This window comes from Rummeliibacillus sp. BSL5 (assembly GCF_052928305.1).
This window is the reverse complement of the sequence record NZ_JAVGCV010000001.1, coordinates 460,865-573,879: the sequence shown is the minus strand read 5'-3', so window position 1 is coordinate 573,879 and position 113,015 is coordinate 460,865. Positions and strand designations below refer to the sequence as shown.

General features: G+C 35.0%; 131 protein-coding genes, 1 tRNA gene, 2 pseudogenes and 2 riboswitches (2 of these 136 running past the window's edge). Of the genes and pseudogenes, 48 read left to right on the top strand and 86 right to left on the bottom strand.

All coding sequences use genetic code 11. From position 1 onward, the window contains the following. The 3 genes from RCJ93_RS03070 to RCJ93_RS03060 form a co-directional block, all read right to left on the bottom strand. On the bottom strand, positions 1-1,504 hold the 5' portion of the coding sequence (locus tag RCJ93_RS03070) for a vWA domain-containing protein (RefSeq protein ID WP_446738361.1). It extends 398 nt beyond the left edge of the window; only the first 1,504 of its 1,902 coding nucleotides appear in the window; it begins with the start codon at positions 1,502-1,504; its stop codon lies beyond the left edge, outside the window. A gap of 10 nt (positions 1,505-1,514) precedes the next feature. Beyond that, positions 1,515-2,378 (bottom strand): AAA family ATPase, encoded by an 864-nt coding sequence (locus RCJ93_RS03065; RefSeq protein ID WP_150284491.1) that lies wholly within the window; start codon positions 2,376-2,378, stop codon positions 1,515-1,517. Between the two features lie 185 nt (positions 2,379-2,563). After that, the gene (locus tag RCJ93_RS03060; RefSeq protein ID WP_066787407.1) at positions 2,564-2,761 is read right to left on the bottom strand and encodes a DUF6501 family protein; all 198 of its coding nucleotides are present in this window, start codon (positions 2,759-2,761) and stop codon (positions 2,564-2,566) included. Between the two features lie 385 nt (positions 2,762-3,146). Here RCJ93_RS03060 and RCJ93_RS03055 point away from each other — a divergent pair, with 385 nt between their 5' ends. Next, entirely contained in the window at positions 3,147-3,437 is a 291-nt protein-coding gene (locus RCJ93_RS03055) for a hypothetical protein (protein WP_446738360.1), read from the top strand. A 120-nt stretch (positions 3,438-3,557) separates the two neighbouring features. Here the strand turns inward: RCJ93_RS03055 and recQ are convergent, their stop codons facing one another. After that, a complete protein-coding gene (recQ, locus tag RCJ93_RS03050) occupies positions 3,558-5,327 on the bottom strand; it encodes a DNA helicase RecQ (RefSeq protein WP_446738359.1) in 1,770 nt (589 codons plus the stop codon). Between the two features lie 185 nt (positions 5,328-5,512). Here recQ and RCJ93_RS03045 point away from each other — a divergent pair, with 185 nt between their 5' ends. Then, positions 5,513-6,427 carry a DMT family transporter gene (locus tag RCJ93_RS03045; RefSeq protein WP_150284493.1) on the top strand — a complete coding sequence of 305 codons (915 nt, stop codon included), beginning with the start codon at positions 5,513-5,515 and terminating at the stop codon, positions 6,425-6,427. A 127-nt stretch (positions 6,428-6,554) separates the two neighbouring features. On the opposite strand, the gene RCJ93_RS03040 is transcribed toward RCJ93_RS03045, so the two are convergent. Further along, on the bottom strand, positions 6,555-7,193 hold the full coding sequence (locus RCJ93_RS03040) for an NAD(P)-dependent oxidoreductase (protein ID WP_446738358.1): 639 nt from the start codon (positions 7,191-7,193) through the stop codon (positions 6,555-6,557). Positions 7,194-7,376: 183 nt separating this feature from the next. Between RCJ93_RS03040 and RCJ93_RS03035 the strand changes: the two genes are divergently transcribed. Beyond that, a complete protein-coding gene (locus RCJ93_RS03035) occupies positions 7,377-7,811 on the top strand; it encodes an Rrf2 family transcriptional regulator (protein ID WP_249774324.1) in 435 nt (144 codons plus the stop codon). Positions 7,812-7,920: 109 nt separating this feature from the next. On the opposite strand, the gene RCJ93_RS03030 is transcribed toward RCJ93_RS03035, so the two are convergent. The 4 genes from RCJ93_RS03030 to RCJ93_RS03015 all read right to left on the bottom strand — a co-directional run bounded on the left by RCJ93_RS03030 (position 7,921) and on the right by RCJ93_RS03015 (position 10,420). Next, the gene (locus RCJ93_RS03030) at positions 7,921-8,442 is read right to left on the bottom strand and encodes an AAA family ATPase (RefSeq protein ID WP_251647320.1); all 522 of its coding nucleotides are present in this window, start codon (positions 8,440-8,442) and stop codon (positions 7,921-7,923) included. Positions 8,443-8,520: 78 nt separating this feature from the next. Next, the gene (locus tag RCJ93_RS03025) at positions 8,521-9,165 is read right to left on the bottom strand and encodes a hypothetical protein (protein WP_446738357.1); all 645 of its coding nucleotides are present in this window, start codon (positions 9,163-9,165) and stop codon (positions 8,521-8,523) included. A 152-nt stretch (positions 9,166-9,317) separates the two neighbouring features. After that, a complete protein-coding gene (locus RCJ93_RS03020) occupies positions 9,318-9,656 on the bottom strand; it encodes a hypothetical protein (protein ID WP_150284497.1) in 339 nt (112 codons plus the stop codon). A gap of 356 nt (positions 9,657-10,012) precedes the next feature. After that, positions 10,013-10,420, bottom strand: coding sequence for a hypothetical protein (locus RCJ93_RS03015; RefSeq protein ID WP_446738356.1), 408 nt, complete (start codon positions 10,418-10,420; stop codon positions 10,013-10,015). A 153-nt stretch (positions 10,421-10,573) separates the two neighbouring features. On the opposite strand from RCJ93_RS03015, the gene RCJ93_RS03010 reads away from it, so the two are divergent. The 4 genes from RCJ93_RS03010 (at position 10,574) to RCJ93_RS02995 (ending at position 12,561) form a co-directional block, all read left to right on the top strand. Further along, positions 10,574-11,089, top strand: a complete 516-nt coding sequence (locus RCJ93_RS03010; protein WP_446738355.1) for a hypothetical protein — start codon at positions 10,574-10,576, stop codon at positions 11,087-11,089. A 91-nt stretch (positions 11,090-11,180) separates the two neighbouring features. After that, entirely contained in the window at positions 11,181-11,378 is a 198-nt protein-coding gene (gene tatA / locus RCJ93_RS03005) for a twin-arginine translocase TatA/TatE family subunit (protein ID WP_066787432.1), read from the top strand. A 76-nt stretch (positions 11,379-11,454) separates the two neighbouring features. Further along, positions 11,455-12,345: a ComEC/Rec2 family competence protein gene (locus tag RCJ93_RS03000; protein WP_446738354.1), complete on the top strand. Its 891-nt coding sequence runs from the start codon at positions 11,455-11,457 to the stop codon at positions 12,343-12,345. Beyond that, positions 12,346-12,561, top strand: a complete 216-nt coding sequence (locus RCJ93_RS02995; RefSeq protein ID WP_251646493.1) for a DUF3006 domain-containing protein — start codon at positions 12,346-12,348, stop codon at positions 12,559-12,561. Positions 12,562-12,845: 284 nt separating this feature from the next. On the opposite strand, the gene RCJ93_RS02990 is transcribed toward RCJ93_RS02995, so the two are convergent. From RCJ93_RS02990 to RCJ93_RS02960, 7 genes are all read right to left on the bottom strand, one after another. Continuing rightward, on the bottom strand, positions 12,846-13,445 hold the full coding sequence (locus RCJ93_RS02990; protein WP_190323417.1) for a YdhK family protein: 600 nt from the start codon (positions 13,443-13,445) through the stop codon (positions 12,846-12,848). A 177-nt stretch (positions 13,446-13,622) separates the two neighbouring features. Continuing rightward, a complete protein-coding gene (locus RCJ93_RS02985) occupies positions 13,623-13,943 on the bottom strand; it encodes a four-helix bundle copper-binding protein (RefSeq protein WP_066787444.1) in 321 nt (106 codons plus the stop codon). A 113-nt stretch (positions 13,944-14,056) separates the two neighbouring features. Further along, positions 14,057-14,635 (bottom strand): YdhK family protein, encoded by a 579-nt coding sequence (locus tag RCJ93_RS02980; protein ID WP_418066807.1) that lies wholly within the window; start codon positions 14,633-14,635, stop codon positions 14,057-14,059. Positions 14,636-14,698: 63 nt separating this feature from the next. Further along, positions 14,699-15,745 carry a sensor histidine kinase gene (locus RCJ93_RS02975; RefSeq protein ID WP_446738353.1) on the bottom strand — a complete coding sequence of 349 codons (1,047 nt, stop codon included), beginning with the start codon at positions 15,743-15,745 and terminating at the stop codon, positions 14,699-14,701. Further along, entirely contained in the window at positions 15,735-16,403 is a 669-nt protein-coding gene (locus RCJ93_RS02970; protein ID WP_446738352.1) for a response regulator transcription factor, read from the bottom strand. The genes RCJ93_RS02975 and RCJ93_RS02970 overlap by 11 nt, the downstream gene beginning before the upstream one ends. 36 nt (positions 16,404-16,439) lie before the next feature. Then, a complete protein-coding gene (locus RCJ93_RS02965; protein WP_150284505.1) occupies positions 16,440-17,111 on the bottom strand; it encodes a reverse transcriptase-like protein in 672 nt (223 codons plus the stop codon). A 112-nt stretch (positions 17,112-17,223) separates the two neighbouring features. After that, entirely contained in the window at positions 17,224-18,189 is a 966-nt protein-coding gene (locus RCJ93_RS02960) for an NAD(P)H-dependent flavin oxidoreductase (RefSeq protein WP_446738351.1), read from the bottom strand. Between the two features lie 181 nt (positions 18,190-18,370). Here RCJ93_RS02960 and RCJ93_RS02955 point away from each other — a divergent pair, with 181 nt between their 5' ends. Then, a complete protein-coding gene (locus RCJ93_RS02955; RefSeq protein ID WP_066787457.1) occupies positions 18,371-18,784 on the top strand; it encodes a PH domain-containing protein in 414 nt (137 codons plus the stop codon). A 52-nt stretch (positions 18,785-18,836) separates the two neighbouring features. Here the strand turns inward: RCJ93_RS02955 and RCJ93_RS02950 are convergent, their stop codons facing one another. Together RCJ93_RS02950 and RCJ93_RS02945 are read right to left on the bottom strand one after the other, a co-directional pair. Beyond that, positions 18,837-19,940, bottom strand: coding sequence for a 5-methyltetrahydropteroyltriglutamate--homocysteine S-methyltransferase (locus tag RCJ93_RS02950; RefSeq protein ID WP_150284507.1), 1,104 nt, complete (start codon positions 19,938-19,940; stop codon positions 18,837-18,839). 129 nt (positions 19,941-20,069) lie between these two features. Further along, positions 20,070-20,170, bottom strand: a riboswitch (SAM riboswitch). Between the two features lie 103 nt (positions 20,171-20,273). Then, complete coding sequence (locus tag RCJ93_RS02945) at positions 20,274-20,600, bottom strand: nucleoside triphosphate pyrophosphohydrolase (protein ID WP_150284508.1); 327 nt, start codon at positions 20,598-20,600, stop codon at positions 20,274-20,276. A 247-nt stretch (positions 20,601-20,847) separates the two neighbouring features. On the opposite strand from RCJ93_RS02945, the gene RCJ93_RS02940 reads away from it, so the two are divergent. Next, positions 20,848-21,063 carry a hypothetical protein gene (locus RCJ93_RS02940; protein ID WP_150284509.1) on the top strand — a complete coding sequence of 72 codons (216 nt, stop codon included), beginning with the start codon at positions 20,848-20,850 and terminating at the stop codon, positions 21,061-21,063. A 292-nt stretch (positions 21,064-21,355) separates the two neighbouring features. Then, positions 21,356-22,405, top strand: a complete 1,050-nt coding sequence (locus tag RCJ93_RS02935) for a DUF4352 domain-containing protein (protein WP_446738350.1) — start codon at positions 21,356-21,358, stop codon at positions 22,403-22,405. Between the two features lie 342 nt (positions 22,406-22,747). On the opposite strand, the gene RCJ93_RS02930 is transcribed toward RCJ93_RS02935, so the two are convergent. Continuing rightward, positions 22,748-23,323, bottom strand: coding sequence for a superoxide dismutase family protein (locus tag RCJ93_RS02930; protein ID WP_066787473.1), 576 nt, complete (start codon positions 23,321-23,323; stop codon positions 22,748-22,750). A 151-nt stretch (positions 23,324-23,474) separates the two neighbouring features. Between RCJ93_RS02930 and RCJ93_RS02925 the strand changes: the two genes are divergently transcribed. Beyond that, positions 23,475-24,038, top strand: a complete 564-nt coding sequence (locus RCJ93_RS02925) for a flavodoxin family protein (RefSeq protein WP_150284511.1) — start codon at positions 23,475-23,477, stop codon at positions 24,036-24,038. Positions 24,039-24,086: 48 nt separating this feature from the next. Here RCJ93_RS02925 and RCJ93_RS02920 read toward each other — a convergent pair whose 3' ends face one another. The 6 genes from RCJ93_RS02920 to RCJ93_RS02895 form a co-directional block, all read right to left on the bottom strand. Beyond that, positions 24,087-24,788 carry an ABC transporter permease gene (locus tag RCJ93_RS02920; RefSeq protein ID WP_066787477.1) on the bottom strand — a complete coding sequence of 234 codons (702 nt, stop codon included), beginning with the start codon at positions 24,786-24,788 and terminating at the stop codon, positions 24,087-24,089. Further along, positions 24,785-25,705, bottom strand: a complete 921-nt coding sequence (locus RCJ93_RS02915; protein WP_446738349.1) for an osmoprotectant ABC transporter substrate-binding protein — start codon at positions 25,703-25,705, stop codon at positions 24,785-24,787. Before RCJ93_RS02915 ends, RCJ93_RS02920 begins: the two co-directional genes overlap by 4 nt. A gap of 12 nt (positions 25,706-25,717) precedes the next feature. Then, positions 25,718-26,353, bottom strand: a complete 636-nt coding sequence (locus RCJ93_RS02910; protein ID WP_446738348.1) for an ABC transporter permease — start codon at positions 26,351-26,353, stop codon at positions 25,718-25,720. Positions 26,354-26,378: 25 nt separating this feature from the next. Further along, entirely contained in the window at positions 26,379-27,509 is a 1,131-nt protein-coding gene (locus RCJ93_RS02905) for a betaine/proline/choline family ABC transporter ATP-binding protein (RefSeq protein ID WP_446738347.1), read from the bottom strand. A 356-nt stretch (positions 27,510-27,865) separates the two neighbouring features. Further along, entirely contained in the window at positions 27,866-28,168 is a 303-nt protein-coding gene (locus tag RCJ93_RS02900; protein ID WP_066787487.1) for a YunC family protein, read from the bottom strand. A 103-nt stretch (positions 28,169-28,271) separates the two neighbouring features. Further along, positions 28,272-28,472 carry a cold-shock protein gene (locus RCJ93_RS02895; RefSeq protein WP_066787490.1) on the bottom strand — a complete coding sequence of 67 codons (201 nt, stop codon included), beginning with the start codon at positions 28,470-28,472 and terminating at the stop codon, positions 28,272-28,274. 255 nt (positions 28,473-28,727) lie between these two features. Here RCJ93_RS02895 and RCJ93_RS02890 point away from each other — a divergent pair, with 255 nt between their 5' ends. Together RCJ93_RS02890 and RCJ93_RS02885 are read left to right on the top strand one after the other, a co-directional pair. Next, complete coding sequence (locus RCJ93_RS02890; RefSeq protein WP_446738346.1) at positions 28,728-30,671, top strand: catalase; 1,944 nt, start codon at positions 28,728-28,730, stop codon at positions 30,669-30,671. A 152-nt stretch (positions 30,672-30,823) separates the two neighbouring features. Then, positions 30,824-31,354 carry a ribonuclease H-like YkuK family protein gene (locus tag RCJ93_RS02885; RefSeq protein WP_066787496.1) on the top strand — a complete coding sequence of 177 codons (531 nt, stop codon included), beginning with the start codon at positions 30,824-30,826 and terminating at the stop codon, positions 31,352-31,354. 91 nt (positions 31,355-31,445) lie between these two features. Here RCJ93_RS02885 and RCJ93_RS02880 read toward each other — a convergent pair whose 3' ends face one another. From RCJ93_RS02880 to RCJ93_RS02865, 4 genes are all read right to left on the bottom strand, one after another. After that, positions 31,446-32,336 carry a 3-hydroxyacyl-CoA dehydrogenase gene (locus RCJ93_RS02880; protein WP_446738345.1) on the bottom strand — a complete coding sequence of 297 codons (891 nt, stop codon included), beginning with the start codon at positions 32,334-32,336 and terminating at the stop codon, positions 31,446-31,448. A gap of 189 nt (positions 32,337-32,525) precedes the next feature. Next, positions 32,526-33,002, bottom strand: coding sequence for a metal-dependent hydrolase (locus RCJ93_RS02875; RefSeq protein ID WP_066787502.1), 477 nt, complete (start codon positions 33,000-33,002; stop codon positions 32,526-32,528). A gap of 23 nt (positions 33,003-33,025) precedes the next feature. Next, complete coding sequence (locus tag RCJ93_RS02870) at positions 33,026-33,613, bottom strand: Maf family protein (RefSeq protein WP_150284516.1); 588 nt, start codon at positions 33,611-33,613, stop codon at positions 33,026-33,028. A 153-nt stretch (positions 33,614-33,766) separates the two neighbouring features. Further along, complete coding sequence (locus RCJ93_RS02865; protein ID WP_150284517.1) at positions 33,767-34,384, bottom strand: nitroreductase family protein; 618 nt, start codon at positions 34,382-34,384, stop codon at positions 33,767-33,769. A 125-nt stretch (positions 34,385-34,509) separates the two neighbouring features. Between RCJ93_RS02865 and RCJ93_RS02860 the strand changes: the two genes are divergently transcribed. Further along, a complete protein-coding gene (locus RCJ93_RS02860) occupies positions 34,510-34,794 on the top strand; it encodes a winged helix-turn-helix transcriptional regulator (RefSeq protein ID WP_066787509.1) in 285 nt (94 codons plus the stop codon). Positions 34,795-34,862: 68 nt separating this feature from the next. Here the strand turns inward: RCJ93_RS02860 and RCJ93_RS02855 are convergent, their stop codons facing one another. Beyond that, positions 34,863-35,426 carry an NUDIX hydrolase gene (locus RCJ93_RS02855; RefSeq protein ID WP_446738344.1) on the bottom strand — a complete coding sequence of 188 codons (564 nt, stop codon included), beginning with the start codon at positions 35,424-35,426 and terminating at the stop codon, positions 34,863-34,865. A gap of 172 nt (positions 35,427-35,598) precedes the next feature. On the opposite strand from RCJ93_RS02855, the gene RCJ93_RS02850 reads away from it, so the two are divergent. From RCJ93_RS02850 to RCJ93_RS02830, 5 genes are all read left to right on the top strand, one after another. Then, on the top strand, positions 35,599-35,943 hold the full coding sequence (locus RCJ93_RS02850) for a lmo0954 family membrane protein (protein WP_147193347.1): 345 nt from the start codon (positions 35,599-35,601) through the stop codon (positions 35,941-35,943). Positions 35,944-35,957: 14 nt separating this feature from the next. After that, positions 35,958-36,611 (top strand): PspA/IM30 family protein, encoded by a 654-nt coding sequence (locus RCJ93_RS02845; protein ID WP_251646530.1) that lies wholly within the window; start codon positions 35,958-35,960, stop codon positions 36,609-36,611. A 93-nt stretch (positions 36,612-36,704) separates the two neighbouring features. Continuing rightward, positions 36,705-37,397: a cell wall-active antibiotics response protein LiaF gene (liaF, locus tag RCJ93_RS02840; RefSeq protein ID WP_446738343.1), complete on the top strand. Its 693-nt coding sequence runs from the start codon at positions 36,705-36,707 to the stop codon at positions 37,395-37,397. Further along, positions 37,394-38,440, top strand: a complete 1,047-nt coding sequence (locus RCJ93_RS02835) for a sensor histidine kinase (RefSeq protein WP_251646534.1) — start codon at positions 37,394-37,396, stop codon at positions 38,438-38,440. The genes liaF and RCJ93_RS02835 overlap by 4 nt, the downstream gene beginning before the upstream one ends. Further along, a complete protein-coding gene (locus RCJ93_RS02830) occupies positions 38,415-39,050 on the top strand; it encodes a response regulator transcription factor (RefSeq protein ID WP_446738342.1) in 636 nt (211 codons plus the stop codon). The genes RCJ93_RS02835 and RCJ93_RS02830 overlap by 26 nt, the downstream gene beginning before the upstream one ends. A gap of 102 nt (positions 39,051-39,152) precedes the next feature. Here RCJ93_RS02830 and RCJ93_RS02825 read toward each other — a convergent pair whose 3' ends face one another. The 10 genes from RCJ93_RS02825 to RCJ93_RS02780 all read right to left on the bottom strand — a co-directional run bounded on the left by RCJ93_RS02825 (position 39,153) and on the right by RCJ93_RS02780 (position 45,290). Further along, positions 39,153-39,527, bottom strand: coding sequence for a DUF3997 domain-containing protein (locus RCJ93_RS02825; protein ID WP_392993551.1), 375 nt, complete (start codon positions 39,525-39,527; stop codon positions 39,153-39,155). A gap of 72 nt (positions 39,528-39,599) precedes the next feature. Further along, the gene (locus RCJ93_RS02820; protein WP_392993548.1) at positions 39,600-39,815 is read right to left on the bottom strand and encodes a helix-turn-helix domain-containing protein; all 216 of its coding nucleotides are present in this window, start codon (positions 39,813-39,815) and stop codon (positions 39,600-39,602) included. 10 nt (positions 39,816-39,825) lie between these two features. Next, entirely contained in the window at positions 39,826-40,302 is a 477-nt protein-coding gene (locus RCJ93_RS02815) for a DUF2975 domain-containing protein (protein ID WP_392993546.1), read from the bottom strand. Between the two features lie 160 nt (positions 40,303-40,462). Beyond that, positions 40,463-40,813, bottom strand: coding sequence for a DUF2200 domain-containing protein (locus tag RCJ93_RS02810; protein WP_446738341.1), 351 nt, complete (start codon positions 40,811-40,813; stop codon positions 40,463-40,465). Between the two features lie 132 nt (positions 40,814-40,945). Then, positions 40,946-41,083 (bottom strand): hypothetical protein, encoded by a 138-nt coding sequence (locus RCJ93_RS02805; RefSeq protein ID WP_158512573.1) that lies wholly within the window; start codon positions 41,081-41,083, stop codon positions 40,946-40,948. A gap of 29 nt (positions 41,084-41,112) precedes the next feature. Further along, positions 41,113-41,883 carry a GNAT family N-acetyltransferase gene (locus tag RCJ93_RS02800; RefSeq protein ID WP_446738340.1) on the bottom strand — a complete coding sequence of 257 codons (771 nt, stop codon included), beginning with the start codon at positions 41,881-41,883 and terminating at the stop codon, positions 41,113-41,115. A 446-nt stretch (positions 41,884-42,329) separates the two neighbouring features. Beyond that, positions 42,330-42,860 carry a GNAT family N-acetyltransferase gene (locus RCJ93_RS02795; RefSeq protein WP_446738339.1) on the bottom strand — a complete coding sequence of 177 codons (531 nt, stop codon included), beginning with the start codon at positions 42,858-42,860 and terminating at the stop codon, positions 42,330-42,332. A 15-nt stretch (positions 42,861-42,875) separates the two neighbouring features. Then, positions 42,876-43,304 (bottom strand): GNAT family N-acetyltransferase, encoded by a 429-nt coding sequence (locus RCJ93_RS02790; RefSeq protein WP_446738338.1) that lies wholly within the window; start codon positions 43,302-43,304, stop codon positions 42,876-42,878. A 165-nt stretch (positions 43,305-43,469) separates the two neighbouring features. Continuing rightward, complete coding sequence (locus RCJ93_RS02785; RefSeq protein WP_446738337.1) at positions 43,470-44,480, bottom strand: nucleoside-diphosphate kinase; 1,011 nt, start codon at positions 44,478-44,480, stop codon at positions 43,470-43,472. A 27-nt stretch (positions 44,481-44,507) separates the two neighbouring features. Beyond that, positions 44,508-45,290 (bottom strand): MBL fold metallo-hydrolase, encoded by a 783-nt coding sequence (locus RCJ93_RS02780; RefSeq protein WP_446738336.1) that lies wholly within the window; start codon positions 45,288-45,290, stop codon positions 44,508-44,510. Positions 45,291-45,490: 200 nt separating this feature from the next. Between RCJ93_RS02780 and RCJ93_RS02775 the strand changes: the two genes are divergently transcribed. Together RCJ93_RS02775 and RCJ93_RS02770 are read left to right on the top strand one after the other, a co-directional pair. Continuing rightward, on the top strand, positions 45,491-46,864 hold the full coding sequence (locus RCJ93_RS02775; RefSeq protein WP_446738335.1) for a hypothetical protein: 1,374 nt from the start codon (positions 45,491-45,493) through the stop codon (positions 46,862-46,864). Between the two features lie 236 nt (positions 46,865-47,100). Beyond that, positions 47,101-47,697, top strand: a complete 597-nt coding sequence (locus RCJ93_RS02770) for a GNAT family N-acetyltransferase (protein WP_150284532.1) — start codon at positions 47,101-47,103, stop codon at positions 47,695-47,697. A 52-nt stretch (positions 47,698-47,749) separates the two neighbouring features. Here the strand turns inward: RCJ93_RS02770 and RCJ93_RS02765 are convergent, their stop codons facing one another. Next, complete coding sequence (locus tag RCJ93_RS02765) at positions 47,750-49,390, bottom strand: catalase (protein WP_446738334.1); 1,641 nt, start codon at positions 49,388-49,390, stop codon at positions 47,750-47,752. Positions 49,391-49,772: 382 nt separating this feature from the next. Between RCJ93_RS02765 and RCJ93_RS02760 the strand changes: the two genes are divergently transcribed. After that, complete coding sequence (locus RCJ93_RS02760) at positions 49,773-50,312, top strand: ECF transporter S component (RefSeq protein ID WP_066787556.1); 540 nt, start codon at positions 49,773-49,775, stop codon at positions 50,310-50,312. 24 nt (positions 50,313-50,336) lie between these two features. On the opposite strand, the gene RCJ93_RS02755 is transcribed toward RCJ93_RS02760, so the two are convergent. The 5 genes from RCJ93_RS02755 to RCJ93_RS02735 form a co-directional block, all read right to left on the bottom strand. Then, positions 50,337-51,200, bottom strand: a complete 864-nt coding sequence (locus RCJ93_RS02755) for a pyridoxamine kinase (protein ID WP_066787559.1) — start codon at positions 51,198-51,200, stop codon at positions 50,337-50,339. A 151-nt stretch (positions 51,201-51,351) separates the two neighbouring features. After that, positions 51,352-52,476, bottom strand: a complete 1,125-nt coding sequence (locus RCJ93_RS02750; protein ID WP_446738945.1) for a DUF4145 domain-containing protein — start codon at positions 52,474-52,476, stop codon at positions 51,352-51,354. Positions 52,477-52,799: 323 nt separating this feature from the next. Beyond that, positions 52,800-52,883 (bottom strand): putative holin-like toxin, encoded by an 84-nt coding sequence (locus tag RCJ93_RS02745; protein WP_223823582.1) that lies wholly within the window; start codon positions 52,881-52,883, stop codon positions 52,800-52,802. Positions 52,884-53,142: 259 nt separating this feature from the next. Next, positions 53,143-53,361 carry a hypothetical protein gene (locus RCJ93_RS02740; RefSeq protein ID WP_446738333.1) on the bottom strand — a complete coding sequence of 73 codons (219 nt, stop codon included), beginning with the start codon at positions 53,359-53,361 and terminating at the stop codon, positions 53,143-53,145. A gap of 344 nt (positions 53,362-53,705) precedes the next feature. Further along, a complete protein-coding gene (locus tag RCJ93_RS02735; protein WP_066787564.1) occupies positions 53,706-53,909 on the bottom strand; it encodes a hypothetical protein in 204 nt (67 codons plus the stop codon). A 134-nt stretch (positions 53,910-54,043) separates the two neighbouring features. On the opposite strand from RCJ93_RS02735, the gene RCJ93_RS02730 reads away from it, so the two are divergent. Then, positions 54,044-54,235, top strand: a complete 192-nt coding sequence (locus RCJ93_RS02730) for a hypothetical protein (protein WP_066787572.1) — start codon at positions 54,044-54,046, stop codon at positions 54,233-54,235. Positions 54,236-54,275: 40 nt separating this feature from the next. Here RCJ93_RS02730 and RCJ93_RS02725 read toward each other — a convergent pair whose 3' ends face one another. After that, the gene (locus RCJ93_RS02725; protein WP_158512574.1) at positions 54,276-54,425 is read right to left on the bottom strand and encodes a hypothetical protein; all 150 of its coding nucleotides are present in this window, start codon (positions 54,423-54,425) and stop codon (positions 54,276-54,278) included. Positions 54,426-54,558: 133 nt separating this feature from the next. Beyond that, positions 54,559-54,659, top strand: a riboswitch (purine riboswitch). Between the two features lie 86 nt (positions 54,660-54,745). Here RCJ93_RS02725 and RCJ93_RS02720 point away from each other — a divergent pair. Further along, positions 54,746-56,044, top strand: a complete 1,299-nt coding sequence (locus tag RCJ93_RS02720; RefSeq protein ID WP_446738332.1) for an NCS2 family permease — start codon at positions 54,746-54,748, stop codon at positions 56,042-56,044. Between the two features lie 110 nt (positions 56,045-56,154). Here the strand turns inward: RCJ93_RS02720 and RCJ93_RS02715 are convergent, their stop codons facing one another. The 3 genes from RCJ93_RS02715 to RCJ93_RS02705 form a co-directional block, all read right to left on the bottom strand. Next, positions 56,155-56,934, bottom strand: a complete 780-nt coding sequence (locus tag RCJ93_RS02715; protein WP_446738331.1) for a GNAT family N-acetyltransferase — start codon at positions 56,932-56,934, stop codon at positions 56,155-56,157. 602 nt (positions 56,935-57,536) lie between these two features. Then, the gene (locus RCJ93_RS02710) at positions 57,537-57,920 is read right to left on the bottom strand and encodes a RidA family protein (protein ID WP_066787578.1); all 384 of its coding nucleotides are present in this window, start codon (positions 57,918-57,920) and stop codon (positions 57,537-57,539) included. A gap of 154 nt (positions 57,921-58,074) precedes the next feature. Continuing rightward, positions 58,075-60,681, bottom strand: a complete 2,607-nt coding sequence (locus RCJ93_RS02705; RefSeq protein ID WP_446738330.1) for a cation-translocating P-type ATPase — start codon at positions 60,679-60,681, stop codon at positions 58,075-58,077. 382 nt (positions 60,682-61,063) lie between these two features. Between RCJ93_RS02705 and RCJ93_RS02700 the strand changes: the two genes are divergently transcribed. Together RCJ93_RS02700 and RCJ93_RS02695 are read left to right on the top strand one after the other, a co-directional pair. Continuing rightward, a complete protein-coding gene (locus tag RCJ93_RS02700) occupies positions 61,064-61,690 on the top strand; it encodes a TetR/AcrR family transcriptional regulator (protein ID WP_251646577.1) in 627 nt (208 codons plus the stop codon). Between the two features lie 158 nt (positions 61,691-61,848). Further along, on the top strand, positions 61,849-64,065 hold the full coding sequence (locus RCJ93_RS02695) for an MMPL family transporter (RefSeq protein ID WP_446738329.1): 2,217 nt from the start codon (positions 61,849-61,851) through the stop codon (positions 64,063-64,065). A gap of 86 nt (positions 64,066-64,151) precedes the next feature. Here RCJ93_RS02695 and RCJ93_RS02690 read toward each other — a convergent pair whose 3' ends face one another. The 6 genes from RCJ93_RS02690 to RCJ93_RS02665 form a co-directional block, all read right to left on the bottom strand. Continuing rightward, positions 64,152-64,661, bottom strand: a complete 510-nt coding sequence (locus tag RCJ93_RS02690) for a QueT transporter family protein (RefSeq protein ID WP_446738328.1) — start codon at positions 64,659-64,661, stop codon at positions 64,152-64,154. Between the two features lie 147 nt (positions 64,662-64,808). Next, positions 64,809-65,561 carry a 3-oxoacyl-ACP reductase gene (locus tag RCJ93_RS02685; protein ID WP_446738327.1) on the bottom strand — a complete coding sequence of 251 codons (753 nt, stop codon included), beginning with the start codon at positions 65,559-65,561 and terminating at the stop codon, positions 64,809-64,811. A 93-nt stretch (positions 65,562-65,654) separates the two neighbouring features. Continuing rightward, on the bottom strand, positions 65,655-65,876 hold the full coding sequence (locus RCJ93_RS02680; protein WP_147198130.1) for a DUF2829 domain-containing protein: 222 nt from the start codon (positions 65,874-65,876) through the stop codon (positions 65,655-65,657). Between the two features lie 148 nt (positions 65,877-66,024). After that, the gene (locus RCJ93_RS02675) at positions 66,025-66,240 is read right to left on the bottom strand and encodes a DUF1540 domain-containing protein (protein ID WP_150284543.1); all 216 of its coding nucleotides are present in this window, start codon (positions 66,238-66,240) and stop codon (positions 66,025-66,027) included. An 82-nt stretch (positions 66,241-66,322) separates the two neighbouring features. Beyond that, the gene (locus RCJ93_RS02670; RefSeq protein WP_147198126.1) at positions 66,323-66,925 is read right to left on the bottom strand and encodes a hypothetical protein; all 603 of its coding nucleotides are present in this window, start codon (positions 66,923-66,925) and stop codon (positions 66,323-66,325) included. A 194-nt stretch (positions 66,926-67,119) separates the two neighbouring features. Then, on the bottom strand, positions 67,120-69,228 hold the full coding sequence (locus RCJ93_RS02665; RefSeq protein WP_446738326.1) for a bifunctional diguanylate cyclase/phosphodiesterase: 2,109 nt from the start codon (positions 69,226-69,228) through the stop codon (positions 67,120-67,122). Positions 69,229-69,721: 493 nt separating this feature from the next. On the opposite strand from RCJ93_RS02665, the gene RCJ93_RS02660 reads away from it, so the two are divergent. The 3 genes from RCJ93_RS02660 (at position 69,722) to RCJ93_RS02650 (ending at position 72,245) form a co-directional block, all read left to right on the top strand. Then, the gene (locus RCJ93_RS02660) at positions 69,722-71,746 is read left to right on the top strand and encodes a bifunctional 2',3'-cyclic-nucleotide 2'-phosphodiesterase/3'-nucleotidase (RefSeq protein ID WP_446738325.1); all 2,025 of its coding nucleotides are present in this window, start codon (positions 69,722-69,724) and stop codon (positions 71,744-71,746) included. Positions 71,747-71,865: 119 nt separating this feature from the next. Beyond that, complete coding sequence (locus tag RCJ93_RS02655; protein WP_190323423.1) at positions 71,866-72,039, top strand: hypothetical protein; 174 nt, start codon at positions 71,866-71,868, stop codon at positions 72,037-72,039. Between the two features lie 17 nt (positions 72,040-72,056). Continuing rightward, entirely contained in the window at positions 72,057-72,245 is a 189-nt protein-coding gene (locus RCJ93_RS02650) for a small, acid-soluble spore protein, H family (protein WP_446738324.1), read from the top strand. Positions 72,246-72,338: 93 nt separating this feature from the next. Here RCJ93_RS02650 and RCJ93_RS02645 read toward each other — a convergent pair whose 3' ends face one another. The 4 genes from RCJ93_RS02645 to RCJ93_RS02630 form a co-directional block, all read right to left on the bottom strand. Further along, positions 72,339-73,283 carry an aminoimidazole riboside kinase gene (locus RCJ93_RS02645; RefSeq protein ID WP_446738323.1) on the bottom strand — a complete coding sequence of 315 codons (945 nt, stop codon included), beginning with the start codon at positions 73,281-73,283 and terminating at the stop codon, positions 72,339-72,341. Continuing rightward, on the bottom strand, positions 73,280-74,767 hold the full coding sequence (locus RCJ93_RS02640) for a glycoside hydrolase family 32 protein (RefSeq protein WP_150284548.1): 1,488 nt from the start codon (positions 74,765-74,767) through the stop codon (positions 73,280-73,282). Before RCJ93_RS02640 ends, RCJ93_RS02645 begins: the two co-directional genes overlap by 4 nt. A gap of 71 nt (positions 74,768-74,838) precedes the next feature. Next, positions 74,839-76,242: a sucrose-specific PTS transporter subunit IIBC gene (locus RCJ93_RS02635; RefSeq protein ID WP_150284549.1), complete on the bottom strand. Its 1,404-nt coding sequence runs from the start codon at positions 76,240-76,242 to the stop codon at positions 74,839-74,841. Between the two features lie 173 nt (positions 76,243-76,415). Further along, complete coding sequence (locus tag RCJ93_RS02630; protein ID WP_150284550.1) at positions 76,416-77,399, bottom strand: LacI family DNA-binding transcriptional regulator; 984 nt, start codon at positions 77,397-77,399, stop codon at positions 76,416-76,418. 83 nt (positions 77,400-77,482) lie between these two features. Between RCJ93_RS02630 and RCJ93_RS02625 the strand changes: the two genes are divergently transcribed. Continuing rightward, positions 77,483-77,950, top strand: a complete 468-nt coding sequence (locus RCJ93_RS02625) for a PTS sugar transporter subunit IIA (RefSeq protein WP_150284551.1) — start codon at positions 77,483-77,485, stop codon at positions 77,948-77,950. Positions 77,951-78,061: 111 nt separating this feature from the next. Further along, positions 78,062-78,135 (top strand) — tRNA-Arg (locus RCJ93_RS02620). Positions 78,136-78,268: 133 nt separating this feature from the next. On the opposite strand, the gene RCJ93_RS02615 is transcribed toward RCJ93_RS02620, so the two are convergent. Then, complete coding sequence (locus tag RCJ93_RS02615; protein ID WP_446738322.1) at positions 78,269-78,697, bottom strand: ester cyclase; 429 nt, start codon at positions 78,695-78,697, stop codon at positions 78,269-78,271. A gap of 750 nt (positions 78,698-79,447) precedes the next feature. Here RCJ93_RS02615 and RCJ93_RS02610 point away from each other — a divergent pair. Further along, positions 79,448-79,966, top strand: a pseudogene (locus tag RCJ93_RS02610) (DinB family protein). A 78-nt stretch (positions 79,967-80,044) separates the two neighbouring features. Continuing rightward, on the top strand, positions 80,045-80,536 hold the full coding sequence (locus RCJ93_RS02605; RefSeq protein ID WP_446738321.1) for an N-acetyltransferase family protein: 492 nt from the start codon (positions 80,045-80,047) through the stop codon (positions 80,534-80,536). A 758-nt stretch (positions 80,537-81,294) separates the two neighbouring features. Here the strand turns inward: RCJ93_RS02605 and RCJ93_RS02600 are convergent. From RCJ93_RS02600 to RCJ93_RS02585, 4 genes are all read right to left on the bottom strand, one after another. After that, positions 81,295-81,819 (bottom strand): hypothetical protein, encoded by a 525-nt coding sequence (locus RCJ93_RS02600; RefSeq protein ID WP_446738320.1) that lies wholly within the window; start codon positions 81,817-81,819, stop codon positions 81,295-81,297. Between the two features lie 111 nt (positions 81,820-81,930). Continuing rightward, complete coding sequence (locus RCJ93_RS02595; protein ID WP_446738319.1) at positions 81,931-82,485, bottom strand: short-chain dehydrogenase; 555 nt, start codon at positions 82,483-82,485, stop codon at positions 81,931-81,933. 293 nt (positions 82,486-82,778) lie between these two features. Continuing rightward, positions 82,779-86,498, bottom strand: a complete 3,720-nt coding sequence (locus RCJ93_RS02590; protein ID WP_446738318.1) for a hypothetical protein — start codon at positions 86,496-86,498, stop codon at positions 82,779-82,781. A 188-nt stretch (positions 86,499-86,686) separates the two neighbouring features. Beyond that, positions 86,687-86,857, bottom strand: a complete 171-nt coding sequence (locus tag RCJ93_RS02585) for a hypothetical protein (protein WP_190323424.1) — start codon at positions 86,855-86,857, stop codon at positions 86,687-86,689. Between the two features lie 114 nt (positions 86,858-86,971). Between RCJ93_RS02585 and RCJ93_RS02580 the strand changes: the two genes are divergently transcribed. Further along, positions 86,972-87,136, top strand: coding sequence for a hypothetical protein (locus RCJ93_RS02580; protein WP_158512583.1), 165 nt, complete (start codon positions 86,972-86,974; stop codon positions 87,134-87,136). Positions 87,137-87,211: 75 nt separating this feature from the next. On the opposite strand, the gene RCJ93_RS02575 is transcribed toward RCJ93_RS02580, so the two are convergent. Both RCJ93_RS02575 and RCJ93_RS02570 read right to left on the bottom strand, forming a co-directional pair. Next, positions 87,212-88,405: a NupC/NupG family nucleoside CNT transporter gene (locus tag RCJ93_RS02575; RefSeq protein WP_066787810.1), complete on the bottom strand. Its 1,194-nt coding sequence runs from the start codon at positions 88,403-88,405 to the stop codon at positions 87,212-87,214. A 319-nt stretch (positions 88,406-88,724) separates the two neighbouring features. Next, positions 88,725-89,963, bottom strand: coding sequence for a D-serine ammonia-lyase (locus RCJ93_RS02570; protein WP_446738317.1), 1,239 nt, complete (start codon positions 89,961-89,963; stop codon positions 88,725-88,727). 303 nt (positions 89,964-90,266) lie between these two features. Between RCJ93_RS02570 and RCJ93_RS02565 the strand changes: the two genes are divergently transcribed. Beyond that, positions 90,267-90,662, top strand: coding sequence for a hypothetical protein (locus RCJ93_RS02565; RefSeq protein WP_446738316.1), 396 nt, complete (start codon positions 90,267-90,269; stop codon positions 90,660-90,662). A 114-nt stretch (positions 90,663-90,776) separates the two neighbouring features. On the opposite strand, the gene RCJ93_RS02560 is transcribed toward RCJ93_RS02565, so the two are convergent. Then, positions 90,777-90,944, bottom strand: coding sequence for a hypothetical protein (locus RCJ93_RS02560; RefSeq protein WP_173668475.1), 168 nt, complete (start codon positions 90,942-90,944; stop codon positions 90,777-90,779). Between the two features lie 185 nt (positions 90,945-91,129). Between RCJ93_RS02560 and RCJ93_RS02555 the strand changes: the two genes are divergently transcribed. Beyond that, entirely contained in the window at positions 91,130-92,011 is an 882-nt protein-coding gene (locus RCJ93_RS02555) for an SDR family oxidoreductase (RefSeq protein ID WP_446738944.1), read from the top strand. 125 nt (positions 92,012-92,136) lie between these two features. Here the strand turns inward: RCJ93_RS02555 and RCJ93_RS02550 are convergent, their stop codons facing one another. The 5 genes from RCJ93_RS02550 to hutG all read right to left on the bottom strand — a co-directional run bounded on the left by RCJ93_RS02550 (position 92,137) and on the right by hutG (position 95,340). Beyond that, positions 92,137-92,757, bottom strand: coding sequence for an NUDIX hydrolase (locus RCJ93_RS02550; RefSeq protein ID WP_446738315.1), 621 nt, complete (start codon positions 92,755-92,757; stop codon positions 92,137-92,139). Between the two features lie 70 nt (positions 92,758-92,827). Beyond that, complete coding sequence (locus tag RCJ93_RS02545; protein WP_446738314.1) at positions 92,828-93,160, bottom strand: hypothetical protein; 333 nt, start codon at positions 93,158-93,160, stop codon at positions 92,828-92,830. A gap of 199 nt (positions 93,161-93,359) precedes the next feature. Next, positions 93,360-94,052 carry an NAD-dependent epimerase/dehydratase family protein gene (locus RCJ93_RS02540; protein ID WP_446738313.1) on the bottom strand — a complete coding sequence of 231 codons (693 nt, stop codon included), beginning with the start codon at positions 94,050-94,052 and terminating at the stop codon, positions 93,360-93,362. Next, the gene (locus RCJ93_RS02535) at positions 94,039-94,329 is read right to left on the bottom strand and encodes an NAD-dependent epimerase/dehydratase family protein (protein WP_446738312.1); all 291 of its coding nucleotides are present in this window, start codon (positions 94,327-94,329) and stop codon (positions 94,039-94,041) included. The genes RCJ93_RS02540 and RCJ93_RS02535 overlap by 14 nt, the downstream gene beginning before the upstream one ends. Positions 94,330-94,392: 63 nt before the next feature. Further along, complete coding sequence (gene hutG, locus RCJ93_RS02530; protein ID WP_446738311.1) at positions 94,393-95,340, bottom strand: formimidoylglutamase; 948 nt, start codon at positions 95,338-95,340, stop codon at positions 94,393-94,395. Between the two features lie 181 nt (positions 95,341-95,521). Between hutG and RCJ93_RS02525 the strand changes: the two genes are divergently transcribed. After that, positions 95,522-96,268, top strand: coding sequence for a glucosaminidase domain-containing protein (locus RCJ93_RS02525; RefSeq protein WP_066787829.1), 747 nt, complete (start codon positions 95,522-95,524; stop codon positions 96,266-96,268). Between the two features lie 53 nt (positions 96,269-96,321). On the opposite strand, the gene RCJ93_RS02520 is transcribed toward RCJ93_RS02525, so the two are convergent. The 4 genes from RCJ93_RS02520 to RCJ93_RS02505 all read right to left on the bottom strand — a co-directional run bounded on the left by RCJ93_RS02520 (position 96,322) and on the right by RCJ93_RS02505 (position 98,876). Next, the gene (locus tag RCJ93_RS02520) at positions 96,322-97,023 is read right to left on the bottom strand and encodes an LrgB family protein (protein WP_150284564.1); all 702 of its coding nucleotides are present in this window, start codon (positions 97,021-97,023) and stop codon (positions 96,322-96,324) included. Further along, positions 97,023-97,388: a CidA/LrgA family protein gene (locus RCJ93_RS02515; RefSeq protein WP_223823546.1), complete on the bottom strand. Its 366-nt coding sequence runs from the start codon at positions 97,386-97,388 to the stop codon at positions 97,023-97,025. The genes RCJ93_RS02520 and RCJ93_RS02515 overlap by 1 nt, the downstream gene beginning before the upstream one ends. A gap of 84 nt (positions 97,389-97,472) precedes the next feature. Beyond that, positions 97,473-98,363 (bottom strand): LysR family transcriptional regulator, encoded by an 891-nt coding sequence (locus RCJ93_RS02510; RefSeq protein ID WP_446738310.1) that lies wholly within the window; start codon positions 98,361-98,363, stop codon positions 97,473-97,475. A 150-nt stretch (positions 98,364-98,513) separates the two neighbouring features. Beyond that, complete coding sequence (locus RCJ93_RS02505) at positions 98,514-98,876, bottom strand: YnfA family protein (protein WP_446738309.1); 363 nt, start codon at positions 98,874-98,876, stop codon at positions 98,514-98,516. Positions 98,877-99,046: 170 nt separating this feature from the next. Between RCJ93_RS02505 and RCJ93_RS02500 the strand changes: the two genes are divergently transcribed. Next, the gene (locus tag RCJ93_RS02500; RefSeq protein WP_446738308.1) at positions 99,047-99,991 is read left to right on the top strand and encodes a bile acid:sodium symporter family protein; all 945 of its coding nucleotides are present in this window, start codon (positions 99,047-99,049) and stop codon (positions 99,989-99,991) included. A 377-nt stretch (positions 99,992-100,368) separates the two neighbouring features. Here RCJ93_RS02500 and RCJ93_RS02495 read toward each other — a convergent pair whose 3' ends face one another. The 4 genes from RCJ93_RS02495 to RCJ93_RS02480 are packed head-to-tail and all read right to left on the bottom strand — an operon-like array spanning position 100,369 to position 102,711. After that, positions 100,369-100,992: a kinase gene (locus RCJ93_RS02495; protein ID WP_251646631.1), complete on the bottom strand. Its 624-nt coding sequence runs from the start codon at positions 100,990-100,992 to the stop codon at positions 100,369-100,371. 55 nt (positions 100,993-101,047) lie between these two features. Further along, the gene (locus RCJ93_RS02490) at positions 101,048-101,395 is read right to left on the bottom strand and encodes a DUF6176 family protein (protein WP_446738307.1); all 348 of its coding nucleotides are present in this window, start codon (positions 101,393-101,395) and stop codon (positions 101,048-101,050) included. A gap of 30 nt (positions 101,396-101,425) precedes the next feature. Beyond that, positions 101,426-102,043: an NUDIX hydrolase gene (locus RCJ93_RS02485; protein ID WP_446738306.1), complete on the bottom strand. Its 618-nt coding sequence runs from the start codon at positions 102,041-102,043 to the stop codon at positions 101,426-101,428. A gap of 56 nt (positions 102,044-102,099) precedes the next feature. Next, positions 102,100-102,711, bottom strand: coding sequence for a histidine phosphatase family protein (locus RCJ93_RS02480; RefSeq protein WP_446738305.1), 612 nt, complete (start codon positions 102,709-102,711; stop codon positions 102,100-102,102). Positions 102,712-102,882: 171 nt separating this feature from the next. Here RCJ93_RS02480 and RCJ93_RS02475 point away from each other — a divergent pair, with 171 nt between their 5' ends. Next, complete coding sequence (locus RCJ93_RS02475; protein WP_446738304.1) at positions 102,883-103,275, top strand: DUF1259 domain-containing protein; 393 nt, start codon at positions 102,883-102,885, stop codon at positions 103,273-103,275. A 404-nt stretch (positions 103,276-103,679) separates the two neighbouring features. Continuing rightward, complete coding sequence (locus tag RCJ93_RS02470) at positions 103,680-104,087, top strand: YkvA family protein (RefSeq protein WP_446738303.1); 408 nt, start codon at positions 103,680-103,682, stop codon at positions 104,085-104,087. Between the two features lie 206 nt (positions 104,088-104,293). Here RCJ93_RS02470 and RCJ93_RS02465 read toward each other — a convergent pair whose 3' ends face one another. Then, positions 104,294-104,494 (bottom strand): cold-shock protein, encoded by a 201-nt coding sequence (locus RCJ93_RS02465; RefSeq protein ID WP_147198058.1) that lies wholly within the window; start codon positions 104,492-104,494, stop codon positions 104,294-104,296. A gap of 223 nt (positions 104,495-104,717) precedes the next feature. After that, on the bottom strand, positions 104,718-104,996 hold the full coding sequence (locus RCJ93_RS02460) for a hypothetical protein (protein ID WP_066787858.1): 279 nt from the start codon (positions 104,994-104,996) through the stop codon (positions 104,718-104,720). Between the two features lie 242 nt (positions 104,997-105,238). On the opposite strand from RCJ93_RS02460, the gene RCJ93_RS02455 reads away from it, so the two are divergent. The 4 genes from RCJ93_RS02455 to RCJ93_RS02440 all read left to right on the top strand — a co-directional run bounded on the left by RCJ93_RS02455 (position 105,239) and on the right by RCJ93_RS02440 (position 108,761). Further along, positions 105,239-105,937: a VC0807 family protein gene (locus RCJ93_RS02455; RefSeq protein ID WP_446738302.1), complete on the top strand. Its 699-nt coding sequence runs from the start codon at positions 105,239-105,241 to the stop codon at positions 105,935-105,937. Positions 105,938-106,191: 254 nt separating this feature from the next. After that, positions 106,192-107,040 (top strand): MBL fold metallo-hydrolase, encoded by an 849-nt coding sequence (locus RCJ93_RS02450; RefSeq protein ID WP_446738301.1) that lies wholly within the window; start codon positions 106,192-106,194, stop codon positions 107,038-107,040. A gap of 313 nt (positions 107,041-107,353) precedes the next feature. After that, positions 107,354-107,824: a DinB family protein gene (locus RCJ93_RS02445; RefSeq protein WP_150284577.1), complete on the top strand. Its 471-nt coding sequence runs from the start codon at positions 107,354-107,356 to the stop codon at positions 107,822-107,824. 430 nt (positions 107,825-108,254) lie between these two features. Beyond that, complete coding sequence (locus tag RCJ93_RS02440; protein ID WP_150284578.1) at positions 108,255-108,761, top strand: AAA family ATPase; 507 nt, start codon at positions 108,255-108,257, stop codon at positions 108,759-108,761. Between the two features lie 265 nt (positions 108,762-109,026). Here the strand turns inward: RCJ93_RS02440 and RCJ93_RS02435 are convergent, their stop codons facing one another. Next, a complete protein-coding gene (locus RCJ93_RS02435) occupies positions 109,027-109,227 on the bottom strand; it encodes a cold-shock protein (RefSeq protein WP_066788929.1) in 201 nt (66 codons plus the stop codon). 463 nt (positions 109,228-109,690) lie between these two features. On the opposite strand from RCJ93_RS02435, the gene RCJ93_RS02430 reads away from it, so the two are divergent. From RCJ93_RS02430 to RCJ93_RS02420, 3 genes are all read left to right on the top strand, one after another. Then, positions 109,691-110,173 (top strand): Ger(x)C family spore germination protein, encoded by a 483-nt coding sequence (locus RCJ93_RS02430; protein ID WP_446738300.1) that lies wholly within the window; start codon positions 109,691-109,693, stop codon positions 110,171-110,173. A 31-nt stretch (positions 110,174-110,204) separates the two neighbouring features. After that, the gene (locus tag RCJ93_RS02425; RefSeq protein ID WP_446738299.1) at positions 110,205-110,708 is read left to right on the top strand and encodes a Ger(x)C family spore germination C-terminal domain-containing protein; all 504 of its coding nucleotides are present in this window, start codon (positions 110,205-110,207) and stop codon (positions 110,706-110,708) included. 658 nt (positions 110,709-111,366) lie between these two features. Continuing rightward, positions 111,367-111,591, top strand: a complete 225-nt coding sequence (locus RCJ93_RS02420) for a hypothetical protein (RefSeq protein ID WP_251646646.1) — start codon at positions 111,367-111,369, stop codon at positions 111,589-111,591. Here RCJ93_RS02420 and RCJ93_RS02415 read toward each other — a convergent pair. After that, on the bottom strand, positions 111,583-112,020 hold the full coding sequence (locus RCJ93_RS02415; protein ID WP_446738298.1) for a hypothetical protein: 438 nt from the start codon (positions 112,018-112,020) through the stop codon (positions 111,583-111,585). The genes RCJ93_RS02420 and RCJ93_RS02415 overlap by 9 nt on opposite strands. A 242-nt stretch (positions 112,021-112,262) precedes the next feature. Between RCJ93_RS02415 and RCJ93_RS02410 the strand changes: the two are divergent. Further along, positions 112,263-112,505, top strand: a pseudogene (locus tag RCJ93_RS02410) (tyrosine-type recombinase/integrase); the annotation flags it as partial. Positions 112,506-112,858: 353 nt separating this feature from the next. Here RCJ93_RS02410 and RCJ93_RS02405 read toward each other — a convergent pair. After that, positions 112,859-113,015 carry the 3' portion of a hypothetical protein gene (locus RCJ93_RS02405; RefSeq protein WP_446738297.1) on the bottom strand. Its footprint extends 170 nt past the window's final position, so the window shows 157 of its 327 coding nt (coding positions 171-327); the start codon falls outside the window, past its right edge — the gene reads right to left on this strand; its stop codon occupies positions 112,859-112,861.

The window sequence follows — 113,015 nt, the reverse complement described above, 5'->3', positions numbered from 1 at the left end:
GTAGCTTATGCAACCATTCAAATGTATTTGGCTGTACCTCCGCTGTTGCTTCATACGCATCTTCATAAAATGAAACGATTTCATGCGTAATTTTCATTTGTCTTAGAACATCATGAAATAACAATACAGCTTTTTTCGTTTCATTCATTTTATCCATCATGGAAGCTGAACCATCAATTAACAATCCGAATACTGCATCGAGCTCTTTTGACTTGGCATTTTTTTGATAGAAGGGCTTTGGATGTTCATCTAATACAAGTGACATTAATTTAGAGGCATTTAGTCTTCCCTTTGTTAAGTGATCTCTCTTTGCGATTTCTTTTTGTGCCATTCTTTTGCGAAATTCCGCAGTCAGTGCTTTTACACTTGGTGATTGTTCCTTTCGCCATACACTTAACATTTCTAAACTTTGAAAGTCTTTAGCAGGCTCTATGCGTTTTTCTTCAAAAATAACATTGGCATTTTGTTCTCCGTACTCTTTCTTTGCTTGCTTTGTTGTTCGCGGAAGTTTTTTTATATCATTAGAATCGTTTTCAAATACCTTGCCCGATGAATCGGACGCACTCCCTACCCCTTCTTCAGAAATCTGATTGCCTTCTTGTCCTTCTTCAGCTTCTATACTCAATGCCTTGCCTGCATTACCGCGCTCTAATTCATATCGTAGATGTACGCCATTCTCTTCCTGTGTTTCTCTGTGCCACGTTCTAAAAAGCTGCTCAATCGTTTCCTTAGCATTGTCTTTATCACCGCATGCTTGTTCTTTCACACCTTTATGTTCATGGAACTTAGCCGCCTCAGGAATGGCATCCATTAATGCATAGTAATCCAGCACAAGGTCTCTTGCCAAATATTCTTCAATAGCAAAAACAGTTCTTACTGCTAATGCTATACTTTGTGTTGTATTTCTGACGTCATAGATTTCTTGGAATAGAATTAAAACAGGCTGAAATTGATCTGCCACTTCAGATTCAGGCAAACGGATCATACCTTCGTGCGCTGCTAAAAATAAGTAAGAAAGAAAACTATCTGCTATAAAGCCTTTCTGGCTGTTAACTTCAAAACGGTGTTTATGTGATTCAATATAAGCCTTCCGTCGAGTCTCAAAGGCTTGTTTAGTCCCCGGACGCTTCTTTTCAACCACATCCATTAATCGAAATTCTTCAATCATTAAAGCAAGTTGCTTTATTAGCTTTTTATAAGGATGATCCTTGAATTCTTCCTCCATCTCCAACCACACTCGTACATTAAACTCTCTCCAAAAACCAATCGAAAGCAAATAAATATCTGAAAGTCGGCCTAGATGTGTGATTTGCTTGCTACGATGTCGCCAAAAAACACTCATAGCAATTTGTTGCTCCTGCGGCTTTAACTCAATCAATTGACGTTCAGTTAATTGTAATGAGGGTGTATTAGATAAAGCTTTAGAGAGCTGTTCATACTGAAGCATCTGACGGGGATTGATCTGTTCGTTATTAAATTGTATAAACCGACTTAGCTCAGCCACAATTGACCCCTCACTTCATCCATGTTTTCGCTAATTCTAGCACTAATTCTTTCTCGCTTGGATCATCAAGTTTTTCAGCTATTGCGTAGCGAATAGCTCGAAGCGGATCCATATACTGTGCTAGTTCTGTTGCATCGAGCAAGCTTCTTACAGAAGCTGCTTCTTCACTCAACAATCCATTAATGACTTGTTGCTTTAAGTCTTCCGCCAATTGCAACATCAAGATACGTAGATTTTCCGATAAATCAGGAAATCTTTCTTTCCATAATTCCTCAAGCTGTTCTCCGTTTAAATAAGGAATACTAAATGATACAAATCGATTCTTCAGTGCCTCATTCATCGGTGCAGTACCAATATATCCTTCATTGATTGCTGCAATTACACTAAAGTCTGGATGTGCAACAATCACTTCACCGGTAAAAGGATTAGTCAGCATTCTCCGATAATCCAAAACACTATGCAAGATTGGAAGTGTCTCAGCTTTCGCCATATTAATTTCGTCGATATAAAGAAGATGTCCTTCCTTCATCGCTTTAATGACAGGACCTTCTATAAATTCGATAAACGTTTCACCATCTTTTTGTACTATTGTTTTAAAACCAAGCAAGCTTTCAGCATCCAAATCTACAGAACAGTTAATGCTATGCATGGGCTGATGGAAAAAATCTGAAATAGATTCGGCCATTTTAGTTTTTCCAGCACCTGCTGGACCTTTCAGCAAAACTGGCTTTTTTAACGTCACTGTAAATAACACATCAAGCCACAGATGGTCATTAGGGGAAATATATCCTCCCTCGCCAATTAAAAGTAGTTCCTCTTCATTATACTCTCTGTTTTTTCTTTTTTTTCTTTCCTTTTGTATTAATTGCTGCATATCAAAAACCCCTTTCAATATTGTCTTAATGATATAAAAAAACTTTTCGCTTCCTAGAAGGATGCGAAAAGCAGAGTCATGTAGTGATCCGCATATATGTTCTCAAAACCATTTACTCATATCTATGAATTAATGGTTTGAACTGATGCTTCACACCGTTCATTGTAAGAATGTGAAGTGTTTCATTATGCAAAGTAGTCTTTATAGTAACCGCCAACAAGACCTGTATTATCAATAATGAAGTAGAACTCTTCTGTTTCATTTTTCACTTCATACTCTTTACCCACTGTTAAAACATTTGATACTAAGTATTTTTTTGCATCCGTGTTGGTACAACGAATGGTTTTGATAGTTGGTGCATCTTTCCAATTTAAATGAATCATACTATTTATTAGCCCCTTTTAAAAATTTAAAACTTCTATATTTCATAACTGAGATTATCAGCTATACTTCTCCTCCATTTTAAACGATTTTTTACTATTTGTCTTATAAAGCTTATCGTTTATTCTGATTGATGATACAAGCCCTCTCTATATGCTACTATAAGGACAGCATATAATCGGGGGTGTAAGTCATGGTAGCTGGGTTACCTATGTGGTTCTTTGCAGGCGCATTTGCATTTTTTATTATTTTCTTTATCGTCGCCGAATGGATGACTAGAAAATAAATTTCCGTTGTTTAAATTGGATAGTGCCGTGGAATAATGGAGTCATAGAGCTCGGCATGATGCAGGAGGACTTCTGAATTTGCGAAAAGGATGATTTCACGATGAAACTAACCGTTCAAGGAAAAAAGTTCATTACAAACTTAACAAAAGACAACAAATATCATTTGCTACGTTTTTACGCAGTTGCAAACAGGGATGGGCTACAATATGCAGCGGATATTGATACGCCTATTCACACGGATATTATCATGGAGGTAGAAGGCATCCATGTAGCACTTTCCCCCAAGCTACTGCCGATACTGAAAGATAAAATTATTCATTCTGAAACGGTTAATGGTGTGACCGGTATTGTTTTATTAGATGAAGAGCATTCGCATTTGACAACGAATTAAATGTAATTAAAAAAGCCCAAAGCAAATTCTGAATTCACCAATTTGCTTTGGGCTTTTTGCATGCGTTTTTACTTCTTAAAAAAAATTTGATTCTTCAAAACCCTATAATATTTAAATTCCTCATTGGCTAACCTGGAATGCGGCGATTCTATTCAAGAACAACTCACCGTATTTCTCAAGCTTATTCTCCCCTACACCGGTTACCTCTAAAAATTCTTGCTCATTGCTAGGCATTTTCGCACACATGTCACGCAGTGTTTTATCAGAGAAAATAACAAACGGCGGCACTTGTGCTTCATCAGCCAACTGTTTCCGAAATATCCTTAAATCTTCAAATAAAGGATCATCTACTGAAATGGCCTTGGATACAATAACTGCTTTTCTTGTGACTTTACACTCTCCAAGCAATACATTTTTCCCTTTTTCTGTAACGAAAATGGTTGGCATGCTACCTTGATTTACTGCCAACAGCTCTTCTGCAATCATAAATTCAATAAAATTAGTTGCGTCTTTAATACTCATTTCACTTAACAAACCATATGTCGAGAGTTTGTCAAAGCCAAATTGCCGCATCTTCTGATTCTTCGAGCCGACTAGAACTTGAGCTACCATTGTTTTTCCGAATTTCTGTCCCATTCGGATGACACAAGACAAAATTTTTTGGCAATCCACTGTCACATCTGTTCGTTCCCTTTCGTCTGTACAGTTGCTGCACTTCCCGCAAGCTTCCGCAGAAGAATCACCGAAATAATGGACGATATAATGCTGAAGACAGCTTTCTGTATGACAATAATCTACCATGCTCTGAAGTTTCTGCAATTCACTCGCTATTCGCTCACGATCTTCACTTTGATCAATTAAAAAACGCTGGGTTTGGACATCTTGCGAAGAATATAGCAAAATACATTCACTTGGCAAACCATCCCGTCCTGCTCTTCCTGCCTCTTGGTAATAGCTTTCCATATTTTTCGGCATTTGATAGTGAATAACAAATCGGACATTCGATTTATCGATACCCATTCCGAAAGCATTTGTTGCCACCATAACAGATGCTTCTTCATGCAAGAATCGGTTTTGTTCTGTTTGCCGTAATTGTTCAGATAAACCAGCGTGGTATTTTGCAACAGGAATACCCGCTTTTTTCAGAACCTCATATAAATGATCTACTGTTTTTCGAGTAGCACCATAAATAATGCCATTTTCTGATTGATTCTTTTTCAAAAAGTCTTTAAGATAACGCTCTTTATTCTGTCCGATCATGACTGAAAAACTTAAATTGTCTCGCTCAAATCCTGTCAGTACCGTATTTTCTTTAGGTATGTCCAATTGAGCGCAAATATCTGCTCTTACTGCAGGAGTAGCAGTAGCCGTGAGCGCAGCAAGAGCCGGTTTTTCTTTAAATAAATGTATAAGTCGTCCAATTGCACGGTAGCTTGGCCGAAAATCATGTCCCCATTGTGAAATACAATGTGCTTCATCAATGGCAATAAGTGGCACTGAAAGAGAGGCAAGCAAATTTCTAAAACTCTCAGACTCTAATCGTTCTGGCGCTATGTATAGAAGCTTATATCGCCCCTCTTTAAGATTCATCATTGTTTCACTGTATTCATAATCATTTAGAGAAGAATTAATATAGGCCGCTTCAATGCCCATTTCTCTCAATGTATCCACTTGATCCTGCATTAATGAGATTAAAGGAGAGATGACAATCGTCGTTCCTTCCATTATCAGCGCTGGTATTTGGTAACAAACCGATTTCCCACCACCTGTTGGCATAACGCATAGGCATGGTTCATTTGATAAAATGGTTTCTATTACTTTTTCCTGCCCTGACCGAAATTGGTTGTAGCCGTAGTAATGTTTTAGATATTCTATTGCCTTTTCTATCATCATGTCGGCTCCTTTTTATACTTAATATTACCCCTATTGTAACATGTCTAGCGTTTAGCTTGGAGGTTTCGTAAAATGAATAATTCCAATCATTTAGCCTTACGAAACAAAAAATTCTTTTCAGATTCTATAATTCCCCGTATAATATTAAAGTTATATATAAAAAAAGAAGGAGCCAATTGTATATGTGGTTTTTATTTTCAATCTTGACTGCTCTAGCATGGGGAGGAGCAGATTTATTTTATAAAAAAGGATCCAATAGCGAAGATCGATTCAGCCATTTGAAAATTGTTGTAATGGTCGGTCTTGTTATGGGTATCCATGCAACCATCTTTTATCTTTATAAAGATATAGACTTCCACCTGTTTGATATGGTTAAATATTTGCCTGTCTCTTTCTTCTATATCGTTTCAATGACTGTTGGCTATGTAGGATTGCGTTATCTTGAACTATCGATTTCATCACCAGTTCAAAACTCCTCTGGTGCCATTACAGCTATTTTACTATTTATATTTTTCCAACAAGACATTGACTGGATTCATATTTTAGGGGTTATTGTTATTACTGTAGGTGTTATTGGAATTGCAGTTGTCGAAAAACATGAGGAAGATAAAATGATGCGCCTAAATCAAGTGAAAGTAGATAAAAAATATCAGCTTGGTTTTATGGCTGTATCATTCCCAATTATTTATGCGCTATTAGATGGGGCCGGCACATTTGCGGATGGTATTTATCTGGATGAATTAAAATTAATGTCTGAGGATACTGCATTGTTAGCATATGAATATACATTCTTTATTTGCGCTGTTTTCGTGTTTATCTATTTAAAATTATTCAAAAAAGTTTCTTTCAATGTATTTAAGGAACGAGATAAAGGATTAGCTGCCATTTTAGAAACAACCGGCCAATTCTTCTATGTCTATGCAATGGGATCATACGCAATCATCGCCGCACCTCTTATTGCTTCTTACAGTATTTTCTCTGTCATTTTGTCTCGTATCTTCTTAAAAGAGAAGTTAACACCAAAGCATTACTTTGTAATTGCTATTGTAATGATTGGTATTATTATTCTTGGCATTGCCGATGCGGATGAGGCTTAGTACAAAGAGATGCTACTGATTTTAATAATAATTTAATAGCTTTATTACATTAAAGAAGAGCATTGAAGTAAATTCAATGCTCTTTTTAATAGAAGCTAGAGGGTATAGATAAATCCATTTGTCGATATTATTCTGCTTCTCCGACAACTGTGAATCGTTCATTTACATGTTGTGGGTTTTCAATTTCATCAATTACTGCTATAGCATAGTCAGAATAGCTAATATAGCTTTCCCCTTTTGAATTAACTAAGAGATGATCCTTACCTGATTTATAGGAACCAGTTCTTTTTCCTTCCGCATCAAATGTTGCAGAAGGACTAATAAATGTCCACTTAATATTAGAAGTTTCCTTTAATTCTTGTAAATTTCGTCCTTGTCCTTTTGCAGTTGGTTTAAATATCTCTGGAAAATCAGGTGTTTCCATTACTGTAACTGTTTTGTTTTCGTCTACATAAAGACTACCAGCTCCACCTACAATTATTGCTCTTGTATCAGTGCCTTTTAGTGCCTCAATTAATGCATGTCCAGCATCCACATGTGCTTGTTCCTCTCCTAAAGCCGCACCAAATGCGTTCACAACTACTTCAAAGTTTTTCAAATCATTAGATGTAAGGTCAAATATAGTTTTCTCAAGAACCTCAATGTTCTTGTCACCAATTTTTGAAGCGTTTCTTATAATAGCAGTCACTTCATGTCCACGACTAATAGCTTCATTTAAAATAAGACTTCCAGCTTTACCATTTGCACCAATAATACCAATTTTCATTTTAAGTACCTCCATAAATGAGTTGTAACTATATCAGTTACTTGTAACCATAATAATTACATTTAAAACGTATGTCAACACTTTTATTTTCTTTTTTATCGTTCATTCATTCTTAATATACTTGTAATAAAAAGAATTACAGGTGTATTATTGTGGTACATCTATAAGTAAAGGGTGAAAATATTGTCCATTAGTAGTCGATTTTCAGTAGGCATTCATATATTAGCTCTTATTGCAATCAATAAAAATGAGAGAAGTACTTCAGAATTCTTAGCAGGTAGTGTAAATACAAATCCAGCTGTCATCAGAAAAATTATGGGCATGCTTAAAACCGCAGGGTTGGTAAATGTCCAACCTGGTATAGCAGGAGCCGAACTCGCAAAGGACCTATCTGCCATTACACTGTTTGATGTTTATAAAGCAGTGAATGTGGTTCAGGAGAAAGAGCTGTTTTCTATACATGACAATCCAAATCCCGAATGTCCAGTAGGAAAGAACATCCAAAGTACAATTGAACCTTTATTTATAACAGCCCAATCAGCAATGGAGAAGGTATTAAATAGTCTTACTTTAGAGGATGTAGTGAAGGATATCAATGATAAAGAAAATATCTGTTAAAAAAGCATTCATATGAATGCTTTTCTTTTTTCTATTTCACTTTTGTTATCATTAGATTGACAGCCAAAAAAATATCTATCACTTCTATTATACAAAGAAAGAATTTAATTCATTCGTTAATATAATTAATAACCTTATCCATATAGCTTTCTATAGTTTTGCCAGTATCTACAATCAGGTATTCATAATCAGTTGGCTTTTTGCTACTTTCTAAGGTTTTTTTAAAAGCCTCTTCAGAACGTATCCCTCTAATTTGACTTGTCATGCTTTCTCGTTTTATTAATCTATAATTAATTTCATTAAAGTTATTAAGGTAGCACTCAATGTATTTATATTTCACGCTATACTTTTTAGACAAACCTATTCCTTTATCAACTATTTCTTTATAAAGGCAGGGGCTATCAAAAATTACATTTTGGCCTTGAGATAAATGAAATTCAATTAAAGACCAATCAATATTGTATGATATCTTACCTGTTTTGACATCAACCGGAATATTCTCTATCGAATTTAATAAAGCAGATTTTACAATGTCATGGTCTATTATGACTGCACCTGTTCTCTTAGCAATTTGTCGAGATAGTGTGGACTTCCCAGAGCCAGGGAAGCCAGACATTTGAATAAAAAACATTGTTCAACACCATTTCTTATATTTTTTTATATCAATTACTCATTTGCTTAATACTTCTTAAATCCACCAAATCTTATCTTAAAAAGCATCTGCAAAAGCACCATAGGGATCTTTCAAAAAGTCTCTTTTATCATTGATTACATTATTAAAATCCATTTCCAAATAGTACATCGCCTTGCTTAGATTATCATAGAAAAATGGGACAAATTCTAAGTCTTTAAAATGGTACACTTCAATTGACTTTTCATTATTTCGATGAACTTTAAAAATACGATGATTGCCATTGATACAATGAGGCATATTCCCCGTTAAACGCTGACTTTGAAGTATCATGACAGGATTTTTATGATTCGTTTTTATGTTATTCAAGTCTTTATTTATATTCCCTTCGTCAACCGAAGCAATAATTTGAGTTGGATTAAAAATTGTTGGGTTGATACCTTCTTTTTTTATAAGCGAAGTAGCACCATCTATATCTAAGGCATATTCAAATATCCCTGTTGGAAACACTGCATACAATGAGAATGTCTCTTGTCCAAATGGATGGACTACTGGGTAAATCTCATCCTTTAGATCCTGCCCTATAATTTCATTCCACTTTGAAGCAGTTCTCACTCCATAATTCGATTTATTCTCCATTTCCTGAGTACGCATTTGAAAGTGTTTTAGTGGATTAAAACGCCTTGATGCCTTTTCATAATATTCAATTTGATTTTTAATCAAAGCTCTCTCCCCTACCTCTACAATCTGCTCAATACCATTATTGTTTTCAATACGCTATCAAACGAGCGCCGAATTTATTTTCGTATATTCGTTCTCTTTATTCACTTAAACTCTCCTTAACTATCTTTCTCTCGAAGGTTCTTCCTAGATTATTAATTACCAGCTGGAGGAATTACACCCGAAATAAGCAAAATAAATAATAGTAACCCGATCAATAAATATAAAATAGAAGCATTAAAAACTGGACCTCTTTTGAACACAAAAGGCTCACTTTTTTGAATATAGCCCGTCTCACCTCGCAATTGAGCCGAACGAATTTCAGAAGCCCTACCTCCACTGCTAGAAAAATAGTAGATGATAATAGTACAAGCCAAACCTATAAAGAACATAACTTCGATGAAACGTACAGAAAATTTATTAGCTGCAAAGAAAGTAATTGCTGCCTCAATGGCGATAGTAACAGTTATAATTAACCAATCCTTTGGTTTCACTCTTTTTCCTCCATATATTTGTAGTTAGTTATAATTTTAACAGATAATTTGATTATTTTTTCACTAATTTAAATATTTTTGATATTAGAGATCATATTGTTTATTTTATCGGTTTCTTTACACAAAAAGAGGCTCAATTTTTTATTTGAGCCTCAATAAAGGGTTTTATCTACTTTCTATTGTTAGGTTTTCTCTTGTAGTATAAGTGAACAAGAATGACAGCCAATGGGGGGAAAACAAACAATACAACATGCGTTATCTTGAAAATAATAAAAGTCACAAATAAACTGATAACTAAACTAACCACATACCAAATCCACATCTTTTTCTACACTCCACTTTTTCTTACTAGTATATCATTCCTTAGCTAGATCAGTTTTTGAGAGTAGCTTTGTAAGAAATTCTTTATCTTCATCTTCTACCTGATAATAAGAATATGGACGCTGATAGTCTGTAAAAAATACGCGGTCTTTTTTTCTATCTATCCATACGGAGTAATTACTCACTACTGAGTTTTGATTATCATCTCTAAATTGAATGTAGTATGGTTTTAAAGTTGCCAATTCCTTTTCTGACATCTTTATACTTCCCCCATTATCAAATAGTTCTTTCCCTTTTTGATATACTTCCTCATCACGTATAGATTTTACTAATTGTAATGTTCCAGTTTTGTCGACTGCGCCTGTTTGGACAGAATGATTGGGTGCCATACAACCAAAAAGCATCAAAATAAAACACATACTGCTCCATTTTAGCCACTTCACCACATCACCTTCTTCTTAGCTTTTTATCAGCTATTTCCATCTTTCATTATTCTTATGAGTATTTTTCCGGTATTCTTTTTTTCAAAACCTTCGGTGCATATGGATATGGCTATATCTGATATGATAGTATTGTTGGAAAAAGGAGGCATATCTATGAAACAAAGTGAACTGCGTAAAAGAATGCTGCGCAATGAAGACAAGTTAAAGTATTTAGATGCAGAATTAAGGGTTATTCAATCTAAGTTTGATATTGAATTCACTCGTTTTCTAAAGAAAATTGGTTTAATTGATTATGATGAGATATTTGAAAACAGGGCAACAATCGGAAAGTTATTTCAGGATTTGCCTGAAAGCAGTCCAATAAAAAAAGCGTATCAAAAACATTTTAAACATCATCTTGCTGAATTGTTTTTTAACCTTTCTATTGAAAAAGAACGCTTTAAAGTAGAAGTGATGTTAAATAATGACGAATATATTATGCTTGAAGAAGACAAAGAAAAAATAGCTCCATTAATTAATGACATTCATATAGCAATCGAGAAGATACAAACAGAATATATGGCAATCCAGCAAAAGTATGTGGATATGCGTTATGAAGCTATGCTGCCTGCAGACGCATTAATAGAAGAGAAAAAAAGAATTGAACATGAGTTACAACAAATTCAATAAAACTTTTTTCTAGCTGTGTGTTTCATATCTGTCGATTGGGGGTATACTAAAAGCAAGCAATAGCAATTTTATATTAATAGGAGGGTTTCTTATGGGACTAGCTAGTATCGGTGTGCCCGGATTAATCGTTATTCTTATCATTGCATTGATTGTATTCGGACCTTCCAAATTACCTCAAATCGGCAAAGCAGCTGGTGATACTATTCGGGAATTTAAAAACTCAACACAAGATTTACGAGATGAAGTTACTGTCACCAAAAAGACAGACGATGAAAATAAACTAAATTAAGTTATAAAGAGCAAACGTATGTTTTGCTCTTTTTTAGTTGTGTCATTAAAGTAAAAAGGAAGGAGGAAATGAAAACATGACAAAAAAATATCAACTCATACTCTACTTTGTACTAGTAGGGTTATTAGTCCTTACCGGGTGCTCGGAATTAACAAAACAGCCAGTAAACGGGAACCCAACTCCCAATCAATTTGATTCTGCTGAACAAGTAAAGGTACATATTTTAGATATTGGCCAAGGAGATGCTATTCTAATTCAATCAACAAAGGACAACATACTAATTGACGGCGGCAATAAAGGACAAGGTGAAAATGTTATACAATATCTTAAAAAATTTAATGTTAAACAATTGAATGCAGTTATCTCAACTCATCCGGACGCTGACCATATTGGTGGCTTAGCAGATGTTATAGACGCTTTTCCTGTTAAATCCGTCTTTGCTCCTCGTGTAACACATACAACCTTTGCTTATCGGAACTTTCTACAATCCGTAAAAGCTAAACAACTAAAAATACATGTAGCAAAAGAAGGTATATCAATTCCTGTTGAAGAAAGTATGCTTAAGCTTCAATTCATTGGTCCTACAAAAGAATATGTACAGAGTGATCTAAACGATTGGAGTGCAGTACTACTCATGCAATACGGTGTAAATAAATTTTTATTTACAGGAGATGCGGAAACAAGAGCCGAAGAAGATATGTTGGCTGCTCATTTGATTTCTAAAGTGGATGTGTTAAAAGTTAGCCATCATGGTGCAAAAGAAGCAACAAATGCTAATTTCTTATCACAAGCAAAGCCAACATATGCTGCCATTAGCGTGGGTACAGATAACCGTTATGATCATCCAACATCAGAGGCACTCAACCGCTTAAAAAAAGCTCATGCTAAAATTTACAGAACAGACGAAGATGGCACAATTACATTTAGCAGTAATGGGAAGAATATAAGTGTAAAGGAGGAAAAATAAGTGCAAAAAGGAATTGTGGATCGATTTGAGGGAGATTTAGCTGTCATTGAAATAGATGGAGTAACTGTGGACTACCCTAAAAAAATATTACCAAAGGATGTACAAGTAGGTGATTTATTGATAATCGAGAATGACACTATTTCCATAGATGCCGAAGGAGCTAAACAGTTAAAAACAGAAATTGATAATTTGGCGGACGAATTATTTGAAGAATGATTACTTAGTTGAATGACTTTGGGCGTATATTCAAAAACAAACATGATGGATATTACTTCATTCCATTTTCCCAATACGACTTTTCTTTCAAGAATAACAGAATATAATTGTTTTTTCAGCAAAATATATGATATCATAACATTACATAATGTAAGTAAATATATATCATAAGGAAAAGCGAGGGATGAGCAATCATTTCTCGCTTTTTCATTTGCTCTACTTTTTCATTTACTTTTAGTAAACTATAAAATTGTAATTCTATGGTCATTGATTAATAAAAATAGTTATTGTTCTTTCATTAATTCGCTTTCTATTACCCATTTATAGTTTCTTTCTTTCGCTTCTCCTGTAGTCAGTTGATAATTAATCATGTAGACGTTTGTTTTTTTGCCCGAGATAATCCTTGCTCTTGCGCCCCTCATTCCTGGTAAATGATCCGCTTCTAACGTGACATGTTCTCCTGGTTGCAACAGTTTATCGTTCGATTTTTGTATCTCTTCTTGCACAATCCATTTGTAGCCCTTTACTTCTCGAACATCCGATGTTTTTGCATAATCTACCTGGTAAGCTGTTGAATCATAAGCACCCACAACAGTACCTTTTGCTCCTTTCATCCCTTCTTTATGGGTAGCCAATACAGCTACTCGACTACCGACAGGATATGCTGGTGTCGAAGCTTTTTTTATGTTTGGAGGGACAATCCCTGTGTTGTAATCTTCCACATCGGTATTTTCCGTAACGGAATGTTTAGTTTCCATATTTAAATGATCATCTGGAGCTAAATTTATATTTTTGTTTACTTTTTTTGTATCGCTATTGCCACAAGCAGCAAGCACTAAAACTGTCAGTAAAATACACGCTAGTATAAATGGTTTCTTAATCATTTTTTCCTCCCATAATTTTGATATGGGTAGTATGTACAATCATCTATATTTTATTTCTTTCAATAAAAAACAATGTAAAAAGACGACGAGGATCATTAAACAGAGTTTAATACCTTTGTTTTTATACACAAACAACAAGAAGAGCTAGAGGTACTCTAGCTCTCACTTAAAGGAAAGTTATTTTGCCATGCTCCGGCAAGCTTCGGCGCATCGATAGCAAGCCTCTGCACATTCTTGACAGTGTTGATGGTCATGTTTTTTACATTCATTTCCGCATGCTTCACATATTTCCGCACATAGTTTACAGATTTGCGCTGCAAATGGACTATTAGATTGCATTGATTTAATTGCAAGTGCACAAATATCAGCACATTCACGGTCCGTTCGAATACACTCCACCATCATTTTTACATTTTCTTCTTTCAAGCACGCATCATAACAACGATTGCATGCTTCCATGCAATCAATACACGCTTGTATACACTCTTCATATGTCATTAAAATTCCTCCTGTAATTAATATAATCTGCACTCATTTTTAGTATTCCCATCTCTTATTATCATAAACACAAAAACCCTCCAACCTTAATTATGGCTGGAGAGTTTATCCATCTATTCTTCAGCTAGTTCATCCTCTGTAACCCATTTATGGTTTTTCATTTCTTTGCCTCCAGTTGTCGGCGTATAGTCAACCATATATACAGTTGTATCTTTCGAAGATTCAATAGTTCCTTTTGCACCCTTCATACCTTTCATATGATCTGCTTCTATTGTAACTTCGTCACCCTTTACAAACTTTTTATTGTCCGCATCTTTGATTTCTTGCTGGATGACCCATTTATGATTTTTCACTTCTTTTCCACCATCTGTTGGCTTATAAGAAACAGCATACACTGTTGTATCATATGCTCCAACAATTGTTGCTTTCGCTCCCTCCATTCCAGGCATATGGTTGGTATGCATAATCGCTTTGGAGCCTATTTTAAATGTTGGATTTTTAGCTTCTTGCAATCCAGTTGGTACTTCTCCAGAACTAGAGTGATCCATATTCATATGATCGGAATTCGTATTCTGTTGTTCAGTTGTCTTTGCTTGCTCTCCTTTCTTTTGGTCGCCTTGTTGATCATTGCATGCTACTAATGCAAATGCAGTTGTAAGGGATAAGAATCCCATGGTCCATTTTTTATTCAATTTAAATTCCTCCTCTATCTACTTCTATTAACATGTCAAAGATATCGTAAACATATGTAGAAATTATGAAGAAATAGGTAGAGAAATCGTAAATGTAGTACCTTTATCTAGAAGACTTTTGACAAAAACTTGTCCACCATGTGCTTCGACTAGCTTTTTCGTGATCGTCATGCCAATTCCAGAACCTTTATAATTATTTTGCCCTCTATAATGTCGTTCAAATAATTTGCTGGATGTTTCTTCGTCCATACCGCTTCCGTTATCTGAGATAATTATTTGAAGTTCATCTTGTGATTTATTCAACAACTGAATAGCAAGATTCCCTTTTACCGGAAGGTGCAAAAGGGCATTCTTGATGATATTATGCAGGATTTGATTTAAGCGTAATGAATCGACAGAAGCAAAAATACTCTGGTCCAGCGTCAAATTTACTTCTATTTTTTTTTCAAGCAGTTCACTTGCAAGAGATATGACAGCACTCTCTATAATGGGAGCAACCTGATGAAGTTGCTTGTTGATTTTAAAAGTTGGACTATTAATATCATTTAATGTATCCAGCTCACCTACCAGCAGGATAAGGCGATCAATTTCTTCAATACACCCTTCAAGCCTTTTAGGAGTTGCCTTCCATACGCCATCCTCAAAAGCGCTCAAATAACTCTTAACGGATGCTAAAGGATTACGAATTTCGTGGGCTAAATCTTGTGTCATTTCTTTTCGCCGAACCTCATAAACACTCAATGTTTTATCTAATGTTTTCAAGGACTGTCCTAATTGGCCAATCTGATCATCAATAGTATAGGTAATATTCAAATCTCTTTTCCCTTTGACTAACTGTAAAGCAAAATGATTCAGCTCTTGAATTGGCTTAGTCAAAGTCCGAGCTATGAAAAAACTGGATACCAAAATAATGATAAACAACAAACCGATTGACCAGACAGCTGTTTCAGCAAGCGCCATGTCAAAATGATGAATAACTTCTTCTGCATCTTTAAGTTTTAACATCATTAAATGTTCATGGCCTTTATATAACAGGATAGCAGTGATTATAAGAAGCATTGTTAATGAAAATGCAGCAATAATTAAGGCGATTCTTATATTAAATTTCATGCCCATCCGCCATTTCGTTCATCTTGTAACCAATACCAAAAACTGTTTGTATATAGTCATTGTTCAGCTTTTTACGGAGATTTTTTATATGCTGGTCAACAACACGCGGATTATTATCTTGTACACCACCAACCATTTTGTACAGTAAATCATCCCGGCTATATACCTTTTTAGGATTTTCAGCAAGCAAGCATAAAATCGTTGCTTCATGCTGTGTTAGTTGTATCATTTCCTCCTGTCTCTTAACTGTATTCAATTCTTTAAGAATAGTTAGGTCTCCAAATCTAATCACATCTTGCTGTGTTTTTAAGGGAAGCAGTCTTTCAGCCCTAATCAGTATCTCTTTTGGATGAAATGGTTTTACCACATAATCATCTGCACCACTGTTAAAGCCGTTCACCTTATCTTCAATTGATATTTTGGCTGTCAGCATGATGACGGGTATTTGATAGTTCAATTTGGCATACCGACAGATTTCTTCCCCATCTATATCCGGTAGCATTAAATCTAAAATAATCATATCAAGCGGTATACTGTCCATAATCTCAATAGCCTGTTCTCCTGTATTCGCTACATAGGTTTGATCTCCGTTCCTTTCAAAATAAGATGTTAAGACATCTGTTATTTTTTCTTCATCATCTATTATTAAAACTTTCAAGCTACTCACTCTTTTTCTTAATGTTTGTTTTTATGATTAATCGCTTTCTAATACATATTCTACTTGTGCGGCAATTTCAATGCCTTGCAATGCTTGTGAAGCAAGACGATCTGCTTCTCCATTCATTTTGCGTGATATATGTTCATACTCTGCCTCAATGCCTAGTTTTTTTAACGCTGCATCTATACGATCTGTAAAACTTAGTAAATTCGGTTCGAGTACTGCCCATTCACCACTCATTTGATTGATTACGACTTGTGAATCTCCCAAAAAGCGTACATTCATATGATGTACATTTAAAAGTTCCAATTCGATAATGCTCAAATGTAGCGCTGCATACTCTGCCTCATTGTTTGATTTATGACCAACAGCCTGTACGTTTCTTCGCAGTCGTTTTTGTTTGCCATTTTGTTCAAAGTAGATAGCACAACCAAGTCCCGAAACCGCAGTTTTTAAATCATATCCGCCGTCAAAATACACTGTAATATTGTGTGGCTCCTCTTCAATTTCTTTCAAATAGCGTTTTAACTCTTTCATTGTCCATGTACTACCATGTGGGTCTATCAACAGTAAATTTTTAATACGTCCTGTTTTCTCAATATCTTCTGCCATTTTAAGTGCTTTACCAGCTTCCATTTGATCAGAGCGAAAGACTGTCTCCATACCACCACGTGGAATTTTGTAAGTCCATTCGATTGTAATTTTCATTGTAACCTCCATCATTTTATCTTTTTAAGCCTATTGTCACCAATATACAGATTAATTATGATATAGCAGCTCACCTAACACAAAAAGCCTCTAATAAAGAGGCTGCAATAGGCTACTCGCCTAAAATTCGTGCTAATCGTTTTTGCCCGCTCACTGCTGTTTCTATCACCTCGTCAAATAGTTGAGCGACAGACGGCACATGATCAATCAAACCAATTACTTGGCCAGCCCAGCCAAAACCACTTTCTTGCTCGCCATCATAAATATATTTGCAATTCGCTTCACCACTAATCATTTCTTTCAAATCTTCATAAGTTGCTCCGCTTTCTTCTTTTTGAAGTATTTTTTCTGTGAAAGGAGATTTAATGGTGCGAGCAGGAGCACCAAGTGACCGCTTGATTACGATAGTATCTGTTTCTTTTCCGTGAATAATCGCTTGCTTATACACTTCACTTGCATGGACGCATTCTTTAGTGGCGATAAAACGTGTACCCATTTCAATACCTTCAGCACCAAGCGAGAGGCCTGCAAGCAATCCTCTACCATCGCCAATACCGCCACTAGCAAGAACAGGAATAGATACGGATTCAACAACGCGCGGTACAAGAACTATTGTGCCAATATCTTCGCGTCCTAAATGGCCGCCACCTTCTTGACCAACTGCCATCAATATATCTGCTCCTAGTTCTTCCGCTTTCTGAGCTTGCCTTACTCCTGAAACCAAGACTAGAGTGCGAATATCTTCATTTTTAACGCGTTTTAACACTGGTGCTGGATTACCACCTGTAATAGAAATAGCAGGTACTTTCTCTTCAATTGCGGTTTCTAAAAGCTCTTCATATGCATTTTGATGTTTTGAAATAGCGAAGTTGACGCCAAAAGGACGATCTGTTAATGTACGCACTTTTCGGATTTCATCTCGAAGTTTTTCCTTAGATCCCAAAGTAGCGGCTGTAATCTGTCCTAGACCGCCAGCATTTGAAACCGCAGCGCATAAATCGGCGTAAGCCAAATAAGCAAGGCCACCTTGGACAATGGGATACTTAATACCAAGAATCTCGGTTACTCGTGTTTTCAATTTGGACACCCCCATGTATTGTATGTATCTTTCTATTAGTATAAGGGAATGCAAAGAATTTTCATATTATTATTGGAACTAAAATAGAATGAAATGCGGGTCTACATTTGATAAAGTAATATAAAGAATTAATTTCCATATATGAATGTCTTAAAAATAAATTAGCGAAAGGATTTATCAGATGTATTACCCATCTAAAAAAGATTTATGGCAATACCCTTTATATTGGGGTACAATCATTGCTTGTTTCGCACCTCTTGTTGCAGGAAGGGATTATGTAGTCCTTGTTTTTACTGTACCGTTAGCAATTTTGCTCATATGGGGTTGGTTTTGTACAGGATATAAAGTTAATCAAAGCTACCTGATTATTCGAAATGGCCCCTTCAAAAAGAAAGTTCCTATCAAAGAGATTAAAACAATTTCTAAAACCAAAAATCTGCTTGCTGCCCCTGCCCTTTCAATAGATCGATTGGAGATCATTTATGACGCAGACAATAAAATGGCACTTGCATCTCCAAAGGAGCAGCTGCAATTTTTAGCTACTCTAAAAAGTATTAACCCTAAAATTGAATTAGACTCCAAGCTAAATCAGTAAAGCCATCTATGAATCAAAATAAGGAACAGCTTTACTAGCTGTTCCCAATACCTTAGCCCCAAATCTCTTTTGATATATCAACAATAAACTTTAATTTTGCCCATTGTTCTTCTTCCGTTAGAATATTACCATGATGGGTTGAAGCGAACCCACACTGCGGGCTAATACATAGCTGCTCGAGTGGTACAAATTGTGTTGCTTCTTCTACACGAGCTTTGATGTTTTCCTTGTCTTCCAACTCGCCAAATTTTGAAGTAAATACTCCAAGCACTACTTGCGGCCCTCCCTTTGGAATATAGGTTAGTGGTGTGAAGTCGCCAGAACGATTGTCATCATATTCTAAGAAAAATCCGTCCACTTTTTCATTTGCGAACAAAGTTGGAGCAATTTTAGCATAACTTCCTTCAAATGCCCATTTTGAACGATAATTCCCCCGGCATAAGTGTGTCGTTACTATTAAATCTTCCGGTTTGCCTTCTAACACTCCATTTGCTACCCGAAGCGCAAGGTTAATCAATTCTTCACGTGAATATCCACTGTCGTTAAATGGAATATTCTCAGCATTCAGTCCCGCAATATAGACATCATCCAGTTGCAAATAACGACAACCTGCTTCATAGAAGGCTTGGATTGCATCCCGGTAAGTTTGGATTATATCGCTCGCATATTCCTCGATATCTGGATAAATGTCAAGGTTTCTAATGCCAGCATTGAATAATTGGTTTGGGCTCGGTATCGTTTGTTTTGGAATTGCCCGATCTCCTACAATTTCTTTGAACTCTAGAAAATCTTGAATATGCGGATGATTTGAGTTAAAAGAAATCTTTCCGTTATTACGAACATCATATTTTTCTGTTTCTTCTCCTTTAAATTGGAAGCCGTATTCTGGGACATATCCTTCAACACCATTTAAATGTTCAAGAAAATCTGTATGCCAAAATCTACGTCGAAACTCTCCATCAGTTACTGCTTGTAAACCGACATCAATCTGTTTGTCCACCGCTTTTTTGATCTCTTCCGTCTCAATCTGATGTAATTGTTCTGCGGATATGTTACCTTCTTGATAGTCCTTACGTGCTTGGTGAATGCTTTCTGGTCTTAATAAACTACCTACATGATCAGCTCTAAATGGTGCTTTTACTAACGTCTTTGTCATCAAAATCTCTCCCTTAGTTTCATTTAGTTAATTGACTAATTGACTCCAACTCTTCTATCCTCTAAATAGAAAAACCCTCTTCTTAATGAATAAGAAGAGGGTTGGAATACCATACGAAAAAAAACGCTCCTCTTATCTGCTAGCTTTACGCTACTGGAATTGGCACAGTACTATAATAGTCCGCTGCCGAGGCTTCAAAGGGCCAGTCCCTCCACCTCTCTGGATAAGAAAATCAACATATTAAGTTTGTATAAGTATATAATAACGCAATAAATAGAATTGTCAATGTTTTTTAAAAATTTTTAATTTAGCATTTTAATCTATCTATATATTCTACTCATCTAGCACCTCAACCAAATAAATACCTTTTGAAAAACGTCCACTTTTTTCAGCTTTAGCTAAACGTGATTCTTCCAATTCTTTCAATGAAATATTATAAACTTCTAATGCTGTATGTATAAGTTCCAAAAGGTCTGCCAATTCTTCCTTCATCTCTTCCCTATTTTTTGCTTCGTTTACTTCATAGGCTTCCTCTATGAATTTTTGCTTCATTTTCTGTAGTAACTCTTGTTCACTTAATTGTTCAACTATACATTTTTCCCCTTTTCCTTCGATGATTTGCGGGATAAAATCTCGGACTAATTTATTGTAAATTGGCAATTTGTACTCACCTACCTCTGAGTATTTTAGTATAAATAGAGTTTTTAGTACTGTTTCTTTTTTCTCTATTTTACACTATTTTATAAGAAAAACTAGAATTTAGAAGTAATACATTTTATCCTTTATAGGAAACCATCAGCTGATCACCACTATTACCGATTACACACAAAAATTGCCGAATTCTGTTTAAAAAATGGTTTAACTTTTTGAATTGAGGCTATATGTAAAGTAAGAAAGGATGATGAAAATGAAAAAAAATGACAAAGCCGAAAATTTAAAAGAAGGACCATTAGATACACCAGATGAAGTAAAGTCTGATAAAGAAAGTATCTATGACAAAGACCCTGAAATGCAAACGGTTGATCCCATCCCAATGGAGGAGTTAAATCAACAAGTTGAAGATGAAAAACACAACCATCATACAAAGGATACCTCTTCAAGTGAAGAGCGCTATCCTGGCTAGGCTAGTGCTTCTCTATTACTCACATACATCCGTGCAAGACATGTATAAGAGACTTTCATGAGAGTGAAGGTCTCTTTTCTCAAGGGGCGGAATACGAACAAATACATACGGCAACTAGAAGAATCCATACCCTTTCACTGCTTATTTATAAGCATTTCACAAAAATTTTGCAGTTGAATACCTTAGAATGATGATTCTATTGTGAAAGATTGGTTACCATTTGGTTCAGCAAATTAAAAAGAAAACGGAGGGGTTTCCTATTAACAGAAAGAATTGGTGGCTGCTAAGCCTATTGGCTATTCTTACCCTTGCCTTAGCGGCATGTGGAAGCAGCAAAAAAACAAACAAATCTGGAAGCGAAGCGAGTGATATTGCGTTTAAAGTTAATTCTGGAGAATATGTAACAATTACCAAGTATGATGAAACCGAGGAAAAGACATATCTCAAATTAAATGTGACAGTCCAAAATAAATCTAAAAATGAAATCCCAGTAAATTCTTCAAACTTTAGTTTATATGGTAGTAAAGATGATGAAAAAATTGACTCTGTCTATGTAAATCCACCGGATGAAGAATCTTTTAAAGAACTATCAGGAAGTATCTCTCCTGAGAAAAAAGCGAGTGGTGACCTCTTTTACCCTGTCAATAAAGAAGAAAAGTATGAGCTTCATTATCAACCGCGCATTTATGATGACAAAGGTGAGAAACATAAAGAGTTAGTAGTATCAGTGGATCCGTCGAAGTATAAAAATGATTCAGAGAATGCCAAGAAAGCTGTAGCAGCTTATGTTGATCAAGTTTTCTTAAGCAATGACAATCCAGATTTTAAATCCTTACTCACAAATGATGTCTTAGCAGACAGCCAAAAGTTTGATGAAGAACTTGCCAATCAATTGAAGGAAGGCTTTGGTGAGTTTACACCATCCATGCGTTTGGAAAAAATGTTTATTGAAAAATACCGAAACGCTTTAAATAAAAAAATTGAGCCTACTTATAAAATCGCTTATGGTGATTCAAAACAAGCTAAAATAAATGTTAGCTTTAAAAATTTCGACACATCAGATCTTTATAAACAATCTCGAAAAGTAAGCGAACAATTTGCTAAGAAAAACCAAAATAAATATAGCTATAAAGAATATAAAAAAGCTCAAGAAGATGCTTTAAATTACACATTTAGCCGTATTGATCAAATTATGAACAATACGAGTTTGAAAGATGATAGTCGTGAATATGCACTCATTTTAAAAGAAGCAGATGGTAAATGGACAATTCAAAAGACAGACCAAGATATGAATAGCGAATACGATGATTTGCTTAAAGCATTCGTATTACAGACTTATTAAATAAAAAAAACCGCTTGAATGGTAATATTCAAGCGGTTTTTATTTTGGTTAAATAAATATTCTTCTTTACGCAGAAGACTATTACTGATTTTTTTATAATGTTATCACCCATATTTTCTAGAAAAAGTTCTAATCCTTAACGGATAACACTAGATATAAGTAACTACACATTTTCTTCGACATCAAGACGCAACCAACCGACAGCTTATCATGGTCTCCGTTGTTGAAACAACATACTTAATCGTCTTTACTTATTGAGAATAATGAGCGACAGCTTGAAGGTGGCTTTGTCGCTCTCTCGTCTGGTAGTCAAAATGATATGACCTTAGCTTTTTTAAGATGTTAATTATTTTTTTCAATTACTCCGCAAGCAATTCGTGCGCCTGAATTACCGCTCGGATCAGTTTTATAGTCATCTGCTTTTTCGTGAATAACAAACGCACTTCCATCCTTGTCAAACAATGTATTATGCGCTCCCTCTTTTAAGGTGAAGGCCTTGGTCGCAAAACCTACATCTACTGTTCCATCCTCTTCCACTTGTATATTTGGAAGATCGCCTAAATGATAACCTTTTGCGTTGTAGTATCCGTGAACTTTGTGAGTTGGATTAAAATGACTTCCTGCAGATTCGAATGTTGGTTTCTCACATATCCCTTTTTCATGAATATGGATCCCATGGTCTCCTGGTGGTAAACCCTGTAACTTCAAATCGATTTGTACGCCCTTTTCATTTTCTGTCAAATTCGCTTTCCCTAACTCTTTACCTTCTGTATTAATAAACTTAGCCGTTGCGTGAATGGTTGTATTTTTTTCTCCACTTACTGGTTTTAAGTTGTCTACTTTTTGTTTGTTTGTCGAACACCCGGTTAGAATGAGAAGCACGACTAACATAGGCCAAGTATTTTTTAATAATTTCATTTAAAACACTCCTTTCTCTCAGAGTGGCCAGCTAAGCCTTTTTTTATTCGATATGTTTGTGATTCTTTTTGTCCACTTTTTGAAATTTCTAACAATTTAAAACTTTATTAAGTTATAATAGAGAATAAGAACGATAGAAAGGAGAAATTGTATGAAAATCACTACCTTTATAGGAAGTTCTCGCGCTAATGGTAATACAGAAATTCTCACTGATATCGTAACAAAAAATGTAACTCACAGACGCATCTATTTAAAAGATATTATGATTAAACCTATCCATGATTTGAGACATGATATGAAAGGTTTTAGACCAGTTGCTGACGATTATGATCAAATCATTGAAGCCATCCTAGAAAGTGATGTATTGATTTTCTCTACACCTGTTTATTGGTATAGCATGACTGGATTAATGAAAAACATGATTGACCGCCTCAGCCAAGCCATCCGTGACGAGCGTTATCCAGATTTGAAGGAACACTTAAAGACTGTTAACGCAATTGTAGTAACAGTGGGTGGCGACATTCCACGCATTAAAGCATTGCCGCTAATCCAGCAATTTAAATACACATTTGATTTTCTCTCCATTAACTTTTCTACTTACATTATCGGTCAAGGCAGAAGACCAGGTGACGTTGTGAAAGACGAACAAGCAGTTGCAGAAGCTTTGTTGTTAAATGAAAAGCTAAAATTGGAATCAAAATCGAACGCACATTAATAAAGAGGGATTGGCATAAGCCAATCCCTCTTTTAAAAACCGAAGTTTTTATTCTTGTAAAGACTGTACCTTAAGTTGATCTCCCTTACGTCTTCTCATGGGGTCCATTCGCCTTTCCACAACACTTAGCAAAACATCAACTATTATTGCCATAAATGCGGTAGGAATAGCCCCTGCTAAAATGATGGCTGTTCCGTCGGTCGCATTTGTACCGCGAATGATAATATCGCCAAGACCACCTGCTCCAATAAATGCCCCTATAGCTGTAATCCCGATGGCAATTACTAAAGCAATACGAATTCCCGCAATAATTACCTTCAAGGATAGAGGTAATTCAATCATATAAAGCACTTGCAAACGCGTCATACCCATGCCTTTACCGGAATCAATTAAATTATTATCTATTGTTGTGATGCCAGTATATGTGTTTTTAATAATCGGTAACAAAGAATATAGAAATACGGCAACAATAACCGTTGTTTTCCCCAGCCCCATACCAAGCATAAGAATAGCGAGCAAAGCTAGGGCTGGGATAGTCTGGATTATGTTTGCTAATGTAATCAAAGGACTTGCGAGCTTTTTATATTTTGCTATTAGTATCCCAATCGGAATACCAAACAACGCCGCTAGCAGTACACCGTAAACAGATATTAAAAAGTGGGTCGTAAACTGGGTTAACACATACATACCGTTTTCTTGGAAGTAGTACATAAATTGCTCAAATGTATTCAACTTTGTCATATCCTTCATTGCCCATCTCCCCCTTTCTCATCGAAATAATTATGCTCTTCTAAGAATTTTTCGGCGACAACTGCTGGCTCGATTAAATTATTATCAGCTTCATAATTTAACTTTTGCATTTGTTTAGTCGAAATCTTTCCTATTAATTTTTCAATGGATTTTCTTACTTTTGGTTTTTTTTCTAGTAGCTCATTTGTTGCAAAAGGACTGGCATCATATGGAGGGAAAAAGTGTAAATCGTCCTTCAAAATTACTAAATCATAACTTGCTATACGGCCATCTGTTGTGTAGCCCAGCACAACGTCCATTTTTCCGGCTGAAACGGCATCATAGACAAGGCCGATTTGCATAGGGAAAACATCTTTAAAATCAAAACCGTATTCTTTTACAAAAGCCTTATAACCGTCCCCTGGCCTGTTCATCCAAGAGGTATCAACCCCAGCTTGGAGCTTGCTAGCAACCTTCTTTAAATCGCTTACCTTTTTCAAATGATATTGCTTTGCTGTTTTACGAGTCACCATAAATGCATACGTATTGGCAAATCCATACGAATCAAAGAACGTTTGATTATATTTTTTATCAAACCTATCTTGTACAAACGTTAATGCTTTTTGAGGATTCTTAAGCGGGTCTGCTTGAAGTACCCCCGTCAAATCCGTCCCTGTATATCTAACGGCAGAAATGTTGGCATCCCCATTTTGCATGGCTTGATGCGCTACAACACTTGATCCTAAATTATTAATAAGCTCTACTTTTTCATTCGTATCATGCTCGATTAATTGCTTCAACATATTACCCATAATTTGACTTTCGGTTGTTACCATAGAAGCTACTTTGATCTCATCCACATCTTGGTTTGACTTATTACATGCAGTAATTGTGAACACAAGCAAGATAACTACAATTCCTTTTAACCATTGTTTCATATTCATTTCCTCCTATCTTACAATCCTTAATCCCTTAGGCGTAGCCCATTTTTCAACTTTCGATAAAATAAAGTCACTAATGAGCGCAAGCAATGTAACAAGCACTGCACCGCCTATGATGAAATCAGGCTGATAGAGGTTAAGCCCATTGAAGATAAAGTCGCCGAGACCCCCAGCACCAATATAAGAAGCAAGCGTAGCCCATGAAATCACATACACAGCTGATAAACGAATACCTGCCATAATAACAGGGATGGCAATGGGCAATTCTACTAAGCGGATGGTCTGAATTGAAGTCATTCCCATACTAATGCCTGCAGCAACTAAATCTTTATTGACTGAGCGCATACCTATGTATGTGTTATTTAGGATGGGAAGCAGAGTATAAATAAAGAGGGCGATAATTGCGGGTACCTTACCAACGCCAATAAATGGAATCATCATAGCTAAAATAGCTAATGAGGGTAGCGTTTGAAGAATACTAGTAATGCCAAGTACTACTTTGGCCACTTTTTCAGTTTTAGACAGGATTATACCAAGAGGGACCGCCACAATAATGCCCAGCAACAGAGCAATAATTGAAATATAGAAATGCTCAAAGGTCTTTTGAATAATCGCGCCACTATTTTCCGTTAAAAAATCAATCATAATTTCCAGTCCTTTCTACTATTAACTATTGTTCTGTGTTCTCTTCTCCCCAAATAGTGTCGTACACCATATCTACTATATTGGCGCGTGTTATCAAACCAATTAATCGTTTCTCTTCATCAATCACTGTAATATTCTTTAAATTTCGGATTAGAATACGACGCACTGAATCTTGCAGCTTTGTTCCTGTTTTTACAAACTCTACTTCCCGGTTCATTGTGTCAGCAATACTTTGGGTCGTATGTCTAGCTGATGTGATCATCTCTACATTCAAATAGCCTAATAAACGTCCATGACCATCTGTTACGAACAGTGTATCAACCCTTTTTGATACCATTAATTTAATGGCTTCATCTAAACTCTTTTCAAGAGTAATAGAGACAGGCTTAATCATCACATCATCTACTATTTTTGCGCTTGGTTTCTCCTGGATAAGCCTGTGCGAACCAATGAACTCTTTAACAAAATCATTTGCTGGGTGTGTAAGAATTTCATCCGGTGTGTCAAATTGAACCATCTCACCATTGTGCATAATGCAAATTCGGTCAGCAAGTTTAATGGCTTCATCCATATCATGCGTGACAAAGATGACAGTCTTACCTAAACGTTGCTGTAAATCTTTCATCAAATCCTGCAGTGTATCCCGTGTTATAGGGTCAAGCGCTCCAAAGGGCTCATCCATTAAGATGATATCTTGATTTGCAGCAAGTGCCCGTAGCACGCCAATACGTTGCTGTTGTCCCCCTGAGAGCTGTACAGGATATAAATCTAAATAACTCTCCGGCAAATTGACAAGGCCGATTAATTTCTCTGCTGTTTCATCTTTTTTATCTTTCGACCACTTTAGTAGTTTTGGAACTAGTGTTATATTCTCGCGAATGGTCATATGTGGCATTAATCCGATTTGCTGTATTACATAACCAATGCTTCTTCTTAATGTGACAGGATTCATTTTTGATAAATCCTTTCCGTTTAATGTAATAGTTCCACTAGAAGGTTCAATCATTCGGTTAATCATGCGAAGAGCTGTCGTTTTCCCACTGCCGCTTGTGCCAATAAAAGCAATAAATTCCCCTTCTTTTATTTCAAGATTTAAATCATTTACTGCTTTTTTTCCTCCCCGATATTTCTTTGTTAAATGCTCAATCTTCAACATCTATATCCCCTCTGCTTTCTATCTATTTAACTTCTATACCCTATACCCATAAAACTATTCTAACAAAACAAAATATTTTTACAAATTAACGGCATATAAGTAAGCAACCAAGCGATTAATTATTAACTTAAAATTCAATTTTTATCAATGTTGATATTTTCTATAGCTAATTCCTAAGTCTTATACTCAATAGGATTTTTATCTTTTAGAAAGTATTTAAAGATAATAATTAAATGATAATAGAATTTAAAGCGATGCTTGAAAATATTTACACATAATAAAAGCGCACTCCATTTAGGAATACGCTTGTAATAGATGTATTGAAAAGAAAAAGAAGCCTATGTTTATTTCCTTCATTATACCATTTTTAATAATGCATCCTTGCCAATCATCCCTTTTGTAATTCCTAATGCCTCTGCTTCAAAGGTAACTGATTCAAGCGGTGCGTTTAATAGCTGATCAATAGTTTTCACACCTACCGCCCTGCCAGCAACAATTTTCCTGTCCGCCAGCTTTTGATTTAATAAACCTACATCCAATGCTCCGCACATGATATAGCCTTTATCATTTGATACTGTTAGCAAAGTGGTTTTAGGCAAAAAAACAGAAACAGCAATAAAAGAATGGCCCTCAATAATATACGTTTCAGTTGAAACCATCATATTCCCTCCTCATTCTATACATATGGGAATAACCACCAAGGGGTGCGTTCAATTTTTGAAACAAAAAAAAGCACCCTCTAAGAGGATGCTTTTATAAATATTAAAGTTTTACAACGTTAGTTGCTTGTGGTCCGCGGTTGCCTTCTTCTACTTCGAATTCAACTTTTTGGCCTTCGTCAAGAGTTTTGAAGCCTTCGCCTTGGATTGCAGAGAAGTGTACGAATACATCGTTGCCGCCTTCTACTTCGATGAATCCAAAACCTTTTTCAGAGTTAAACCATTTTACTGTACCTTGTGTCATGTGTAATGACCTCCTAAAAAATATTAATAATTAATACATATCCCCTGCAAAAAAATTCACCTAGCAAAGAAGTATCGAGTTAACACGATCACTTTTTTTACTAGGTGAATGTATTGTTTACGATGAGCCGATTTAATTATTGTCTTTATTATACATCATGCTTTACCAGTTGTCCAATAATTCTTTTGTCTAATATGTTTTAGGGATATATGTTTGGGCTATTTACAAAGGTAGATTGACATGGGAGGCATATGTATGCAAAAAAGAGATGATGATTATGAAAGAAGTATTTTAGCAGATAAAAAAATCAATAGTAGCATAAATAAAAAAACTAAGAAGAAACAGGAAAGAAATACAATTAAGCAAGAACTTTATTTGCGTGAAAAAGTAAACTTTAATTCAGAACAAATCCCTGAACGTGTTCTTTATGCCAACGGAATTGGGGCATACGGTCAGTTCGAATTATATGAGTCCCTAGAGGAATATACAAAAGCGAGTTTCCTTACAAATCCATCTAATATAACACCTGTATTCGTTCGTTTTTCTTCCATGCAGAGTTCACGAGGAACTAATGATACTCAAAGAGATGTCAAAGGCTTTGCAACAAAGTTTTATACGGAAGAAGGCAATTTTGATTTAGTCGGAAATAATGTACCTATTTTCTATATACAAAATACAAGGAAATTCCACGAACTGGTACGTGCCGTAAAGCAGGATTTCAATCAAGAATTTGTAAATGGTACAAACGCACATGATCAATTTTGGAACTTCGCCGCTAAAAATCCCGAAACTGCACATATGGTCATGTGGCAGATGAGCGATCGCACAATTCCTCGCTCTTATCGTATGATGGAGGGATTTGGCGTTCATACATTCCGCTTGGTAAATAGGAAAGGAAAGACTCACTTTGTCAAATTTCACTGGAAACCTTCACTTGGCGTCCATTCATTGGTCTGGGATGAAGCACAAAAAATTGGTGGCAAAAATCCCAATTTTCTAAGCCAAGATCTATTGGAAGCAATCAAGAAAGGTGATTATCCAGAATGGGAATTAGGCTTGCAATTGATTTCGGAAGAAGACCAATTTTCTTATGATTTTGATATCCTTGATCCCACTAAAATTTGGCCTGAAGAAGACGTGCCTGTTAAAATTATTGGAAAAATGACGTTAAACCGGAATGTCGACAACGGTTTTCTAGAGACTGAACATGTCGCCTTTCATCCAGGACACCTAGTCCCAGGTATCGAAATTTCTGAAGACCCGCTCTTACAAGGTAGGATACTCTCCTATACAGATGCACAGGTAGAACGGCTAAGGGGCCCTAATTTTCTTCAAATACCCATTAACCAGCCGATATGTCCTTTCCAAAACAACAACAATAATAATAATGGCTTTCTTATCCCAGAGGCTACCAATGAGCAACAGGCTCCCACACCCAAAAATCAAGGCTTTTTTGAAGAAAGTCAAGAAAACATGGGTGGTAACAAGCGTGGAGAGCAAACAGAAAGTTTTCAGGATCACTACTCACAAGCAAAGCAGTTTTTGAATAGCTTAATGCCTTATGAACAACAACACCTATTAGAAGCTTTTACTTATGAAATCGGCAAATGTAAATCTCAGGAAGTCAAAAATAATGCGGTGGATTTTATTAATCATATCGATCATTATTTAGCTAAAAAAGTAGCTGATAATGTAGGGGCTAAGATACCTATCAAGAACTTAGAAGTAAAATCAACCAAGCTGTCCCCTGCCCTAACAATGGCAGATACAGTATGCAAACCTGATACTAGAAGTGTCGCCATTATTTTAAATGGTACTCCTAATACGCAGCAATTAACAGAATGGGTCCAACAACTTGTGGAACATAAAATTAATTACAGTATTATTGATAAAAAAGTACATCGTATAAATGAGATGCTAAATGCCTCTGAAACTTATAGCACTGTTGATTCAGCACAATATGATTCCGCAATATTAATAAGTCCAAATCCAACTATTCCATCTAAAGTGCTTGAACTTGTCGAAATGACTTATGTACACCACAAGCCGCTTGCATTAGCCGTTTTAAGTCCAGAATCACTATTATATACGCGTATAAAGATGGAAGAACAAGGCGTATATGATTTAACATTCACGGAATTTGAACAGTTTATTGAAGGTATAGCACAAGCCCGATTTTGGGAAAGAATTATTGACTAAGCAAAGTAAATATAAAGGCAAAACATGAAGTATGTTTTGCCTTTTCTTTGGGTATTCTTGTAGAAAATTAGCGTATTATGCGAAGCAGATTAATCACAACCTCACTGCTTCTGTATATACTATTATATACCTATTGAAAAGAGCGTGATTAAATGGATCTGTTTCAAGCCGACCCTTTTCAAAATCTTCAAGAAAAGAATATGGATTTTGAAGACGTATTTCGTGAAATTGCATACTTTATGAATCGTAACCCCTTAGGAAACTATAGATTAATTGTCGGGACAGATTCTCAAGTTCATAAAGTAGATACCATTTTCATTACTGGAATCGTGGTGGTGGATGAAGGTAAACGAGTCTGGGCATGCATGAGGCGTGTACTTGTGCCTCGTAAAATGGTACATCTGCATGAACGCATATCTTTAGAACTCTCTTTTACAGAAGAAATCGTGTCCCTTTTTACAGAGGAAAGAAAGAAGCAGCTGATCGAGATTATTTTACCGAATATTTATAATGGTGCTACCTTTACAATGGAGGGCCATATCGATATCGGTTCAGGCCAACGCAACAAAACCCGTGAATTTGTACATGAAATGGTGAATCGAATTGAATCAATTGGAGTAGAACCCAAAATAAAACCAGATGCTTTTGTTGCTTCTTGTTATGCTAATCGCTATACGAAATAAATTATTAGAAAAATGAGAAAAAATTTCCCGAGAAATACTTCTTTAAACAAAATAAGAGAAGCAATCATATCATTGATTGCCTCTCTTATTTTTATGCTTTCAAGAAATTCGGATCTAAATAAGCAGGGTTTGGATATTTATAATACCCCTCGCCGGACCCTTTTCCTAGTTTCCCTTGGTCAATAAATTCTTTCTTCAACCGGTCGGCAATTGGTTGAAGTTCTGGGTGTGCTTTTGCTGATGTGGATACAATATTATAAGCCGTTTCAATACCAACAACATCTAAGATTGCAAACGGTCCCATAGGAGCTCCTGTAGCAAGCATCCATGTTTTATCGATTGTCTCAGGATCCGCTACACCTTTTGCCCATAAGCCTTGGGCTGCATTTAATAATGGAACTAAAAGCGAATTTAAAATATAGCCAGGCTGTTCTTTCAGAATACGAAGTGGCACCATGCCGATTTCTCTGGCAAATTCGACTAGTTGATCTACATACTGTTCGTCTGTTCCACTATGTCCCATAACTTCAGCTGTATTGTTCTTCCACACTTCATTTGCAAAGTGTAGTGCTAGAAACTTCTCCGGTCTTCCAGTATATTCAGCAAATTGACTAGGAAGCAAAGTTGAAGAGTTCGTGGCAAATATTGTTTTTTGCGGAGCTACAGAAGCCAATTCTTGATAGAAGCTGATTTTAATTTCAGTCAACTCAGGAATTGCTTCAATAAGTAAATCAGCATCCTTTACTGCTTCCTGTAGGCTTGTACTATATGTTATACGACTTAATGCAGCCTTTGCATTTTCTTCATCTTTAAAATAATCTGCATACACATCTTGCAATTTTAACAAACGTTCTTTCGCTTTAACAATCGCAGTTTCATTAATATCATAGACACTTACTTGAAAACCATGAAAAGCAGATTGAAAGGCAATCTGGCTACCTAATACACCACTGCCTGCAACTGTAATGTGTTGAAATTCCATTTGTACCACTCCTTCAATTTGTATATAGAACTTTTTGATTATCCGTTCATACATCTTAAATCTACCATACCTCATTAAATTTTGTCGATATTTGCAGATCGGTGCTGCTACTTGTATATAGGAAAAGGCTTGGTTTATTAGAAGAAAAAAAGAACAAACATGCATGGTTTCGCAGGTTTGTTCTATTTATTAGTGCAAATGCATTATTTCAAAGCTGAAATAAAGACATGCAATGAGTAAGCAAAGCGCCACTGCTCCTTCTATTTTGCTCCCTGTTCGTGTTGTTAAAGGAAAACGAACTTTCACTTTTATTGGGAAAAATAGCTGGATCCCCTGCTTTGTACACATATCAAGCACAAAATGGCTCGCCATGCCGATTAGAAGGCCCATTTTAATTGCATCATTGGTTACGTATGTGTGTAATGCCCAAGCAACAATCAATAAAAATAGTAAACTGTGTGTAAATGAACGGTGCCCAAATAATCCATTTATCAATTTGGACAATGCGGGAAATGTACGGCCAATAATACTTCCTCCATGGCAAATATCAGGAATTAATGCGCCGATTGCGCCAGCTGTTCCCAAAAGCAATGGTGAATCAACACTTGTTTGACCAAAAGCAAGACATGCTGCAATACCGCCAATGATGTGTGTCTTTCCTGTCATGCTTCATCCTCTTTCTTATTTTTTTAAATAGAAATCAACTTTGTTTCCACTAGCAATTCTGTAAGCCGAGCTAAGGGCAATCCCACTACATTTAAATAATCTCCTTTTATTCCCTCAACCAAGAACACGCCATCTGTCTGAATACCGTAACCTCCAGCCTTATCATAACAATCTCCTGTTGCTACATAGGCCTCAATAAGGGTATCGGGCACTTGTTTAAAATATACCTCTGTCTTTTCTACAAAGGCTAGTTTATTTCCAACATCGTCTATAATGGCAACCGCTGTCATCACTTCATGCACATTTCCACGGAGCTGTTTGAGATGCTTGATGGCCTCATTTGCATCTTTTGGCTTATGTAGCAATTCTTGTCCTTTTACTACGATAGTATCCGCTCCAATCACTACATGCCCTGGATTGCGCTTCGCTACATCAGTTGCTTTAAGTAGCGCCACTTTCTTCACATATTGAGCTGGGTTATCATCTTTTATACTTGTTTCCTCTACAGTTGCCACTAAAATCTTAAAAGGTACATTCAAACGTTTGAAAAGTTCTTTGCGCCTCGGGGAAGCTGAAGCCAAAATAAATGATTTTTCTGTCGTAAAGTTCATAACATCACTCCTTGTCCTATCATACCTAAAATGAAAGTAAAAGAAAATTCTTTTTAAAGTAGCTCATACTCCAAATTTCACATGCCTATAGGCATTGCTATAATTGTATAAAAAATGCCCATCCAAACTGATGGATGAGCATTATCATGTTTATTAAATAAATGTAGTAATATCATCAATGTCTAATCGAGATGATCCGTAAGCAGGTGCTGTGCCTTTCCCAATTGAGATTAATAGCATAGGTTTTACATTCTCTTCAAGATTGAAGTATTCTGCAAACTTCACTTTATCAAAACCGCCCATTGGCACTGTATCATAGCCATGCTCTTTTGCTAATAGCATGATTTGCATAGAAATAAGGCCAGCATCAAATGTAGCAATATTTGTTAAGATTTCTTCTGGTAATTGAGGGTAAAGGTTTTGCGCATTTTGGATTAGTAGTGATGCACGTTCATGCTCCATATGCCCTTCTGCTACGTTTTTCATGTAAATTTCTTCTGTTTTTTCATACATTTTAGTATCGCCTAAAACAGCGATTACCGCAGATGCAGTTTCAATTTGTTCTTGGTTATTAGCAATTTTGCGCAAGTCTTTCTTTTTCGCTTCATCTTGAATGACTAAAAAACGCCATGGTTGAAGATTACTAGAAGAAGGTGCTGAAGTAGCTTCCAATAAAATTGTTCTTAACTCATCTGCTGAAATTTTAAAACCAGGGTCGTACTTACGTACAGATTTACGTTCTTGCATTACTTTATATACTGAATTTGTCATTATAGTATCCTCCAAAACTTACTTTAAGTTAGTTATTGTATTCGAAAATATATTACTTTAAGTAAGTTAATTTGTCAATATTTCGTGCCTGTATGCTACAATTAGTTTATAGGGAGGGATTTGATTTGGACTGTTGCCATGAAACAATTGAATTTTTAGGAAAACGCTGGATGGTGCGGATTATTCACGTTTTATTAGATGGCCCGAAAAGATATCATGAAATCTATTCTGCCATCCCTGGTATATCGGACAAACTATTATCACAGCGCCTCCAAGAATTAATAGATGCCCATTTAGTCGAGAAAGATTATATTGAAGCATCACTAAAAAAGGTTTCGTATTCGCTAACAAACAAAGGATATGCCTTTCAAAAAGTCATTTGTGCCTTCAATGATTGGCAAAAGCTTTAAAAGATAAAGGAAAACTCCACTTAGTGTGGAGTTTTCTTTATTTTCTATAACAAGTCATTTGAGTATTATTAATCCTGCACATTTCTAAGTTTTTCATTTAGTTTTGTATAGACTTGTTTCATATATCGTTCAGAGCTTCTTTCAATTGCTTCATCTAAACTCATCCATTCAACCGCACTATTTTCATCAGGCGCTATAGTTGTACCTTCGCCCTCATCTGCTTCTATTAAAAAGGTAACATTCAGATGCACATGTGTACCAACATACTTACCTTTCTTCATATGTCCACCCACACCTAAAATTTCAATTGAATAATAATCCAACATTAAAGGCTTAATATTTTTTAGCCCTGTTTCTTCCTCTGTTTCTTTTAAGGCAACATGTAAAAGGTCTGCATTTCCATCTGCATGTCCACCCATCCACGCCCACGATTGATATTGATTATGGAATGCCATTAATACCTTTGTTCGCTCTTTATTCACAATCCAAGCTGATGCAGTAAAATGTGCAAATTCATTTTCTCTTGTCAAAACATCTGAAAATTGATCTATATAGCGAAGCATAAGCTCTTTATCTTTTTTTTCTTGCTCATTGTATGGGCAATATGCCATCAATTCATTACGAATAGTCATATGTATATCTCCTTTTGTATTTTCTTTTATATTCTATCGAAGTTAGAAGTTGAGGTCAAAATGGTCTTAGAGCATCTCAGCCTCAAGACCTAGAGTAAAATCAATACTCCGGCCGTTTGGACAAAACGAAATTCAGCGTAACATAAAGGTACAAACGAAGGAGGAAAAAACAATGAAAAAAATTGGTTTATTCGTCATTGGCAGTATCGCAGCCATTACAATTCTCTGTTCATTAGGTCCATTAACAGGATTGGCTATCTCGGCCGCTATTCTTTTTACGGGGGTGCATTTCTATTTACAAAGCAGTTCCACTTTTTCAAAAATTATTTGGGCACTTGTTGCCATCTCAGGTTTATTAACAGCTGCAGCTAATATTCCTGGATTCATCGGAATCGCAGCACTAGCTGTTATTTGGGTGGTTTATCGTAAGTGGAAACATTCTGAAAACGAAACTTTCACTGCATCAGATGATCCATTTACAAACTTTGAAAAACAATGGAATGAAATCACAAAATAAGAGGAGGAAAAAATATGGCTAACTTATGGCAACGCCTAAAGTATACAGTTGAAGCAGATTTAAATGAAATGTTTGATAAAAAAGAGGATAAAAATCCAATTAAGATGTTAAATCAGTATATCCGTGAAGCAGAAAAGCAAACAGAGGAAACAGGCAAATTATTAGAGCGACAAGGTACATTGCAACATAAACTCGAAAAAGAATTAGCAGATACAAATGAAATGAAAAATAAACGAAGCATGCAACTGGATTTGGCTAATAAAAGCGGTGAACAAGACTTAATCGCATTTGCCCAACAAGAATTTAATGCGTATTCACAACGTAGCATCGTTCTTCAGGACAGTATTGATAAATCTACCGAAGAGCTCATTGGCTTGGAACGTAAGTATGAAGAAATGAAGCATAAAATTAAAGATATGAAAGTGCGTCAATTACAATTGATGGGTAAAGAAAATGTCGTTCGTGCACATAATCAAATGAACCAGTTTCTCCAACCAGAATCTTCAAACAAAATAAATGGTCGACTTGAAACTTTTGAAGCTATGGAGAGTTATATCGATCACCTTGGCCAAAAAATTGACAGTCAACATGAAATCACATCTATGGAAGAACGCTTAGCGCGACTGGAAGCAAATAACTCAAAAAATGAGGAAATCGAATCCATATAATGATTGGACTTCTTCTGGACTATCGTTATACTAAAAAAGAGAAGCTGGTACTTCTCTTTTTTCTTATTTAATTAACTGGAAAGGAGGCAACCAATGACCCACCTTTCAACTAAAACACTTACAATGCTTGGAATTACGGCCTTTTTGCTAATTTTTATTGAAGCTACTTTTTTTGGAAATGGCAGTATAATGTTTGCCATTATAGGTGCTTTTTTTATGTATGTCAGCATACGCAGAAAACGCAAATGGCTGTTTTGGTTAGGTGTCATTTTTTTGGGTATTGCCCTACTCTCAATGTGGAGCTTACGCCTAGTTATCATCGGAGTGTTATTATACCTTCTATGGAAACTTCGAAAAGGTGAAGAATTTCACATATCTGTATCTAAACAACCGGCAGAACAAGCGAACTCATTTATTCAGAATAAATTATTTTCATTTCAAGGTACACCTATTGAGTCATACGAATGGCAAGATGTACATATACAAAGCCTTGCCGGTGATTTGCTGATTGATGTGACTCAGACTGTTTTACCTAAGGGGGCTTCATTGATATCTGTACGGCAAGGCTTTGGAAAAGTGAAAGTACTTGTGCCTTATGAAATACCTGTACGCCTGCATTATTCTACGTTTATCGGCGATGCGCATTGTTTGGGACAGACTTATCCCAGAATTTGGAACGATACGATTGCCGTTCGAAATGGTTATGAGAATGCAGAGGATTCTTCGGCTGAACTCATCATCACGGTTTCCACATTATTTGGGAATGTCGAGGTGATTCGCCAATGACGAAATTTTTGGCCCGAACAATGAGCTTATTTTTCGGAGAAATAATTATTTTCTCGCTTATTTTCTTTATTCTTTTTGATGGCCATTTCAATCAATGGAAAACACTTTGGGAAGAAAAGTATTGGAATTTGCCGGTCGCTATTCTATTCCTTATTCTGCTTTTTGCGATTAGCCTAAGCATCTCTATAGGAGGTATATTCATCCTTCGCCAGCAGAGTAAAACGTTTGAAAATGCACTTCATAATATTGAAAAAAGTGATCCTATCCCGCCTAATTGGAATGGCCCCCTTTCAATTCAAAAGTCATTAAATGAGATAAGTGAATTGATAGCTACTCAGCGTAAAAGCTTGCAAAAGCTGACAAATGATAAGGCAGTTAACCAAGATCAGCTCATTCAAGAACGTATTGTACAGGAAAGGCACCGACTTGCCCGGGAACTTCATGACTCTGTTTCTCAACAACTTTTTGCAGCTTCAATGCTACTTTCGACCATTAATGAAACAGTAGGAGATGCAACACCATCGACTAAAAAATTGTTAAAGCAATCGGAAGAAATTGTTCAGCAAGCCCAGCTTGAAATGCGGGCGCTATTACTTCACCTTCGTCCTGTTGCATTAAAAAACAAGTCGTTAAAACAAGGGCTAGAAGAATTGCTAGCCGAGTTACAGCAAAAAGTTACGTTCAAAATGCACAAACGATTAGAGGAAGTTTCCCTCTCTAAAGGTGCAGAAGATCATCTTTTCAGGATTGCTCAGGAGACACTTTCCAATACTTTACGCCATGCAAAAGCAACTGAAATGGAGCTGCTTCTTGTCGAACGAGATCAGCGTGTTATTTTCCGTGTTCAAGACAATGGTATCGGCTTCAAAACAACTGATGAAAAAGCCGGCTCATATGGCCTGCACAATATCGAAGAGCGCGCAGTCGAAATAGGAGGAACATATAAAATTGTCTCAGTACCATCGCAAGGAACGGTGATTGAAATTCAAATTCCAGTGGAAAAGGAGGTAATCTCCAATGATCAAGATACTGCTAGCCGATGACCATGAAATGGTGCGTATCGGCGTATCATCATACTTGCAAGCACAACCCGATATGGAAGTCATTGCTGAAGCTGCTAATGGAGAAGAAGCAGTTCAATTAGCTTTAAAGCATCGACCAGATATCATTTTGATGGATATGGTGATGCCAATCTTATCAGGGGCTGAGGCCACTAAAGCTATCGTGAATGAATGGCCTGACGCTAAAATTATGATTGTCACCAGTTTCTTGGATGATGACAAGGTTTACCCAGCATTAGAGGCCGGTGCTATTAGCTATTTATTGAAAACAACTAACGCCAAGCAAATCGCCGATGCCATTCGAAGTACTTTCAATGGCACGCCCATCTTAGAACCAGAGGTTACAAGTAAAATGATGGCAAGAATGCGTCAGAAAAATGATCGTCCACTTCATGAAGAATTGACTGAACGTGAACATGAAGTATTATTGTTAATAGCACATGGTAAAACAAATCAAGATATTGCTGATGAACTTTTTATTGCCTTAAAAACTGTTAAAACACACGTTAGTAATATTCTCTCCAAATTAGAAGTACAAGATCGCACCCAAGCTGTTGTTTATGCATTTAACCATCACCTAGTAGAAGCTTAAAGCTCTTACATATCAAAACCCAAGAATCATTTAATTTCAGATCCTTGGGTTTTTGATTTTTTGGGTGAATTGTGTCGCTATCGCTGAGAGAATACTGGCTTTTCATCTCAAAGAATCCACATCTTTCATTTTTACGTGTATATTATATTTTTTTAACTTAATTTTAAACTCATTCTTATTTAGAAATTTTTCTTTATTTCCTGTCTTTATATTGATTATCCAAAAATATATCTCGTTATCTTCTAAATCTTTCTGTTTAGCAATTACATAGTTTTTGTTCCAACCCGCTTTAATTATTTCAGTAGGAACTACGGCTGGCCCCCACCCAATATCAGTTTTGTGAGCAATGGTGATTTCATGTCCAGAAGTTCTAATGATGGAGTAATTCCCTGGCAAATCAACATCATAATCAGCTAAGCCTGCACAACCACTAACTAAAAACATAGCCCCAAAGAATAGAATAACTTTTTTATTCATTTTGATTAAACCTACCTCAGGTAACTAATATTTATTTATGTTTGAATATTAATTAAATGTAACTTTATCGATTTAAACTTCTTGATCACTTTTATATTCAAGAATATCGCCAGGTTGACATTCCAATGCCTTACAAATTGCGTCTAAGGTTGAAAACCTGATTGCTTTTGCTTTTCCATTTTTCAGTATTGAAAGATTCGCCATCGTAATGCCTACTTTCTCTGAAAGTTCAGTAACACTCATTTTCCTTTTAGCTAACATCACATCAACATTTACTATTATGCCCATTACTTTCACCTCAGACTGTTAAATCGTTTTCTGATTTAAAATATACGGCTTCTTGTAAAAGCTTTTGCAAAACTGCTGCAAAGACTGCAATTACTAAAGAAGCAAAAATTGGTACCATCCCCATGATAATCAAACCTGGAGCGTCATCCTTTTCTGCAATAAGATAAACGAATGGCATGATGACTACATATAGAAAACTGATAGTAACGGCACAATACTTTATACTCTTTAAAGCATTAATAGATATCTGAGAAAAAGATTGATTCTTATCAATATAATTTAACAGACAATATGATTTAAACAGAGCCAGATAAAATGGAATAGCTGATACAAAAATCACTACCAAAACAGGATATAACATACCGCTGTAATCGGGATTCACTGGATTATTTGGTAACCAAGACACTAAATAAATACAGAGAGCAAGAACTGGAATTCCCATCAAGAAAATAGCAATTTTCAAAAATAATGTTGATCCTGTTTTCAAAAAGAACACCTCACTTTTTTATTCCTCTCTAAAAAACTAACACATTATTTATTGAAAAACAATAAATAAATATTATATTACATTAAATAAATATCGTTGCTTTAATATTAAAACAAATAAAAAACCACCAAATTGGCGGTCTTTTCATCCTTATGAGAACTCATCCGCGTAAAATTTTCCCCAACGCTTTCCCTTTAGCTAGCTCATCAATCATCTTATCTAAATAACGGATTTCTTGCATCAATGGTTCTTCAATATCTTCTACTCTGATACCGCAAACTACCCCTTTAATTAATCTTCGTGCCGGATTCAAATGAGGGGCTTTTGCAAAGAATGTCTCAAAATCCGAGCCTTGATCCAATTGTCCTTTTAGCTCTCCCTCGTTATAACCTGTCAACCAGCAAATGATTTTGTCAACTTCTTGCTTTGTTCGACCTTTTTTCTCTACTTTATTAACATAATGAGGATAAACACTGGCAACGCTCATTGTATATATTTTATGTTTAACCATAATATCTCTGCCCTTCACTTTTATCTAAATATTTTTTCTTGTATGTTAAATACAGCACACTAATTAAATTTCCCGCTAATGCCAAGATACCATAACCTACTAAAGCAATTCCTCCTCTTTTAGCTGAATAGCTTAATCGTTACTATTTTTCACTTTTTTCTTTCGGCTAATCCAAAATATTGTTAAAAGAAATGCAAGAATAAAACAACCAGCTAGAATGAGAGTTGAAGTTTCATATAGAAAAAAGTAAGCATTATTTACTTCATACATGTTAATCGCTCCTTTAAACCTGTTAAATTCTATGTAAAAATTGAATATTTTATAGGATTAGTAAATCCTAACTTCTTTGCTAACTTTATAGATGTTGTATTGGATATATCACAATCCCATCGAGGAATTATATTATTTTTTAAACTATGGTTAATAAAAATCTTAGCGATAATTTTCGCTAACCCTTGTCCTCTATAGTCGTTAAGAGTAGCAATATCAATTTCCGCAAATTGTTCAGAAGCAAAAATTGTCGTGCATTCGCTAATTACTTTTGCATCATGGAGAATAGCAAACCCAAAGCCCTTCTCTTCATAATTACCGATAGATCCCCAGTATTCCACATAATAATTCTTACCAAATTCCAGGCTATTCACTATTACTGTTGAATTTATCTTTTGTACGGAATAGTTAGTAGGTAATTTGATTACATTGGCTACTTCCTTGTTAGCATCATAATTAAATGAAAATCTGACCAAGTGTCTTATTTCTTTTTCAAACTCCCCCATTATTACCGAATCCCATATTTTCGAAGAAGAAAAGAGGGTGAATCGTAAGTCTTCTTCTTTCCTTTTTCTATAAAGATTAAAAAGAAAATCATTAAATTCTACATTTTCTGTTGCACCTACAATATAATAGATACCTATTGTTGTTTCAAAAAGGACTGTTTGATATAAATAAGAATCTGCATAAACTTTTCCTGGAATGTATCCATCCAATATTGAATAAATGAACGTTGGACATCTAGTGCCATTTAAATTTTTTTTTACATTTTTATATTCATTTATATCTAGTATGTTCATTATCAATAAACCCCTTCAAATATTGTTAATAAATCACTTCAATATTCCATTCAACATATCTTTTAATATAGCATAATTAAAACGGTATACTTCTTAGTAAAGGGATATATTATAATCTATTTTGTTAATATAAAAAATGTTTAATTTAAACCTAGGAACATACATAGCAAAGAAAATACTTATTGAATAGTTAATTAACAAGTTAATTAGGAGGTGACTAGTCTTGATGAATTTTCTATTCTATTGGCGAATATTTTTTCTTGTTACTCTACTGTTGCTTTTCTTAACAAATGTTATTAGCTCACGTACTTTTATAGCAATAATAGGTGGAATAGTTGTATTTGTTATAATTCCAGCGATTATTAAATCATTGAAGAATAGGGAAAAAAGTCTAAGCAATAATTAATCAAGGGTCGTTATTGTGAAGCTATAATTTAGTTAGGAAATCACTCTATGTGAAGATTCATAGTTTTCTTAGATAACTCCCAGAAATATAAGTCCTCAGTTACTTTATATAATCTCGCTCCATTTTTTTCTAATACTTTGTGTGAAGCTTTATTTTCCTTTTCCGTATCAGCAATTACACGTTTAACGAGAGGCTGATCTAAAATCCAAGAAGCCAATATCTTAATTGTCTCTGTCATATATCCCTTCCCTTGGTAACAAGGGAAGGTGAAATACCCAATAATAACCTCACCATTTTCATCGGGTAACCCTTTTAACATAATTCCACCTATAATAGAATTTAGCTCCTTGGATATTATGAGCCAATTTGTATGCCAATAATAGTTTGAGGAATCTATCAATACTTTAGATAATCTATATTTCATCGCATCTTTTATTTCTTCATCCAAAAGTAATTCACTTTTATCCAAATGGAAAACATCCTGCAGCTTACTTATATCATCAATAAATAATCTTAAGCTTTCAGCGTCTAATGGAACAATCCTTACTCTTTCTGTGTCTAGCTCCTTCATCTTATACGCTCCCTACTATGTATTTAGAGGTTTTCTAAACGAATAGCAAAATTTATCAAAGTTATTTTTATCTTCATAAAATCTATGTGCGTCTAATCGAGCTAAACCCGATTCTAATGCAATATATACGCATTGATTTTTTAGAGCTATTTCTTCTAGATATGTCATAATTGCATTTCCGTATCCCTTTGATCTATCTGAGGATTCTGTTACTAAATCATATAAAAACAAATGTTTTTTGTTATAAAAATTTGTTTGGATTTTAAAGCCAGCTATAGCTTTAATAACTCCGTGATCAGTAAGAGCTATCATTTGATACCCCTCACTTTGCATTACTTTAAATAGACTTACACAGTCCTTTTCGCTTATATCTGTACGGAGTTGAGTTATTAATGGGAATGTTTCAAGTAAATTCTCGTTATCAATCTTTTTAAAATTATACATTTTAAAATCTCTTTATTCTGAGAGGGAAATTCTTATCTTGCCTCACATATAATTATTGTAAACACCTTTTCATCTTTAAACGATTAAGCGAACCAAACCGCTTTTGACCCTACCATCTTTTTTATCGTATGTCTTCTTATGCACTGAATAGCGTTCTTCCCTGCTTTAATGCAATTTTTGAGGTTTTACTTTTTCTTCTGGCAAATATAAATTGGTCAATTGATTAAATTCGTATTTTCCTATTGAGATTGCACCAGCTACATCACATCCATTTGTTCCACCACTTACAAAAAGGTCAAAATCATCCTCTACTATATCTTCAAGAATTTCAGCTTCTGTCAAAGTACGCCTAGGATCGTAAACTTGAACTCCATATAAACCTAAAGCCTTCAAATAATTTAACATTTCAGAGCTTATGTTCTTTAAAGGCAGATAATTAAGGATAACTAAACCTTCATTATCTCGTATCCATTCGAAAAATTCAGTTATGGACCCATGCATAGGTCTAGCACTAACTGTTGGAGTCTTTTTCAATGGTAAATATCCTAGTAATTCAATATCGATATCTTTAAAATTAGTTTTATAGGTATAAACCGTAATCACTTCTAGTTTTCCGCTGTTTAGTTTATTAAATTCCCTTACTGCTTCAATTATAGAATAATCTTCACATAACAACCCAATATACTTTAAATTAGATTCCTGATCTATTTTTAGTAATTGATTAAGTATTTCATTAGTAGAACCTATTAATTTCACAGTTAAATCTGCATACTGCGAATATACAACAATGTTGTAGGATGGAAATAACAACTTAAACTGCAAATTATATTCGTTACCATGATCAGCAGTATGCAAAAGATTTCTCATATCATTTGACGTAAAACCATATTCTTTACGGAATGCCAACTTAATTTCTCTTAATTTGTGTGAAGCTCCATGACCTCTTACCAGAAAAGAAATAATTTCACCACTAGATACATAATCAGCATACTCATCCATATTAAATGGAGAGGAAAAATGAGATAGAATATCTTTTTTTTGTAGTTGAGCCCTTTTTTCAAAAACAATCTCCAGGTTGTTTTTTTCTAATTTTCTTTTAAAACTGTCGTATACCTTTGGCTTAATTACTCCATCCGGTTTTAAAATAGCCAAACCATAATCCATACTATTGTCCATTTAAAACGCCCCTATAAGTTTTTAGAATTAAAAATGAATACTGAACCCGTTAAATTGGTGGATACCTGTACCAAATTTAACAAGCTTATTTGCCCACAAATACTCAACTGCCAATTTTACTTCTTCTAAAATTTTAGGTTTGAGTCCTAATGTGTTATGTGATCCGAAAACGGTCGTGACATTTGGAATCTTTGATATTTTATCTAACGAGTTGACTAAATCTACAGGGTTGGTCGATGGATAAAAAGCATATATTGGCGTTTCATCATATAATAAATCTCCTGTAAACAAATAACCATTAGTTTCATCAAAAATCGAAAGGTGACCCGGTGAATGCCCAGGCGTATGGTAGATAACCAGCCTTCTATTCCCTAACTCTATTACATCTCCATGATGTAATAAGCCCGTTGGTTCTCCTTGGTATGGTTTATATGTTTCTGAATCAAATGTTTTAGGGGTAGGTATTGTTATATCTCTGCTAAGATCTTTTCGTATTTGCTCAATAGACAAGCCTTTAATCCCATGCACTAACCAATCTTTATCCCCTTCATGGACAAAAATATGTTCAAACTCTCCATGGCTTCCTATATGGTCAGCATGGACATGCGTTGTAAGAACTTCAATTGGTAAATCAGTTAATTGATTTGTAATTCTTTTTATATTATCAATTCCTAGTCCTGTATCAATAAGTACAGCTTTATCATTACCTAACAATAAAAACGAATGTACTTTTTCCCAGTGTCCATATTCGCTAATTGCATATGTATGTGTATCAATCTGTTGCACAGTAAACCACGTATCATTCAACATAATTTAGCCTCCAAGTAATTTACATTTATACTATATAACATTCGTGCTACTATGCATTAAACCCTTTGATTCTTGGGGAATTTCATAATATTTATAAGTCTAACTTAGTAATAAAATTGTCTTTTTTTATTTTTTAAAACTTAGAAAAGATTTTTCGTTTATAATAGAGTGAAAATATTGATAAAAAGAGGTGTTTAAAAATGAAGTGTATTAAATATTTTATAGGTTCATCTATTCTATTATTCATTCTTGTTATTGGAGCGCGTCTACCAGTTTCAGCAGCAAGCCCTGTCATCAACAATGTAAATACCGAAAAGTTGACTCGGAGTAGCACAGTGAAATTTCCTCCTGGATTTAATGTCAGAATTAATCCCAAAAAAAGTATTTCATTAATTTCAAATAATCGTACCTTTAATGTTTTCTTATCTTATGCCGATAGGTACGGAAAAACTATTAAGAAAATTGGCGTAACGAATGTCACGTTCAAAAATAAAATGATTGAAATGCCCAAAATGCCAGCTGGCGCCAAATCATTAAAAATTTTTGCAATTGTAGGAAATAAAATTTCAAAAGATCCTATCATTGTACCTATTTCAAATACAGCGAATATAATGGTGAATTATCCGAAGAATCGTTCCTTTATAGATATCAATAAAGAGGCAGGTGTATTTGCAGGAACATTAAAATGGGATGGTATGGGGAATGAAAATAAATTTACAAAATACGCCATCTATTCATATGAGCCACCTTTTTTCCCTTTGTCGTCAAAAGTAGCGGACAGAAATAACCTTGTTAAATTGGGAGAAGTCAAGGCAACTGGAAAAAAACGTTATAGCTTTACATTGCCTCCTACTAAAAAACATTATTTGAGGCTTGTTGTTCTGCCTGAAATTAAGGGTCAATATATATCGGCCTTAGACATAGATATTGATGAAACTAATAAACTATATAGTCAAAGAATTCGCCGCTATAAGGTAACAGATGACTATTCTGTATCCAAAGAAAAGCTAACATTAACGAAAGACATGCTATTTTATACAGATAATAATTTCTTTGAATTACTCCTACCAGTAGATACATTTTTCCCTTATACGTTTAAAGTGTATGACTCTAGAAACAGTACTGAATCATTTGATCAGTTTACATTTAATACAAAAGACATTAATTTAGGGACAACCCAATTCCATATAGATAACAAATATAAAGATGTTTATATAGAATTCACTAATAAATTGGGTCACACAAGTAACCGTGTTCACTACAAAGTTGAGCCAAAAGAATATCAAACAACATCTGAACTAACACGTAAAGACGTTGTTTTCCATAATAAAAAGGATACGAAAGATGACTATATTCTTGTAAAAAATGTTTCTAGAGGCGATTTAATTTTTGCTTATTACGCTAGCAAACATCGTAGAGTGGAAGTGAAGAAAGAATATATTCGCAAGGATGGCTCTATTAAAATTTCAACTGACCTAGAAGATGATGGTGGTACTCTCTATATTAAGTATAAAAAAGCTGGTTATTATTTAATATCTGAGAAATCCGCTATCCCTTATACTCAAGCTAAATAATTCATTAGAAAAAAGGATTGTCATATGGCAATCCTTTTAAATGTACATACTCATTGTTTCACAACCTTAATACTCCGCTTTCTCTAGTAACAATATTCTGTTAATATTGAATAACTATAAGTAAAGGGGGCGTTATATAATGACAAACTTAAATACAATATGCGGGGTACATTACTTGTAAGGGTTCACGTATAACTGCCCTATAAACTGCGTGGTCCCTAAAAACGGAGGGAAAATTGATAATTAGAGACTATAACCATCGTGATGAAACTGGTTGGGTAAGATGCCGCGCGCTTGCATTTTTGCAGACGGCTTATTTTGATAATGTTTTAACGAAGAAAGAACACTATCAAAATCCATCTATTGAGCTAGTTGCAGAGCATGATGGGCAAATTGTTGGTTTGATTGATGTTGAATATGCAGAAGAACAAACGGTATGTTCTCGTGGTGAAGGTTTAGGGGGAATGATTTGGCATATCGCAGTCCATCCTGATTTTTACCGACAAGGGATTGGACAACAACTACTCGTTGCAGCTGAAAATAGAGCGAAGAAATTAGGGTTAAATCGTTTGGAGGCATGGACTCGCAATGATCTTTGGGTACAAAAATGGTATAAAAGAATGCAATTTAATATTGTAGATTCCTATTATCACGTTTATTTCGAAGAAGATGAATTGCATCCCAACTATAAAAGCAGCATACCTGATTTATACTTAGTAAATACTTTCGCTCATTATGTTGGGAAAGATATCGAACAATTTAAAGATAGTAAGCGGATTCATGAGTGTGTTTGTTTTGAAAAATTCCTTTTTCTATCCTTAAATAATTCCTAAATAAAGCCTCCCCTACACCATAATTGGTGCAGGGGAGGCTTTATACTTTTATTTAATATGGATCCGCTTTATGGCTCTTATCTACAGCTTCTTTTGTAGCTGCATTGGCAGCTCTAGTGCCTTCTCCATATTTAGAAATTCCCGCTTCTCGGCCAGGAAGTTTTGTTTCAGTTTGTTTTAACTCTTTCATTTTTTCTTGAATACCTTCTTTAACACGACGACCATAATCTTCATCGGCTTGTGAAAAATGTTCAATCATTGCATCTTGAATTCTTTTGTCACAAATAGCAAGCGCATTAGATAGGTTGTTAATTAGCTCATCGCGTTCCCAATCTTTAAAACTGCGATAAGTTTCGCCTGCTTGTCCGTAGTTATTCGGGCGGTCAATTGGCTCGCTCATAACTTGAGCATTATAAGATGGACGATGTTGTATACGCCCCTCCTTGCTTGCCTCTTTAAAACCACCAAGTACTGAAGGCTCATAATTAATGTGAGGATTTTCACCAGACTCTTGAGGATCTCTAGTATCCATTTGGCCACGTTGCTGGTTTGTATGCACAGGAACTTTTGGTGCATTGACATCTAATTTAAGATAATTTGACCCGATACGGTAACGTTGTGTGTCTGAATAAGAGAATGTTCTGCCTTGGAGCATTTTATCATCAGAGAAATCCATGCCATCTACTAATACACCTGTACCAAATGCAGCTTGTTCAATTTCTTCATGGAAATTAACCGGATTTCGATCTAATACCATACGGCCAACTGGCAACCATGGGAATTTGTCTTCAGGCCAAAGCTTTGTATCATCTAAAGGATCAAAATCTAGTTCTGGATGATAATCATCTTCCATAATTTGAACATATAATTCCCATTCTGGATAATCTCCACGCTCAATTGCCTCATATAAATCCTGTGTTGCATGCCCTACATTTTTACTTTGAATTTGATGTGCTTCTTCTTGTGTTAGATTTCGAATACCTTGCTTCGGTTCCCAATGATATTTTACTAACACTGCTTCGCCTTTTTCATTCACCCATTTATACGTATTAACACCAGAACCTTGCATATGGCGATATGTTGCTGGAATTCCCCATGGAGAGAACAAGAAAGTAATCATATGTGTAGCCTCAGGTGTTCTCGCTACAAAATCAAACATTCTTTGTGGATTTGGCACATTTGAAGCTGGATCTGCCTTAAAAGCGTGAATCATATCAGGAAACTTCATCGCATCACGAATAAAGAAAATCTTTAAATTATTGCCGACTAAATCCCAGTTTCCATCTTCTGTATACATCTTCACTGCAAACCCACGAGGGTCACGGTCAGTTTCAGGTGAATCCTTAGATCCTGCAACTGTAGAAAAGCGGACCATCAATGGTGTTCTTTTTCCTTTACCCGAGAACACTTTTGCTCGTGTATATTTCTCAACTGGTTCATCCCCTACTTTGCCATATGTTTCAAAGTAGCCGAATGCGCCGCTTCCTCTGGCATGTACCACACGTTCTGGTACTTCCTCACGGTCAAAATGAGAAATTTTTTCAATGAAATGATAATTTTCAAGTGTTGCTGGACCTCTGTTACCAACTGTTCGGATATTTTGGTTATCCGTTACAGGATGACCTTGGCGAGTCGTTAATGTTTCGCGCTCTATATCTTGTTGTTGTTTGTTTTGTTTTTTATTCTCTGACAAACCTATTACCTCCTTTAACTTCTACTTCTTTTCTACCCCTTCTCCCTAAAATTTATACCAAGTAACTCATTTTTAGTTAATTTAAAAAAGGATTTACAACAATTTAGTAGGATATATAATTTCGTGTTAGTGTCGAACTTTTTATTAGTATAAGTAGACTATCGAGGTTTATAGTATTTATGATTATAAAAAATTATTATATAGCTGTTTATTTTTAGAGGATTTCATATCATGCTGACCCCTTTAAATTTATGAAAATTGATACTTTTAAAAAGATCAACCATTTGATAATCTTATTTACAGTTCAGTTTATTAAATAATTTAAAGAATTCAGCTTTTTTATTTTTAAGGTGATAGCTGAGGATTTATTAGGGGGAAAAGTATGCAAAAAACAATGGGGCATTCCACAAATAGAATTCGAACGTTTGATTTAATTACAAGTGCCATGTCAATAGCTTTAGTTTTCGTGGCCACCATGCTACTAAATATAAAGTTGCCGATTACAGCAAATGGCGGGTTGGTTCATCTCGGTACAGGCATGCTATTTATTATTTCCATTTTATTTGGTCCAAAAAAAGGAGCAATTGCCGGCGCTTTTGGGATGGGGCTATTTGATTTGGTTTCGGGATGGACGCTTTGGGCACCAATTTCCTTTGTTGCACGTGGCTTACAAGGATTTATTGTAGGCAAAATCGCTTGGTCAAGAGGACGAAGTGGAAACAGCTTAATGCTCAACCTTATTGCAACGATTATTTCCATGCCTCCAATGATTGCTGTTTACTTTATTGGGGAAGGCTTCCTTTATGGAAATTGGATTGCACCAGCTGCATCTATTCCAGGAGACGTTGTTCAAAATGCTATTGGACTACTTGTATCCATTCCGGTCTGTATGTTCTTGAAGAAAATACCAACATTTAAATGAGAACTAAAAAACACACCTCTAGCACTAGAGAGGTGTGTTTTTTTTAAGAAGCATACCTAAAAATTTTTCAAAGTTAACTCCTGCTATTTTGGGGACGTCTTCTCTTGAAGTATCTTGTATGGCAGCAGCTAGAAACGATTCTGCTAGATGTACTGAATCATTAAGATGATCTCCTCGCATTATCCCACCCATAATGACCGAAGCAAACAAATCACCAGTACCCGAATAACTTAATCCATTGTACGGCATAGCCTTGTAGTTTATTTCTTCTCTATCTATGTACATATTCCCAATGAAGCGGCCTGTCCCCTCGCACTTAGGCGGAGTAACTCCAGTAATAATTACTTTAGCTCCGGTTATTAGTTGTAGGTTCTTACCTGCTTCTTCTAACGCTTGTATAAAATCATCATTTTGATAACTATATAATTTTTCATAGGATAAACCTGTTAATAAGCAGCACTCTGTAACATTTGGTGTGATAACATGCGCTAATTTTACGAGCTCTCTCATTCTAGATAGTAGATTATCGGTATAGAGCTTGTAGGCTGTCCCCCCATCTCCCATCACTGGATCTACCAATAGATGTGTATTTTCGGTTTGAAATTTTTCCAAGAATTTAAAAATATGATCTATTTGTTTTCTTCCGGTGACAAATCCTGTATGTATACCATCAAATTTCGCATCCATACTGCTCCACTCTTCAATAAAGTGAGGTATCTTATCTGTAAAATCTTCATAAAAAAAACTAGGATAATCCGTTTGTGCTGACAATATAGCTGTTGGCAAAGGACAAGCCTGCACGCCCATTACAGAAAGTACTGGAATAGCAGCTGTTAGTGAGCATTTGCCGAAAGATGATAGATCTTGTATGATTGCAACCTTCTTCATATTGCCTCCCTACTTAAAACAAAAATTGAAAGTATAAGTAGTATATCATTTTCGTTTCGCATTGGTAATTAAACTAGCATTAAAAAAATAGCCCAATGTTCTTTTTTCAAACAATTAGGCTATCTAACTTATTATATTAATAAAAACTCATTTATTGGACTGCTGCTTCTTGCATGTTTTTTTGCTTTTCAATCAATTGATTAAATAATTTTTCAACCGTCCCCTTACCAACCTTATCATATTTAGTTAAAATCACTAATTCCTTTGGAAGCTGGCCTACTGTACAAATATCATCCTCATTTAACTGCCTGATAAGTTGAGGAATTCCTCGAAATTCATTGTTTGAAAGCTTGATAATAGAAAGTTCGTCAGTTATAACAATGCACTGGTCTTTAAAAAATAAAAATAATTTACCTTCGTTTTCCGTTTGCATTCTTTTGCGCTCTACTTCTTCTTCAACAAATATTTTTAAATCCTTAAAAAGATTTTCTATATTCTGCTCTTGGTTTCTTTTTAAATGCTGCTTTAAATCATTTAAATTACTAGGCAGTTCACTCATCACGCGGACCTGTTGCTCTGCACCTAAGCGTATTAAAAATTTCTCTGCATGAGGAAATCGCTGTGGCAACAAATAAATATCTCTAAGAAAATAAGGTATATCAATTTGCTGACCTTGATAGGATATTGCTCTAATAACTCGATCCTCGTCTCCTTGTACTTCTTCTTTTCCTTCTTCTCTTTCTTTTAGCGACATAAGAAGTTCTTCAAGTGATTGTAATCTATCTTCAATTTCTTCTGTTGCAGATTGGTTTTGATTTGTCGGCAGCGGATCTTGATAAGGGGGGACTTTAAATTTTGCATCTCCATATGTATCCACATACCATTTGATAATTTTATATAGTGCTTCCCATGATAATAAGGCTTCAGAGAATCGGAATGCTCGGGTTTCATGTGCGGCCTGGTTACCCATTTTTCTCACATGGTGTAAGGCATTGCAAATGTCTTCTGACAAGCACCCTTTATGTTGTAATAAATTAATTCTGTCTAACAGATTATCTGCTGGTTCTTCAAATTTTTTAATTTTAATGACTTGCTTCAAGATGTACTCCGATAACACCCTAGAATGAGTCAACATCATGCGTGGACTATTGAAAATTGTATTTTCTAGTTCTTTGGCCAATTGAGCCATTTTGGGTGAAATCGGTTCTAAAAATGCATAAAAATAAGAATCTGCTTCAATTTCTTTGTCATTGTATTCCTCTATACGATCTAACATCACTAGACATACACATCCTATCTTTTATCTATGGTCAAGTTAAAATCACATTTCAAATTTCATGTCCTTCTCCTTTTCATACCATCTTTAATTAAAAACGAAACTACCAATCGACCAACAAGACATCTACTATTGTGAACGTCCGGACACAAAACTTGAAATATAGTCAGTATACTCGTATACTAAAAGTAGAACTGCATATATTAAAAAGACCGCCGATGTTGGAGCATCGGACGGTTAAATAGATGATAGTTGATTCCCGGTAGGGGGATTAGCTCATTTAGGATATGACAACCCATCAGAGCCGTTAACTCAAGGATGGGTTATTTTTTATGGTTGAATGACAGAATTGTAATGATTAAGGTAGCGAATGCAATCGCAAACGTTAATGATTCATATACCGTCATGGCATCACCTCCTTGTACAGACGATGCCACACGTTATGGACAAATTAGTCTGATCTATTTAGGAGAAAGCCAACCACCCTTGAGTACCGAACTATCTATCAACATTATACCAAACATACGTTCTTTTTTGCTATAAAATCGTATTATTGAAAATAATTTATTTATTTTAATTACTAATTTCCTATTTTACTTATTCATTTTATCGCTTTTAACCATAAAAAAGCCGCTTATATGTTATATATTAAGCGGTTTACTACTATTAGATATGTAATTCAATTCCTAAATTTTGTTTCAATTGTTTCCTTATAATATCATCCTTTATACTATCACCTTTTTTCACTTCTCTCGAAAATGCTTTTGGATCAAACAATCCCATTCCTTCTATACATGCATACCTCCAACATAAATGAGAGTTTTTAACAATTTCCAGATTAGTTAAACCTTCATGTTTAAATTCAATACAATCATAATCATCCACTCCATATTCAAAACCACAACATGGACAGATTTCAAAACTTCCAGCTAAATCTAAAGAATAGGGAGATTCTTCTAATTTATTAAATCCACAGATAAAACAAATAAATTTCTTTCCTGAATGTTAACAATAATATCTACCTCTTTTAGAAAATAATTATTTGCATGTATTTTCTTAGAGCTTCTCAAACGAAAATAAATTCCTTTTGAGAAGCTAATTTATAATTAAACTATTGAAAGTTGATTACTGAGTTTTCTGCCATTATTTAATTTAGAAAAAACATTTTATGTATTTTTTAATTATTACTACATTTACCTCATTTACTTTGGCTTGATCGTTTTGACTATTTATAACTTTTCTATCTCAACTTTGGCTTCCCATCCACACTTGCATGTTCTTTCAAATTTACCTTGTTTGTTATTGTATTTCATTGTTCCATCTCTTCCGCTGCTTCCTACACTACCGCACTCTGGGCATATTTCGTAATCGCTCACTAATTTCTTAACCAAATTTAGATTATCATATTCTACCTCTTTGTATTTATAACTCATTTTCTGTCCCCTTCCCTTTTCATATACCATTTAGCATATGCAATACTGGCTAATATGTGAAAAGAGAGCGGCAAAAGGCTTAGCATAAAATGAAGGAAAAAGAGCAACTTATCTTATGTAGGAGGTGATCTATCATGCCAAAAAAGTGTGGTTATAAAGCAAAGAATAAAAACAATAATAGCCAACTGCCTAATGCTAAAGATTACCGAAATACTAATTCTCCGTATAATAGTCCTGACAATTTCCGTGAAGAATTTGCGGCTGAATGGAGAGAAAATGCCATTGCTGAAATCAATAAGCAATCGGATGAGAGAGTAAACAAGTAATACTAGAAGCCTTAATGATTTTCATTAAGGCTTCTAATTATTATTGCAAATTTTGGCTTGCAACTTCAATGGCCTTTTCCTTTTTTTCCTTAAACGTCATTTTTTTTGGCACTTTTTCTTCCTCTATAAATTCATTACTGTATTCTTCTTTCCTCTTGTTATGTTGCTTGTTGACTTTTTTATTTACCATTAGAAAACCTCCTATCAAAGCTTATCTTGTATTTATTTTCATCATTTATACATTATCCAACTTCGACATTATTCGATAAATTTTGCAGCTTATATTGACGTATACATTAAATCTTGATATTATCTTTCTATTACTTTTAAAACCTAAATATCCTTGTATAAGTTCAAGAATAAGGCTTGATCGTTTCTACCAGCTACCATAAATAGCTTGTCTACAAGGAATATCAAATAAATGAAATAATTATTTTTTATTCCTTTGTAGATGACTTTGGCACTTGGTAGCCAAAGTTTTTTTATATAATAGAATAGGAGATAGTCATCATGAAACACTTTTTTCAATTTACTGAGAGGAATACCAGCTATAAGCAAGAGACATTGGCTGGGGTTACCACATTCCTTTCAATAGCTTATATTTTGGTAGTCAATCCTTTAATCCTTAGCCAAACTGGAATGGACAAGGGGGCTATTTTCACCGCAACTGCGCTAACTGCTATCATAGGATCATTACTTATTGGACTTCTAGCAAACTATCCAATAGCTATTGCACCAAGTATGGGGTTGAATTCGTTTTTTACGTTCTCTGTTTGTATAGGTATGGGAATTAAATGGGAAGTTGCTTTGACTGGGGTTTTTGTAGCAGGCGTCATTTTCATCGTTTTAAGTTTATTAAAAATACGGGAGAAAATAATAAATGCGATACCAGAAGATTTGAAACATGCCATAGCAGCGGGCATTGGGTTTTTCATCGCATTTATCGGTTTTAAAAATGCAAGAATTATTATCCCAAATAAAGATACTTTTGTATCCATAGGTCACTTAACTTCTCCGACAACTGGCCTTGCCGTTTTTGGTTTAGTCATCACCATCCTTATGTTAGTCCGCAATGTAAAAGGTGCTATTTTTTACGGGATGATTATTTCTACTATTATCGGTATGTTGACTGGTTTAGTAAAAATCCCAACGCATATTATGGGGACAATCCCAAGTCTTAAACCAACTTTTGGTGTGGTATTTCCTCACCTGCAGGATATTTTCGCCCCTGAAGTATTAGCCGTGATTTTCACTTTCCTTTTTGTTGCATTTTTCGATACTGCTGGTGCTTTAATTGCTTTAACTAGCCAAGCAGGCATTATGAAAGACAACAAAATTCCGAAAATCGGACGTGCACTGCTGGCCGACTCTTCTGCTGGAGCAATTGGTGCAATACTCGGTACCTCAACACCTGCAACCAGTGTTGAATCATCTGCTGGTATTGCAGTAGGCGGAAGAACAGGTTTTACTTCGGTCATTACTGCCGTATGCTTTGCAATCGCATTATTCTTCTCACCTATCCTTTCCGTCATCACAAACGAAGTAACTGCACCTGCTTTAATTATTGTGGGCGGATTAATGGCTATGAATCTACAAAACATTAATTGGTCACGGGTAGAAGTAGCGATTCCATCATTTTTAACCATTATTATGATGCCACTCACTTCTAGTGTTGCACTTGGATTAGCGTTCGGCTTTATTCTCTATCCATTAGCTTTGCTTATGCAAAAACGTGGTAAAGAGCTCCATCCGATTATGTATATACTTGCTCTATTGTTCATTTTGTATTTTATTTTTATAGTTAAATAGCAGAAGCGCCAAATGGATATTTCTCATTTGGCGCTTTTTTATTTTAGGACTCTCTGTCTTTAACGGAATAACTCATGAGCTTTTATTATCGAGTTTTTTAATAAGAGGTTTTACTGCTTGGTAGAAGGTGACTGGCAGCCATAAGAAAATGCAAGACATAGAAAACCACATTTTTCTAGGATGGGTCTACTCATTGTACTGGCATCAACAGTAAGGAAAGGATACCCTTTTTCATATGCCTTTTTTGCACGAGTAGCTAAAAGAGCTGTATAATAACCTTTTCCTCGGAACAACGGTAAAGTTGAACCTCCCCATAAGCTGGCGAAAGAGGAATTTTCCTCTAAGTACATCCAAGCTGCACTTACAAGCTGACCATCTTCATAAATTCCATACAGGTATAGGGATTCAGGATTATTTTGTTTATCTCTCCAAAGTCTTTCTCCCAACTCAGTATGCGGTACATTCCAGATAACATCTTCTAGAAAAATAATGTCTTGAATGCCTTTATAATCCGTTATTTCCTTTAAGTTGACGTGTCGGTCGTTTTTAAGCAAGGGAAGCTGTTCATCTAACTCCATGACCATTAGTGCTTCAGGATCCTCTATTGTGAATCCTTCTTGTCTAAGAATATCTTTCAAACTATCTGGCTTATCGTAGTTATACACCTTCCACTCAAAATTCTGCTCAAGGTTACTAAAATAGCTTAACTCGTTCTTAATAATTTCTTTTATATTACCTTCGTTTACATTAGATGAGACAATGAACCCTTTTTCGCCAAACTGTGAAATATGACGGACGACATGCTCTGTTTCCTCTCTTATATAACCTTTCACTTGAGCATCTTGTCGAAGTTCTTTGTGGAATAATGAGATTAATTCATTTTTATCCATGGGCTCCCTCCTATATTATAAAAATTCTTTTCTTTTGGATCTTATTCCAATAATAGCATGTTGATTAGTACCAATTATTTCAAAAGCAGACGTTCAACTCAATCTACTTTCCTTAAACATTACTATTTGTTTAGTAACTTTATAATTTTCGATCTACCAAGCCTATTTCACTTTCGTATAGCTTCAAAAGTAATTCTTAATAATTCTAAATATAAAAATCAGGTACACAATAAGGTAACTCTTAATATTATTATTTTTAATTGATCTTTCATTTTTTGATCAAAACAAGTCGCAATGCAACTCATTTTTGGTTTAATAACAAATAGTGTCTATAAGTTTGGCAATATCCTATGCATTTAATGATTGGTGTATGATAATGACCTATTGATTTCCTAAATGACAACATGCTTACACCCTGTTATCGATCTAATCTAAGAAGGTCACTCATTTTCCAATTAAGGTCACTCATTCTCCATTTCGGGCACTCACGATCTTTCAGGACACTCGGCCTTTTCCATCTAGGCTCACTCAAACTCTAATTAAGACTTATCCCAATTAAAAAGGCCAACAAACAGCTTAAACTGTTTGTCGGCCATTGCTTCTTAATTTGATCTTTTAGCGATCAGTTCAATTTCTACTTCTGCGCCTAGTGGCAATGCAACTACTGCTACACAAGTTCTTGCAGGATATGGTTCGATGAAGTAAGTTTTATACACTTCATTCATTGCATTGAAATTGTTCATGTCTGTTAAATAAACATTTACCTTTATCACATCTTCATGGGAAAGTCCTGCTTCTTCCATGACTTCTACTAAGTTCGCAAAGCATTGTTTTGTTTGAGCAGCAATATCTCCAGTTAGATCTTTAGCAGTTGGTGTATTCTTTGCTGTCTGACCTGAGAAAAATACATAATCTCCCGCGTCTATTGCGTGTGAATATGGACCTGATGAGGTTGCACTTTTTGCTGTATATGCTTTTCTTTGCATTGTTAAATCTCCTTTTTAATTAGATATATAACAATAATATATTAAACTTTCTAAAAGTTCCATCGATGGCTTTTAAAATAAGAATGTGTTACATCTGTCTACTCTTTTATAACCGCAAAAACCGACCCTTTTAACAAAGGATCGGTTAATTTACTTATTTCCTTCTTACAAACAAAACCTTAAACCACTGATTCACTATGAAGGGTAGACTCGATAGTGTATAAATATAGCCCATTTGCAAGCCGCTTAATGGTGCTACTTTAAATACAGTAGTTAGAGATGGTAAGAATAAAACAAGATGTAAGCTGATAACCCCGATTAAGAAGGCCACCCATGTATATTTGTTTGAAAAGATTCCAATGGCAAAGATGGATTCTTTTGAACGAGAGTTAAAGCCGTGAATCAAACGAGATAAACATAGTGTCGCAAATGCCATCGTACTTGCAGTCAATGTACTTCCTGTTGAAAGACCTAGCCTGAATGCGATGATGGTAGATATAGCAATGAGTAAGCCCTCAAGTACTACTTGTGTCGTAAACCGTTTGTTTAACAATGGTTCGTGAATGTTTCGAGGCTTATCCTTCATTAGCTTTTTATTATTTGGTTCAAGTCCGATAGCAATTGCGGGCAAACTATCTGTCAACAAGTTGATAAATAAAAGATGAACTGGTGCAAATGGGACCGATAATCCAAAAACCGTCGCATACAAAACGACGAAGATAGCGCCAGCATTTCCTGAAAGTAAGAAAAGAATGGCATTCTTGATATTGGTGTAAAGGCTCCTCCCATTCGCTACTGCTTTAACAATGGTTGAAAAGTTGTCATCAGTTAAAATCATTGAGGAAGCGTCTTTCGCCACTTCTGTTCCGGTAATCCCCATTGCTACTCCTATGTCTGCTTGCTTTAAAGCCGGACCATCATTCACTCCATCCCCGGTCATTGCAACTACTTTGCCTTTTTCCTGCCATGCTCTAACGATTCGAATTTTATGTTCAGGTGTCACACGGGCATAAACAGAATAATCCTCCACATAATCTTGTAGTTCCTTATCTGTTAATTTTTCAATTTCATGCCCTTCAATGGCTTCACTTGGATCTTTTAAAATACCAATTTGAGAAGCAATGGCTGTTGCAGTGATTTTATGATCTCCTGTAATCATTACAGGCTTTATGCCTGCCTGAATACAGCTCTCTACAGCAGCTTTTGATTCATCTCTTGGTGGGTCCATCATTGCTACTAACCCTAGAAAGATTAAATCATGTTCATCTTCGAAATCAATCGTTTGTTTTGGCCTCACGGTTTTATAAGCAATCGCCAAAACGCGCAGCCCTTTAGTTGAAAAGTTGTGATTGGCTTTTTCAATTCTTTGTCTGTCTTCGCTTGTCATTTCAACGATGCCATTTGTTGTCTCTATCTTATTCATTCGTTGTAAAAGAACATCTAATGCGCCCTTTGTCGTAAGCATTCTTTTACCATTTACTTCATTAACAGTTGACATTAATTTTCGGTCAGAATCAAAAGGGATTTCGGCCATTCTTGGGTGTTGTTTACGAAGCATAAGCTCGTCCAATTTATAGTGTTTGCCTAATTTTACAAGTGCAATCTCAGTAGGATCCCCAATCTCCTTCTCTTCCCTTACGAAGGAGTCGTTGCATAGGAGCGATTGAGTAATAAATTGTTTATGCAATTTGTTTTTCATATTCAGTTCATTAAATGCTTGTACTTCTTTATCAATATAAACTTGTTGAACCATCATTTTATTTTTCGTTAAGGTACCGGTCTTGTCCGAACAAATGACAGATACACTACCAAGGCTTTCTACTGCAAAAAGCTTTCGTATAATTGCATTCTCTTTGGCCATTTTTTGAGTACCAAAGGCAAGAACGATCGTCACAATAGAACTTAATGCTTCCGGAATAGCAGCTACTGCGAGCGAAACAGCAAACATAAAAGATTCCACCAAGGCACGTCCGCGTATAAGGTCAATCGTAAAGATAGCTAAACAGATGAGTGTGATGCCTAATGCAAGCTTCTCGCCAAAATGATCAAGACTGATTTGAAGTGGGGTCTTCTTCTCTTTTGCTGTGCCAAGGAGATTAGCAATTTTACCAATCTCTGTATTCATTCCTGTTGAGGTAACTACAACCGTCCCACGACCATTTGTCACAAAGCTGCCGGTGAATACCATATTTCTTTTATCCGCTGTTGTCACACCTTCATCGAGTATAGGATCGGTAGTTTTTTCAACAGCCAACGATTCACCAGTGAGAGAACTTTCGTTAATTAAAAGATTAAAGCTTTCTATTAACCTACCGTCTGCACTAATATAATCGCCTGCTTCTAAATATAGCAAATCGCCGACTACTATTTCCTCAGACAATATTTCGATGATTTCATTATTCCTTAACACCTTTGCTACTGGGGAAGTTAAGGCTTTCAGATTGTCGAGAGATTGTTCAGCTTTGACATGCTGTACTGTTCCTAATACAGCATTCAATATAACTACAATCATGATGACAATGGTGCTTTCCACTTCACCTAATAAAAACGAGATTGATGCTGCAACCATTAAAATAATTACAAGCAAATCCTTAAACTGGCCAAAGAAAACAGCTATGGTTCTAATCTTTTGGCTTTCTTCTAATTCATTCGGTCCATATTCTTCTAATCTCTGCTGAACATCTAGTTCATTCAAGCCTTCCTTAGTCACAGAAAGCAAATCCATTACTTGTGCGGATGTTTGTTGGTGGAATTCCTTCATATTTTTCTCCTTTTTTTGTATTGTTTTAGCTTATTCAGCGAATGAATAGAGTTGTAAAAAGTAAGGGTGTGCTTAATAACAAGAATGTGGGTGAATAAAATCTATTAAAAACTTTGTGATCATCTCCACCTCCATCTCCACCTTTAACTTCTACTATCGTATTCCTAGCAATCTTATAGTATGAATAGATTTGAGGTTAGATTTAAAAAAGAATCCTTCTTTTAAACAGTTGCAGCTTAACTTTCGTGCAGAAACTTAATATAAATTACACTTATTCTTTAGAACTCTTGCTTATTCAATGGTAAAATATCAGTGGATATAATTTACGAAAAGCTAAATATGATGGCTATAAATTAAGTAGACAAAGATAAGGAGAAGGATTATGGCTTCTAAAAAACGAGGTCGCCCTGTTGGAAGGCCTAAACAAAAAGATAATGATATATCGACAAGGGAAGTAATCCTACAAGTTGCTACACGTTTATTTTTGGAGCATGGCTTCCAAAGAGTATCGATGGATGATATTGCTCGGAATTCTGAAACGACTAAAGCAACCGTATATTACTATTTTGAAACCAAAGCTGAATTGTTTAAAGAAACAATGGTTGCACTAATGGAAAGAATTCAGGAACGAATTCTATTTTTGCTCACTTCAGATAAGCCCTTGTATGATCGTTTATTAGATGTGACAACGGCACACTTAAAAGCAACCACAACCCTTGACTTGGATGGGTTTATGAGAGAATCTAAACAATCCTTAACAGAAGAACAAATGGGTGAAATGAAAAAAGCAGAAGAAAAAATGTACGAAGGGATTGAAAATGAATTTAAAAAAGCAATAGACTCTGGAGAAATACCGCATGTGAACACAAAATTTGCAGCGCATGCTTATCTTGCACTTATTCGAGTGGGGAATTATAAGCAAGCAGATGGACTTTCCATATTCGAGTCGGCTGAGACATCTGCTATACAAATATTAGATGTTTTTTGGAATGGCTTCTTTAAAAAATAGGATTATCCCGCTAGTTTTTATAGCGGGAATTTTTTATCTTATCGCATGTTTACATACAAGGATATTAGGTCATCATATATTAATAAGAAAATAGATTTGATAATTAACCTACCAGTATATATAATTAATTTAAATCCTTCCGAAAGGGGCTCTACTTAATGAAAAAGTTTTTTATTGAATTTGTAACAGCTGTCTCAAGTAAAAAAGGCAGATGGATTACTTTGGCAGTTTGGGTTCTTTTAGTAGCCGTACTTACAGCCGTGTTTCCAAGCGTTAACAAAGAAACAGATAATGGTGCCGCTAATTTGCCTGACAATGCTATGTCAGTTAAAGCAGAAAAAATTGCAAAAGAACAATACCCTGATAATACAGGTACACCATTGTTAATTGTATGGCATCGGACAGACGGGTTAACCACCCAAGATTACCAAAAGATTTCATCATTATATCAACATCTAGAAAAACATCCGTTATCAGCCCAAAATTTTCTTCCTCCACTTGGAAAACTTCCGCCTCAAGGTTTACAGGCTTCTGCCTCTGAGGACGGCAAAACAATTGTGACGCCTGTTTTCATGAATAAAAAAGCTTCTACTGAGGAATTGACAAGTGATTTATCTTCATTAAAAAAACATTTATCTAAAGTAGAATCTAAATCTTTATTTGATCGTAAAATTAGTGACTCAGGCTTACATGTTCGTTTTACAGGTCCTGTAGGAATTTCTACAGATGCCACTGCCTTATTCAGTAAAGCAGATGTAACGTTACTGATTGGTACGGTTTTATTAGTATTAATATTGCTTGTGCTGTTATATCGCTCCCCACTCTTAGCGTTAGTGCCATTGATAGGTGTAGGATTTGCTTATGGTGTGACGAATCCTCTTTTAGGATTTCTCGCTAAAGAAGGCTTTATTACAGTTGATTCACAAGCCGTATCCATTATGACCGTATTATTATTCGGCGCAGGAACAGATTATTGTTTATTCTTAGTATCCAAATACAGAGAATGCTTATTAGAGGAAGAGGATAAGTTTACAGCCTTAGAACATGCCATTAAACATTCAGGTGGAGCTATCTTAGTAAGTGCATTAACCGTCGTGCTTAGTCTAAGTACTTTGCTGCTTGCACAATATGGATCCTTCCATCGCTTCGCAGTTCCATTTAGTTTAGTTATACTCATTATGGGTATGGCGGCATTAACACTGTTACCTGCTTTGTTAGGTATTCTTGGGCGTGCAGCATTTTATCCTTTCGTCCCACGAACAGAGGGAATGACGAAGAAACTAGAAGAAAAGAAAGGAAAAAAAGTAAGAAGAATCGCTCCCCACGGAAAGTTCAGCAGAAAAATTGGCAATTGGGTGACAAGAAAACCGTGGACTGTCATCATTTTAAGTGTTGTCCTATTAGGTGCATTAGCATCCTTCGTTCCACGTATTCAATATACACAGGATTTAATAGAATCGTTTCCAAAAGATATGCCTTCTAGAGAAGGTTTTGATTTAATGTCCGAACATTTTTCACAAGGAAAACTAGCACCTTTACAATTAATAATCAATACAGAAGGTAAAAAAGTTGAGATTAAAGATCAGCTGAGCAAACTATCGTATATCGAAGAAGTTTCAGAGAAAAAAGAAGGGGTTAAAAACAAAGAATATCATTCTTATGATATTACTTTAAAAGAAGACCCTTACAGTATGGAAGCTGTTGATACTATACCAAAATTAAACAAGAAAGTTTCTACCATACTAAAAGACTCAGGTGTGGAACCACAAGATCATCTCTGGATAGGTGGCGAAACTTCTAAGCAATATGACACAGTGAAGACAACGGAACGAGATATGAAAGTAATTGTACCAACAGTAATCGTTATTATAGCTGCATTGTTGTTAATGTACTTGCGGTCTATTGTTGCGATGGTATACCTGATCCTAACGGTCTTACTTTCTTATTTATCTGCGTTGGGCGCTGGTTGGATTCTGGTACACGATGTATTAGGCATTTCAGCAATTCAGGGCTTAATTCCTTTATACTCTTTCGTTTTCTTAGTTGCATTAGGTGAAGATTATAATATCTTTATGATATCAAGTATTTGGAAAAACAAAAATAAACAAAGTAATCGATTAGCCATCGCAAATGGGGTCAGTGAAACAAGTAGCGTGATTACTTCTGCAGGCTTAATTCTAGCTGGAACTTTTGCAGTCTTGGCTACCTTGCCTATTCAAGTACTCCTGCAATTTGGGATTGTTACAGCGATCGGCGTATTATTAGACACATTTGTTGTTCGTCCACTCCTTGTTCCTGCTATCACTGCTGTACTTGGCCGTTATGCTTACTGGCCAGGGCGAAGATGGAAAATGAAGGAAAGTGAAGAAGAATAACCTATTGTGACATTAAAAATAGAAAACATTTTACTATAAAAATTGCTCTTCTCATTAATTGAGAAGAGCAATTTTTAATGAAGATTTTATTTTGTAAAATCAATTTTCTTTTTCAATATATTCATAATTACGCCACCTACTGCCATCGAAAGCAGCTCACCAAGCGCAACTGTATACCATGTATAGAAAAAAGGAAGATGATAAAGAAAAGATAATTGCCCAGCAACCGTGAACATAGAGAAAGCAAAAATTAAAGCAGTGACTGCCATTTTTGCAATATCATTCTTGATTTTTTTCGTTACCGCTCGGCATAAAAGAATGACTAAAAATGTAGCAAGCCCACCAACTGGCACATCGATTGGCCATGTCGGAGACATAAAATTAGCAATAATAACACCGAGAGTGACGGCTACTATGTAACGTTTATGGTAAAGTGCTAGATAGTTAAACATTTCAGCTAAACGAAATTGGATGGCGCCAAAACTGACGACAGCTAAAACGGTGGTGACCGCTACATAAAGGGCGGCAACGAGGGCTGTTTTGGTGATTTCAGAAACAGAGGTGCGTGTAGATACATTGTAAAACGTTTTATTCATTTTCATTCTCCTTTGTAAAATAGCCAAAAGCTATTTTAGTCATAACTGCGACCAAAGGAGATCAGACTATGCCTAACCAAAAGTGCCGCAGTGCAAGCAAATTTGCTTACTTGAAAAGTATATCAAATAGTTGTTAAATAGAAAACATTATTTTGCAATCCAACCTCCATCAATTGGGACGACTGTTGCATGTATATAGTCTGAGACATCATGTGCTAAAAACAGTGTAAGATTTGCTACTTCACTTGGTTGAGCCCATCTACCTGCAGGTGTCTCTCTTGCCACCCATTTTGCCATCTCTCCATTACCTTGGAAATCCGCTTTGTTCATAGGTGTTTGAATAGCACCTGGAGCAATCGCATTAGCACGAATACCCATTTTACTATAATCTAAATCTAGCTGTTTAGTGTAACCGACAATTGCATGTTTAGAAGCTGTGTATGCTGCTCCGCCTCCCCCTGCTACAAGACCTGCAATGGAAGCCATATTTATAATGACCCCTGATTTTATCTCAATCATTTGTGGAAGAATTGCATTCGTTACTAAATATGTTCCTTTAAGGTTTGTATTTAAAATAGCATCCCACAAAGCCTCGTCTGTATCTAATGTCTTTGCATAGCCATCTAAAATGCCAGCTGTATTTAGCAAGATATCAATTTTAGAAAAAAGCGAAAGGGCCTTTTGGACAGCTTTCACTACCTGACTATTATCCGCTACGCTCCCTACTGAATAAGCAAAATTTTGCTTATACTCTTTTGCTATAGAATTCAATCCCTCTTCGTCTAAATCCATCGCAAATACCATCGCTCCACTTTCAAGAAACGCCCTTGCTTGTGCGTGCCCAATTCCAGACGCTGCTCCCGTAACAAAAACGGTTTTGCCTTTAAAATCAAATTTCATTTTTGCACCTCATTACAAAAGCCCATGGCAATCCATGGACTCTCAATTATATACATGTATAATACATTTTCAATCATATAGTGAGAAGTGTCTTTATTCGACAATTTCCCAGTCTTCAGCTAATAAATCACAAACTGTCGGCGTGAACATAGTGTAGCCTTCACCAGATACATTAATTAAAAAATAAGGATTTAGCTTTTCACCATCATGTGTGCTTTCCCCTACTAATTTTATGTATAATTCAGCTCCATTAAATCCTTTTCTTATTACTTTTTCTCCTGCTTTCATACGCGGTAGTATTTCTTCAAATGTCATGACGCGGTCTCCTTTACTCTTTAGTTATACAGAAAAAAGTATACGAGATTATATTAGGGAAATCAAATGACTAAAAAAGGGACCCACGTTATAGTGGAATCCCTAATGCTATGAATCGCATAGCTGCCAATTGTTCATGAGTTTTCTTTTACTTTTCTTTTGGTTTAAAAGTTTTACAGCAAGTATCCTTAGAAGTGTTAGCTTTTTCGGAAATCTTGTCAAAATCAAACTCTGTTGCAAACTCTGTATCCTTATCTCTGGAGTGGTAATCCATATCGACATTAATCGCTGATGCACCACAAACATTACCAACCTTATGGAAAAAACAATCGGAAACAGAACAATTTACTTGTACATTTGGCATGGGCTATCCTCCTCATATTTATGAAGTGAACAATGTTTATTGCTCTGGATTAGCATGCCCAAGCCATAATCATTTATAAGGCTTAATAGAAATGAATGTCTTCAAGTACATATTTACCGCTCTTCACTTTGGTAAACTTAAGAGTTACCGATACGTTACCCATTGCGTTAAAATCTTTAGGCTGGAATTGATATCGAATATTTGCCCAACCTGTTCCTTTTCTGGAGTCATAGTTTTTTACTTTTGAGGTTGTTGCCAGCTTTAAATTTTTGCCGTAAAGATGAATGATTTTTTTGCTATTAGATTTACGATTAAGTTTTATTCTTTCTTTGTATCTATCCGTTGAATATTTATAGCCTAGTAAATAGTTTGTATCTGTTTTAGGTGCTATATGATTCTTTGCATATTTATTAAATGTTGTTGTTTTTCCTGTTCTGTTTGATTCGCCGTAAATACGGATTAGTCTTGCAGCTTCAGGTCTTAATTCATTTTGGGCTTCTTTTAGTGTAAATCCCTTTGAAAGTGTAAAAACCCCTTTTTTCGAAACTTTTTTGCTAGCTGCTTGAACAGTCTGAGTACCTGCTAATTCACTCGTTTCGAAAGACGCTGTTCCAATTAATAAACCAGATGCAAGTACACTAGTCGCGATCGTACCTTTTACAAATTTTTTGACTAAATTTTTCATACTATAACCTCCAAGTTGTTTTATTAATCGTAGCATAAATACCCCATTAAAAAAGAATCGTTGCAAAAATTGATATTTTATCTCTAATATGGAATTTACCTGATAGTCGGATGGTTTTACAAACCGAGTTCTCAAATCATATTTTTCCCTCAAACATAATACCTTCTTTTCAAAAAAATAAACAAGCTGCTTACTTAAATTTGGGCAGCTTGTTGAAAATGAATTGTTTCTATAATTTGATGGAGCGGCATCGGCCTTCCACATAAGTAACCTTGAATAAGATTGCATCCTTCTCTTGAAAGAAATTCCCACTGGAGCTCTTCTTCCACTCCTTCTGCAATAATTGTTAAATTTAGATGTTTTGCCAGAGAAATAATCATCGAAATAAGAACAGTATCCCCTGTTGGTATTTGCATAACAAATGAACGATCTATTTTCAATGTATCAATTGGCAAATCTTTCAGATAGGCGATAGATGAGTATCCTGTTCCAAAATCATCAATCGCAATTTTAATTCCTAATTCTTTTAACTCGCATAACGTTTCGACTGCATGTTTTCTATCCATCGTCATACTTTCAGTGATTTCAAGTTCTAGACAAGCAGGATGAAGCTGTGTCTCTGCTAGAACCCTTTTAACTGTATGAGCTAAATTATGCTGGAAGAATTGGCGGATCGATAAATTTACCGATACACCAATCGTTAGCTGGCAATCCTCCTGGCATTTTTTCACTTGGCTACATGCTTGTTGAAGCACCCATTCACCTATTGGCACAATTAGCCCTGATTCTTCTGCTATCGGAATAAAATCAGCAGGAGAAATAATCCCCTTTGTTGGATGCTTCCATCTGAGTAATGCCTCAACAGATATTATTTCTCCTGTTCGTACATCAATCTGTGGCTGATATTCAAGGAAGAGTTCTTGATTTTCAAGTGCTTTGTGTAAATCATGCTCTAGCAACATTTTTTGTTCTGAACATTTTTCCATATTTTTTTCGTAAAAAAGTACTCGGTTTATTTGATGTTTTGCTTGATGCATAGCAACTTGAGCATGTCTAAATAAATCGCTTGCATTTCTGCCATGCTCTGGATAAATTGCAATCCCGATATTTAATTCTACTTTCACCTGATGATGCTGCACAGGAAAATGAACTTCCATTAATTGTGTAATTTGTTCACAAATAGCGGTGACTTCTTCTCTATTTGACACAGTTGGAACAATAAGAATAAATTCACCGTTATTTCCTTTGCCAAGTAACCTCTTCTGCGATTCTACATAACTCAATCTTTTAGAAACGCCATAAATAATTTGATCTTCAAACCTACTACCAAACGATTCATTTATAACCTTTAAACGGTCTACTTCCACCATTAAAACAGCAGCTTTTTTGTGGATATTTAACATTTCTGCTAGTTTAGTTTCTATATAGTGCAGTTTAGGCAAGCCCGTGAGCTCATCATGATCAATCGTATATCTTAAAGAATCCTGAGAACTTTCCAGCTCCTCCTGGGTTTCCATCAATAACTCAAATGGTTCTTCAACTGAAGTATGATGAAGTGCTTTCAAAAAAAAGTAATAGCTTGTTAGTTGAAATAAATGGCCAAGCATAGCTCTGAAATCATAGACATTGATATAGGTGGTGAACACTAGGTCTCCTAATATTAAATAAAAAGAACCAAGTACCAGCATTTCAACTTCTTTTTTCTGAACATTATTTTTGCTTTTAAAAATATAAGCCATAAAGAAAAGTTGTAGAAAAGCAGCAGCATATTGCAGCCCATTTTTTATCTGAGAAGTTCCAACACCATCAATAAATAGATTTGGCAACAATGCTTTGGGAGAGTATATAATTCCCAACCAGCAAACGGTATAGGCTAATGATAAACCATACACTATATATCGATTCTTGAGCACAGAATTTTTCGGCTTAAACAGGTATATGCTTAACAAACCAACAACTAATGAAAGGCGTCCAATGATATAAAACCATGTAGCTGAGTAATTAGAGCTTTTTTCTAGAAAAAACGGCATCCCTTGATATGTTAAAGTATGGAACAACTCCGTTAGACCTAAAGATAAAAAAAGAGCTCCAATATATAATCTTTTATTCGATAAAACATATGGTACGATCAGCCATGCTTGAATAGCAATCGAAAAGGAAAAAACAATAATAAATATCTCGACCATTAAATGAATGGATAAATAATTTTCTGCACCAAATACACCGTAGAGTTGCTTATTAAATAAAAACGAGATTACAAGTAAAAAAATAGGCAATCCAATCGGCCACCGAAATTTTTTCAAGAAGCCTCCATAATCAAAGTTCGTTATAGAAATCCCTCCTCTTAAAGATATTTTTATAGGAAAAAAGTTGTCTGTTAGGAAGATTACAAAATAGTTTTTTAAAATCAGTTCTTCTTTCAGATACATTATACCTACTAATTATACAAATTTCTAGCAAAGAATAAAAATACCAATAGAATGGTCATACGAGTTTTATTTTTTCTTAACACAAGATTAAGAATAAGAAGAAGCTTGTCTAAGAAATAAAATAGTTGGAGTGTATTCTTCCTAACTCAAATGTAGATATTCTATTGATTAAACCTTTTTTAACTATTTTTTCTTTAAAACGAACATCCCACTTTAGTCCTCCGATACTATTTACTTGTTTAGTCAGAAACGCTTATTATGTATATTTTACTGTTTTTGTTTTGGAGGAAAAATGCTAATTTATCAGTATATTTTCTATGGTATATTTTGAAGGGGTTTAAAAAATGAAAAGGGATGGGTGAAATGTATGAAATCAACAAAAAAGTTCCAAGGCCTTAAAGTTTTATCAAGCGCACTTGCTCTAAGTCTAATTGCATCTTCATTAACACCGATATTGGATACAGAAGCGCAAGCTAAAACGGCAAAAACTAAAGTACAATCACAGGTAAAACTTCGGATCATGGAAACAACGGATGTGCATACGAACTTATTAGACTTTGACTATTACAAAAATAACGTAGCTCCTCAATTAGGATTGGCGAAAACAGCAACGCTTGTCAATAAAGCTCGTAAAGAAGTGAAGAACTCTGTATTGGTAGATAACGGAGATCTTATTCAAGGAACACCGCTTGGAACATACAAAGCAACAATCGATCCATTGAAAAAGAATGAAGTCCATCCCATGATAAAAGCGATGAACATTATGAAATATGACATGGCTTCACTTGGAAATCATGAATTCAACTTCGGTCTAAATTTCCTAAAAGAAGTTTATAATGATGCGACATTTGGTTTTGTAAATGCAAATGTATACAAAGATGATCACGATAATAATCCGAATAATGATAAAAATCAATTTACACCATACAAAATCGTCAACAAAAAAGTAAAAGACGAATCAGGAAAAACACAAACCATCAAAGTTGGTTATATCGGCTTTGTACCGCCTCAAATCAGCGAATGGGATAAAGCTAATCTAAATGACAAAGTAATTGTAAAGGGAATTGTTGAAACTGCAAAGAAATATGTGCCGATTATGAAAAAGAAAGGCGCAGATGTTGTCATCGCAATGCCTCACTCTGGCTTTAACAAAGATGTGACAAATACAGAAGATACAATCTATGCATTAAGCAAAGTAAAAGGAATTGATGCTATAACTTTCTCACATACGCATAAAGTCTTCCCAGCAAAGGATATTGCTAGTTTAGACTCTATCTTTAAGGATGAACAAGGCAATGCTGCGAAAGGTGTAGATAACAAAAAAGGAACAATTAACGGTGTACCTGCAGTACAAGCTGGCTTTGGTGGCGGCGCATTAGGAATTATCGACTTAACTTTGAAGAAGATCAAAGGAAAATGGGCGATTACAAAATCTAAAACACAAGCGCAAACACGATCAGTTCTTGAAGAAAAAGCAGATGAAAAGATTAAAAAAGCAATCTTAAAAGACCATGAAGCAACACTTAAATATATCAACACACCAATTGGCAAAACAACTGACGATATCTACAGCTATTTCGCACTAGTCCAAGATGATCCATCTATCCAAGTTGTAACAAGTGCACAAAAATGGTTTGTTGAAAAATATGTTGCTTTAAATAAACCAGAGTTAAAAGATTTGCCAATTTTATCTGTTGGCGCACCATTTAAAGCAGGTCGTAATGGTAAAGACGAATACACAGATATCAAAAAAGGCGACTTAACAATACGTAGTGCCGGCGATTTGTATTTATATGATAATACGCTTAAAGCTTTAAAAGTGAAAGGCTCTAATGTAAAAGAATGGCTAGAAATGGTTGCAGGAGCATTCAATACGATTGATACATCTAAAACAACAGAACAATCATTATTAAATCCAACCTTCCCAGTATATAACTTTGATGTAATCGATGGCGTCCAATATCAAATCGATGTTACAAAGCCTGCGAAATACTCAACTACTGGACAGTTGGAAAATCCTACTTCAAGCCGTATCGTCAACTTAACGTATGATGGAAAACCAATTGATCCAAATCAAGAATTCATTGTGGTAACAAACAACTATCGTGCAAGTGGCGGCGGTCATTTCCCTGGCATTTCAGAGAGTGAATTAGTAGTAGACTCAGCAGATGAAAACCGTCAAATTCTAATGGACTATATTTCTGAAGTTAAAGAAATTACACCTACAGCAGACAATAACTGGTCCATCGCGCCAATTGCTCAAAAAGTAAATGTAACATTCACAACTTCACCGCAAGCTGTGGATTATATTAAAGAAGGAAGCTTATTCACTTATACAGGTAAAACGGATGTACGAGGATTTGGCATTTTCCAACTCAATTTAAATCGTTAATCTTATCGCCGCAGCATTTATTTGCTGCGGTTTTTCTATTCCCCGTAGCCTTTATGGATAAAAGCAAAAACATCATGCCATATTAAGAATGCTTTTATAAAAGGAAGGAGAATGCCAAAATGGGAAGAGACAATAAGCAAGGTAGAAGCCATAATTCAGGACGTATGGCTCAAACGCCTAAAAATCAACTTATTGCACCAAAACAAGTCAAAGAAGAAACGGCAGAAGAATTATTGGAGCTTGAGAAAGCCTATAAACACAAAACAAAAAATGCATCAAAACCTACATTATAGACTAGGGGGATACTACTTTGGATTATCAACGCGCACAAGAAATAGTCGCCTCTCCGCAGGAATTTGAAGTAACGTATAATTGTGTTTCTGTCTGGATAGACAAATTAGTAAATGAAAAAACAGCAACCGTCCATTTAAGACGTTCATTAGAAGAGCGTTCAGAGGTTGATATCGCTGAGTTAAAAGAAGCCAAAACACTTCAATAAAAAAACTGCCCACTGGTTAGATTGGCCAGTGGGCATTCCTTTCATTCACAATTCACACATATTTGGTTGTTGAATACTCTAATGGAGGTAGTACTAATCAACATCTAATTGATAGGATTGAATTTCTTCTAATGTGGGCAATCCAGACATCGCCCCTTTTTTCATTGTAGCCAAGCCACCAGATATACTTGCAAAACGAATCATTGCTTCCAATTCTTCTACAACCAATTGCTGTAGCGGCTGTTGTGAGGTATATAAGGAATAGAGTATGCCCGATACAAATGCATCTCCAGCGCCAGTCGTGTCGATCGCCTTCGCTTTTATCGCAGATACATGGCCAAATTGTTCTTTAAAACAATACATACAACCATTGCTCCCCATTGTTATCAAGACCAGCGGGATATTCGGTAACCGTTTTATCCCTTCTTCAATTGTCTTGCAGCCAGTTAAAAATGTTAGCTCCTCGTCGGATACTTTCAACACATCCACCAATGGGATTGTAGATAAGATTATTTCTCTTGCATCATTTTCATGTAGCCATAGACTTTCACGATAATTAGGATCGTAAGAAATAGTCATATGATTTTCTTTAGCTAACCGTATTGCTTGCATTGTTGCTGATTTGGATGGTTCATTGATTTGAGAAATAGATCCAAAGTGGAAAATATTATGGTTTACAAAGAGCTCAGCATTAATTTCATCTTTTGTAATCAGCTGATCTGCGCTTGGTTGAATATAAAAACTAAAATGTCGCTCACCGGAAGGGTCTAATGTAACGAAAGTCAATCCAGTCCTAGCTTCTGCTGAAAACATTAAGTGGTTTGTATTCACTTTGTAGTCTGTTAATGTCTCTTGCAAAAATCGACCTAATACATCCTCCCCTACCTTACCTAAGAATGTAGCATGCCCGCCAAGTTTAGCAATACCTACTGAAACATTGGCAGGGGCACCTCCTGGAGCTTTGTGATAGGTTATATTATCTTCATTTAACGGTATAAAATCGATAAGCGCTTCGCCGAAACATAGAACACCATTCATGCAAATATCAACTCCTGTTGAGGTGAGGACTCTTCATTCTTATGTTGGAGAAGATCCCATTTAGTAATACTAAACGTAGCATCACCTTCAAAAGTAATAGAGTGATCCTCAGGTTTTGGGAAATAGCGGGCTGTCATCACTTCACCGCCATCGTTAATAAATATTTCTATAGACGACTCATCCATAAAGAAATGAAGATTGGACAGACCTTCAATTTTGCACTTTCTAGATTGCTCTCCACTATTATCAATATTCCTTCTATATAGCGTTACTTCTTTTGTTTGATCATCATAGGTCAACCTTGCTTCATGGCGTAGGTCAATCTGGAAATCGTGACACTCTCTCGGAGAGAACTCTATAAATAGCTCAGCAGAAGTGCCTTGAATACCCTCGAATTGAATAGCTTGCTGTTTCATCTGTATATCCTTATACAACACTTCATTGTTACGCAACAATTGCAACTCCTCCAGTGGTCTTTGGAATATGCGTCCATTTCTCCACTGAAGCTCCCTTGGCATTGTTAAAGCATGCAGCCACTTATTGGGAATAGTTGGCTGGAGCTGTTCTATCTCATTGGTAATACCCATCCAACCAAAAAGGATTGTTCTTCCGTGTATATCTTTAAAGGTTTGCGGAGCATAAAAATCAAATCCATAATCCAATAACTTAAAAGGACCATGCTTGAATTGATGGGTTTCATACAAAAACTCACCATTAAAATAGCCTGATTGGAACAACTCTTGAGCCATTTCTCCATTTTTTATTAAAGACTGTGGAGAAATCAATAGAATATGTTGGTCATTGAGTGGGAATAAATCCGGACATTCCCACATATATCCCAACTCCTCCAAACCATTTATACCAGCACCTGCTATGCCACCAATCATTTCCCATTGATAAAGATCTGGTGAAGTAAATAATACAGCAGAGCCCTTTTCCTCCAGATTTTGAGCACCTAGTATCATATACCATTGTCCTTCATGTTTCCAAACTTTTGGATCTCTGAAATGTGCTGTATATCCCTCAGGCACTCGAAGAATAGGACCTTTTTTTTCAAAATTCACGCCATCTGTCGAAACTGCTAAGCATTGGTACGTTTCCCTTTCACCATTTTCTCCTTTAACATTACCAGTATAAATGAGGTAAAGATGGCCATCATCACAAACAGCGCTTCCTGAATAGCAGCCGTCTTTGTCATACCATTCTGTAGGCGCAAGAGCTATAGGCTCCTCTTGCCAATGCACTAGGTCTGGTGATGAGAAATGTCCCCAAAACTTTGAACCATGCATAGTACCGAATGGATTCCATTGGTAAAAAACGTGGTAAAAACCTTTGTATTGTATTAAACCATTAGGATCATTTAAAAATCCGACAGATGGCATTAAATGATAGGATAAACGATAAGGATCACTTAGCACTAATTCTTTATATTTTTTTACTTCGTCATAAGCTCGATTAATCAGGTGGCCAAATTGTTCTGACATGGCAAAACGAACCTCCGTACTACTATATATTTTTAAAGTGAGAACAAGAGAAACCTTGCCTCACTACTAATCTATTCATTACTTTCTTCTTTGGCATCATCTGAATAGCCGAACCACCATGTCAAGATGAAGGCTACCGCAACGGCCAGTAAGTTTACAAAGATATATTGGAAGACCTGACCATTTAAATACAGCAGCGTTCCGGGCAATACCGTAATAGCCATCCCTGTTCCCTTTAAGCCGAGTAAGGATGAGAAAAATCCTCCTACCGCTCCGCCGATTAATCCCATAAGGAATGGCTTACCGTAACGCAAGTTGACGCCAAAAATAGCAGGTTCCGTAATCCCTAAAAAAGCAGATAGTGACGAAGGAAAAGCAAGAGCCTTTAATTTAGCCGATTTGGTTTTTAAAGCAACTGCTAATGTTGCGCCAGCTTGAGCAGCAGCAGCGCAGGTCACGATTGCATTGTAGGGATTATCATGATACTTCGATAATAGTTGAATTTCAAGCATATTGAATATATGGTGCACACCAGTAATAACGATTAACTGATTGAGCCCACCGAGCAAAATACCACTAATTCCATATGGCCAAGATAATATAACAGTCGCTGCTGATAAAATCCATTGCTCAACAGAGTGGAAAATTGGGCCGATAATGAGCAGTGATAAAACACTCATTACAAGCAAAGTTAAGAACGGCGTTAAAATAAGGTCTAGAATCTCGGGTATGCGCTTACGCAAAAACTTTTCAAGCTTTGCACCGATGAGCCCAGCTATAAATGCAGGAATAACAGAAGCTTGGTAGCCAACGACTGGAATAAATCCGAAAAAGTGTATCGGCTTTACATCGCCACCTGCAACATCCCAGGCATTCGGTAATGAAGGGCTGACAAGCATTAACCCTAGCACAAGTCCAATGATCGGTGTACCGCCAAATACTTTGAATGTAGACCATGCAACCAATGCAGGTAAAAATATAAATGCAGTATCCGTTAAAACCTGTGTATATAAAATGAAATTCTCCGAAACATCGTCAGGCTTCATGCCAAAGAGCCCCAATATTTGCTCTTGCATGACAAGTCCACGCACACCCATAAACAATCCTGTAGCTACAAGTACTGGAATAATAGGGACAAAAACATCACCAAATGTTCGAATCATACGCTGTAGTCGAGATCCTTTTTTCCTTGCTTCTTTTTTCTGCTCAGAAGCAGATCGTGTCGTAAAGCCAAACTGAGTCACTTCATCATAGATGCGATTGACTGTACCAGTCCCAAAAATAATTTGATATTGGCCAGAATTAAAAAAGGCACCCTTTACTTTTGCGATTGACTCCACTTTTTTTTGGTCAATTTTACTTTTGTCTGCCACCATTAAGCGCAACCGAGTTGCACAGTGAGCAACAGATTCAATATTATCCTTTCCCCCAACTGCTTCTATTACTTCCTCAGCAATTTGCCGATTTTCAGACATATACCCACCCCTTTTTTCTTATTGAAAACGATTCCACTCTTTTTACAATATTAAACATCTTAAACTGTTATCTCTGTAACAAGTTCAACGCTTTCATTTCCATCTTATGTTGTTAGTTATGGAATCGATTCCTTACAAATGAAAAAAAGAGGGCTTGTACAATTACCCCCACATTATATACTTTCTCTTACAAGAATTCTATAATTATTTTTGACTGTTACTGTGTCTGTTTTCTGGCCACTAAGTTGCTCCAGTAAAATGCCAGCAGCTTCTACCCCAGCATCAACTTGTGAGAAATCAACTGTTGTTAATTGTGGCTCTATATAAGTTGAGATTTCAGAAGCACCCATACCAGCTATTGCCAATTGGCTTGGGATTGACAGCCCCTGTCCCTTCGCATATTGCATTGCACCAATAGCCAAACGATCCGTTACTGCTATAATAGCCGATGGAAGCTCTCCTTCTTCAGCCATGTTTTCGGTCGCTTGAAAACCAGAAGCAGCATCAAAATTACCTTCTTGTATCCAATGGTGTTTTATTTCTAGACCATTATCTTTCAAAGCTTTCAGGTAGCCCAATTTGCGCAGGTAACCCACTGCTCGATCCTCTTCTGTAACTCCAATAAAACCAATTTCATTATGACCTCTCTCAATGAATAGTTTTACCAAATCGTATGTTGCCTGAAAGTCGTCTAACACAACGCCCGCTGTTCCCTCCATTTCTTGGCCAACCATAACAAAGGGCATTTTTAATTTTTTTATTTCTTCACGCAAAGCTTCATCTATATGAGTTGCAGAAAGAATAATGCCATCAACATTTCTTCCCTTCAACAAATGCAAAAAATCAATTTCTTTTGCAGGTTCTTGATTCGTAATAGTCAATAGTATTTGATAACCCTTTGGTGCCAATACTTGATCGATACCATTCATCAAACGGCTCGATGTTTCTGTACTGATTTTTGGTAGAATCACACCTATAATATTGGTCTTTTTTGTACGTAATGATTTAGCATTTTCACTTGGAATATAGCCTGTTTCTTCTATTACCTGTAACACCCGCTTCTTTAACTCATCCCGAACATAACCAGTCCCATTAATTACACGGGATACGGTTGTCCTCGAGACATTCGCTCGTTTGGCAATTTCATTAATTGTCACGTATTGTTTCCTCCTACAAAACACTTTTACTTTTTAACAGAAATGGGAATATAGACGTTAAAAAGATGAAAGGCGGTTTAAATATGTTTAAAGGCTTTTTTAAAAAGGATACCATTGAAGATTCATCATTGACAATGCCATTGGAAGGAAGAATTATCCCCATAGAAGAAGTGCCAGATCCTGTCTTCTCACAAAAAATGATGGGAGATGGTTTTGCCATTGTTCCTACAAATTCTACAGTAGTATCACCTGTAAATGGGAAGGTCATCAGTGTCTTTCCAACAAAGCACGCTATCAACTTATTAGACGATCAAGGAAGAGAAATCCTGCTCCATATAGGTCTTGAAACTGTCGCTTTAAATGGGCTTGGCTTTACTCCCTTTGTTAAAGACGGACAAAAAGTCAAAAAAGGTGATCGTTTAATGGATGTCGATTTTAATACAATCAAAAAGAAGGTTCCTTCCATTATCTCTTCTGTAGTTTTCACTAATTTAAGTGATGATGAAAAAGTTGCCATCACAAAACACAGAGTCGAAATAAAGAAAAAATAATTAATAAGGCATTGGATTGACAATAATCCAATGCTTTTTTCGATTTTCGAAAAAAATACTTTTTCGTTTGAAGTTTTTATAGTAGAATAGTGATTGTTAACATATTGCTACGCCCTTATAGCTCAGTAGGATAGAGCAAAAGTTTCCTAAACTTTAGGTCGCAGGTTCGAATCCTGTTAAGGGCATTAAGATACTCTTCAAACCCCTTGATATATTAAGGGGTTTGTTTTTTTCTGTCTAACAGGTGAGCAACACAAGAGACTTTTATTATACAAAGAGAAACTTGTCTTTGCTTATAATACTTTAATTATGTACTCCTTAGATGAACGAGAGTTTATTGGATTCTAACTGTTTATGAGTACCTAACCTATCAATCTGAATCCAATACTCAGAAATTTTTTCATTTTCTATTCTATATACCGCACTTGCCATTTGTAATATTGGGAGGCCTGTAGGTAGATATCCATCGATTTCTCCTACGTGCGTACCTTTTTGTTTCCATCGAACATATACCTTATTTCCATCTACTAAAAATTCTTGAATCTCTAATGAAAAATCACCATATACTTCAATCATTTCTCTTACATGTTCAGCATAATCCTTAGGTGTTCTCACCACTGTTTGTTCCTCTTCAGATACAATTTGATGGGCATATACTTGTTCTGCCATAAATTGATCTGAGTAATCAGGATTATTACCTGATCGTACTTCTTTAAAAAATTCTCTAACAATTTGTTCTGGTGTCATTTAAATACCCCCTTTTAATAAATCCAATACTATCATAGTAGAAGTGATTTCATTAAACTTTCTTTAGTTATATATAATTTAAATGAAGAAAAATTATTATAGCTATTCCAAAAAGTATAGCAGCAACTACTATCCACACTACTTCTATCATTAGAAAACAGCTAAGAAAACTATGCTTCTTTGAAATTGCTATATTTCTCGCAACCTTTAAATTTATCGGTAAAAAATATAAAGAAAATAATAAACCTACTGAAAATAATATACATAAATAATTAATAATAATACTATTAGTTATATTTGAAATTTTAAGACTAACGTAAAAGACTGGAATTACCAACCAATAGCCAAATGTAAAGAATAACAAAACCAAAGCAATTAAAACTAACATAATGTCTTTTTTCAGCACCTGTTTATAGCTCTGGAAATAATATCTCATATTTTCCCACCCGTTTAGTAATACTTGAGTCCATCATACTTTAATACTTCTATTTATTTCAAATTAAGAGTTATATTAAATCTATTTTATGAGTAGATTGATTAAGAATTAAATGAATTAAGGTTAAATACATATTACTTTCGATACTTTGTATTTATACAATTGGCGAATAGAGATGTATTGTACTTTTAATTTCTGAACATGAAGGAATTTCAATAAATTAGTAGAATATATAGGATATCCCTATCCACTTCCACATCTGATATGTAAAGATAAGGTTTTTACTATATTGAAAAATTGTTGGAGGAATAAAAATGAAAAAACATCATGCATTACAGTTGTATGATTATCACGTTTGGGCTAATAACAAATTATTCGAAAGGTTAAAGGAATTGCCTGAGGAAATTTTTAATCAGGAAGTTCAAAGTGTTTTTCCTTCGCTTGCAGCGGCTTTTAATCATATTTATATGGTCGATACCATTTAGCTAGGTGTAATACGTCAAAAAACTATGGGTGAGATTCAAGCTTCAATCGCTCAAGTACAAGAGCATACAAAGAATAAAGGTCTACAGGAAATGGAAAAGTTGTTTTATCAATTAGCAAAGGAATATCAAGGATTTCTTAATAGTGAAAGTGATTTGGATAAAGAAATTTCCCCTGAACATCCTCAATTCGGACGATTAAATACTCATCTTTCCGAATTGGTTCAACATGTAGTCAACCATGGAACATATCACCGCGGAAATCTTTCTGCTATGATACGCCAACAAGGTTTCTCAGGTGTACCTACTGATTATGTTTTCTATCTATATGAAATAAACTCTACAAAATAGTTTTTGACGAATCTAGGTTTTTAAACAAAGAATTAAAAATATTTAACTTTGTTTTTAGATTTTTAAGGAGTGACTAGCATGAATTATTCAATTAAACCATCTACGGAAAAAGATATTCCATTCTTATGGGAAATGCTGCACCAGTCTATATTTGTTTCTGAAGGTCAACCTGCACCTAGTCTAGATATATTGAAAGAACCCAATATAGAAAAATACTTGATAAATTGGGGCAAAGAAAATGACCATGCACTAGTTGCTATAGATAAAGAAAATAATGCTTTAGGAGCAGTATGGATAAGGTTATTAGACCAAGATAATGCTGGCTATGGCTTTGTGGATGAGAATACACCTGAGCTTGGAATGGCAATAAAGAATCAATATAGAGGGAAAGGAATCGGCAAAAATTTGTTATTTAATATGATTCAGTTTGCTCATTCTATTGGTTATCCGGCTATATCGTTAAGCGTCGATCCTCTAAATCAAAATGCTTTAAGACTTTATGAAAAGAACGGATTTATCAAAGTTTATGAAGATGCCGGGGGATCTTGGATAATGAAAAGAGATTTGTAATATTAGTACAAATCTACTTTCAATAATTGAGGTTACTCTCTCTTTCCGCTATCTCCAAACTTTTAGAAGTGTGTGATAAATATCTTTTAAAATTGAGAAAGCCAAACTACTATAGAAGGCTAAATTAGCCTTCCAATAAAAGTCCGGCTTTTTCAATGAATATTACTATAAAACTTAGATATGAACTATACAACTTACAAAAAGACAAACACCTATTATTATAAATAGAATTTTAACTACATACCAAGGCAATCTACTAATAAACTTCCCCTCACCTACCTTTACCTTTATTTAATTTCATTATTTTAGACCAGTATAAATATGTAAGTGTGATATGCAATCCTTAAGCAACCAATTGGATACCAGAGTCGTTCAACGTGAAAGATAGGTATAATATAGAAATATTAATAAGATTAATATAAGGACTGATTGAGTAATAAAAAAATATTTTCGGTATTTAAAGGGTAATAGCTCAATTATTCCGCAAATAAAGTTAATCCAAAAATCAGCACCGCTTACATAGTTCGAACCCCGTTTGTTTAATTTCCTCTCTGTCAATTTAATACTATAAAAAATATATCCTATACTTATTAAGAATAAAATTAAAAAGAAAAGATTAACTATCACTTTTTATAATTTCCTAGCATGGCATTAGCTAATGCCATGCTATTCCTTTCTTTAACTACTTTGTTATCTAAATGTTATTACATTGAATTCGTTTTATGTATCAACATTTATAAGTAATATTTGTATTTGTACTAACTCCATATATCTTTAAAATACTGTGATAACAATCCTGTTCCTTGAAATCTATAATCTAAAACAGCTTGAACGTTTAAACGTTCAACGGTAATCTTATTATAAGTATTAGGAAAAGAGCCTAAATAAGAATATTTAAAAATTGGATCATTAGGGCATAATCTGTAAGCACGCTCCAACATCTTAGATCCTTTCTTCTCCCAAGAGAAATAGTCACCAAAATAATAAGGAAACTGAGAAATCATATAACCAAAACTCCACAGAAAATTTTCATTATCCTTAAAATTTTCTAATCCAAAACTAGTAACTTCCTCTAAAGTAATAACCAATTCTTTTGAATTGACTCTTTCTCCATCTAGAGTATGACCTTCAACTAATAGATACCAGCATAAGAAACCTAGTCTAATAAAGTATTTCGGTTCTAAAGGGTTATCTTTACACAATTTTATTAATATTGATTTAGCTTCATTCCATTTCCCTTGATTTTCTAATGTATCTACATCTTTTAACTTCCAGTTAATCACAAATATGCTCCTTTAAATATGAATAACATGATGTTTTGATTCATATTTATCCTTGAACTTATAAGCTCTTTAGATAGTTGTCTTTAAAAACAGAATATCATGTCAAAAATGCTATATAGGTCGTTTCCCCCAAGGTTCAACGGTTCCTATGATATTAATAGATTTACCGTTTTTTATAGAATCTATTACTCCTTGTGAAATCTCATCATTTGTAAGCCATCTCGATTGACCATTTTCAAGGATGAATCCAAGCTGTATCTGGCGATAACGCGTGGGGTGAGGCAAACTAAATTTACCTTTTACTTCATTTGGTTTTTTACTACTCCCTAGTATATGAAATAGCTGCCAGTATTGGTCGCTTTGATTTGAGATTTCTTTTGCAATTACTTCTAATGCACTTTCAGCATAAGAATGTATCCAGGCTATGGCTAAATCAATTGGCCCATTACATTCTATTGTTTCTCTTAGTTTCGCTGTTAAAAGAGTTTCGTCATTATAGTCCACTAATACAGGTGTCATGAGTGATGAATCGATTGATTTGCTAATTAAGCTTTCCATTCGTTTAGCATCCCGTCCAATTACAGATACATGATAGCCTTTACTCACTAACCAAAGAGATGTGTTTGATAACATCCCTGTTCCTCCAACAATCAACGCATGCTTCATTCATTTACACCTCTCTTATATAAACATAATCCAAACAGAACAGCTACACAATGTTGTTTGACTTTAACCTGTTCAACCTTCTCTCACATTCTTATAATGTCCTAAATAAATATATATGTAAACAGCACCCCTTTTACAAGACTGATAAGACTTCCATTTAGCTGTAAAATTCATTATTATGCAATATCTAATTAAAGCATACACGTTAAGCGGTCAAAAAAAGCACTTTGACTAAGAGAACCCCCTAGTCAAAATGCTATATTCCTTTAAAGCTATTATCATCAGTTCACCATTTAATTTTGGTCCACTGAAGTAGGCTTTTGATTAATTTGAAAGTGGAGACTGGGAGTTGGTTGATTTTGAACCAGATTCTGCGGTTTGATTTTCATGAAGTTTATAAGACTAAGCAATTTCTCCATTGTTTTTGAATGATCTAAGTAGTATTCTCTACCGCTTATATGCCAGAATGTCCAACCAGCCTGCTCCATCTGATGTTGGCAACATTCTAACTCATCAATTTCTGAATGATTAGTCCATTTTCTTCCTCCACATATGATCGCTAAGCGCCCATGAGAACTCTCTAATGCCAAGTCAATTGTCAATGGTCCTGTTTTAATAGTAGGCATGAAACGATACCCTCTCGTCATCAGTTCATTCTGCAAGTCTGCTACAAAGGTAGATGATGTCGCATGGTCCTCGGTCGTTAGAATGAAGGATGTAGTATTCGGTAATTCTATTTTTGCTTTGTCTGGTAATTGATGTTGAGCAATTTCAAACATAGACATTGTTCCATCATACAACGAGTAATTCGGGAAATCTGTAATGTAATTGTTCATTAGTACCGCAATTTCCTCTTGGCTTAATTTGGATGACAATTTATTAGTAGTAGCCTCATCTCCAAAGATAATTGCTTTTTCTCCTCGCAATAATACTTGGAGATCTGAAAGGCTTCCCATTCCGTCGACAATCACAACATCAAAATAATTCCCTGGAACAGACCAATATTTAGTTACCTCTGATAGTGGCATTATCCATACTGGAATAGCTGACTGCGCTTGTTTAAGAATATTGTCCGCTTCCTGTTTAAAATGTGGTGCAAATTTGGCTCTGTCTTTTTTCATTTTTTTATTGTAAAAACGCCAATTTGTGATTGCTGTTTTTTCTTCTGGAGTAATTTGTTTTAGCGTCGATAGCCAAGAGACTGGCTGAATTAATTCTTCCGTTAATTTCTTTTGAAGTACTCTTTCCTGTTTCAACTTTGCATGTAATATATTCGGCTGCAAGTGTCTGCTACCTGATAGCCATGTCGCCATCTTTTTCAGCACAAATGATTCAATAGCATCGTCTTCTGGCACCTTCGCTTCACCTAGGAGATCAATTAAATCACCTGCGGTTAGTGGCAGACTGTGAGATAATAAATCTATATAGTGCTTCCATTTATGAATATCTTGCTGCAATTTTCGTTGTATTTTCAACTCTGTTAAAAGTTCTTTCCATTTCGAAGGATCCTTTTTTACCATTGCATTAAGAAAAGCATTATAAATTGGATGCATATGTTTAAGTTGAGCTATTGCACGAAGCTGTTGGGTTCTATCAAAGAAATTTTCTTGCCATTTTTCATATTTTAAATACGCTAGTGTATGTGAGATTTCTATTTTTAATTTTTCATAACACAGTTGATTAAATAGATTAGTTTTCTCCAACTTTTCTGACACCAATTTTTGTGATAAGGCCATATCTGTATCAGCAATATTTATAAGATGTTCAAGCAATTCTATTTTTTCATGCAAAATTAGAGGGAATTGAGGGTGCCTTATATCAATTTGCGGGAATCTAACTTCACTGATTTTGCCATTATACATTCTAGATAGCTGTGTAATTAACGTGCGGTATTCAATATACCGTAGCATAATTGCTACATCCTCAAAATTGCGAAGTGGTTTTCCATTCAATACAGGCGTTTCAAATAAGTATCGCGTAGCTTTGCCTTTACCCAACATAAAAAGTGCATTTGGCTTCTTTCCGGCAAGCATACGGTCTCTAACCATTCTTAAATCTTTTTTAATATCAACCGTCAATTTCTTCGGTAGTCGTATTTGATGATGACTTATTTCATGATACATCTCTAACGCCTTATTATTTAATGCTTTAATTTGATCAATTACATTCTTCCAATCCTCTTTCTTTTTTTCGTCTCCTAACACATCCTCCAAGAAACCATGAACACTTTCATCCTCCACTATTTCATAATTTGTTAGAATATCATCCACATAAGCTTGCATAATAAGCAATGCTGATTTTTTTGAGGATTCTAACTCAATCGGCAGGATATGGCGTGCGTCAATTGATTCTTCTAGTTTTTGTTCTTCTTCTAACAATATTTTAAAGGTCGCTTCATTCATCATTTCACCAGGGGATGGAACAGTCGTATGGAGCAAAATGGTATCCTCTTTTGTAAGAGAATTATGAATGCGACCGAATTCTTTCCATTCTTCATGAGAAAGCGGGAATTTCATAACAAGCGGCAAATCATCTCGAATCCAATCAAATGGTTTTGAGTCAGTTGATAAATATTTGGCTACGTCATGTTTATACCACTCTTTATTCTCGAATAGGAAAGGCTTTCCTTCAGACAAATGATATTGCCGTAGCTCATTTAAGCTTGCTTGCTTTTGCTCGACACTCATTTGAAGTCTTAGTTGCTTTTGTTTTACCTTTTCAAGCACTTTTCGCATATTGGTATTATCAAGCCGTTCCCCTACTACTTGAATGGATTGCTCAATTTGTTCTTTTGAGTTTTTTACGTCGCTTGTTATGTGAACGCATAACGGATGAAGATGCTTGGGCAAATCATTCTTAATTGCAGCTAGCTCTTCTCGATTTGTAGCTACCAACACTTTTTTTCCATTAGCTAAGTAATGGGCGACTATGTTCTTAATAGCTTCTGACTTAGCAGAATTATTGCTCGTTCGGACACTGATAGCACTCATGTGTTCTAACTTTTTTACTACTTGCTTTTGTTCCTCTGGTACATCTAGCGGCAAAAATAGTTGTCCTTTGGCTACGCTGCTACTTTCTCTTTTTTTCTGTGGTAAGCCTAATACTGAATAAAGTGCTTCAGTGGGCGCACTATTTTCATGTTCAAGGTCTTGTACTAAGTTTTGTAAGTCCTTTTTTAAACGAATCTGATTTTTGTGGCGGATAATAATGAAAGATTCATCGATTAGTATTGGTTTCTTCTCATGTGCTTGATCCCCTACCTCTGCTTCAGGATGACAATAGGGGGCAATTTTATTTAGAATTTCAGACTCATCATTAAAGAATTTGTCTGGTACTATATTATCTAACAAAGCTGTAACCTGTGTTTGTTGCTCTTCTGAAAAGTTCTCCAATAAATGCTGATCAAAGGAATAAGTGTCGTCTTTCGTATTAATTGTAATGGTATCTTTATTCTTATTTAAAGCAAGTGATTGTGTGAATACAGGCAACTCGATCACATGCTCTCCATTCCGCCAATTAAATAAGCCTTTTGCCAATACAACCTCTAAATCGCTATCAGCTTTGAGTTTTTCAACCCATTCACAAAGCTCATTATAAAGGCTGCAGGCTTTATCGTAATTCTTCTTTCTTACAACCCACTTTGTCCATTCTATAGTTTTAGAATGATGATTCCAGTTAGCTCCTTCTTTTTGTAATAAATTCTCTTCTAGTTGGAAAGCGTGTTTATACACAGGTGCGGTATGTTCCTTTTTATAAATAAGGGCAATTTTTGGGGATATTTCGGGATATGGCTTGGGTGCGACCAGAAATGTTTGCTCTAGAATAGGTTTATGTATCTCTGCTCGCTGCTTTAGCTGCACTTTAGAATCAAGCAATTCGTACAAGTATAAATCATTGATATTCCAAATCTGTTTGTAATCTTTTATCGAACGGACAGCAGGATTTTCCAAAGCCGTAAATTCTTCAACATATTTAAAAAAGCGCTTTGCACGTTTTGTTAATTGTTCATTCAAGAATATTCCTCCTCCAGCAAGACCTATTTATAATATATATGTAGGAGGAGGTAGACTATTCCTAATAAAAAGATTGTATTCATTTATTCTGAGTTTTAAAAGTATGTTAAAAAACTAAAAAACTCCGCGTTTCATTTTTCACTAACTTTCTTTACTGAGTTACAATACGATACCTTAACTTAGCTACCTTATTCTGAAGCTTCTTTTTTCATTTCTTCTAAGTCTTCAATTTGTTCCTTTGTAAGCAAAATTAATTCTTTTGTTTGTTCATCAATCAAATCAACTTCTTGTAATTCTTTTAAGCTTCCCTTCGCTTCTTGTAGCATAAATTCTATATCTTCTAGTTTTAGTTTTTGCATCATTCATTCCTCCTGTTATTTTTCATTATAGTGTCTCTCTTTTATATTTGCATGTTTAACTTTCTATCGAACGGGTATTCTTAATTAACAAAACATTTAAGGAGTTGGATTAATATGACGAAAGTAGTTCTGGTAAATGGTGAATACTTAGCAATTATTAACGAAAGACAAATGGTAGAAACTAGAGAGTTGCCAAAGGGCATTAATCTTGGTGCTATGGGCGAAGTGGAATATGACCAAAAAACAGGTCAAATCATTGTAGATGGACAGATTATTTAATCTGAATCCATCTTTTTTTATCCATCATTGATCTATCAAAAAAGTCCCTACCCCAAAGGAATAGGAACTCATCTATTACCAAACAAATAAACCTACAAGCATAGCGCTCAAAAGTGAGACGGCAATACCACTTATTAATAATTTCCAAACATTTTTACCGATAATCGCTGATTTTTCTTCAGATAAAAGAGAGCTGAAGGCACCATAAATCATTCCGATTGTACTAAAGTTTGCAAATGATGTTAAGAAGGTAGCGGCTACTGCAACTGTATGAGGAGCTAATGAACTTAAATGTTTCTTAAGATCCATCATAGCCACAAATTCATTCGTAGCTAGCTTCGTACCCATCAACTGAGCAACATAAAGCGCATCTTTAGTCGGTAAACCAAGTAAATAAGCAAAAGGACTGAAAATATAAGAGAAAATCTTCTGAATGGTCAGCCCGTGAACGAAAATTCCTAATAAACCATTCACTGCAGCTGTTAAAGCTACATAACCAACGAGCATAGCAGCAATAACAATGACCATATTCATGCCGATTAGCATACTATTCGAAATAGTTGAAAAGAAGTCCTTTTTCTCCTCTTTTGCTGGTTGATAAATAATGTCTTCTTCTTTAGAAATCTTCACAGGATTCAACATATTCACAACAAGCAAAGCGTTCAGGCAGTTTAGCGGTATAGCACAAAATACATATTCAGCAGGCACGAGAGACAGATATGCCCCTACAATCGATCCGCTAATACAACTCATACTCATAATTCCAAAAGTTAATAAACGGTTCTCTTTTAAATTCGCCAATTGGCCTCGAATTACTGCAAGCGCCTCCGTATTACCTAAAAACATCATTTGAATAGAGTAGAAACTTTCCAACTTTGGCAATCCTGATGCTTTCGATATTAGCCAGCCGACTTTATCAATGATCCAAGGCAGAATTCCAAAGTAAGATAAAATATCAAAGAAGGTAACTATAAAGATAATTGGCAATAACGCGCTGAAGAAAAAGTCGACTGTATCATTTGCCAAGGCACTCGGGAAGACAAATGCAATCCCCTCATTTGCACAATCAATCAACCATGTAAAGAATGAGGCAATTTTATTAATAATCCAGCCGCCGATAGTGGTTTTTAACATAAACCACGTAATTAGTATTTCAAGCACTAACAAGGTAGCGATCGCTCTCCATGCTACTTCTTTTTTGCGGGGCGAACATAAATAAACAATGCCCATTACAATAATGACTCCTAAAATATTTAACATGAAAAACATATAGGCAACTCCTAGCATAAAGATCAGCAATCAAACCATCACAAATATATTAAATAGTCATGCCCAAACTACTATCCATCTAATCAAAACGTTTTCATAAAATTCTACAGGCAATATTCTTAAACATTTCTGATAATTTATTTACTGGTTAATCATAAAAATGATATTACTATTCGCGATATCATAAATCAATATCTATGAATACATTCAAAATACTAAAATTATCATAAACATTTCAAATTTTTATTCAAAAACATACCTCTTGTCCATTTTACAGAAAAATAAAAAACCTAGCTGCTTTGACTAGGTTTATTTTTTGTTACTCAATATAGCTTTTCTGTTCCTCTTTAGGCACCATACTTCCACCTGTTGACCATATAATATGTGTTGCTTCTTTATTAGCAGAGGTTGGCAATGAAACAAATAGGCCCTTTATACTCGCTGCTGCCGAAGGTTCAATTATAATACCTTCTGTTTGATAAAGTTTTTTTAAATAGGTAATTAACTCTTCATCGCTTACAGTGAGTATCCCATCCAATAAGGGCTCTAATAATTTCCCTGCAAAAGAAGAAGGCCGCCCAACCGCAAGACCATCGGCAATAGTTTTATTGGTCAAGCCTAGATCATATACAGATATCTGATCATGCTGGCCTGTAGCCATGCCTAGCAGCATGCAAGGTGATTGAGTTGGCTCTACGAAATAACAATATACATGTTCTCCAAAGTTCTCTTTTAAGCCGTAGCATACGCCTCCTGGTCCCCCACCTACTCCACAAGGGATGTAAACACATAACGGATGGTTGGCGTCCACTTTAATGCCTTGCTCGTATAGCTGTTTTTTTAGTCGGCGTCCTGCTACAGCATAGCCTGCAAATAGGTGTTTTGAGTTTTCATCATCAATAAAATAACTGTTCGCTTCTCGCTCTGCTTCTTCTCTGCCCCTAGCAACAGCTAAACTATAATCCCCAGCATGTTCTATAACTTGCGCTCCAACCGCTCTTAACATGCTTTTTTTCCATTCTTTTGCATCATGCGACATATGTACAATCACATTAAAGCCAAGTTTCCGGCTCATAATGCCAATGCTCAAACCTAGATTTCCTGTTGATGCCACGACGATCTTGTATTTGCTCAGTATGTTTTTCATTCTTTGCTTAGCAAAGATAGAGTAGTCATCCTCCATACTTATTAAATGATGTTCTAAAGCGACTTTTTCAGCTAAATATAACACTTCATATATACCACCTCTGGCTTTAATTGAGCCGCTGATTGGCAATCCATCATCTCTTTTAATAAAGATATTACCTTTTATAAGCGTTTCTTCTTTTAGTTGTAGCATTGACTGCAATGGTGATTCAATGAACCCGTTTAGAGATAATGTTTCTGGAAATTCTCTTTGAATGTACGGAGCAAAACGAATCAATCTCTTTTCGGCTTCTTCGATCATTGCGTGATCAATTGAATAGGATTCACTTTTTTGGGGATTAAGCCATACAACAGGACTTGCAGCTATTAACGAATCCTTTAATTCTGGTGGTAAAGAAAAATTTTTAGCCATCTTGTAATCTCCTTTTATCTTTTACGTAAAGAAAAAAATAATCATTGATGAGCAAAAAGACTTAATTAATTTAACATTTATTTAATATATATCTTTTTGTAATCCATCAAATATTCTGTCTAGATATAAATACCTTGAAAGCCTATAAAATAAGGGTTTTTCAATTATTTTTAGATGTTTATTTAATTGAAACGCTTACATACAAATTCTCATTATTACAATTGTGTTACATTTGTGTATTCTTTTGCAGAATGGGTATACAATATTATATAGTAAATTTAGACCACGAAGGGAAACGATAAAATGACTCAAAAAGTAACAAATAATTATACTAACCAATTAAATGAAATGAAACAAATTATATATAAATTCCAAAACACATCAGAAATGATCTCGTCCATCCGTAAAAACTTAGTTGATTTTATTTCTGTCGAACAAGAGCAAACAAGAGAGATTTATCAACAGCTTATTGAAAATACAGGTTTTGTAGCTGATCAGGAAGCAATTTTTGATTTAGATGCAATCACATCCTACTTTGATGATACTGAATCTAATCTGTATGCATCTACTGAAAAGATTTTACAATTAAATCAAAAGCTTCACCGCTATCAGCTTAAAACAGAGCATTTCACTGACAAACTAATCAAAGCAATTGATTCAATGGAATATGGAAAAAACACTCTCCCTCAAGTAGAGTAATAGCTCGTATGCTTTTGCTCTTCTCTTTCCTCCCCCTTGTAGAGACTCCATCCACTCGTTCCACAGTTACGTATGAAAGAGCTGCACAAATTTGTACAGCTCTTATTAATTCCTTTAAAGCAACGGATATTCTTCGGTATAGCGTGGATGAGCATAAAATGGAGGTCTTGGACCAATTAAAGGTAATTCAAAAACGGACTCTTCATATGCTACTTCTACCTTTTCATCCGATTCATTAATTAATAAGAATTTTACATGCTCGTTAAAATAATAATTCTCCAATCCATCATCTCCCTATTTCTCCCTATTGTTTTCATTCTATCTTATTCAAAGTCACTGTATATTGGTGCCTCACAGTAAGCACCTTTTGAATAATTCTCTCATACTGTACTTTGAATAGTTAGTTTGTGAATTAGAGGAGGAAATGTTAATTGGACCACCGTGAAACAAATGAGTCAACATATCCAATGAATCCAAATTTCGGTAAGATCACGCAGTATCAAGATGTTGCCATTACGGTACCAGAGCAACGGCAATTTCGACAGCCAGGCGTCGAAAAGCTAATGGTACCACAACCCATCATTGAAAATCCTGATGATAAAGGGAGCGGAAAATTAGAAGGAAAAGTAGCATTAATCACTGGCGGCGACAGTGGTATGGGTGCAGCAGCGGCTATAGCTTTTGCAAAAGAAGGAGCAAATGTTGCTATTTCCTATTTAAATGAACATGAAGATGCTGAACGCACGAAAAAAAGAATAGAAGAATTAGGCCGTCAAGTGCTGTTATTGCCTGGTGATCTCCGTCAAAAAGAACAATGCCGTCTTATTGTCGAAAAAACAGTAAGCACATTTGGAAAACTAGATATTCTTTGTAATCATGTTGGTATTCAATTTCAACAAAACCATCTAGAGGATATATCAGATGAACAGTTCGAAGATACATTTAAAGTAAATATATATTCCTTTTTTTACACAACTCGTGCAGCGCTTGCTTATTTACAACCTGGCGCATCCATTATTAATACATCTTCAGTCGTAGCATTCGATGGGCATGAACAATTAATTGATTATAGTGCGACAAAAGGAGCTATCATTGGCTTTACTCGCTCATTAGCCAAAAACTTAGTTACAAAAGGCATTCGTGTAAATGCTATTGCTCCAGGACGAATTTGGACGCCACTTATTCCATCAAGCTTCTCCCCAGATCAGGTGGTGCTTGCAGGAAATCCAATGGATCGTCAAGGGCAGCCGTTTGAAGTGGCACCAACGTTTGTTTACCTGGCTTCGAATGATTCTCGATTTGTCACAGGCCAAACATTGCATGTCAACGGCGGCCAGATTTTTGGATAAAGGAAAGGGAATATCCCATTCCCTTTATCCTTATTTTTCTAAGGACTATCACAGGCTTAATTAATAGACTTCATTTGCTCAGAAATTAGAACTATGTTGCCTGTAGATATATTCTCTTGCGACCATCAAATTTGGTCTTTTATTTTATTTATAACTTCTATATAGTACGAAATTTGGTGAGGGACAAATTGATTCTTACCGATATACTCAACGAAATCAGCTCTATTATTTTCTTTATCAATTTTAAAACCGCTAGCTTTAATTTCCTGTTTTTCGTCTAACCAAAGCTTACTAAAATCATTAAATTCCACTAAGACCATACCTGAAACTTCCTCCGATTGAATAGTAAAGTCATTAAGATTATGCGCACTTTTATACAAAAAGAGGTGTGCTAATTCTTTATCAATGAGATTTTCATTTATAACACAATATTTAATGAGTCCTAATGGCACTAAATCATGAAAAGGTATATCAATACCTACTTCCTCTTTTATCTCTCTAACACCTTCACGGGCAGTTTCATCAGCCATTAAATGCCCGGCTACAGTAATGTCCAATAGGTTCGGATAGTCTTGTTTAGTATCACTGCGTAACTGCAGATAGATATAATCCTTTCCCTCAATATTTGTGACAAACCAACAATGAAAGGTCTCGTGCCAATACCCAAGCTCATGGACATCCTTACGCGAAGCAACCCCTATTATATTTCTTTCCTCATCAAATATTTTAAAAAATTCATTTTCCATCTATTTTCCTCATTATAAATTATTCTAATATTATTTTCACTTAAGGTGAATAGCTTCTAAGTTTGATGGTTTATTTATTATTCACCTTTACAAAAATAGTATCGAAGAGTTTACCGTCCAAGAGAACATCAAGTTTCCACATTCCACTTTTCTTGAATTCCATGCTGGTTGGAATACTAACGTCAGCACTATTATTAGGACTTATTTGTAAGTTATTTATTGTCTCAGGAACAATGATTACGTCTTTTTTACTTCCTTCATGCGTACCTAGCACTTTAAACTTCTTTTCTAGTTGATTTTTTTCTCCCCATAAATGCCACATATATTTGTTTTGCTGCCCTTCCACGATAGGCATGTTCTTTTTATCATATATAAAACCTACTTGACCCTTTATACCAACCATTTTATAATTGCCTGACTCGAAAATATTACTCTCTTTCCATTGTTGACTAGTTTCATTCTTGTTACTGCAGCCAAATAAAGCGATTATCAGCAAAAATAAAGCAACGAAAGTACTTACTTTTTTATGGTAAAAATCCTCCTCACTTTTATAAGTACATTATTATACTGATATCAATATTTCATTATTTATGCGATTCCTCTTATCTAACATTAATACTGTATCCTCTTCTTTCAAGGATATCTTTTTCAACATTTGACATAGTGTAAGAATCTATTAATTCCTCTTTTAATAAGTGAGTGAATGTTTGTTTTAATCCTTCAAACAATGAATATTTTTGGTTTGCACTGAAATCATTCAACAGCTTCTCAGTAGATCCGTAAAGAGAGACATCTCTGAATGGAAACCACTCCCTTGACAAGTAACCTGTTTCTTTTGCATCCACTAAAACAATGGTAGGCTCCACCCCAATGATTTGGGCACACATTTTTACCCAACCCTCTAGCGAAATAGAGCTTCCATCTCCAACATTGTATATTTGCCCGAAACTTTCACTGTTTCCAGATATTCGAATTAAAGTCTCCACCAAGTCGTCTATATGACCAAATTGTATTACGTTTTCACCTTTACCCGGAATGATAATAGGAGAATTATTTAATAGACGTTTAAAGATATATGTTTCACGATCCAGGTTATTTCCAGGTCCATAGATATAAAAAGGCCGTACGATTGTGTAAGGAAATTTACTTTGGTTGTATTCTTTCATTAACTCTTGCTCACAAAGATATTTATTTGCCCCGTAATCACCCCAAATTGGGTTAATACCTGTCTTACTCGTTTCATCAAGTGGATAATCATTTGTAGCTAAATAAACCGATGCACTACTTATATCCAATAAAGTGCTTTGTTTTTCCCTTTAGGAGTTGGATGGCGTTCCTTGTTTGCTCAGGTGTATAAGCAGAGATATCATATACATAATCAAACGTTTTATTATATAGAACTGCTGATAATTTGTTTATATTATTACGGTCTGCTATTAAAGCTTTACTACCCTGAGGAGCTTCTCTCGTTCCGCGATTTAAGACATAGACTTCATGTCCGTCACTAATCAAACGTTTTGCCATAGCTTTCCCTACAAATTGTGTACCACCAAATACAAGACATGTTGCCATAGTATTACCTCCTAACAAAGTAAAAACCCCAAATTAACGAACCTTTCACACGCCTAAGAAGCCCTATCTCCCCCAAAAAGACATCGTTGCTTCATTTATAATATGGGCAGCCAATTTTGACGTACGATTATTTTCATCAACTACCGGATTTACTTCACATAAACTAAAACTAGTCACTTTCTTTTCTTTGCATATCGCACGGATCAGTGTGCGTACGGTTAGAGGCTCCAACCCAAAAGGAGCAGGCGCGCTCACACCTGGTGCATGTGCAGCACTGATAGCGTCCATACATAAGGTTAGCAAGACTACATCACAGTCATTGACGAAAGCTTTGATTGAAGCTTTCGTCGCTTCGTCTGTCATCTCATCTTCAAACAAATAAGTAACACCTAGCTCATCGGCACGTCGGAAAAGCTCTGTCGTATTACCATAACGTTGAATACCACAGACAAAATATTTCGCATGTGGATCTTGATCCAATATCTGTTTAAACATTGTGCCAGAGGATGGTTGTTCGTCATAAGGCCTCATATCAAAATGAGCATCGATGTTAAGTAATCCAATTTTGGCTTCCTTACCTACGTGTTCTCTTACCCCAAGATATTGACCGTAAAGGGTTTCATGGCCTCCTCCTAGTACAATACAAGGCACATCCCTATTTAATGCTTTGGCAACTGTTTTCCCAAGGTCTTCTTGCGCTGCTTCCAATTCATTTTCTTCACAAACAATCGTGCCAGCATCTATTACAGTTGCATTAAAAGGACCTCTGAACGGCATGCTGGCTAATTGTCCACGAATTGTATCTGGCGCTTTCTTCGCCCCTACTCTTCCCTGATTCCTTCTTACCCCTTCATCACACGCAAATCCAATAAGCGTTACCATATCCTCTACATTTTCTTCAGTTCCATCTAAAACCTGGCACTTCACCACTTGATGATAACGGAAGCTTTCTCTGTTTTCCGAATCATCCAGACGTCCATCCCAAATTGCATCATCTGTTTTTTTAAACATTCATACACCCTCTTTTCTTTCTTAGTTACCATTAATCTACCGTATACAAAAGATTATGACAATATAATTCAATCAGAAACTATCTCGATAAACAATCTAATAGAAAACTTTCTATACTTTTGTTAAACTAATAGATAGCATCCTATAAAAAGGAGGAAGGTTGTTAGAGAACCGTTAAATAATGAAAAAAACTTTCTTATTCACTTTATTTGCGACCATTCTATTTGCGACTTCAATCTTCATTATCATTTCTCAGTACAATAATTCAATTGAAGAGACGCCAAAGCCTACTCCAAAAGAACAAAGTATTGAAAGTTTTATCGGATTAATCTCTGATGATGCTCGTGATATTGCAAAAGAACATGATTTATATGCGTCTGTTATGATTGCCCAAGCGGTACTCGAAAGCAACGGTGGTAAAAGTGGTTTAAGCTCTCCACCAAATCATAATCTCTTTGGCATAAAAGGAACATATCAAAGACAAGCAGTAAAGATGACAACATCAGAAGATAATGGCAAAGGCGAAATGCATCAGATTAAAGCAAAATTCCGAAAATACCCAAGCTATAAAGCGTCTTTAGAAGACTACGCTGAGCTACTGCACAACGGGACTTCTTGGAACACTAAATACTATCAAAAAACATTTAAAAGTAAAACGAAATCCTATAAAGATGCAACAAAGTATCTAACTGGTACCTATGCAACAGATACACGCTATCACCAAAAATTAAATGCATTGATTAAGGAATTCCATCTTACGCAGTATGATCATTCACCAAAAAATAAAACACAGGTTATCGTTAAAAATGGAGAAACATTACGTTCTCTTTCCAATAAATATGGTGTTGCAGTTACCTCTATTAAACAATGGAATCAATTGGACACCAATGATTTGGACAATGGTCAAAAGTTAAAGATTTACCAATAAAATTAGATATTACAAAAAAACTCACTTTTCACAGAAGTAAAAAGTGAGTTTTTTTACATAGCAAAACACAGGCGGAGTAGTGGAAAAAAGGTTTCAGACAAAAGGATACTTATCAATGCAGCTATTACCATTGCTACACTTGAAAAAGTCCCTTCTAATTCCCCCATTTCGAAGGCTTTTGAAGTTCCTAAACCATGCGCTCCCATTCCGAGCATCAACCCTTTTGCAGCAGTTGTTTTGATACGGAATAATCGAATGATGATCGCACCTGTAATGCTGCCTGTCAAACCTGTGACAATAACAAATACGGCCGTCATAGATGGTTCGCCACCGATCATTTTAGAAATATCCATGGCAATCGGTGTTGTAATGGAACGAGGAACTAAGCTAGTTATCATATCTGCTGACAATCCAATCCATACTGCAAAAAAGAAGGATGAAAGAATAGCAACCAATGAACCTGTAAATAGACTTGCTACGATAATCTTCGCATGTTTCTTTATCAATTCTAGATTTTTATATATTGGCACAGCAAATGCAACTGTTGCAGGACCTAATAATTTTGTTAGCACTGAACCCCCTAGATTATATTGTTCATATGAAGTTCTTGTTAAAAGTAATAGAATAACAAGGAACAAGGGGCTGACAATTAGTGGAGACAGCAAGAGCCGATGCGTTTTCTGATATGCTTTCTTACTTACTAGAAAGATAGCAATCGTGGCAATAAGGCTGATGAACGCAATAAAAATATTCATTATTCTTTCACATCCTTTTTATGTAAATAATCTGCCACTGCTCCCGTACAGATCATAACAAGAATGGTGCTCAAAATAATTACAGTCACCAATTTAATGCCGACAACTCCAAAAATTTGATCATATTGGATGACACCTACGGCAGAAGGAATAAAGAATAGAGCAAGTTCCCCAGTCAATAATCCAGCTCCAAGGTCAACCCACTCTAATTTAATAATATTAAATTTAAGTGCTAAAAATAATAGTACGAGACCTATGATGCTTCCCGGAATTGGCAAATGCAGTACAGCTGAAATGCCCTCTCCTATCAAAAGAATCCCATAAAGGAACACGATTTGAATAATTATTTTACTTATTTTTTTCACTTTGCTCACCTTTTCTAAGCTCAACTTATAAGAACACTTTACCTCACAAATGGCCATTCGTAAAATATCGTTTTTTTATGTTTGCTATTCCAAATTGGAATGACTGGACGTAATAAAGCCAATTAATCCTCTTGTTGCATGCGACATATAACGATCTTTCTTTGCAATCAATACAAGCTCCCAAGGTATTTGAGGCTTAACAATTGGGATGGCTTTCACTTTTTCTTGATTAATTTTCTCAGCAAATGATTTTGGGAACATTGCAACGCCTAAATTGTATTCTACCATCTGGCTTATGATATCCCACTGTGAACTTTCATAAGCAATTTGAGGAGTAAAACCCGCCTGCTCACATTCTTGCTTTATACGATCGTGGAGCGTGAAATCTTGGCTAAATAAAAGCATTTTTTCATTAGCCAATTCCCTAAGGCTAATCTCCTTACTTCCTGCCAAATGATGCGACTTATTGATAATTAGCATAAGATCCTGTGATGCAAAGGGAATCACCTGAAAGTCATTTTCATCCGCCGGTAGCATTACAAAGCCAATATCTAAAACACCATCTGCTACCAATTCTTTAATAATATTTGCCCCACGTTCCACAAGTTCAATGCTAATATGAGGATATCGTTCCTGAAATCCTTTTAAAAGCTTCGGCAAATAAAGAATGCCAATTAGCGGCGGCATACCAATTTTAATCGTACCTTTCTTCATTTGTAATACATCTTCCAATGCAGTATCCAATTCCTCAACTATGCTTAGCATTTTTAATGCTTGAGCATAGACAATTTCACCAACATCCGTCAATTCGATATGCCTTGGATAGCGGTAAAATAAAGCCGCATCAAATTCACTTTCGAGCGACTTCACTACTTTGCTAAGTGTCGGTTGTGTCACATGCAAATCTTCAGCCGCTTTAGTAAAACTTTTATTTTTCACAACCGCAATAAAATACTTTAACTCTCTAAGCTCCATAAGTTCAACTCCTCAAACTCCAGTTATGGCTATAAACTCACTTCTTATAGTATATGCGAAAATCGGTGCAATGGCCCATTCCAGTCAACCTAAGATGCGCACTCTAGGTAGGTTAAACGTATTTTACGGGCAAAATTTTATATCTGCTTTTTAATGTCTCGGTGCAAAGAGCATCACTGCTACTCCAACTAAACAAATCCCTGCACCTATCCAGTCATACAAGTCTGGTGTCTTATGATCAACTCCCCATCCCCATAAAACGGAAAGAAAAATAAATATTCCACCATAAGCAGCGTATACTCTTCCGAAGCTTGAAAAGGATTGGAAAGTAGCAAGAACTCCATATAAGAATAAAATAACTCCACCGATTATGCCAAACGACAAAGGCCTACCCAATCTTAACCATTGCCATATTAAATATCCTCCGCCAATTTCAGCAAGCCCCGCTAAAATAAATAGTAAAATTGAAATGGTACTCACATCCTCTTCTTCAATTGTCCCAGAGTTCATCATACCATACTGTAAATCTACTAATTGATAATAGTAAAGCTTATCTTACTGTTCTGCATCTGCTAATCAAAAAAGAGAAACTTGAATAGTCTGTCCCCCTTTCTACAGATTTTTCCCTTGGTGAGTTAATTAAGTTAAAATAATAGTATATTATAAAAAAAGAAGGTCTTTGCATGTTAGAAAAACTAAATGTATTTCTTCAAAAATACATAGCTATTTTGACTCCATTAAGTTTAGTCCTAGGTGTTCTGCTAGAGCATATTGGACATCATCTATTATTCCTTGTCTCATGGCTGTTTGCTTTTATGACATTCACAGGAAGCTTAAATATGAAATTTAAGGATGTAAAAATTTTTGTTAAGCATCCCATCATTATCTTATTCTCTATTGTATTTCTACACATTTTGATGCCTTTATGGGCTTATCTATTATCAACTGTCATATTCGATGATCATTTATTGACTGTCGGCTTTGTACTCTCTGTTGCAGTTCCAACTGGTGTAACAAGCGTTATTTGGATCAATATATGTAGGGGTAATTTACCTTTAGGGTTATCCATCATATTAATTGATACGTTACTTTCTCCCTTTATCATTCCATCTATTCTTCACATTGTTTCAGGTGAAAAGATTCAATTAGATGTTGTATCACTGATCATTAATTTACTTTTAATGATTGTATTGCCTACAATCTTGGGAATCTTAGCGAATGAACTTTCTAAGGGGGAAATACCTAAGAAATTTGGCCAGAAACTTGCTCCTTTATCTAAGCTGTGTTTATTTTCTGTTGTCATGATTAATAGTGGTGCAATCGCTCCTTACCTGAAAAACTTTGATTCTCATCTCGTTTCTGTCCTGCTTCTAGTCCTATTTATTGCTGTTTCTGGATATATGTTTGCTTTACTGATCGGACGTTATATTTTAAAAAATCATCCTCAAATGACTACTTTAGTATTTACGGGGGGGATGAGAAACATTGCAGTTGGCGTTATTGTTGCCACCACATACTTTCCAAGCAAGGTAGCCATGCCCGTTGTATTTGGCATGTTATTTCAACAAGTCTTAGCATCCGTTTTTAGTAAATTGGTTATGAACAGTGCTATATCACAAGAAACTTAGGAAAATAGTTAATTTAGAAAAGGGGAAGGAAAATGGATTTGAAATCATGGGAAGAAGTTAGAAAAGCGATTGAAGATGAACATCAGGAGATTTTATTATATTATAAAGATGATAGGAGTGGTGGGTAAGTAGACGGAGAAGAAAAAAGCTTCCTACTTACACGTTCTAAAGACTCTTACACACAAATGTTTGCAACAGCACAAGAACTATTTAACAATGGGATTGTTGATGGTAAGCCTTTTATTGAAAGGATCAATGATTTTTATTAAGAACATAGTTAGACCGACGATTAAATTATCATAGAATTAGATAACTTAAAAGAGGGTGGCATACTGCTACCCTCTTTTAACCTTTAAGGAATCGTACTACCATTTTATTTACCCCTTTATAACTATATCTGCTTTTATAATGGGATCTATTTTATCGAGATAATGGTTTTCACCTAACCAATATCTTTTTTTATATTTATTGAGTCGTGCCTGGTAGTCGCCAATATATGAATCACGATTTAATACTCTTTTGTATCTTAATTCACGAGGGCAGTCCAAGTATAAAATAAAGTCAAAGTAGCTTCTCCACTCTGCTCTTTGCAAAAATATTCCTTCAATTAAGACAATACTGTTGGTTAATAATCTAATCTGTTTAATTGAAGAATGATCAGTATATTTGTCATAGAACGATAAAGATAATATTTCACTATCCTCATGTAGTTGCTCAAATAAATTGATCCTCAAACATTCTATATCCCATTGTAAATAATAATATTCATACCATTCTTCTTGCCCTGTTAGGTAACGCTTATTTTTTTCAACAATATGGTCATCTAGATGAAGAGTAGTAAGGTTATACTTTTGATTATCCAATTCTTGTGCAAGTTCTTTCACTAATGTAGTTTTCCCTGCCCCACTCAGTCCGTCTATCCCAATTATGAAAGGACGATCTTTGTTCAAACGTGTTAGAAATTGAGATGATACCTTTTCTGCCAGTTCTTTAATAGACATGGATGGTCCCTCCATGTTAATTATCTATTTTCATATGAAAGTTCACATCAACATTTCAAACGGTCATAACACTTCTAATTTTCTCAGGTATCATAACAACCTCTGTTGAAAGATCAACAGGTTTGAAATTTGTATCTATACATTCATCCCAGTACTGTAAATGCTTTTTGTCAATCCAATGCTCTGACTCATCGACATCTTGGCCACCCTCACCTTGAACGGAATACCAATACAAGTATTCATCTCCATTAAGTGTTTCTCTGAAAATCGTTTCAACATACATTCTTTCGCCTTCTAGTGTAACTAGTACATCTTTCATATTTTCATTCAAAAATTTTAACCATTCATCTACTACTTCTGTTTTTCCTTCCTTTACCTTAAATCTAGTCAGCTCAATATTCATATTCTCTCACCTCAATATTCTAAATAATTTTTAATCAAAAGAAACAGGTTCTAGAGGATTGTGCAAATGCTTGAATGCTAATTGAATCTGTTTTTCTGTATTCCTTGCTGTTGATAAAGATGGCAATTCATCTTCTTCAAAAAACTCAACTGCACTTGTTTCCATACCATCTTGGGGCTCTCCTCCAATAATTTCGCATTGAATAAACATTTTGTAAACATGATATAGCGAAGGAGGATGTGGATGACACTTCTTGTCTAGTACAGCTATTAATTTTGTTGCTTTAACATCGAACCCCGATTCTTCTTTTACTTCTTTTATCGCAACTTCACTTGGCGTTAACCCGATATCACCCCAGCCGCCAGGTAATGCCCAATGTCCATCGGTGTTTTCTCTCACCATTAATATTTTGTTTTCCCTAAACACTACTGCCCTTATATCAACTTTGGGCGTTTGATAACCCGTTTCATTGGCAAAAAGCTCTCTTATCAATTCGTTTTCAAGATTTGTATGCTTTGCTAAAATTTCAACGCTAATATTTCTGATCAATTCAAATCTTTCCATATCATAAGCATCTTTAGAATAGGTTAGCCCTGCCTGTGCAATGGATTGAAGCTGCTTCGCCCAATCTAGCCATTTAAGTTCCAAATATTATGCCACCACCAATTAGATTGTTTATAGAATATTAAAATGAGCTTAGAAATCTAATAAAAGTCATCGAATTCTAGACTTATTTTATGTATCTCTTTATTCGATAATTTGAAGAATACTGAATGAGATACTTCTAGTTTTAAAGCATCCTCTTTTAACATCCCCGCATATATTCCACGCAATATTCTCCCGGTTAATCCGTGTGACACCGCAATTACTTTAGGTTCGTTTTTGATAGATTCAAGCCAATCCGTTAAACGATTTACAACTGAATCATAACTCTCTCCATCTGGTGAATTAAAATACCAACTATATAAATCGTTATTATTAATAAGATGTGGCCAAGTCTTTTCAATTTCCTTTGTTGTTAAACCAGCCCATGACCCTACAGCAACTTCGCTTAAGCGATGATCATTCTCTACTTTACTAACATCAAAACCGATTGTTTCACAGATAATTTCTGTACTTTGAATTGCCCTCCCAAGTGGACTCGAAATAATCCTCCACTCGTTTGGATCTCCCATAATACTTTTTAGCATTTTTGCATTTTGCTTTACTTGAAATTTACCATCGTCGGTTAACGGAGAATCCAATTCTCCTTGATAACGACCTTGTGTGTTATATTCTGTTTCTCCATGTCGAAGTAGGTATAGTGTTTGACTCAATATAATCTCCCCCTTCTCTCATGATAAAGTAAAAACAGTAAAATCGGAATTGCTTTTACTTTGAAAATTTTTAAAATAATAGATATTTCAATTCGTCAGATTAATCGTTGACCTAGGTGTTCTAGCCTTTAATGATGCTTCATAATATTTAGGAGAAATGAGGTGTTTGGTATGGCGAACTTTCAATATTTATGCCAACAATATGCTCAAATTGTTGATGGGCAAGCAAACATGAAACATGGAGTTTGTTCAGTAGAAATTGCCCGAAATCTTCTTGTGACGATTCAAGGCCGTCCCAGTAAGAGTGTACTCCACGCAGGGATAACGTTTGAGTCATTAGACCAAAATGGCAATGCACTGAACCTTGGAGAAGTTGTTGTTATAGAGGAAGAACTCCCTGCCTTTGTTAATTTATTGGTTCGAAACAATTTAACCATAAGCGCTATTCATAATCATTGGATTTTTACAAATCCGACTATTTTATATGTTCATTTCCAATCTGTAGAAAATCCCTTATCGTTTGCCAATAAAGTGGCAGAAGCATTTCGCGTTTTAAAACATTAATCTACCTTCGCTTTTTATGAAACAAGGCAGCTTGTGAGCACAAGAGCACACTGGTAATGTTTAATTTATATGTTTTCTCCCTCAACTCTTCACTTACCTAACTTTGTAAGCCTTGAAACTATTTATTAAGTTCTTTAGAAGTTTTACGATATATTTAGCTTCTAATAACTCATTATTATTTCATGTGAAAGGTTCTAATTCTCCAAGGGTCTATCCATTCTAATTGTGTGCGGTTATAATTAAACTCAAAATCGCTCTTTTTAATTAAAATATTACTCTACTTTAGATAATTATAAACGAGAAATTAAAATTGAACTAGAAAATGATTTTAAATTAGTAAAATATTATGTACTCACTTCAATCAAAGTCAATCCATAATAGGCAATAAATTAAGGAGCACTCATTTGAAAAATAAAAAGGTAATATCACATTTAAAGAGTTATGCTAAAAAATTAAAGCAGAATTTATTTGTACTTTATTTATCTTATAAAGACCCTAGAACCCCATGGTACGCTAAAGCTGTAGCAATCTGTGTAGTGGCTTACGCCTTCAGCCCCATTGACTTAATCCCTGATTTTATTCCGATTTTAGGTTATCTTGATGACCTAGTTATTGTTCCTCTTGGAATTTTATTAGCTTTAAAATTAATACCTTCTATAATTATAAAGAAGAATTTAAAAGCTGCCGATGAATTAAAAAGGTACGGAAAACAAAAAAACTGGCTAGTTGGTATTCTTTTCATTCTAATTTGGTTTTTATTTGGCCTTTGGATTTGTAAAATTGGTTTTAATATATATAAGAAATTTCTATAACTCATGAATTGTCGACTAAGATGATATATTATGCAGAATAATTAATTCTGGGTAGAGGAAAAGTGAATGATTGACGCTAGCACCCTATTATTAGATCAACTTCTAGCTAATAGCAATGACAGCAGTAGTTATAAGGGAAGAAAACAAAAAAAGAGAAATCCTCGAAAGGATTTCTCTAATTTTTGTAATTTAATCTAAATTAAAGATTAAAGTTTTACAATGTTTGCTGCTTGTGGTCCGCGTTGACCTTCTTCAACTTCAAATTCAACTTTTTGGCCTTCTTCTAAAGATTTGAATCCTTCACCTTGGATTGCTGAGAAGTGAGCGAATACGTCTGCTCCGCCTTCAACTTCGATGAAACCGAAACCTTTTTCTGAGTTAAACCATTTTACTGTACCTTGTGTCATTTAAATGACCTCCATTATAAATTATTAATATATAAGCTTTTAAAAGAAAAAATTCACATATTACAAAAAGTACCGAACAGACACGATTACTTTTTGTAATATGCGAATTCAACTTTTTTCCTATTAACTTAATTATATACTTTAAATCTTCATTTGTCTAACATTATTTTTATCAAAATAAATTTAAGCATTAATTCAGTAGTGATAGTAACACTTTATTGTTTTATTTAAATTGGAAATTGTACTTTTTATTTACCTTTCGAGCAATTTGACCTAAAAACTCTTGTACAGTCATTTTCTCAACTTTTTGAGTATACCAAGCAAGCTTTACACCCTTATCTTCTTTATTATAATTTACACGAGAAGGCATAAAAGTCTTATTTTTATATTTATAGTCAAATTTAATGTATAGTTTATTTTCTTCTGGGCAATCAAGAATTACCTCATAAACTGGATTTTTAAATTCGGGTTGAAACTTAACTTTTTTAATTTTAGTTAGCATGTTTATCTCCCCTAAATAGTAGTAATTACAATTTATATTATAACATACTTTGTTTGTTAATGCCGATAATGCCCTTCTTTATCCTGTAATACTTTCGTTCCGGTACATTAAATGATCTAAACTAAAAATTTGTTTAACAAAAAAACTGAAAATTTTTTATTATGTGATAAACAATTTTGGATATTTATGTTAATATGTTTTTAATGTGTATTAGGAAATTAATTTGAAGATTTGGAGGGAATATGGTTAAAAAACAGCAGTCAAACAAAAAGTCTATTTTAATGGACCTTATTTTTTATGCAGCTTTACCATATTTTATTTGGAAATTCGGCAGGGAACCTTTTGGTGACTACATAGCGATGCTAATTACAACTATTCCGGGATTTGTATATACCATTTATAGTTTTATTATTGATAAACAGTTTAACTTTACAGGTATATTTATTTTAGGGACACTAGCAATTGGTACGACAGTCGATCTTCTATCTGGTTCAGCAGAGCAAATGATTTGGAATGGTGTTTACCTAAGTCTTTTTTATTCCTCTTTTTATTTTGTTTTACTAGTAATGAAACGCCCTGTCTCATTATACTTCGCAATTGATTTTGTATATTTACAAGGGCATGAACGAAAGGCAAGTAAAACATTGTTTTTTCAAAAAGGAATTTTTAAATGGTTTCAATACATTCAAGTAATTTATATTATCAGAGGTCTGTTTATGTCAGGTTTAACTGTATTTCTACTTAAAAATTATGGGCTTGATGGATATGGAGAAATGTTGGTATTTAAACAGATTGCAAATTGGATTTTTTCAGGATTAATTATCGGGCTGTTCTTTTATATAAACATCCCAGTTCAAAATTATATTGTTAAGCAAGAAAATCAATTACAAAATAATAATAATAATATAACTAGAGAAGAATCAAAGGTGGTTGCTGAGTAATCTTGGTGAGATAAATCTCATCTCAACTTTAATGTTAGCCTGTTATCTTTGCATTCTCGGTACTCTCACTACCAAGCAATAAATACCATTCGTCGATTTAATACTCAGTCAACGATTATTTTTCTTAAGTGAAAAAGGAGGTACAAGTCCAATGGTAAAAAAATAACTGAGAAAATCTTACCTTATTCATTTTAGAATTCACACGAAGATTTTCTCTTTCATATAATTAATATCTTATGTAGAGGAGAAATATCATGCTAAATAAATTAAGTGATGCAATATACTATTTACCTAATGAAGATAATCGAGATCGACCAACATTAGGATTGATATATGGTGATCAATGGAGTCTAATAATAGATTCTGGAAACGCTACTCAGCACGCAAAAGAATTTTTACAAGAAATAGAGAAACTAAATGCACCTCCAATTAAATATTTGGTTATTACTCATGCACATTGGGACCATATTTTGGGAATGAATGAATTCGATGCAACTATTATAGTAAATAGCCAGACAAGCGAATTGATAAAAGAATGGCAAAGTTATTCTTATGATGATAATTCACTCCAAAAGTATGTGAATAATAATCAAATGAGTACGCAATGTATGAAGATTATACAAACCGAAATTCCAAGCAGAAATACTTTTAAATTGAATTCTCCAGATGTAATCTTTGAAAATACATTAACTATTGATTTAGGAAATAAAGTTTGCCTACTTGAAAGAATCCAAAGTGCCCATACAGACGACTCAACAATTATTTACATTCCCGATGAAAAAGTCATTTTTTTAGGTGACTGCGCCTATGGTACAACCACAAATTCTCTATTTCATTTTAAGCAATCATTGTTAACACCAATGATTCAAGACATTCAAAAATACGATACTGACTGGTTCCTACTTGGACATGAATCCATCTGTGATGCCGAAGAAATGAATATATATTGGGAAGAGTTAACAACAGCAAGCCGAGTTGTAAAGTCTTCTTCATTAGAAAATTCTTTAGAATGCTTTAAGGCAGAATATAAAAGAGATCCTAATGACAATGAATTCTTTTTCATAAAAGCATTTGTTAATGATCATATTATTAAATCTAAATAACTATATTAAAAACATTAAACAACCAATAGTCATCTCATTGATATTAAAATGAGATGGCTTTTATTTCATTAAAAAATATACTTGATTTTCTTTCATAATATTTCGCTTGTTTAATTTTTTAATATTTTCTGTGCTTTTAAAATCTCCTAAATTGTTACAAATTCATATCCTTTACTTTGAAGCTTTGGTAAGATTATCTTTAAGACTTGGAGTTATTTATGATAGTGTTGCATTACTTTTTAAAAAATTCACTCTTTTGTTCGAACGTTCATTTGTGTATATTATAGATACACCAATAAATGGAGGATAATTTATGAATTCAATCGATTTAATTCTTTTAAATTTCAAGGAAATACGAAGAAGAAGTATTAAGATTTGGACATCTATTCCCCAAAATTTTTTACATTGGAAACCTGATAATGAGGCTATGACCATTATCGAAATGATAAGGCATGTTTTAGAGAGTGAACATTATTACCATTTGGCTATCAAAAATCAAGGAAGTCTTGCAGCATTTGATTCCCCTTTCGAGAAACAACCTTTTTCCACTGTAAAAATGGTGATAAACTTTGCAGAACCTTTTAGAAATGAATTCTTAGAGACTATTAAATCATTTTCGGAAGAAGATTTAACAAATATCAAAATTGATCGTTCTGATGCAGGTTACATAAGAAGTCTTGGCGATATGTTACTAAGAGTTGCATATCATGAGTCAGTCCATACTGGGCAATTGCTAGATTATTTAAGAACTGCAAATATTCCACGAGCAAATATTTGGGATTAATTTTTCTAACAGGTGTTTTCACTCTTATATAATATGCTTTTACCAAAAGTTCATTGTTCCAGTAGGTTTCATTCTATTAGTAATGATATATAGAATCATACCGAACCAGTAGTTTTCTGTAGAAGCATTTTAAGCACTAAAAGCTCCTGATTTCTCAGGAGTTTTCTTTATACATTCAATCCTTAAAACCTCCCGACCCCACTGTTTTTTAGGTTTTAATTAACATAGGGAAATATTAGCAAATTCTCATTAAATCAGTAATCGAATATTTTATTATTTGCTCTAAAAGAAGTCTTTACCAACTAAATGTAAATATTGAATATTTGAAAAGGATTAATCATACTTAAAGAAGAAAAAGTAATTACTAATAACTTAGTTTGTAAATAATGTAGAACAACTAACATTAAAATTAGCTTGGAGGATAAACATAATGGAAAAATTGGGTACTTTATATTTTTTCACTGGAAAAATGGGAGCAGGAAAATCCACTAAATCAAAACAAATAGCTAGTGAAAAACATGCAGTACTGTTATCTGAGGATGAATGGCTTGCTTCTCTTTATCCCAATCAAATCACATCATTTGATGACTATCTAAAATTCTCAGCGCAAATGAAGACGTTGGTGAAAAAGCATGTCCAAAACATATTAAGTGTTGGGACAAATGTAGTAATGGATTTTCCAGGTAACACTCAAAAACAGCGAAAATGGTTTTTAGATATAGCGTCAGAAGTCAATGCAAACCATCAATTAATCTTTTTGAATTTAAATAATGAGCAATGCTTACGTCAAATTGCTCAAAGACGTCTCGAACAACCTGAAAGAGCAACTTTTGACACAGAAGAGACATTTATTCATGTTTCTAAATATTTTGAAGCACCAGAAGCATCCGAGGGTCTTAATATATTAGAATTTAGCGGAAAAGAATCACAAGAGTAATGTAAACAGTTGTATTAAACCGCCGTTAAAACCCTTTTGAGGGCTTCATTGTTATATTTTTAACCCCGTTCTAAATTCGTACGGGGCATTTTTGTTCGTCCATATTATGCTAAATAACTTTATTTTCATTTCATCTATTACTCGGATTCCCCCTTCTCCTTTCACAGCTTGAGAGACCTCGCTTTTAATATAACTGAGCCAAGTCAAATAAAAAAGAGGAACCTTATTGAAAAGGTCCCTCTAGTTTATAACACGCTAATTAAAATTAAAGTTTAACAATATTTGTAGCTTGTGGTCCGCGTTGTCCTTCTTCAACTTCAAATTCAACTTTTTGACCTTCGTCTAAAGATTTGAATCCGTCGCCTTGGATTGCTGAGAAGTGAGCGAATACGTCTGCTCCGCCTTCAACTTCGATGAATCCGAAACCTTTTTCTGCGTTAAACCATTTTACTGTACCTTGTGTCATTTAAATGACCTCCATTAAAAAATTATTAATATATAAGCTTTTTAAAGAAAAAATTCACATATTACAAAAAGTACCGCACATACACGATTACTCTTTGTAATATGCAAATTCAACTTATTTCTATAAAGTACTTTTATTACCTTAACAATATACCATAAATACACATTTGTCTAATATTTAGCTCTTAAACAACACCCCTTACTCGCATCCAGTAGCATTTCATCATCAAGTTAAAAGGAGTGAACATAAATGTCAAAAGGAATGGGAGGATGTTAGAACATCTATTCAAGATGAGAATCTAAAAGTAGCTTAGTTTACCATGATGAATAATGCTGGATTAGTTTCAAATATTGAGTGTATAAAAATTTCATTATGACTATTCTTTGATTGAAATTTTGTAATTTGTTACATACTGAAAAATAAGAGTTATTTATAATGAAGTTTTTAAAAGGAGAGAAACTATATGCGCAAAGTGACTGTTTTTCTTCTTATAAGCACTTTTTTACTTAGTGGATGTTGGGATCAACGTTTGTATAAAGAACTTTCAGTGATATCCGTGATAGGAATAGAAGGACATATTGGAGATATAAAAAGCTACTTTGCATACCCTAGTTCAAATAGTGACCCTACTAAATATATAGTACTTGAAGGAACTGGTAAAACATTGAGAGAAACAAGAATAGATGCTAATAAAAAAACTGAGCAAACGATGGATAATGCTGAATTGACTACTTTATTAGTTAATGAAGAAAGCGCTCAGAAGGATTTATATGCTCTATTAGATGTTTATTACCGCTCAGCTCAGAGTCCGATGAATGCTAAAGTGGTCATTACTAAGGGTTCACCAAAAAAATTCTTGGAAATAAAAGAAACTTCGTCTAAAGAAATCGGTGAATACTATTATGATTTGATTACGGCTTTTGAGGACGCAACCATATATCATTAGTGGTGACCATGGCCTGCCTGAAGGTGAAGGGATGGCTTTATTTGATGGAAAAAAATTTACGGGCGAGCATCTAAACCTAAGAGAATCTATTTTTGCGACATTGTTAGGAGATAGGAAAGCGCATTTTGTTGAGTTAGCGTATTTTTGGAACAAAAACGATAAGAAGGTGCAGGTTGCTTTTAATATCGTTAACTTCAAGAAAAAAAAGAAAGTAATGCAGGATGGGGAAAATATCAACGTCCAATATAATATCGACATGCCAATACTTATAACAGAATATCCACCAAACCAATTAGACCGAAAAAATGAAAGAAAACATTTAGAAAATTTTATTAAAGAAAGAGTAGAAAAGGACATAACTAGTATGTTTAAAAAATGTCAAGAAGCATCTTCTGATGTATTAGGAATTGGAGAAGATATCAGGGCCTATCATCCACAGTTATGGAAAGAAGGAAAATGGAAGGAAATATATAAAAACATCAAAATTGAAGCAAAATTAAACGTGAAAATCATCCGTAGTGGAAGTATAAGATAATTTAAAGAAGGAGTTACCATCAATTTTGATGGAACTCCCTTTTATTTTCTTTTTATTTTACAAACATTCTATTGGATATTTTGTACTAATTTCTGAATGTGTCAGTTCACCTTTATACTGACTTCTCCTGCTTGTCATAACCACTTGGTGGTTGATCTACTTGGATTATTTGGCCTCCAGCTTGTTTAGAAAAGTCGCATTTGCTCCCATTCATTTTTCGTCAGGATGGAAACAACTACCTGGCTTTTTCATTTGAATCCATGTAAAACCAGCAATGTGGTTTCAACACCAGATGTAATAGATGCCTATAGGCTTGTCACTGTATGCTTCTACGCGCCATATATAATATAAACATTGTCTAATGAAACTTTGATACAAAGTGGTTCCAGCGGCCATTTACTTGGAGCACATTCTATAAAGACATCAAATAGTTTCTTTCAAACACTCCAAAATAAGCGCCCTTGTGCTCGAATCTACTGATATAGTAATCAGATTTGTTGATGCTCCACTTTCACAATGTATTTGCTCCTCCTTCCTGATATGTCGCTCTTTATTCGAACTAAGCAGCAACTTCCTATCATTTCTCCCACATCATTTATAACAATACCGGCACCTATTTTTTAAATTTTAATATGATGTATTTAAAGGAGTGAAGAATATGCCATGGCAACAAAAAATTCGTTTTTTGATTGGTCAGCCTGTTGGCATTTCATTAGCCAACGGCCAAGGGACTTCAGGTGTTTTATGTGGTACATCTGGCGGAAAGTTACTTATAATTGAATATTTGTATCAATCACAATTTGCATTAAAGCAGTATGATATTCATATGATTCAGGATATAAATGGATTTCCGCCTTGTCAAAACCAGCAGCCGTTATATTAGTGAAACATCCCTCTTATAGGGGGATGTTTGATAATCTCTTACCTGAGATGTTTGTAGTGACAATGGTAGTTTTATATTCTTTTGCATTGAAAATGCTTCTATGCACTTACTGATGTATTCAGATATATGATTAGTTGAGTAAATATCTCCTTTTTCAGCGCCTAAATTATCTAGGAAAGCAAATCCACTTCTCCACAAAGAGTTATGAAATATTCTCTTGTAGATGCTTTCGTTATTGTTGAATGAACCTTTTATAAGTTCCATCGTTCGAACTACATCAATAAATAGGCTTGATATTTCTTGATTGCCAAACTGATTGACTGACTTTAAGATGCTCATAGCTAAATGTGATTTTCCTACTTCCGTTTCTGTAGACTGGATAGAAGTATTAAATACAACACCTTCGCTATAACTTATGGCCACTTTCATCGCATGTTCTTTATTTCTTTTTCTTCTGTATTCGTAGAATGGAATTTATCAAACGTCACTAATTTTATTGCTTATCTTGAATAATCGATTCTTTAACAAGCTTGTTATGCTTCTTCACACAATTCGCATTTAAGAATTGGATAGAAAATGATTAGTCTCCGCCACTCTCCAACAAATTGGGCAATAGCTTTTACGAAAGAAACCTCTTTTGAGCCTTATTGAAATTCTAAGTAAATGAAGTATTAAATAAACTATGTAAGCGATATAAACTCCCTCGCATCATTGTACATGCCATAAGACATTCATGTGCTTCACTTTTATTCGCTGCAGGATTTATGAAAGTATTTCAAATATCACTAGGCCATGCTCATTTTGAAACTACAATGAATATCTATACTCACGTGACTGCCGAAAAAATCAAAAAATACAACCGATTTACCCATAAATTATTTGAGCAATCAAACAAAAGTTCATGTGCCCAATAGGTGCTCTCACTAAAAAAGTTAACAAAAAAATCTCCTGATCTCTCAGGAGCTTTCTTTATCCATTCAATTCTTAAAACCTTTCAAACCCTAGATACTAAAGGTTTTATTAAGATTCTAACAATAAATCTTCTGGGTTTTCGATCAAGTCTTTTACTATTTTCAAGAAGCCAACTGATTCTTGACCGTTGATTAAACTGCATTTATATTGTTTATTTTCTTCTTATATAAAGTAGGAAAAGCATCAGAAAACACTCGTTTTTGAAGAGTGCAAACTATATGTTTTTATACTGTTTTATACGCTATGGTAGTCAAAATGGTAGTCAAGTTATTTCAGGCGGTTGATTCAATGAAGTCTACTCTGACAAGAGATTCCTCTCTTCTTTTGAGACAACACACCAACCGTTTTCTTTAAGTCTCTCTATATAGTTCTCTATCTCGATTTCTTCCCTTTCTATCTCAAGAGGACATAGTGAAACCCAGCATTCATTTAAAGCATAATTCATTGTAACC

What these genes read in the sequence shown, in the direction of transcription:
- RCJ93_RS03065 (WP_150284491.1), bottom strand. Translation starts at nt 2,378, where the DNA reads ATGCAGCAATTAATACAAAAGGAAAGAAAAAAAAGAAAAAACAGAGAG.
- RCJ93_RS03060 (WP_066787407.1), bottom strand. Translation starts at nt 2,761, where the DNA reads ATGATTCATTTAAATTGGAAAGATGCACCAACTATCAAAACCATTCGT.
- RCJ93_RS03055 (WP_446738360.1), top strand. Translation starts at nt 3,147, where the DNA reads ATGAAACTAACCGTTCAAGGAAAAAAGTTCATTACAAACTTAACAAAA.
- recQ (WP_446738359.1), bottom strand. Translation starts at nt 5,327, where the DNA reads ATGATAGAAAAGGCAATAGAATATCTAAAACATTACTACGGCTACAAC.
- RCJ93_RS03045 (WP_150284493.1), top strand. Translation starts at nt 5,513, where the DNA reads ATGTGGTTTTTATTTTCAATCTTGACTGCTCTAGCATGGGGAGGAGCA.
- RCJ93_RS03040 (WP_446738358.1), bottom strand. Translation starts at nt 7,193, where the DNA reads ATGAAAATTGGTATTATTGGTGCAAATGGTAAAGCTGGAAGTCTTATT.
- RCJ93_RS03030 (WP_251647320.1), bottom strand. Translation starts at nt 8,442, where the DNA reads ATGTTTTTTATTCAAATGTCTGGCTTCCCTGGCTCTGGGAAGTCCACA.
- RCJ93_RS03010 (WP_446738355.1), top strand. Translation starts at nt 10,574, where the DNA reads ATGAAACAAAGTGAACTGCGTAAAAGAATGCTGCGCAATGAAGACAAG.
- tatA (WP_066787432.1), top strand. Translation starts at nt 11,181, where the DNA reads ATGGGACTAGCTAGTATCGGTGTGCCCGGATTAATCGTTATTCTTATC.
- RCJ93_RS03000 (WP_446738354.1), top strand. Translation starts at nt 11,455, where the DNA reads ATGACAAAAAAATATCAACTCATACTCTACTTTGTACTAGTAGGGTTA.
- RCJ93_RS02990 (WP_190323417.1), bottom strand. Translation starts at nt 13,445, where the DNA reads ATGATTAAGAAACCATTTATACTAGCGTGTATTTTACTGACAGTTTTA.
- RCJ93_RS02985 (WP_066787444.1), bottom strand. Translation starts at nt 13,943, where the DNA reads ATGACATATGAAGAGTGTATACAAGCGTGTATTGATTGCATGGAAGCA.
- RCJ93_RS02975 (WP_446738353.1), bottom strand. Translation starts at nt 15,745, where the DNA reads ATGAAATTTAATATAAGAATCGCCTTAATTATTGCTGCATTTTCATTA.
- RCJ93_RS02965 (WP_150284505.1), bottom strand. Translation starts at nt 17,111, where the DNA reads ATGAAAATTACAATCGAATGGACTTACAAAATTCCACGTGGTGGTATG.
- RCJ93_RS02955 (WP_066787457.1), top strand. Translation starts at nt 18,371, where the DNA reads ATGTATTACCCATCTAAAAAAGATTTATGGCAATACCCTTTATATTGG.
- RCJ93_RS02950 (WP_150284507.1), bottom strand. Translation starts at nt 19,940, where the DNA reads ATGACAAAGACGTTAGTAAAAGCACCATTTAGAGCTGATCATGTAGGT.
- RCJ93_RS02940 (WP_150284509.1), top strand. Translation starts at nt 20,848, where the DNA reads ATGAAAAAAAATGACAAAGCCGAAAATTTAAAAGAAGGACCATTAGAT.
- RCJ93_RS02930 (WP_066787473.1), bottom strand. Translation starts at nt 23,323, where the DNA reads ATGAAATTATTAAAAAATACTTGGCCTATGTTAGTCGTGCTTCTCATT.
- RCJ93_RS02925 (WP_150284511.1), top strand. Translation starts at nt 23,475, where the DNA reads ATGAAAATCACTACCTTTATAGGAAGTTCTCGCGCTAATGGTAATACA.
- RCJ93_RS02920 (WP_066787477.1), bottom strand. Translation starts at nt 24,788, where the DNA reads ATGAAGGATATGACAAAGTTGAATACATTTGAGCAATTTATGTACTAC.
- RCJ93_RS02915 (WP_446738349.1), bottom strand. Translation starts at nt 25,705, where the DNA reads ATGAAACAATGGTTAAAAGGAATTGTAGTTATCTTGCTTGTGTTCACA.
- RCJ93_RS02910 (WP_446738348.1), bottom strand. Translation starts at nt 26,353, where the DNA reads ATGATTGATTTTTTAACGGAAAATAGTGGCGCGATTATTCAAAAGACC.
- RCJ93_RS02905 (WP_446738347.1), bottom strand. Translation starts at nt 27,509, where the DNA reads ATGTTGAAGATTGAGCATTTAACAAAGAAATATCGGGGAGGAAAAAAA.
- RCJ93_RS02900 (WP_066787487.1), bottom strand. Translation starts at nt 28,168, where the DNA reads ATGGTTTCAACTGAAACGTATATTATTGAGGGCCATTCTTTTATTGCT.
- RCJ93_RS02895 (WP_066787490.1), bottom strand. Translation starts at nt 28,472, where the DNA reads ATGACACAAGGTACAGTAAAATGGTTTAACTCTGAAAAAGGTTTTGGA.
- RCJ93_RS02890 (WP_446738346.1), top strand. Translation starts at nt 28,728, where the DNA reads ATGCAAAAAAGAGATGATGATTATGAAAGAAGTATTTTAGCAGATAAA.
- RCJ93_RS02885 (WP_066787496.1), top strand. Translation starts at nt 30,824, where the DNA reads ATGGATCTGTTTCAAGCCGACCCTTTTCAAAATCTTCAAGAAAAGAAT.
- RCJ93_RS02880 (WP_446738345.1), bottom strand. Translation starts at nt 32,336, where the DNA reads ATGGAATTTCAACACATTACAGTTGCAGGCAGTGGTGTATTAGGTAGC.
- RCJ93_RS02875 (WP_066787502.1), bottom strand. Translation starts at nt 33,002, where the DNA reads ATGACAGGAAAGACACACATCATTGGCGGTATTGCAGCATGTCTTGCT.
- RCJ93_RS02870 (WP_150284516.1), bottom strand. Translation starts at nt 33,613, where the DNA reads ATGAACTTTACGACAGAAAAATCATTTATTTTGGCTTCAGCTTCCCCG.
- RCJ93_RS02865 (WP_150284517.1), bottom strand. Translation starts at nt 34,384, where the DNA reads ATGACAAATTCAGTATATAAAGTAATGCAAGAACGTAAATCTGTACGT.
- RCJ93_RS02855 (WP_446738344.1), bottom strand. Translation starts at nt 35,426, where the DNA reads ATGACTATTCGTAATGAATTGATGGCATATTGCCCATACAATGAGCAA.
- RCJ93_RS02850 (WP_147193347.1), top strand. Translation starts at nt 35,599, where the DNA reads ATGAAAAAAATTGGTTTATTCGTCATTGGCAGTATCGCAGCCATTACA.
- RCJ93_RS02845 (WP_251646530.1), top strand. Translation starts at nt 35,958, where the DNA reads ATGGCTAACTTATGGCAACGCCTAAAGTATACAGTTGAAGCAGATTTA.
- liaF (WP_446738343.1), top strand. Translation starts at nt 36,705, where the DNA reads ATGACCCACCTTTCAACTAAAACACTTACAATGCTTGGAATTACGGCC.
- RCJ93_RS02835 (WP_251646534.1), top strand. Translation starts at nt 37,394, where the DNA reads ATGACGAAATTTTTGGCCCGAACAATGAGCTTATTTTTCGGAGAAATA.
- RCJ93_RS02830 (WP_446738342.1), top strand. Translation starts at nt 38,415, where the DNA reads ATGATCAAGATACTGCTAGCCGATGACCATGAAATGGTGCGTATCGGC.
- RCJ93_RS02825 (WP_392993551.1), bottom strand. Translation starts at nt 39,527, where the DNA reads ATGAATAAAAAAGTTATTCTATTCTTTGGGGCTATGTTTTTAGTTAGT.
- RCJ93_RS02820 (WP_392993548.1), bottom strand. Translation starts at nt 39,815, where the DNA reads ATGGGCATAATAGTAAATGTTGATGTGATGTTAGCTAAAAGGAAAATG.
- RCJ93_RS02810 (WP_446738341.1), bottom strand. Translation starts at nt 40,813, where the DNA reads ATGGTTAAACATAAAATATATACAATGAGCGTTGCCAGTGTTTATCCT.
- RCJ93_RS02805 (WP_158512573.1), bottom strand. Translation starts at nt 41,083, where the DNA reads ATGTATGAAGTAAATAATGCTTACTTTTTTCTATATGAAACTTCAACT.
- RCJ93_RS02800 (WP_446738340.1), bottom strand. Translation starts at nt 41,883, where the DNA reads ATGAACATACTAGATATAAATGAATATAAAAATGTAAAAAAAAATTTA.
- RCJ93_RS02795 (WP_446738339.1), bottom strand. Translation starts at nt 42,860, where the DNA reads ATGAAGGAGCTAGACACAGAAAGAGTAAGGATTGTTCCATTAGACGCT.
- RCJ93_RS02790 (WP_446738338.1), bottom strand. Translation starts at nt 43,304, where the DNA reads ATGTATAATTTTAAAAAGATTGATAACGAGAATTTACTTGAAACATTC.
- RCJ93_RS02785 (WP_446738337.1), bottom strand. Translation starts at nt 44,480, where the DNA reads ATGGACAATAGTATGGATTATGGTTTGGCTATTTTAAAACCGGATGGA.
- RCJ93_RS02780 (WP_446738336.1), bottom strand. Translation starts at nt 45,290, where the DNA reads ATGTTGAATGATACGTGGTTTACTGTGCAACAGATTGATACACATACA.
- RCJ93_RS02775 (WP_446738335.1), top strand. Translation starts at nt 45,491, where the DNA reads ATGAAGTGTATTAAATATTTTATAGGTTCATCTATTCTATTATTCATT.
- RCJ93_RS02760 (WP_066787556.1), top strand. Translation starts at nt 49,773, where the DNA reads ATGCAAAAAACAATGGGGCATTCCACAAATAGAATTCGAACGTTTGAT.
- RCJ93_RS02755 (WP_066787559.1), bottom strand. Translation starts at nt 51,200, where the DNA reads ATGAAGAAGGTTGCAATCATACAAGATCTATCATCTTTCGGCAAATGC.
- RCJ93_RS02750 (WP_446738945.1), bottom strand. Translation starts at nt 52,476, where the DNA reads ATGTTAGATCGTATAGAGGAATACAATGACAAAGAAATTGAAGCAGAT.
- RCJ93_RS02745 (WP_223823582.1), bottom strand. Translation starts at nt 52,883, where the DNA reads ATGACGGTATATGAATCATTAACGTTTGCGATTGCATTCGCTACCTTA.
- RCJ93_RS02735 (WP_066787564.1), bottom strand. Translation starts at nt 53,909, where the DNA reads ATGAGTTATAAATACAAAGAGGTAGAATATGATAATCTAAATTTGGTT.
- RCJ93_RS02730 (WP_066787572.1), top strand. Translation starts at nt 54,044, where the DNA reads ATGCCAAAAAAGTGTGGTTATAAAGCAAAGAATAAAAACAATAATAGC.
- RCJ93_RS02725 (WP_158512574.1), bottom strand. Translation starts at nt 54,425, where the DNA reads ATGGTAAATAAAAAAGTCAACAAGCAACATAACAAGAGGAAAGAAGAA.
- RCJ93_RS02720 (WP_446738332.1), top strand. Translation starts at nt 54,746, where the DNA reads ATGAAACACTTTTTTCAATTTACTGAGAGGAATACCAGCTATAAGCAA.
- RCJ93_RS02715 (WP_446738331.1), bottom strand. Translation starts at nt 56,934, where the DNA reads ATGGATAAAAATGAATTAATCTCATTATTCCACAAAGAACTTCGACAA.
- RCJ93_RS02710 (WP_066787578.1), bottom strand. Translation starts at nt 57,920, where the DNA reads ATGCAAAGAAAAGCATATACAGCAAAAAGTGCAACCTCATCAGGTCCA.
- RCJ93_RS02705 (WP_446738330.1), bottom strand. Translation starts at nt 60,681, where the DNA reads ATGAAGGAATTCCACCAACAAACATCCGCACAAGTAATGGATTTGCTT.
- RCJ93_RS02700 (WP_251646577.1), top strand. Translation starts at nt 61,064, where the DNA reads ATGGCTTCTAAAAAACGAGGTCGCCCTGTTGGAAGGCCTAAACAAAAA.
- RCJ93_RS02695 (WP_446738329.1), top strand. Translation starts at nt 61,849, where the DNA reads ATGAAAAAGTTTTTTATTGAATTTGTAACAGCTGTCTCAAGTAAAAAA.
- RCJ93_RS02690 (WP_446738328.1), bottom strand. Translation starts at nt 64,661, where the DNA reads ATGAATAAAACGTTTTACAATGTATCTACACGCACCTCTGTTTCTGAA.
- RCJ93_RS02685 (WP_446738327.1), bottom strand. Translation starts at nt 65,561, where the DNA reads ATGAAATTTGATTTTAAAGGCAAAACCGTTTTTGTTACGGGAGCAGCG.
- RCJ93_RS02680 (WP_147198130.1), bottom strand. Translation starts at nt 65,876, where the DNA reads ATGACATTTGAAGAAATACTACCGCGTATGAAAGCAGGAGAAAAAGTA.
- RCJ93_RS02675 (WP_150284543.1), bottom strand. Translation starts at nt 66,240, where the DNA reads ATGCCAAATGTACAAGTAAATTGTTCTGTTTCCGATTGTTTTTTCCAT.
- RCJ93_RS02670 (WP_147198126.1), bottom strand. Translation starts at nt 66,925, where the DNA reads ATGAAAAATTTAGTCAAAAAATTTGTAAAAGGTACGATCGCGACTAGT.
- RCJ93_RS02660 (WP_446738325.1), top strand. Translation starts at nt 69,722, where the DNA reads ATGAAATCAACAAAAAAGTTCCAAGGCCTTAAAGTTTTATCAAGCGCA.
- RCJ93_RS02655 (WP_190323423.1), top strand. Translation starts at nt 71,866, where the DNA reads ATGGGAAGAGACAATAAGCAAGGTAGAAGCCATAATTCAGGACGTATG.
- RCJ93_RS02645 (WP_446738323.1), bottom strand. Translation starts at nt 73,283, where the DNA reads ATGAATGGTGTTCTATGTTTCGGCGAAGCGCTTATCGATTTTATACCG.
- RCJ93_RS02640 (WP_150284548.1), bottom strand. Translation starts at nt 74,767, where the DNA reads ATGTCAGAACAATTTGGCCACCTGATTAATCGAGCTTATGACGAAGTA.
- RCJ93_RS02635 (WP_150284549.1), bottom strand. Translation starts at nt 76,242, where the DNA reads ATGTCTGAAAATCGGCAAATTGCTGAGGAAGTAATAGAAGCAGTTGGG.
- RCJ93_RS02625 (WP_150284551.1), top strand. Translation starts at nt 77,483, where the DNA reads ATGTTTAAAGGCTTTTTTAAAAAGGATACCATTGAAGATTCATCATTG.
- RCJ93_RS02615 (WP_446738322.1), bottom strand. Translation starts at nt 78,697, where the DNA reads ATGACACCAGAACAAATTGTTAGAGAATTTTTTAAAGAAGTACGATCA.
- RCJ93_RS02605 (WP_446738321.1), top strand. Translation starts at nt 80,045, where the DNA reads ATGAATTATTCAATTAAACCATCTACGGAAAAAGATATTCCATTCTTA.
- RCJ93_RS02595 (WP_446738319.1), bottom strand. Translation starts at nt 82,485, where the DNA reads ATGAAGCATGCGTTGATTGTTGGAGGAACAGGGATGTTATCAAACACA.
- RCJ93_RS02585 (WP_190323424.1), bottom strand. Translation starts at nt 86,857, where the DNA reads ATGCAAAAACTAAAACTAGAAGATATAGAATTTATGCTACAAGAAGCG.
- RCJ93_RS02580 (WP_158512583.1), top strand. Translation starts at nt 86,972, where the DNA reads ATGACGAAAGTAGTTCTGGTAAATGGTGAATACTTAGCAATTATTAAC.
- RCJ93_RS02575 (WP_066787810.1), bottom strand. Translation starts at nt 88,405, where the DNA reads ATGTTTTTCATGTTAAATATTTTAGGAGTCATTATTGTAATGGGCATT.
- RCJ93_RS02570 (WP_446738317.1), bottom strand. Translation starts at nt 89,963, where the DNA reads ATGGCTAAAAATTTTTCTTTACCACCAGAATTAAAGGATTCGTTAATA.
- RCJ93_RS02565 (WP_446738316.1), top strand. Translation starts at nt 90,267, where the DNA reads ATGACTCAAAAAGTAACAAATAATTATACTAACCAATTAAATGAAATG.
- RCJ93_RS02555 (WP_446738944.1), top strand. Translation starts at nt 91,130, where the DNA reads ATGAATCCAAATTTCGGTAAGATCACGCAGTATCAAGATGTTGCCATT.
- RCJ93_RS02550 (WP_446738315.1), bottom strand. Translation starts at nt 92,757, where the DNA reads ATGGAAAATGAATTTTTTAAAATATTTGATGAGGAAAGAAATATAATA.
- RCJ93_RS02545 (WP_446738314.1), bottom strand. Translation starts at nt 93,160, where the DNA reads ATGGTTGGTATAAAGGGTCAAGTAGGTTTTATATATGATAAAAAGAAC.
- RCJ93_RS02535 (WP_446738312.1), bottom strand. Translation starts at nt 94,329, where the DNA reads ATGGCAACATGTCTTGTATTTGGTGGTACACAATTTGTAGGGAAAGCT.
- hutG (WP_446738311.1), bottom strand. Translation starts at nt 95,340, where the DNA reads ATGTTTAAAAAAACAGATGATGCAATTTGGGATGGACGTCTGGATGAT.
- RCJ93_RS02525 (WP_066787829.1), top strand. Translation starts at nt 95,522, where the DNA reads ATGAAAAAAACTTTCTTATTCACTTTATTTGCGACCATTCTATTTGCG.
- RCJ93_RS02520 (WP_150284564.1), bottom strand. Translation starts at nt 97,023, where the DNA reads ATGAATATTTTTATTGCGTTCATCAGCCTTATTGCCACGATTGCTATC.
- RCJ93_RS02510 (WP_446738310.1), bottom strand. Translation starts at nt 98,363, where the DNA reads ATGGAGCTTAGAGAGTTAAAGTATTTTATTGCGGTTGTGAAAAATAAA.
- RCJ93_RS02505 (WP_446738309.1), bottom strand. Translation starts at nt 98,876, where the DNA reads ATGATGAACTCTGGGACAATTGAAGAAGAGGATGTGAGTACCATTTCA.
- RCJ93_RS02500 (WP_446738308.1), top strand. Translation starts at nt 99,047, where the DNA reads ATGTTAGAAAAACTAAATGTATTTCTTCAAAAATACATAGCTATTTTG.
- RCJ93_RS02495 (WP_251646631.1), bottom strand. Translation starts at nt 100,992, where the DNA reads ATGTCTATTAAAGAACTGGCAGAAAAGGTATCATCTCAATTTCTAACA.
- RCJ93_RS02490 (WP_446738307.1), bottom strand. Translation starts at nt 101,395, where the DNA reads ATGAATATTGAGCTGACTAGATTTAAGGTAAAGGAAGGAAAAACAGAA.
- RCJ93_RS02475 (WP_446738304.1), top strand. Translation starts at nt 102,883, where the DNA reads ATGGCGAACTTTCAATATTTATGCCAACAATATGCTCAAATTGTTGAT.
- RCJ93_RS02465 (WP_147198058.1), bottom strand. Translation starts at nt 104,494, where the DNA reads ATGACACAAGGTACAGTAAAATGGTTTAACTCAGAAAAAGGTTTCGGT.
- RCJ93_RS02460 (WP_066787858.1), bottom strand. Translation starts at nt 104,996, where the DNA reads ATGCTAACTAAAATTAAAAAAGTTAAGTTTCAACCCGAATTTAAAAAT.
- RCJ93_RS02455 (WP_446738302.1), top strand. Translation starts at nt 105,239, where the DNA reads ATGGTTAAAAAACAGCAGTCAAACAAAAAGTCTATTTTAATGGACCTT.
- RCJ93_RS02450 (WP_446738301.1), top strand. Translation starts at nt 106,192, where the DNA reads ATGCTAAATAAATTAAGTGATGCAATATACTATTTACCTAATGAAGAT.
- RCJ93_RS02445 (WP_150284577.1), top strand. Translation starts at nt 107,354, where the DNA reads ATGAATTCAATCGATTTAATTCTTTTAAATTTCAAGGAAATACGAAGA.
- RCJ93_RS02440 (WP_150284578.1), top strand. Translation starts at nt 108,255, where the DNA reads ATGGAAAAATTGGGTACTTTATATTTTTTCACTGGAAAAATGGGAGCA.
- RCJ93_RS02435 (WP_066788929.1), bottom strand. Translation starts at nt 109,227, where the DNA reads ATGACACAAGGTACAGTAAAATGGTTTAACGCAGAAAAAGGTTTCGGA.
- RCJ93_RS02430 (WP_446738300.1), top strand. Translation starts at nt 109,691, where the DNA reads ATGCGCAAAGTGACTGTTTTTCTTCTTATAAGCACTTTTTTACTTAGT.
- RCJ93_RS02425 (WP_446738299.1), top strand. Translation starts at nt 110,205, where the DNA reads ATGGCTTTATTTGATGGAAAAAAATTTACGGGCGAGCATCTAAACCTA.
- RCJ93_RS02420 (WP_251646646.1), top strand. Translation starts at nt 111,367, where the DNA reads ATGCCATGGCAACAAAAAATTCGTTTTTTGATTGGTCAGCCTGTTGGC.
- RCJ93_RS02415 (WP_446738298.1), bottom strand. Translation starts at nt 112,020, where the DNA reads ATGAAAGTGGCCATAAGTTATAGCGAAGGTGTTGTATTTAATACTTCT.